At 56.3% G+C, this 115,343-nt stretch carries 105 protein-coding genes, 1 pseudogene and 1 riboswitch (1 of these 107 only partly in view); of the genes and pseudogenes, 71 read left to right on the top strand and 35 right to left on the bottom strand.

Annotated features, from left to right (window positions below):
• Nucleotides 1–1,795: pseudogene (gene bglF, locus D5067_RS07685) on the top strand (PTS beta-glucoside transporter subunit IIABC) (it extends 168 nt beyond the left edge of the window).
• 15 nt (nt 1,796–1,810) lie between these two features.
• Nucleotides 1,811–3,205, top strand: a complete 1,395-nt coding sequence (locus tag D5067_RS07690; RefSeq protein ID WP_119937005.1) for a glycoside hydrolase family 1 protein — start codon at nt 1,811–1,813, stop codon at nt 3,203–3,205.
• Nucleotides 3,206–3,242: 37 nt separating this feature from the next.
• On the opposite strand, the gene yohP is transcribed toward D5067_RS07690, so the two are convergent.
• A complete protein-coding gene (yohP, locus tag D5067_RS24200; protein ID WP_087855921.1) occupies nt 3,243–3,326 on the bottom strand; it encodes a small membrane protein YohP in 84 nt (27 codons plus the stop codon).
• A gap of 204 nt (nt 3,327–3,530) precedes the next feature.
• On the opposite strand from yohP, the gene mdtQ reads away from it, so the two are divergent.
• On the top strand, nt 3,531–4,949 hold the full coding sequence (gene mdtQ / locus D5067_RS07695) for a multidrug resistance outer membrane protein MdtQ (RefSeq protein ID WP_119937004.1): 1,419 nt from the start codon (nt 3,531–3,533) through the stop codon (nt 4,947–4,949).
• Nucleotides 4,950–4,999: 50 nt separating this feature from the next.
• Complete coding sequence (locus D5067_RS07700) at nt 5,000–5,764, top strand: SDR family oxidoreductase (RefSeq protein ID WP_119937003.1); 765 nt, start codon at nt 5,000–5,002, stop codon at nt 5,762–5,764.
• A gap of 59 nt (nt 5,765–5,823) precedes the next feature.
• Here the strand turns inward: D5067_RS07700 and D5067_RS07705 are convergent, their stop codons facing one another.
• Complete coding sequence (locus D5067_RS07705) at nt 5,824–6,396, bottom strand: DedA family protein (RefSeq protein ID WP_119937002.1); 573 nt, start codon at nt 6,394–6,396, stop codon at nt 5,824–5,826.
• Between the two features lie 157 nt (nt 6,397–6,553).
• On the opposite strand from D5067_RS07705, the gene D5067_RS07710 reads away from it, so the two are divergent.
• On the top strand, nt 6,554–7,141 hold the full coding sequence (locus tag D5067_RS07710) for a Yip1 family protein (protein WP_119937001.1): 588 nt from the start codon (nt 6,554–6,556) through the stop codon (nt 7,139–7,141).
• Between the two features lie 165 nt (nt 7,142–7,306).
• Entirely contained in the window at nt 7,307–8,230 is a 924-nt protein-coding gene (pbpG, locus tag D5067_RS07715) for a D-alanyl-D-alanine endopeptidase (RefSeq protein WP_119937000.1), read from the top strand.
• Between the two features lie 92 nt (nt 8,231–8,322).
• On the opposite strand, the gene D5067_RS07720 is transcribed toward pbpG, so the two are convergent.
• Both D5067_RS07720 and dld read right to left on the bottom strand, forming a co-directional pair.
• Nucleotides 8,323–8,877: a GNAT family N-acetyltransferase gene (locus tag D5067_RS07720; protein WP_119936999.1), complete on the bottom strand. Its 555-nt coding sequence runs from the start codon at nt 8,875–8,877 to the stop codon at nt 8,323–8,325.
• Nucleotides 8,878–8,989: 112 nt separating this feature from the next.
• Nucleotides 8,990–10,738: a D-lactate dehydrogenase gene (gene dld / locus D5067_RS07725; protein WP_119936998.1), complete on the bottom strand. Its 1,749-nt coding sequence runs from the start codon at nt 10,736–10,738 to the stop codon at nt 8,990–8,992.
• 189 nt (nt 10,739–10,927) lie between these two features.
• Between dld and bglX the strand changes: the two genes are divergently transcribed.
• The 5 genes from bglX (at nt 10,928) to D5067_RS07750 (ending at nt 17,123) form a co-directional block, all read left to right on the top strand.
• A complete protein-coding gene (gene bglX / locus D5067_RS07730) occupies nt 10,928–13,225 on the top strand; it encodes a beta-glucosidase BglX (RefSeq protein ID WP_119936997.1) in 2,298 nt (765 codons plus the stop codon).
• A 146-nt stretch (nt 13,226–13,371) separates the two neighbouring features.
• The gene (gene osmF, locus D5067_RS07735) at nt 13,372–14,289 is read left to right on the top strand and encodes a glycine betaine ABC transporter substrate-binding protein OsmF (RefSeq protein ID WP_119936996.1); all 918 of its coding nucleotides are present in this window, start codon (nt 13,372–13,374) and stop codon (nt 14,287–14,289) included.
• Nucleotides 14,290–14,301: 12 nt separating this feature from the next.
• Nucleotides 14,302–15,459 carry an ABC transporter permease gene (locus D5067_RS07740; RefSeq protein ID WP_119936995.1) on the top strand — a complete coding sequence of 386 codons (1,158 nt, stop codon included), beginning with the start codon at nt 14,302–14,304 and terminating at the stop codon, nt 15,457–15,459.
• Nucleotides 15,452–16,402 (top strand): ABC transporter ATP-binding protein, encoded by a 951-nt coding sequence (locus D5067_RS07745; protein WP_119936994.1) that lies wholly within the window; start codon nt 15,452–15,454, stop codon nt 16,400–16,402. Before D5067_RS07740 ends, D5067_RS07745 begins: the two co-directional genes overlap by 8 nt.
• Nucleotides 16,386–17,123: an ABC transporter permease gene (locus tag D5067_RS07750; RefSeq protein WP_119936993.1), complete on the top strand. Its 738-nt coding sequence runs from the start codon at nt 16,386–16,388 to the stop codon at nt 17,121–17,123. Before D5067_RS07745 ends, D5067_RS07750 begins: the two co-directional genes overlap by 17 nt.
• On the opposite strand, the gene D5067_RS07755 is transcribed toward D5067_RS07750, so the two are convergent.
• Together D5067_RS07755 and mlrA are read right to left on the bottom strand one after the other, a co-directional pair.
• Nucleotides 17,098–17,211 carry a protein YohO gene (locus D5067_RS07755; RefSeq protein ID WP_010433613.1) on the bottom strand — a complete coding sequence of 38 codons (114 nt, stop codon included), beginning with the start codon at nt 17,209–17,211 and terminating at the stop codon, nt 17,098–17,100. The two genes, D5067_RS07750 and D5067_RS07755, sit on opposite strands and share 26 nt — an antisense overlap.
• A gap of 69 nt (nt 17,212–17,280) precedes the next feature.
• Nucleotides 17,281–18,021 carry an HTH-type transcriptional regulator MlrA gene (gene mlrA / locus D5067_RS07760; protein WP_119936992.1) on the bottom strand — a complete coding sequence of 247 codons (741 nt, stop codon included), beginning with the start codon at nt 18,019–18,021 and terminating at the stop codon, nt 17,281–17,283.
• 218 nt (nt 18,022–18,239) lie between these two features.
• Between mlrA and D5067_RS07765 the strand changes: the two genes are divergently transcribed.
• From D5067_RS07765 to D5067_RS07775, 3 genes are read left to right on the top strand one after another with little or no spacing between them, the layout of a single operon-like run.
• Entirely contained in the window at nt 18,240–19,925 is a 1,686-nt protein-coding gene (locus D5067_RS07765; RefSeq protein ID WP_119936991.1) for a sensor histidine kinase, read from the top strand.
• Nucleotides 19,919–20,638 (top strand): two-component system response regulator BtsR, encoded by a 720-nt coding sequence (gene btsR / locus D5067_RS07770; protein ID WP_119936990.1) that lies wholly within the window; start codon nt 19,919–19,921, stop codon nt 20,636–20,638. The genes D5067_RS07765 and btsR overlap by 7 nt, the downstream gene beginning before the upstream one ends.
• Nucleotides 20,639–20,685: 47 nt before the next feature.
• Entirely contained in the window at nt 20,686–21,156 is a 471-nt protein-coding gene (locus tag D5067_RS07775; RefSeq protein ID WP_006176388.1) for a YehS family protein, read from the top strand.
• Nucleotides 21,157–21,262: 106 nt separating this feature from the next.
• Here D5067_RS07775 and metG read toward each other — a convergent pair whose 3' ends face one another.
• Nucleotides 21,263–23,296 carry a methionine--tRNA ligase gene (metG, locus tag D5067_RS07780; RefSeq protein ID WP_119936989.1) on the bottom strand — a complete coding sequence of 678 codons (2,034 nt, stop codon included), beginning with the start codon at nt 23,294–23,296 and terminating at the stop codon, nt 21,263–21,265.
• Between the two features lie 137 nt (nt 23,297–23,433).
• Here metG and apbC point away from each other — a divergent pair, with 137 nt between their 5' ends.
• Nucleotides 23,434–24,543: an iron-sulfur cluster carrier protein ApbC gene (gene apbC, locus D5067_RS07785; RefSeq protein ID WP_119936988.1), complete on the top strand. Its 1,110-nt coding sequence runs from the start codon at nt 23,434–23,436 to the stop codon at nt 24,541–24,543.
• 92 nt (nt 24,544–24,635) lie between these two features.
• Here the strand turns inward: apbC and D5067_RS07790 are convergent, their stop codons facing one another.
• Complete coding sequence (locus D5067_RS07790) at nt 24,636–25,115, bottom strand: GNAT family N-acetyltransferase (protein ID WP_119936987.1); 480 nt, start codon at nt 25,113–25,115, stop codon at nt 24,636–24,638.
• Nucleotides 25,066–25,398: an RcnB family protein gene (locus tag D5067_RS07795; protein WP_119936986.1), complete on the bottom strand. Its 333-nt coding sequence runs from the start codon at nt 25,396–25,398 to the stop codon at nt 25,066–25,068. Before D5067_RS07795 ends, D5067_RS07790 begins: the two co-directional genes overlap by 50 nt.
• 472 nt (nt 25,399–25,870) lie before the next feature.
• Here D5067_RS07795 and D5067_RS07800 point away from each other — a divergent pair, with 472 nt between their 5' ends.
• Genes D5067_RS07800 through D5067_RS07810 form a run of 3 tightly spaced genes read left to right on the top strand, consistent with a single transcriptional unit; the run spans nt 25,871 to nt 29,636 of the window.
• Nucleotides 25,871–27,010 carry a polysaccharide export protein gene (locus D5067_RS07800; RefSeq protein WP_119936985.1) on the top strand — a complete coding sequence of 380 codons (1,140 nt, stop codon included), beginning with the start codon at nt 25,871–25,873 and terminating at the stop codon, nt 27,008–27,010.
• Nucleotides 27,010–27,459 carry an arsenate reductase/protein-tyrosine-phosphatase family protein gene (locus D5067_RS07805; RefSeq protein WP_119936984.1) on the top strand — a complete coding sequence of 150 codons (450 nt, stop codon included), beginning with the start codon at nt 27,010–27,012 and terminating at the stop codon, nt 27,457–27,459. Before D5067_RS07800 ends, D5067_RS07805 begins: the two co-directional genes overlap by 1 nt.
• Entirely contained in the window at nt 27,459–29,636 is a 2,178-nt protein-coding gene (locus tag D5067_RS07810; protein ID WP_235843296.1) for a polysaccharide biosynthesis tyrosine autokinase, read from the top strand. The genes D5067_RS07805 and D5067_RS07810 overlap by 1 nt, the downstream gene beginning before the upstream one ends.
• Nucleotides 29,637–29,650: 14 nt before the next feature.
• Here D5067_RS07810 and D5067_RS07815 read toward each other — a convergent pair whose 3' ends face one another.
• The gene (locus tag D5067_RS07815) at nt 29,651–30,994 is read right to left on the bottom strand and encodes an NCS2 family permease (protein ID WP_119936982.1); all 1,344 of its coding nucleotides are present in this window, start codon (nt 30,992–30,994) and stop codon (nt 29,651–29,653) included.
• Between the two features lie 20 nt (nt 30,995–31,014).
• A complete protein-coding gene (locus D5067_RS07820) occupies nt 31,015–32,793 on the bottom strand; it encodes an adenine deaminase (protein ID WP_119936981.1) in 1,779 nt (592 codons plus the stop codon).
• 122 nt (nt 32,794–32,915) lie between these two features.
• On the opposite strand from D5067_RS07820, the gene D5067_RS07825 reads away from it, so the two are divergent.
• Nucleotides 32,916–33,836 carry a LysR family transcriptional regulator gene (locus D5067_RS07825; RefSeq protein WP_119936980.1) on the top strand — a complete coding sequence of 307 codons (921 nt, stop codon included), beginning with the start codon at nt 32,916–32,918 and terminating at the stop codon, nt 33,834–33,836.
• 51 nt (nt 33,837–33,887) lie between these two features.
• On the opposite strand, the gene D5067_RS07830 is transcribed toward D5067_RS07825, so the two are convergent.
• From D5067_RS07830 to D5067_RS07845, 4 genes are all read right to left on the bottom strand, one after another.
• Nucleotides 33,888–35,354, bottom strand: coding sequence for a pyridoxal phosphate-dependent decarboxylase family protein (locus D5067_RS07830; protein WP_119936979.1), 1,467 nt, complete (start codon nt 35,352–35,354; stop codon nt 33,888–33,890).
• 18 nt (nt 35,355–35,372) lie between these two features.
• A complete protein-coding gene (locus D5067_RS07835) occupies nt 35,373–36,749 on the bottom strand; it encodes a diaminobutyrate--2-oxoglutarate transaminase (RefSeq protein WP_024908137.1) in 1,377 nt (458 codons plus the stop codon).
• 313 nt (nt 36,750–37,062) lie between these two features.
• Complete coding sequence (locus tag D5067_RS07840; RefSeq protein WP_119936978.1) at nt 37,063–37,500, bottom strand: hypothetical protein; 438 nt, start codon at nt 37,498–37,500, stop codon at nt 37,063–37,065.
• Between the two features lie 9 nt (nt 37,501–37,509).
• The gene (locus D5067_RS07845) at nt 37,510–37,734 is read right to left on the bottom strand and encodes a hypothetical protein (RefSeq protein ID WP_119936977.1); all 225 of its coding nucleotides are present in this window, start codon (nt 37,732–37,734) and stop codon (nt 37,510–37,512) included.
• Nucleotides 37,735–38,316: 582 nt separating this feature from the next.
• Nucleotides 38,317–38,413: riboswitch (TPP riboswitch) on the top strand.
• Nucleotides 38,414–38,447: 34 nt separating this feature from the next.
• Here D5067_RS07845 and thiM point away from each other — a divergent pair.
• Genes thiM through D5067_RS07860 form a run of 3 tightly spaced genes read left to right on the top strand, consistent with a single transcriptional unit; the run spans nt 38,448 to nt 40,805 of the window.
• A complete protein-coding gene (gene thiM, locus D5067_RS07850) occupies nt 38,448–39,218 on the top strand; it encodes a hydroxyethylthiazole kinase (protein WP_119936976.1) in 771 nt (256 codons plus the stop codon).
• Complete coding sequence (gene thiD, locus D5067_RS07855; protein ID WP_119936975.1) at nt 39,215–40,015, top strand: bifunctional hydroxymethylpyrimidine kinase/phosphomethylpyrimidine kinase; 801 nt, start codon at nt 39,215–39,217, stop codon at nt 40,013–40,015. Before thiM ends, thiD begins: the two co-directional genes overlap by 4 nt.
• Before the next feature lie 43 nt (nt 40,016–40,058).
• Nucleotides 40,059–40,805 carry a GntR family transcriptional regulator gene (locus D5067_RS07860; RefSeq protein ID WP_119936974.1) on the top strand — a complete coding sequence of 249 codons (747 nt, stop codon included), beginning with the start codon at nt 40,059–40,061 and terminating at the stop codon, nt 40,803–40,805.
• On the opposite strand, the gene D5067_RS07865 is transcribed toward D5067_RS07860, so the two are convergent.
• Genes D5067_RS07865 through D5067_RS07875 form a run of 3 tightly spaced genes read right to left on the bottom strand, consistent with a single transcriptional unit; the run spans nt 40,779 to nt 44,007 of the window.
• Nucleotides 40,779–41,732 (bottom strand): PfkB family carbohydrate kinase, encoded by a 954-nt coding sequence (locus D5067_RS07865; protein ID WP_119936973.1) that lies wholly within the window; start codon nt 41,730–41,732, stop codon nt 40,779–40,781. The genes D5067_RS07860 and D5067_RS07865 overlap by 27 nt on opposite strands.
• The gene (locus D5067_RS07870; RefSeq protein WP_119936972.1) at nt 41,729–42,733 is read right to left on the bottom strand and encodes an ADP-ribosylglycohydrolase family protein; all 1,005 of its coding nucleotides are present in this window, start codon (nt 42,731–42,733) and stop codon (nt 41,729–41,731) included. The genes D5067_RS07865 and D5067_RS07870 overlap by 4 nt, the downstream gene beginning before the upstream one ends.
• The gene (locus D5067_RS07875) at nt 42,730–44,007 is read right to left on the bottom strand and encodes a nucleoside permease (RefSeq protein WP_119936971.1); all 1,278 of its coding nucleotides are present in this window, start codon (nt 44,005–44,007) and stop codon (nt 42,730–42,732) included. The genes D5067_RS07870 and D5067_RS07875 overlap by 4 nt, the downstream gene beginning before the upstream one ends.
• Before the next feature lie 251 nt (nt 44,008–44,258).
• Here D5067_RS07875 and fbaB point away from each other — a divergent pair, with 251 nt between their 5' ends.
• Complete coding sequence (fbaB, locus tag D5067_RS07880) at nt 44,259–45,311, top strand: class I fructose-bisphosphate aldolase (RefSeq protein WP_119936970.1); 1,053 nt, start codon at nt 44,259–44,261, stop codon at nt 45,309–45,311.
• Between the two features lie 54 nt (nt 45,312–45,365).
• On the opposite strand, the gene D5067_RS07885 is transcribed toward fbaB, so the two are convergent.
• The 3 genes from D5067_RS07885 to D5067_RS07895 form a co-directional block, all read right to left on the bottom strand.
• A complete protein-coding gene (locus D5067_RS07885) occupies nt 45,366–46,673 on the bottom strand; it encodes an RbtT/DalT/CsbX family MFS transporter (protein WP_243544823.1) in 1,308 nt (435 codons plus the stop codon).
• A gap of 96 nt (nt 46,674–46,769) precedes the next feature.
• Nucleotides 46,770–48,377 carry an FGGY family pentulose kinase gene (locus D5067_RS07890; protein WP_119938555.1) on the bottom strand — a complete coding sequence of 536 codons (1,608 nt, stop codon included), beginning with the start codon at nt 48,375–48,377 and terminating at the stop codon, nt 46,770–46,772.
• A gap of 11 nt (nt 48,378–48,388) precedes the next feature.
• A complete protein-coding gene (locus D5067_RS07895) occupies nt 48,389–49,138 on the bottom strand; it encodes an SDR family oxidoreductase (protein ID WP_162497953.1) in 750 nt (249 codons plus the stop codon).
• A gap of 162 nt (nt 49,139–49,300) precedes the next feature.
• Between D5067_RS07895 and D5067_RS07900 the strand changes: the two genes are divergently transcribed.
• The gene (locus D5067_RS07900; protein WP_119938553.1) at nt 49,301–50,332 is read left to right on the top strand and encodes a LacI family DNA-binding transcriptional regulator; all 1,032 of its coding nucleotides are present in this window, start codon (nt 49,301–49,303) and stop codon (nt 50,330–50,332) included.
• Here the strand turns inward: D5067_RS07900 and D5067_RS07905 are convergent.
• Nucleotides 50,329–51,276, bottom strand: coding sequence for a sugar-binding transcriptional regulator (locus D5067_RS07905; protein WP_119938552.1), 948 nt, complete (start codon nt 51,274–51,276; stop codon nt 50,329–50,331). The two genes, D5067_RS07900 and D5067_RS07905, sit on opposite strands and share 4 nt — an antisense overlap.
• A 211-nt stretch (nt 51,277–51,487) precedes the next feature.
• Between D5067_RS07905 and dalD the strand changes: the two genes are divergently transcribed.
• The 10 genes from dalD (at nt 51,488) to D5067_RS07955 (ending at nt 63,037) form a co-directional block, all read left to right on the top strand.
• On the top strand, nt 51,488–52,855 hold the full coding sequence (dalD, locus tag D5067_RS07910; protein ID WP_119938551.1) for a D-arabinitol 4-dehydrogenase: 1,368 nt from the start codon (nt 51,488–51,490) through the stop codon (nt 52,853–52,855).
• 9 nt (nt 52,856–52,864) lie between these two features.
• Nucleotides 52,865–54,328: a xylulokinase gene (gene xylB, locus D5067_RS07915; protein WP_119938550.1), complete on the top strand. Its 1,464-nt coding sequence runs from the start codon at nt 52,865–52,867 to the stop codon at nt 54,326–54,328.
• 68 nt (nt 54,329–54,396) lie between these two features.
• Nucleotides 54,397–55,674, top strand: coding sequence for an RbtT/DalT/CsbX family MFS transporter (locus D5067_RS07920; protein WP_243544824.1), 1,278 nt, complete (start codon nt 54,397–54,399; stop codon nt 55,672–55,674).
• A 44-nt stretch (nt 55,675–55,718) separates the two neighbouring features.
• On the top strand, nt 55,719–56,384 hold the full coding sequence (locus D5067_RS07925; RefSeq protein ID WP_119938319.1) for an HAD family hydrolase: 666 nt from the start codon (nt 55,719–55,721) through the stop codon (nt 56,382–56,384).
• A 297-nt stretch (nt 56,385–56,681) separates the two neighbouring features.
• The gene (locus D5067_RS07930; RefSeq protein ID WP_119938318.1) at nt 56,682–57,836 is read left to right on the top strand and encodes a mandelate racemase family protein; all 1,155 of its coding nucleotides are present in this window, start codon (nt 56,682–56,684) and stop codon (nt 57,834–57,836) included.
• A gap of 33 nt (nt 57,837–57,869) precedes the next feature.
• Nucleotides 57,870–59,486 (top strand): ABC transporter substrate-binding protein, encoded by a 1,617-nt coding sequence (locus tag D5067_RS07935; RefSeq protein ID WP_119938317.1) that lies wholly within the window; start codon nt 57,870–57,872, stop codon nt 59,484–59,486.
• Nucleotides 59,483–60,520 (top strand): ABC transporter permease, encoded by a 1,038-nt coding sequence (locus D5067_RS07940; RefSeq protein WP_119938316.1) that lies wholly within the window; start codon nt 59,483–59,485, stop codon nt 60,518–60,520. The genes D5067_RS07935 and D5067_RS07940 overlap by 4 nt, the downstream gene beginning before the upstream one ends.
• Complete coding sequence (locus D5067_RS07945) at nt 60,517–61,422, top strand: ABC transporter permease (RefSeq protein ID WP_119938315.1); 906 nt, start codon at nt 60,517–60,519, stop codon at nt 61,420–61,422. Before D5067_RS07940 ends, D5067_RS07945 begins: the two co-directional genes overlap by 4 nt.
• Nucleotides 61,394–62,254 (top strand): ABC transporter ATP-binding protein, encoded by an 861-nt coding sequence (locus D5067_RS07950; protein ID WP_119938326.1) that lies wholly within the window; start codon nt 61,394–61,396, stop codon nt 62,252–62,254. The genes D5067_RS07945 and D5067_RS07950 overlap by 29 nt, the downstream gene beginning before the upstream one ends.
• A gap of 9 nt (nt 62,255–62,263) precedes the next feature.
• Complete coding sequence (locus D5067_RS07955; protein WP_119938314.1) at nt 62,264–63,037, top strand: ABC transporter ATP-binding protein; 774 nt, start codon at nt 62,264–62,266, stop codon at nt 63,035–63,037.
• 80 nt (nt 63,038–63,117) lie between these two features.
• On the opposite strand, the gene yegS is transcribed toward D5067_RS07955, so the two are convergent.
• The 3 genes from yegS to D5067_RS07970 all read right to left on the bottom strand — a co-directional run bounded on the left by yegS (nt 63,118) and on the right by D5067_RS07970 (nt 65,657).
• Nucleotides 63,118–64,017: a lipid kinase YegS gene (gene yegS, locus D5067_RS07960; RefSeq protein ID WP_119938313.1), complete on the bottom strand. Its 900-nt coding sequence runs from the start codon at nt 64,015–64,017 to the stop codon at nt 63,118–63,120.
• Between the two features lie 184 nt (nt 64,018–64,201).
• A complete protein-coding gene (locus D5067_RS07965) occupies nt 64,202–65,215 on the bottom strand; it encodes a phage integrase (RefSeq protein ID WP_119938312.1) in 1,014 nt (337 codons plus the stop codon).
• Nucleotides 65,216–65,357: 142 nt separating this feature from the next.
• Nucleotides 65,358–65,657: a helix-turn-helix domain-containing protein gene (locus tag D5067_RS07970; RefSeq protein WP_119938311.1), complete on the bottom strand. Its 300-nt coding sequence runs from the start codon at nt 65,655–65,657 to the stop codon at nt 65,358–65,360.
• A gap of 120 nt (nt 65,658–65,777) precedes the next feature.
• Between D5067_RS07970 and D5067_RS07975 the strand changes: the two genes are divergently transcribed.
• The 6 genes from D5067_RS07975 to D5067_RS07995 all read left to right on the top strand — a co-directional run bounded on the left by D5067_RS07975 (nt 65,778) and on the right by D5067_RS07995 (nt 71,012).
• Complete coding sequence (locus tag D5067_RS07975; RefSeq protein WP_119938325.1) at nt 65,778–66,053, top strand: regulatory phage cox family protein; 276 nt, start codon at nt 65,778–65,780, stop codon at nt 66,051–66,053.
• Nucleotides 66,050–66,385 carry a hypothetical protein gene (locus D5067_RS07980; RefSeq protein ID WP_119938310.1) on the top strand — a complete coding sequence of 112 codons (336 nt, stop codon included), beginning with the start codon at nt 66,050–66,052 and terminating at the stop codon, nt 66,383–66,385. The genes D5067_RS07975 and D5067_RS07980 overlap by 4 nt, the downstream gene beginning before the upstream one ends.
• 9 nt (nt 66,386–66,394) lie before the next feature.
• Nucleotides 66,395–66,964, top strand: a complete 570-nt coding sequence (locus D5067_RS07985; protein ID WP_119938309.1) for a 3'-5' exonuclease — start codon at nt 66,395–66,397, stop codon at nt 66,962–66,964.
• A 2-nt stretch (nt 66,965–66,966) separates the two neighbouring features.
• Nucleotides 66,967–67,185 carry a ParE family toxin-like protein gene (locus D5067_RS24205; protein WP_074136321.1) on the top strand — a complete coding sequence of 73 codons (219 nt, stop codon included), beginning with the start codon at nt 66,967–66,969 and terminating at the stop codon, nt 67,183–67,185.
• A gap of 37 nt (nt 67,186–67,222) precedes the next feature.
• Nucleotides 67,223–69,877 (top strand): toprim domain-containing protein, encoded by a 2,655-nt coding sequence (locus tag D5067_RS07990; protein ID WP_119938308.1) that lies wholly within the window; start codon nt 67,223–67,225, stop codon nt 69,875–69,877.
• Between the two features lie 136 nt (nt 69,878–70,013).
• Entirely contained in the window at nt 70,014–71,012 is a 999-nt protein-coding gene (locus D5067_RS07995; protein ID WP_210433813.1) for a hypothetical protein, read from the top strand.
• A 36-nt stretch (nt 71,013–71,048) separates the two neighbouring features.
• Here D5067_RS07995 and D5067_RS08000 read toward each other — a convergent pair whose 3' ends face one another.
• Genes D5067_RS08000 through D5067_RS08010 form a run of 3 tightly spaced genes read right to left on the bottom strand, consistent with a single transcriptional unit; the run spans nt 71,049 to nt 74,172 of the window.
• Nucleotides 71,049–71,318 carry an Ogr/Delta-like zinc finger protein gene (locus D5067_RS08000; protein ID WP_192575748.1) on the bottom strand — a complete coding sequence of 90 codons (270 nt, stop codon included), beginning with the start codon at nt 71,316–71,318 and terminating at the stop codon, nt 71,049–71,051.
• A gap of 53 nt (nt 71,319–71,371) precedes the next feature.
• Entirely contained in the window at nt 71,372–72,391 is a 1,020-nt protein-coding gene (locus D5067_RS08005) for a phage portal protein (protein WP_119938306.1), read from the bottom strand.
• Nucleotides 72,388–74,172 carry a terminase large subunit domain-containing protein gene (locus D5067_RS08010; protein WP_119938305.1) on the bottom strand — a complete coding sequence of 595 codons (1,785 nt, stop codon included), beginning with the start codon at nt 74,170–74,172 and terminating at the stop codon, nt 72,388–72,390. Before D5067_RS08010 ends, D5067_RS08005 begins: the two co-directional genes overlap by 4 nt.
• A gap of 185 nt (nt 74,173–74,357) precedes the next feature.
• Between D5067_RS08010 and D5067_RS08015 the strand changes: the two genes are divergently transcribed.
• The 24 genes from D5067_RS08015 to D5067_RS08125 all read left to right on the top strand — a co-directional run bounded on the left by D5067_RS08015 (nt 74,358) and on the right by D5067_RS08125 (nt 94,283).
• A complete protein-coding gene (locus D5067_RS08015) occupies nt 74,358–75,176 on the top strand; it encodes a GPO family capsid scaffolding protein (RefSeq protein WP_119938304.1) in 819 nt (272 codons plus the stop codon).
• A gap of 34 nt (nt 75,177–75,210) precedes the next feature.
• On the top strand, nt 75,211–76,239 hold the full coding sequence (locus D5067_RS08020; RefSeq protein WP_119938303.1) for a phage major capsid protein, P2 family: 1,029 nt from the start codon (nt 75,211–75,213) through the stop codon (nt 76,237–76,239).
• 10 nt (nt 76,240–76,249) lie between these two features.
• On the top strand, nt 76,250–76,948 hold the full coding sequence (gpM, locus tag D5067_RS08025) for a phage terminase small subunit (protein ID WP_119938302.1): 699 nt from the start codon (nt 76,250–76,252) through the stop codon (nt 76,946–76,948).
• A gap of 96 nt (nt 76,949–77,044) precedes the next feature.
• Nucleotides 77,045–77,497: a head completion/stabilization protein gene (locus D5067_RS08030; protein ID WP_119938301.1), complete on the top strand. Its 453-nt coding sequence runs from the start codon at nt 77,045–77,047 to the stop codon at nt 77,495–77,497.
• Nucleotides 77,494–77,976 carry a phage tail protein gene (locus tag D5067_RS08035; RefSeq protein ID WP_119938300.1) on the top strand — a complete coding sequence of 161 codons (483 nt, stop codon included), beginning with the start codon at nt 77,494–77,496 and terminating at the stop codon, nt 77,974–77,976. Before D5067_RS08030 ends, D5067_RS08035 begins: the two co-directional genes overlap by 4 nt.
• Nucleotides 77,973–78,677 (top strand): hypothetical protein, encoded by a 705-nt coding sequence (locus tag D5067_RS08040; protein WP_119938299.1) that lies wholly within the window; start codon nt 77,973–77,975, stop codon nt 78,675–78,677. Before D5067_RS08035 ends, D5067_RS08040 begins: the two co-directional genes overlap by 4 nt.
• The gene (locus D5067_RS08045; RefSeq protein ID WP_119938298.1) at nt 78,674–79,801 is read left to right on the top strand and encodes a DUF2586 domain-containing protein; all 1,128 of its coding nucleotides are present in this window, start codon (nt 78,674–78,676) and stop codon (nt 79,799–79,801) included. The genes D5067_RS08040 and D5067_RS08045 overlap by 4 nt, the downstream gene beginning before the upstream one ends.
• Nucleotides 79,798–80,253, top strand: a complete 456-nt coding sequence (locus D5067_RS08050) for a phage protein (RefSeq protein WP_119938297.1) — start codon at nt 79,798–79,800, stop codon at nt 80,251–80,253. The genes D5067_RS08045 and D5067_RS08050 overlap by 4 nt, the downstream gene beginning before the upstream one ends.
• 9 nt (nt 80,254–80,262) lie before the next feature.
• Entirely contained in the window at nt 80,263–80,559 is a 297-nt protein-coding gene (locus tag D5067_RS08055; protein WP_119938296.1) for a phage holin family protein, read from the top strand.
• Nucleotides 80,556–80,897 (top strand): M15 family metallopeptidase, encoded by a 342-nt coding sequence (locus tag D5067_RS08060; RefSeq protein WP_119938295.1) that lies wholly within the window; start codon nt 80,556–80,558, stop codon nt 80,895–80,897. The genes D5067_RS08055 and D5067_RS08060 overlap by 4 nt, the downstream gene beginning before the upstream one ends.
• On the top strand, nt 80,897–81,226 hold the full coding sequence (locus D5067_RS08065) for a hypothetical protein (protein ID WP_119938294.1): 330 nt from the start codon (nt 80,897–80,899) through the stop codon (nt 81,224–81,226). The genes D5067_RS08060 and D5067_RS08065 overlap by 1 nt, the downstream gene beginning before the upstream one ends.
• Complete coding sequence (locus tag D5067_RS08070; protein ID WP_119938293.1) at nt 81,198–81,386, top strand: hypothetical protein; 189 nt, start codon at nt 81,198–81,200, stop codon at nt 81,384–81,386. The genes D5067_RS08065 and D5067_RS08070 overlap by 29 nt, the downstream gene beginning before the upstream one ends.
• Nucleotides 81,373–81,630 (top strand): putative phage tail assembly chaperone, encoded by a 258-nt coding sequence (locus D5067_RS08075; RefSeq protein WP_133302843.1) that lies wholly within the window; start codon nt 81,373–81,375, stop codon nt 81,628–81,630. The genes D5067_RS08070 and D5067_RS08075 overlap by 14 nt, the downstream gene beginning before the upstream one ends.
• Nucleotides 81,631–81,716: 86 nt before the next feature.
• Nucleotides 81,717–81,821, top strand: coding sequence for a DUF6890 family protein (locus D5067_RS24130; RefSeq protein ID WP_374208598.1), 105 nt, complete (start codon nt 81,717–81,719; stop codon nt 81,819–81,821).
• Nucleotides 81,818–83,842 (top strand): phage tail tape measure protein, encoded by a 2,025-nt coding sequence (locus tag D5067_RS08080; RefSeq protein WP_119938291.1) that lies wholly within the window; start codon nt 81,818–81,820, stop codon nt 83,840–83,842. The genes D5067_RS24130 and D5067_RS08080 overlap by 4 nt, the downstream gene beginning before the upstream one ends.
• Entirely contained in the window at nt 83,842–84,171 is a 330-nt protein-coding gene (locus D5067_RS08085; protein ID WP_119938290.1) for a DUF2590 family protein, read from the top strand. Before D5067_RS08080 ends, D5067_RS08085 begins: the two co-directional genes overlap by 1 nt.
• Nucleotides 84,168–85,352 (top strand): baseplate J/gp47 family protein, encoded by a 1,185-nt coding sequence (locus tag D5067_RS08090; RefSeq protein WP_119938289.1) that lies wholly within the window; start codon nt 84,168–84,170, stop codon nt 85,350–85,352. Before D5067_RS08085 ends, D5067_RS08090 begins: the two co-directional genes overlap by 4 nt.
• The gene (locus tag D5067_RS08095; RefSeq protein WP_119938288.1) at nt 85,345–85,941 is read left to right on the top strand and encodes a phage tail protein; all 597 of its coding nucleotides are present in this window, start codon (nt 85,345–85,347) and stop codon (nt 85,939–85,941) included. The genes D5067_RS08090 and D5067_RS08095 overlap by 8 nt, the downstream gene beginning before the upstream one ends.
• 5 nt (nt 85,942–85,946) lie before the next feature.
• Complete coding sequence (locus D5067_RS08100; RefSeq protein WP_119938287.1) at nt 85,947–88,277, top strand: phage tail-collar fiber domain-containing protein; 2,331 nt, start codon at nt 85,947–85,949, stop codon at nt 88,275–88,277.
• A 10-nt stretch (nt 88,278–88,287) separates the two neighbouring features.
• On the top strand, nt 88,288–88,806 hold the full coding sequence (locus D5067_RS08105; protein ID WP_235843333.1) for a tail fiber assembly protein: 519 nt from the start codon (nt 88,288–88,290) through the stop codon (nt 88,804–88,806).
• Nucleotides 88,806–89,531, top strand: coding sequence for a hypothetical protein (locus D5067_RS08110; RefSeq protein WP_119938286.1), 726 nt, complete (start codon nt 88,806–88,808; stop codon nt 89,529–89,531). Before D5067_RS08105 ends, D5067_RS08110 begins: the two co-directional genes overlap by 1 nt.
• Complete coding sequence (locus D5067_RS08115) at nt 89,503–90,042, top strand: baseplate complex protein (RefSeq protein WP_119938285.1); 540 nt, start codon at nt 89,503–89,505, stop codon at nt 90,040–90,042. Before D5067_RS08110 ends, D5067_RS08115 begins: the two co-directional genes overlap by 29 nt.
• Nucleotides 90,043–90,044: 2 nt before the next feature.
• A complete protein-coding gene (locus D5067_RS08120) occupies nt 90,045–91,724 on the top strand; it encodes a hypothetical protein (protein ID WP_119938284.1) in 1,680 nt (559 codons plus the stop codon).
• Nucleotides 91,725–92,930: 1,206 nt separating this feature from the next.
• Nucleotides 92,931–94,283, top strand: coding sequence for an SIR2 family protein (locus D5067_RS08125; protein WP_119938282.1), 1,353 nt, complete (start codon nt 92,931–92,933; stop codon nt 94,281–94,283).
• 351 nt (nt 94,284–94,634) lie between these two features.
• On the opposite strand, the gene trhP is transcribed toward D5067_RS08125, so the two are convergent.
• From trhP to D5067_RS08160, 7 genes are all read right to left on the bottom strand, one after another.
• On the bottom strand, nt 94,635–95,996 hold the full coding sequence (gene trhP, locus D5067_RS08130) for a prephenate-dependent tRNA uridine(34) hydroxylase TrhP (protein WP_119938281.1): 1,362 nt from the start codon (nt 95,994–95,996) through the stop codon (nt 94,635–94,637).
• A gap of 211 nt (nt 95,997–96,207) precedes the next feature.
• Nucleotides 96,208–96,930 (bottom strand): envelope stress response regulator BaeR, encoded by a 723-nt coding sequence (gene baeR, locus D5067_RS08135; RefSeq protein WP_119938280.1) that lies wholly within the window; start codon nt 96,928–96,930, stop codon nt 96,208–96,210.
• Nucleotides 96,927–98,330, bottom strand: coding sequence for an envelope stress sensor histidine kinase BaeS (gene baeS, locus D5067_RS08140; protein ID WP_119938279.1), 1,404 nt, complete (start codon nt 98,328–98,330; stop codon nt 96,927–96,929). Before baeS ends, baeR begins: the two co-directional genes overlap by 4 nt.
• The gene (locus tag D5067_RS08145; RefSeq protein WP_119938278.1) at nt 98,327–99,742 is read right to left on the bottom strand and encodes an MFS transporter; all 1,416 of its coding nucleotides are present in this window, start codon (nt 99,740–99,742) and stop codon (nt 98,327–98,329) included. The genes baeS and D5067_RS08145 overlap by 4 nt, the downstream gene beginning before the upstream one ends.
• Nucleotides 99,743–102,820 (bottom strand): multidrug efflux RND transporter permease subunit MdtC, encoded by a 3,078-nt coding sequence (gene mdtC, locus D5067_RS08150; protein WP_119938277.1) that lies wholly within the window; start codon nt 102,818–102,820, stop codon nt 99,743–99,745.
• Nucleotides 102,821–105,943: an MdtB/MuxB family multidrug efflux RND transporter permease subunit gene (locus tag D5067_RS08155; RefSeq protein ID WP_119938276.1), complete on the bottom strand. Its 3,123-nt coding sequence runs from the start codon at nt 105,941–105,943 to the stop codon at nt 102,821–102,823.
• The gene (locus D5067_RS08160; RefSeq protein WP_119938275.1) at nt 105,943–107,190 is read right to left on the bottom strand and encodes an MdtA/MuxA family multidrug efflux RND transporter periplasmic adaptor subunit; all 1,248 of its coding nucleotides are present in this window, start codon (nt 107,188–107,190) and stop codon (nt 105,943–105,945) included. The genes D5067_RS08155 and D5067_RS08160 overlap by 1 nt, the downstream gene beginning before the upstream one ends.
• Before the next feature lie 712 nt (nt 107,191–107,902).
• Between D5067_RS08160 and ecpA the strand changes: the two genes are divergently transcribed.
• From ecpA to D5067_RS08195, 7 genes are all read left to right on the top strand, one after another.
• Entirely contained in the window at nt 107,903–108,487 is a 585-nt protein-coding gene (gene ecpA / locus D5067_RS08165) for a common pilus major fimbrillin subunit EcpA (protein ID WP_119938274.1), read from the top strand.
• Between the two features lie 51 nt (nt 108,488–108,538).
• Nucleotides 108,539–109,213: an EcpB family pilus assembly chaperone gene (locus D5067_RS08170; RefSeq protein WP_119938273.1), complete on the top strand. Its 675-nt coding sequence runs from the start codon at nt 108,539–108,541 to the stop codon at nt 109,211–109,213.
• A gap of 56 nt (nt 109,214–109,269) precedes the next feature.
• On the top strand, nt 109,270–111,762 hold the full coding sequence (locus D5067_RS08175; RefSeq protein WP_119938272.1) for a TcfC E-set like domain-containing protein: 2,493 nt from the start codon (nt 109,270–109,272) through the stop codon (nt 111,760–111,762).
• Nucleotides 111,763–111,766: 4 nt separating this feature from the next.
• Complete coding sequence (locus tag D5067_RS08180) at nt 111,767–113,380, top strand: fimbrial adhesin EcpD family protein (RefSeq protein WP_162844798.1); 1,614 nt, start codon at nt 111,767–111,769, stop codon at nt 113,378–113,380.
• Nucleotides 113,377–114,057: a fimbrial biogenesis chaperone gene (locus D5067_RS08185; RefSeq protein WP_119938271.1), complete on the top strand. Its 681-nt coding sequence runs from the start codon at nt 113,377–113,379 to the stop codon at nt 114,055–114,057. Before D5067_RS08180 ends, D5067_RS08185 begins: the two co-directional genes overlap by 4 nt.
• A 151-nt stretch (nt 114,058–114,208) precedes the next feature.
• On the top strand, nt 114,209–114,889 hold the full coding sequence (locus D5067_RS08190; RefSeq protein WP_235843331.1) for a winged helix-turn-helix domain-containing protein: 681 nt from the start codon (nt 114,209–114,211) through the stop codon (nt 114,887–114,889).
• Nucleotides 114,864–115,337, top strand: a complete 474-nt coding sequence (locus D5067_RS08195) for a FidL-like protein (protein ID WP_119938269.1) — start codon at nt 114,864–114,866, stop codon at nt 115,335–115,337. Before D5067_RS08190 ends, D5067_RS08195 begins: the two co-directional genes overlap by 26 nt.
• Nucleotides 115,338–115,343 lie beyond the last annotated feature (6 nt).

Raw genomic sequence — 115,343 nt, forward strand, 5'->3', positions numbered from 1 at the left:
CATTGTTAGCCTCGTGCACTGCGCGACCCGGCTTCGCTTCAAACTGAAAGAGAACCAGAAAGCGGACGCCGAAGGGCTGAAGAAAAACCCGGGCGTGATTATGGTGGTCGAAAGCGGCGGCCAGTTCCAGGTGGTGATTGGTAACCACGTACACGACGTCTGGCAGGCGGTACGTAAAGAGGCCGGGCTCACCGACGACGCGCCGGTGGTGGAAGAGAAGGGCGAAAAGGGTAACCTGCTGGGCCGCCTGATCGACATCGTTTCAGGGATTTTCACTCCGTTTATCGGCATTCTGGCGGCCTCCGGGATCCTGAAAGGTCTGCTGGCGCTGGCGGTAGTCTGCGGCTGGCTCACTCCTGAAAGCGGCACCTATAAAATCTGGTTCGCCGCGAGCGACGCGCTGTTCTTCTTCTTCCCGCTGGTGCTGGGCTATACCGCCGGGAAAAAATTTGGCGGCAACCCGTTTATTACCATGGTGATCGGCGGGGCGCTCACCCACCCGATGATGATCGCCGCCTTTAACGCCAGCCAGCAGCCGGGGGCGGTTTCCGAGGCGTTTCTCGGCATACCGGTGACCTGGTTCAACTACAGCTCGTCGGTGATCCCGATCATTCTCGCCGCGTGGGTAAGCTGCTGGCTGGAAAAGCAGAGCACCAGGCTGCTGCCGTCCTCAATGAAAAACTTCTTCGCGCCGCTGATCTGCTTAGGATTAACCGTGCCGCTGACCTTCCTAGTGATTGGCCCGCTGGCGACCTGGCTCAGCCAGCTGCTGGCCAACGGCTACCAGTGGATTTACGTCCTGGCACCGTGGCTGGCGGGGGCGGCGATGGGCGCGCTGTGGCAGGTGTGCGTCATCTTCGGCCTGCACTGGGGGCTGGTGCCGCTGATGATTAACAACCTGGCGGTGCTGGGCCATGACTCGATGCTGCCGATGCTGCTGCCCGCGGTATTTGGCCAGGTCGGCGCGGCGCTGGGGATCTTCCTGCGCACCCGCGACGCGCGTCAGAAAATGCTGGCCGGCTCGTCCGTGACGGCGGGTATTTTCGGCATCACCGAACCGGCGGTGTACGGCGTTAACCTGCCGCTGCGCCGTCCGTTTATCTTTGGCTGCGTGGCGGGCGCCGTCGGCGGCGCGATTGTCGGCTTCAGCGATACCCACGTCTACTCTTTCGGCTTCGCCAATATCTTCACCATCGCCCAGATGATCCCGCCGGGCGGCGTAGACGCCACGCTGTGGGGCGGCATTATCGGCACCGTGGTGGCGCTGGTGCTGAGCTGCGGCCTGACGCTGGTGGCGGGGATGCCGGGGCCGACCGCGCCGGAGACGGCGATGGCCGTGGGCGAAAATGACGTGCTCTCCCCGATGACAGGCACGGTGCTGGCGCTTGACCAGGTGCCGGACACCACTTTCGCCAGCGGCCTGCTCGGCAGCGGTGCCGCCATCATTCCATCCGATAACAGGGTGATTGCGCCGTTTGCCGGTGAAGTCGCTTCTTTGTTCCAGACCAAGCACGCCATCGGCCTGCTCAGCGACAGCGGAATTGAAGTGTTAATTCACGTGGGCATCGACACCGTGAAGCTCGACGGCAGGCCGTTTACCGCCCATGTCAAAGTGGGCGACAAGGTGCAGCCGGGCGATCTGCTGCTGGAGTTTGACCGTCAGGCGATTATCGATGCCGGATACGACCTGGCGACCCCGATTATTATCAGTAACAGCGACGAGTATCGCGAGGTGGCGACCGTGGCGGCAACGTCCGTGACCGCCGGTGCACCGTTACTCAGCGTAAGCCATTAATAACAGGAGAACGTGATGAAAACTTTCCCGGATGATTTTTTATGGGGCGGCGCGGTTGCAGCGAACCAGGTAGAAGGCGCTTATCTGGAGGATGGCAAAGGGCTGTCCACGTCTGACGTCCAGCCGCAGGGGGTCTTCGGCCCGGTGGTGGAGCGCGTCCCGGGGGACAGCGGCATCAAGGATGTGGCCATCGATTTCTATCATCGCTACCCGGAAGACATCAGGCTCTTTGCCGAGATGGGCTTTAGCTGCCTGCGCGTCTCCATTGCCTGGACGCGTATCTTCCCGAACGGCGACGAGCAGGCGCCAAACGAGGCGGGCCTGGCGTTTTACGATAAGCTGTTTGACGAGCTGGCCGCGCACGACATCACGCCGCTCGTGACGCTTTCGCACTATGAGATGCCGTGGGGGCTGGTGAAGCAGTACGGCGGCTGGGGCAGTCGTCAGACTATCGGCTTCTTTGAGCGCTACGCCCGCACCGTCTTTACGCGCTACAGGGAGAAGGTGAAGCTGTGGCTGACCTTCAACGAAATCAACATGTCCCTGCACGCGCCGATGACCGGCGTGGGCCTGCCGGAAACCAGCAGCAAGGGCGAAGTTTATCAGGCTATCCACCACCAGCTGGTGGCCAGCGCGCTGGCGGTGAAAGCCTGCCATGAGATTATCCCCGATGCCAGAATCGGCAACATGCTGCTGGGCGGCCTGATGTACCCGCTCACCTGCAAGCCGGATGACGTGCTGGAAGCGCTGCAGGAGAACCGCGCCTGGCAGTTCTTCGGCGACGTGCAGTGCCGCGGCGCGTACCCGGGCTATATGCTGCGCTTCTTCCGCGACGGCGGGATTGAGATTGATATCACCGACGCCGACCGCGAGGCGCTAAAATCCACCGTCGATTTTATCTCGTTCAGCTACTACATGACCGGCTGCGTAACGACCGATGAAGAACTGAACCAGCAGGCGCGCGGCAACATCCTGAGCATGGTGCCCAACCCGCATCTGGCAAGCTCCGAGTGGGGATGGCAGATTGATCCTGTTGGCCTGCGTACCCTGCTGAACGTGCTCTGGGATCGCTATCAGAAGCCGCTGTTTATCGTCGAAAACGGCCTGGGCGCGAAGGACAAACCGGACGCGGACGGCGTGGTGCAGGATGATTACCGCATCAGCTACCTTAACGACCATCTGGTGCAGGTGCGTGAGGCGATTGACGACGGCGTTGAGGTGATGGGGTACACCAGCTGGGGGCCGATCGACCTTGTCAGCGCCTCTAAAGCGGAACTGTCCAAGCGCTACGGCTTTATTTATGTCGACCGTGACGACAGCGGAAAAGGCACGCTAGCCCGCAGCCGCAAGAAAAGTTTCCACTGGTATAAAGAGGTGATTGCCACGAAGGGGGCATCGCTGAAAGCCTGATAAGGGACGCTGCCCGGCGCAGAGCCGGGCAAATAAATCAGAAAATCATCTTGAACACGCCGGTCACCACCAACAGCCCTATCAAAAATATAATCAAAATGATCCACAGTAATATTTTCATTCCTTTCTCCTTCTCATGTATGTCCTGAATAAGTGTAGCAGCGGATTTATAATTGGTGTGAATGCATTGAATTCATTCATTATCATTGGGAATAATTTTCTGATTATAAAAATGTATGACAATTTGCGGATTGCCACGCGTTACTAAAAAATAGAACGGCATCAAGCGTAATTTGCGCCTTTATTTTTTTGAGTTTATGGCGTAATGAAACGTTCTTTTCTTTTATCTCTGAGTGCTCCCCTCGTCTTTATTCTGGCCGCCTGCGCGCCGGAACATTCCACTGTCACATCCATTAAAACCCAACCCACGGCGGCGTCGGTAAATACGCGGCTAAGCCGAACGGACTGGCCGAAAAACGAGTGGTGGAAAGACTACAGCGATCCCGAGCTTAATTCGCTGATAGCGAAAGCGTTGAGCGATGCGCCAGATATGCAAATTGCCCGGCAGCGCATTACGCTGGCCGAAGCGCAGGCAAAGGCCATCATGGCGGCTGACGGCCCGCAGATCGATTTTTCCGCCGATGCCGAGCGGCAGAAAATGTCGGCAGAGGGGCTGATGGGGCCCTTTGCGATTACCGATCCGGCAGCCGGCACCACCGGGCCGTGGTACACCAACGGCACCTTTGGCCTGACCGCGGGCTGGGATCTCGATCTTTGGGGCAAAAACCGGGCGCAGGTAGAAGCCCGTATTGGCAAGGTTAACGCGCAAAAAGCGGAGCTGGAGCAGACCCGCCAGCTGCTTGCCAGCAGCGTCGCGCGGCTTTACTGGGAGTGGCAGACCCAGGCCGCCGTGGGGGATATCCTCGTGGAGATTAAACGCGAGCAGGAGAATATTATCGGTGCCGACCGCGAGCTGTATCAGCACGGGATCACCTCCTCGGTTGAAGGCGTTGAAACTGACATCAATGCCAGCAAAACGGAAGAGCAGCTGGCTGAAGTGAAAGGCAAAATGAAAGCCGTCGAGGCGCGTCTGGAGGCCTTGACCAACAGCCCTTCAATGAAGCTTACGCGCCGCGCGTTACCGACAGTGGAAGCGGCATTGCCGTCCGCGCTGGGCTACGAACTGCTGGCTCGCCGCCCCGATCTGCAGGAAGCGCACTGGTATATTGAAGCCTCCATGAGCGAGGTGGATGCCGCTAAAGCCGCCTTCTACCCCGATGTGAACCTGATGGCGTTCCTCCAGCAGGATGCCCTGCACCTGAGCGACCTGTTTCGATCTTCCGCGCAGCAAATGGGCGTAACTGCCGGACTGACGCTGCCGATTTTCGACAGCGGCAGGCTAAACGCCAACCTGGATATTGCCCAGGCGCAGAGCAATCTTTCTGTGGCGAACTACAACAAAGCGGTGGTCGATGCCGTTAACCAGGTGGCGCGTGCGGCCAGTGAAGTGGAAACCCTGACGGCAAAAAGCCAGCAGCAGCAGAAGGTCGAAAAAGACGCAGCGCGCGTGGTGGCGCTGGCACAGGCACGCTTACGCGCCGGGATCATTGCAGGCTCCCGCGTCAGTGAAGCCAACATTCCGGCGCTTAAGGAGCGTATTGCCGGGGTGATGCTGCAGGGGCAGTACGTCGATGCCTCGCTGCAGCTGACGTCCGCGCTGGGTGGCGGCTATCATCACGGCTAAAAGCGGGCATTATCTATACTTACCTCTTTGCACATTTTCAGGAGGTGAGTATGGCTCGAGTGGCAATCGTAACTGCATCGGATTCCGGGATCGGCAAAACCACGGCGCTGATGCTGGCTGAACGCGGGTTTGATATCGGCGTAACCTGGCATTCTGATGAGAAAGGCGCGCTGGAAACCTGCCGCGAGGTTGAAGCACGGGGGCAGCGCGCAGAGGCTATCCAGCTTGATTTGAGCACCCTGCCGGACGGCGCCAACGCCATTGAAACGCTGGTTGCGCGGTTTGGTCGGCTGGACGTGCTGGTCAATAATGCGGGCGCGATGACCAAAGCGTCATTTCTCGATATGCCGTTTGACGAATGGCGAAGCATTTTTACCGTTGACGTTGACGGTGCCTTTCTCTGTTCACAAATTGCCGCCCGGCAGATGGTGAAGCAGGGGGAGGGGGGACGGATTATCAATATCACGTCGGTGCACGAGCATACGCCGCTGCCGGACGCCAGCGCCTACACTGCGGCGAAGCATGCGCTCGGAGGGTTGACCAAATCCATGGCGCTGGAGCTGGTTAAGCACAAGATTCTGGTGAACGCCGTTGCGCCTGGGGCCATCGCCACGCCGATGAACGATATGGATGACAGTGAAGTGAAAGAAGGCTCGATGCCGTCAATCCCGTTAGCAAGGCCGGGGCACACCAAAGAGATCGCCAGCCTGGTGGCCTGGCTGTGCGACAGCGATGCCAGCTATACGACCGGGCAGTCGTTTATCGTCGACGGAGGGTTTATGCTGGCGAATCCGCAGTTTAAGCCGGAGGGATAGGGAACTAAAAACCCCCTCTCCCTGTGGGAGAGGGCCGGGGTGAGGGCATCAGGCCGCACTCACTCCTCATCCCGTCTCTTCTCTCTGTGCCGCATCCACAGCCGCACCCCAATCACCGCCACGACCACCAGAATCAGCCACGCCCAGTGCTTGATATGCTGATCCAGATTATGCATCCACGGGCCAATCACCTCGCCGCCCACGTAGCCGAGGGTTGTAAAGATCAGCGCCCAGGCGATCGCGCCGATAATATTCAGCGGCAGGAAGATTTTGGGCGGCAGGCGGCTGGCGCCGATCAGAATCGGCCCGATAATGCGAAAGCCGTACATAAAGCGGGTGCCTATGACGAACAGATAGGGATGGCGCTGGATAAGCCGCTGAGCGCGATTGATTTTCTTCTGATGCTTAGCGAAACGCTTGAGCAGCGTTGGCCCAAAGCGTAGCCCGAGAAAGTAGAGCAGCTGATCGCCAATCATGCCGCCCAGCGCGACGGCGGCCACCACCAGGGGGAATTTCAGCAGTCCCTGATGCGCCGCGACGCCACCCAGCAGCGTGATCGTTTCGCCTTCTGCCACGCTGCCAATCACCAGCGCGGCGTATCCATATTGTTCAATAAGTCCGTTGATATCCATTACGTCTGCGTTGTCTCCCTCAGCGTGTCTCCTTTAATCATATACCCCATGAATCAATAACAGGACAATCAACGGAAATTTCCCACTGTACAGAAAATAATCTACAGCCTGCATTATACTTAGGGTATCGCTGACGGGCCGACAACAAGGGGGCGCTATGAACCATGTCTGGGGACTCTTCTCCCATCCCGATCGTGAAATGCACGTAATCAGAAGCGAGAACGAAACGGTCGCGCATCACTACACGCACCATGTGCTGCTGATGGCAGCGGTGCCGGTCATCTGCGCGTTTATCGGTACAACACAAATCGGCTGGAACTTTGGTGATGGCACCGTAATTCAGCTCTCCTGGTTTACGGGGCTATACCTTGCCATTCTGTTTTACGGCGTGATGCTCGCCGGGGTGGCGGTGATGGGGCGGGTTATCTACTGGATGGCGCGCAACTACCCGCAGCGCCCGTCGCTCGCCCACTGTATGATTTTTGCCGGATACGTCGCGACCCCGCTGTTTTTAAGCGGCATTGTCGCGCTTTATCCACTGGTCTGGCTGTGCGCGCTGATCGGTACCGTGGCGCTCTTTTACACCGGATATCTGCTGTATCTGGGCGTTCCCACCTTCCTGAATATCAATAAAGAAGAGGGCCTGAGCTTCTCCAGCTCGACGCTCGCCATTGGCGTGCTGGTCCTGGAGGCGCTACTGGCGCTGACGGTTATTCTTTGGGGTTATGGATACCGTCTTTTCTAAGCTCACTGCATTGCTGGCGCAAATGCCAGCAATGCAGCATCTGTTCACGATTCTCCGCTGGCGACAACGCACGGTGACCGCTATGATGCCGAAGCCAGCCTGCGTTTTCCGTCGACGCAGGCGGTGTACGTATAACGTGCGTGAATAATTATCAGAAGTCTCACCATGCTGAAATTCCGAGTTTCATTACTTAGCCTGGCGCTTATCCTGGGGGCATCCGCTGCCGCTCCAGCGTTCGCCAAAACGCCAGCCGTGACTACCGCCGCCGCGCAGCCGCAGATTGCGTCCGGCAGCGCGATGATTGTCGATCTGAACACCAACAAGGTGATCTACGCCAGCCACCCGGATCTGGTGCGCCCGATTGCCTCTATTACCAAATTAATGACCGCGATGGTGGTGCTTGATGCACGGCTGCCGCTGGATGAAAAGCTGAAGGTGGACATCAGCCATACGCCGGAGATGAAGGGGATATACTCTCGCGTGCGCCTGAACAGTGAAATCAGCCGTAAGGATATGCTGCTGCTGGCGCTGATGTCGTCAGAGAACCGCGCGGCGGCAAGCCTGGCGCACCATTACCCGGGCGGCTATGACGCCTTTATTCGCGCCATGAACGCCAAGGCCAAATCGCTGGGGATGACCAATACCCGCTACGTAGAGCCGACCGGGCTGTCGATTCATAACGTCTCAACGGCGCGCGACCTGACGAAGATGCTGATTGCCAGCAAGCAGTATCCGCTGCTCGGCCAGCTCAGCACCACGCGTGAGGACATGGCGACCTTCTCTAATCCTGCGTACACGCTGCCGTTCCGCAATACTAACCATCTGGTGTATCGCGAGAACTGGAATATCCAGTTAACCAAAACGGGCTTCACCAATGCGGCGGGCCACTGCCTGGTGATGCGCACCGTGTTTAACGGTAAGCCGGTGGCGCTGGTGGTGATGGATGCCTTCGGCAAATACACCCACTTCGCGGATGCCAGCCGCCTGCGCACCTGGATTGAGACGGGAAAAGTGCAGCCGGTTCCGGCCGCGGCGTTGACCTATAAAAAGCAGAAAGCGGAACAGATGGCGACGGCGCAGAACGACTGAGCCGTTAGCGCGCTGATGCCCTCACCCCGGCCCTCTCCCACAGGGAGAGGGAGTAAACACTAAAAACGGTAACCCAGGTTACCGTTTTGCTTCTATTCCGGCAGCGTCCAGTCACCGTCGTTGAGCGGGCGCTGCATTATCAACGTATCTCGCCAGTCACCTTTCTTGTAGCCCACGCTTCGTAGCTGACCCACGACTTCAAATCCGTGCTTTTTATGTAGCCGCAGCGAGCCTGCATTGTTATTGCCATCACCCACCACGGCAATGATCTGCCGCCATTGACCTTGCTCGCATCGCGCGATCAGGGCATCCATTAACGTGGAGCCAAATCCGCGCCCGGTGGTGCTGGCATCTACGTAAATTGACTCTTCAAGGGTGTAGCGATAGGCATGGCGTGGACGATAGGGCGTGGCGTAGCAGTACCCGACGACAATCCCCCGGTACAGCGCCACCAGCCACGGCAAGCCGTGCTCAGCAACGCTTTTCATCCGCTCACGCATTTCATCGACGGTTGGGGGAACTTCCTCGAACGAGGCACGTCCGTGAAGCACGTGCCAGGCATAAATAGCCGAGATGGCATGCGCATCGTCGGGAAGGGCATCGCGCACTTCCACTTCGGTTTCGGATAAAACATCAACAGCCGACATGATGTGCCTGCTCCTCGTCATGGAATGCCGAAGAAACGTTTCTCCGGCGACAGGCACCTAATCTAGTACGTTTGAGGCGTGCTTAACAATCTCTTAAATTTGGCTATAGGAATTAATCAGCAGCTTGCGTATTGTGCTGCTCCGATTCCTCGCTCTCTTTCCAGTATTTCTTCCGCGTTGTCTTACCAATGCCGGGATTCATACTGTTTGTAGGGTCATTCTCCCGATAAAACCGCTTAAGCGTTTCCGGTGCCTTATAGAGATGGCCCACGTTATGTTCCGCCGGGTATTGCGCACCGCGCTCGCTGAGCAGGGCCAGCATCTGCTCTTTCAGCGCGTGCGGGTCAACGCCTTTCTTGACGATGTAATCCTGGTGGAAGACGTAGCACATAAAGTGTCCGTAATAGAGCTTGTGCACCAGCTTGCTGTCAATCTCCGGCGGCAGGTGTTCAAACCATTCGGTATCGTTACGGCGCAGGGCAATGTCCAGCGCCAGAATGTCCTCCACCTCTTCAGAATGAACGGCCTGATAGCGAATGGCGGCACCGGCCGCGGCGAAGCGGTGCAGGAAGGCCTTGCTGCCCTCCTCAGGCGTACAGGCAAAGAAATCCCCGTCGGCGTTCTTGAAAAATTCGGTCAGCCAGCTTTGTGCTTCAGCAATCCCGTCTCCGGCCATCTTCAGCAGCAGGTGGTGTTCATACCTATCGCGCCAGGTTTTCATCCGCTCCGGTAAGTGCGCGGGAAAAACGTTGCCCAGCTTCTGCATAAAGCGGTCGGTAAAGTGCGGCTTAAACAGCGACACTTTGTCGAGCATTGCGTCGGTGCGGCCCTTCATGGTGAAGAAGAACGGCATTTTGTCGGTGCCGAGCTTGTCGATCATCAGGAAGGTGTCTTTGCCGTAGCGCTCGGCAATATCGTAAATGTCCCGATGCATATACTCGCCCGCCACCGGCAGATGGGTAAACTCGCCCAGAATATGGCGGCGGATCTCGGTCAGGACCTCGGGCTGATTGGTGCCGATGTAAAACACCTGCTGTTTTTTCTCTGCCGGGAAGGTATCCAGGCGCACCGCAAAGACCGCGAGTTTTCCCGCGCAGCCGGAAGATTCGAACAGGCGGTCCGGGTCAGCGTTATAGCGCGCCGGGGTGTCGGCGTCGATATCGCGCACGCGGGTGACGTAGTCGTGATCGTGCGCGTGGCGGCCGTCGTGCTGAACGTCCTCGTCCTTCACGCGGTCATCGTCAAGCTTGCTGAGGATCTGCTCTGGCGTCACGCCGAGATCGATGCCCAGATGGTTCACCAGCGTCAGCTTGCCGTTTTCATCGATCCGCGCAAACAGCGACATCTCGGTGTAGGCCGGGCCGCGCTGCACCAGCGAGCCGCCGGAGTTATTGCAGATCCCGCCGATCACCGAGGCGCCAATACAGGACGAGCCGATCACGGAATGCGGCTCGCGCCCCAGCGGCTTGAGCGCTTTCTCCAGCGTGTAGAGCGTGGTGCCCGGGAAGGCAAGCACCTGTTCACCTTTGTCCAGCAGGTGCAGCTTGTCGAGACGCAGGGTGCTGACGATGACGATGTCGCGATCGTAATCGTTGCCGTTCGGCGTGGAGCCCTCGGTCAGGCCGGTATTGGCAGCCTGCATCAGAATAATTTTGTCGGCGGCAACGCAGGCGCTCAGCACGCGCCACAGTTCCAGCAGCGTGCCGGGGAAGACCACCGCCAGCGCGTCGCCCTGGCCGGAACGGAAGCCTTTGCGGTAGCGCGCCGTTTTGGCCGGGTCGGTAAGCAGGTGAGAGTGACCAACCAGGCGCGACAGTTCGTTAATAAAAGTATTGTTATCGTCAGTTCGAACAGAAGACATCTTCCACTCCTTGTGGTGGGGCAAATTTCTCGCTGTAAAGCATAGCGCGATTAACTGTTAAGCGGTCTAGTATTCACGAGAAAAATCAGAGAATAACCCTGCACCGTTCGGAGGGTTTGTGGCACACTGCGCTTTTCGCACGGTATGGCCGAGATCGTCCGGCGGTTATTGATGAGAGAGTAAAACGACATGAAATGGCTATGTTCTGTAGGTGTCGCCGTCAGCCTGGCGCTGCAGCCTGCGCTGGCAGAGGATTTGTTTGGCAATCATCCGCTCACGCCTGAAGCCCGCGACGCGTTTGTCACGGAGTTGCTCAAGAAGATGACGGTCGATGAGAAGATCGGCCAGCTGCGTCTTATCAGCGTCGGCCCGGATAATCCGAAAGAGGCCATCCGTGAGATGATCAAAGAGAGCCAGGTGGGGGCGATTTTTAACACCGTCACCCGTCAGGATATCCGCAAAATGCAGGATCAGGCGATGGAGCTCAGCCGCCTGAAGATCCCTCTCTTCTTTGCCTATGACGTGCTGCACGGCCAGCGTACCGTCTTCCCGATTAGCCTCGGGCTAGCCTCCTCCTTTAACCTCGACGCGGTGAAGACCGTCGGGCGCGTGTCCGCCTATGAAGCGGCAGACGATGGCCTGAACATGACCTGGGCGCCTATGGTGGACGTCTCCCGCGATCCGCGCTGGGGCCGCGCGTCGGAAGGCTTTGGTGAAGATACGTATTTAACGGCCACAATGGGTAAAACCATGGTGGAAGCGATGCAGGGAAAAAGCCCGGCGGATCGCTACTCGGTGATGACCAGCGTCAAGCACTTCGCCGCATACGGCGCGGTTGAAGGCGGGAAAGAGTACAACACCGTGGACATGAGCCCGCAGCGCCTGTTCAACGACTACATGCCGCCTTACAAGGCAGGGCTCGATGCGGGCAGCGGCGCGGTGATGGTGGCGCTGAACTCCCTGAACGGCACGCCTGCGACCTCTGATTCCTGGCTGCTGAAAGACGTGCTGCGCGACCAGTGGGGCTTTAAGGGCATCACCGTTTCCGATCACGGCGCGATTAAAGAGCTGATCAAGCACGGCACGGCGTCTGACCCTGAAGACGCGGTGCGCGTGGCGCTCAAGTCCGGCATTAATATGAGCATGAGCGACGAGTACTACAGCAAATACCTGCCGGGGCTGGTGAAGAGCGGCAAGGTAACGATGGCGGAGCTGGACGATGCCGCGCGCCACGTGCTGAACGTGAAATATGACATGGGGCTGTTTAACGATCCGTACAGCCACCTCGGACCAAAAGATTCTGACCCGGCGGACACCAACGCTGAAAGCCGCCTGCACCGCAAAGACGCGCGTGAAGTCGCGCGCGAAAGCCTGGTGCTGCTGAAAAACCGCCTCGACACGCTGCCGCTGAAAAAATCCGGCAACATCGCCGTGGTGGGCCCGCTGGCCGACAGCAAGCGCGACGTGATGGGAAGCTGGTCTGCAGCTGGCGTGGCGGATCAGTCCGTCACCGTGCTGACCGGCATTAAAAATGCCGTCGGTGAAAACGCGAAGGTGGTGTACGCCAAGGGCGCGAACGTGACCGACGATAAAGACATCGTTACCTTCCTCAACCAGTACGAGGAAGCGGTGAAGGTGGATCCGCGCACGCCGAAAGAGATGATTGACGAAGCGGTGGATGCCGCCAAACGGTCTGACGTCGTTGTTGCGGTCGTGGGCGAAGCGCAGGGTATGGCGCACGAAGCCTCCAGCCGTACCGACATCACCATCCCGCAGAGCCAGCGCGACCTGATCGCCGCCCTGAAGGCGACGGGCAAGCCGCTGGTGCTGGTGCTGATGAACGGTCGTCCGCTGGCGCTGGTGAAAGAAGACCAGCAGGCGGATGCGATTCTGGAAACCTGGTTCGCCGGTACCGAAGGCGGTAACGCTATCGCCGACGTGCTGTTTGGCGATTACAACCCGTCGGGCAAGCTGCCGATGTCCTTCCCGCGCTCCGTGGGGCAAATTCCGGTTTACTACAGCCACCTGAATACCGGACGTCCTTACAACGCCGACAAGCCGAACAAATACACGTCACGCTACTTCGACGAAGCGAACGGCCCGCTGTATCCGTTCGGCTATGGCCTGAGCTACACCACCTTTAAGGTCTCTGACGTGAAAATGTCAGCGCCAACGATGAAGCGCGACGGCAAGGTCACCGCCAGCGTGGACGTGACCAATACCGGCAAGCGTGAAGGGGCCACGGTTATCCAGATGTACGTTCAGGACGTCACCGCATCCATGAGCCGTCCGGTGAAGCAGCTGCGCGGCTTTGAAAAGGTCAGCCTCAAGCCGGGTGAAACCCAAACCGTCAGCTTCCCGATTGACGTAGACGCGCTGAAATTCTGGAACCAGCAGATGAAATACGACGCGGAGCCGGGCAAGTTCAACGTCTTCATCGGCGTGGACTCTGCCCGCGTCAACCAAGGCGAGTTCGAGCTGCAGTAATCTTTCCCTCCTCAGCATCCCCCGCGAGGCGGGGGATGCGTCATACCTTATGCTAAAAAGTCATTTTGACGGGTAAACACGCCGTTTTAAGCTACGCTTTTCTCTCAAGCCTCTGAAAAAGGCGGCAAAATAATGAGGAATGCAGAATGACGATTACAAAGGGGATGATGGGCTCCGCGGTCCTGCTGGCAGCGCTGAGCCTGCCGCTTCAGGCAGCTGAGCCGGTGAAGGTTGGGTCCAAGATTGATACCGAAGGGGCGCTGCTCGGCAATATCATTTTGCAGGTGCTTGAGAGCCACGGGGTTAAAACGGTAAATAAAGTCCAGCTCGGGACCACTCCGGTGGTGCGCGGCGCTATTACCTCCGGCGAGCTGGATATCTACCCGGAATATACCGGCAACGGTGCCTTCTTCTTTAAAGAAGAAAACGATCCTGCGTGGAAAAACGCCAAAGCGGGCTATGAAAAAGTCAAAAAGCTGGACGCAGAGAAGAACAAGCTGGTCTGGCTCACGCCTGCGCCAGCCAACAATACCTGGACCATCGCGGTACGCAAAGATATTGCGGAGAAGGGGAAGTTGACCTCCCTTGAGGACCTCAGCCGCTATCTGAAAGAGAAGGGCGACTTCAAGCTTGCGGCGTCGGCTGAATTTATCGAACGCGCGGATGCCCTGCCTGCCTTCGAAAAAGCCTACGATTTCAAGCTCGACCAGGCGCAGCTGCTCTCTCTGGCCGGCGGTGATACGGCGGTGACCATCAAAGCGGCGGCGCAGCAAACCTCCGGCGTTAACGCGGCCATGGCCTACGGCACCGACGGACCGGTTGCGGCGCTGGGTCTGCAAACCCTGACCGACCCGAAAGGCGTTCAGCCAATTTATGCCCCAACCCCGGTGGTGCGCGAAGCGGTGCTGAAAGCCTACCCGGAGATTGGCGACTGGCTCAAGCCGGTGTTTGAGAAGCTGGATGAAAAAACGCTGCAGCAGCTGAACGCCAGCATTGCGGTTGAGGGACTGGATGCCAAAAAAGTGGCTGCCGATTTCCTGAAGCAACAAGGGCTTGTGAAGTAACGGGACAGGGCTGTGCCAATAAAATGCTATAACCGCGTGCTGCTGCTGTTGGCCTGCATGGCCATCGCGGCGGTCGCGTTACCCTTTATCAATGTCGCCCCTAACCGTCTGGTGTCGGGGGAGGCCCGCGCGCTCTGGCAGGTCTGGCCCTTTGCGCCAGCCCTGCTGGGGCTTACGCTCGCCGCCGTGATTGCATTATCGTTCTGGGGGAAGCGTACGGCCCATTGGCTAACGCTTTTTCTCTGCGAAGCCCTTTTTATTGTGCTTTTCTGGAGCGCGGGGCTGGCGGCGGCGCAGATGGTTTCTGTCGAAAGCCCCCTTGCGAGAACGTCAATTGGCAGCGGCTTATGGCTGTGGCTGGCCCTGTGCCTGCTGGCCTGTAGCGACGTCATTCGTCGCCTGACCGCAAGGCCAGTCTGGCGCTGGTTACTGAACGCACAGCTTTGGTGTATCCCGCTGTGGCTGCTCTTCAGCGGCGAGCTGAATAATCTTTCGCTGTTAAAAGAGTACGCTAACCGTCAGGAGGTGTTTGACGGTGCGCTGGTGCAGCATCTGACGATTCTGCTCGGCACGCTCTTCCCGGCCCTGCTGCTGGGCGTGCCGCTGGGGATATGGTGCTATCGCCATCCCGCCCGGCAGGGGAGCGTCTTCGCCGTTCTTAATGTTATCCAGACCATCCCTTCCGTGGCCTTGTTTGGCCTGCTCATTGCCCCGCTCGCGGGGTTAGTGAAGTCATTCCCCACGCTGTCCTCTTTCGGGATCGCCGGAACCGGGTTAACGCCCGCGCTGATTGCGCTGGTGCTGTATGCGCTGCTGCCGCTGGTGCGCGGCGTGGTGGCGGGATTAAGCCAGGTGCCGCAGGACGCGCTGGAAAGCGCCCATGCGATGGGGATGAGCGCGCGGCAGTGTTTCTGGAAAATCCAGCTTCCGCTGGCGCTGCCGCTGCTGGTCCGCAGCCTGCGGGTGGTGACGGTACAAACGGTGGGGATGGCGGTGATAGCCGCGTTGATTGGCGCGGGAGGCTTTGGCGCACTGGTGTTCCAGGGGCTGCTCAGCAGCGCGCTGGATTTGGTGCTTTTAGGTGTCGTTCCTACCATTGCGCTGGCGGTGGTGCTGGACGCGTTGTTTGCCCTGTGGCTCGCGCTGCTCGGGAGAAGAGCCAATGATTGAATTTCACGATGTGAGTAAAACCTTTGCAGGTCGCCCGGCGGCGAGCCACCTGAATCTGCATTTTGCACAGGGGGCGTTCTCGGTATTGATTGGCACCTCCGGGTCGGGAAAATCCACCACCCTGAAGATGATTAACCGGCTGGTGGAGCACGACAGCGGTCTGATTCGCTTCGACGGAGAGGAGATCCGCAGCCTGCCGGTTCTGGAGTTGCGCCGTCGAATGGGGTACGCCATTCAGTCCATCGGCCTGTTTCCTCACTGGACGGTGGCGCAGAATATCGCCACCGTGCTGCAGCTGGAGAAATGGTCGCGGGCAAAAATAGCGGAGCGGGTCGACGAGCTGATGGCGCTGCTCGGCCTGGAGCCGACGCTCCGCGAGCGCTATCCGCACCAGCTATCCGGCGGGCAGCAGCAGCGGGTGGGCGTGGCGCGCGCGCTGGCGGCGAATCCTCAGGTGCTGCTGATGGATGAGCCTTTCGGCGCGCTGGATCCCGTCACCCGAGGGGCGCTTCAGGCGGAAATGACCCGCATTCACCGCATTCTCGGGCGCACGATTATTCTCGTGACCCACGATATCGATGAGGCGCTGCGCCTGGCCGATCGTCTGGTGCTGATGGACCATGGGGAGGTGGTGCAGCAGGGGACGCCGCTTGAGCTGTTGACCCATCCGGCTAATGATTTTGTACGCGAGTTTTTTGGACGCAGCGAGCTGGGCGTCAGGCTGCTTTCCCTGCGAACCGTGGGCGACTACATGCGCCCGCAGGGAGCGCTGGTGAGCGGCGAACCGCTGCATGAACAGATGAACCTGCGCGATGCGCTCTCTGCGTTTGTCGCCCGACAGTGCGAGGTGCTGCCCGTTTCGGACGCTCAGGGCGCACCGTGCGGCACTCTTCATTTTCGCGATCTGCTGGCCGGGGAGGTGACGCGTGAGGTACATGCGTGATCCGCTACTTTGGCTGGTAGCGCTCTTTATTGCTTTACTCTTGCTGATGCCGCACAGCGGCGGGCTGTTTAACGCCCTGTTTCCTGGACTGCCGCGCCCGGTCTATCAGCAGGAGAGCTTTATTAATCTGACGCTGGCGCACTTCTGGCTGGTGGCGGTCTCAAGCGTAATAGCCATTGTCATCGGCGTGGGGGCAGGTATTGCGGTGACGCGGCCATGGGGCCGGGAGTTTCGCCCGCTGGTGGAGACCATCGCCGCAATCGGCCAGACGTTTCCCCCCGTCGCCGTGCTGGCCATCGCCGTGCCGGTGATTGGGTTTGGTCAGGAGCCAGCCATTATTGCGCTGATTTTATACGGCGTGTTGCCCATTCTTCAGGGAACGCTGGCGGGCATGGCGGCAGTACCCGCGTCCGTGACGAGCGTGGCTGAGGGGATGGGCATGAGCGCCGGGCAAAGGCTTCGCAAGGTCGAACTGCCGCTGGCAGCACCCGTTATCCTTGCGGGGATCCGAACGTCGGTGATTATCAATATCGGCACGGCAACTATCGCCTCGACGGTAGGTGCCAATACGCTGGGGACGCCGATTATTATCGGCTTAAGCGGTTTTAACACGGCCTACATTGTTCAGGGGGCACTACTGGTGGCGCTGGCGGCGATCGTCGTCGACCGGCTGTTCGAGCGCCTGGCGCTCTGGCTCAGCCGACACCGCCACGAACGATAAACGAGTAACCTGCCAGCATCACGCCGCCGATTCCGCTTACGGCCATCAGAACAAAAAGGGTAATTACGGCCAGTTTGGTTGCCTTCATCATGTGCTCCTGTTGTTAACGGAACAATTATACGGTGAAGCGCAGCTGTTAATGAACCATTAAATGTCGTTACGGCTCATTTGGACCAAGCGTGTAGACGGGATAACCATGTTCACGCCATTCCGTCAGCAGCTGCTGCTGCGAGGCGGATGGCACCTCCCCACACCAGACGAGGAGCGTCTGGCCGTCGAAGAACTCGGGCCGTAGCTGAGCCAGAGAGTGCGCCAGCACATCTACCCGCCAGCCCTGCTGCGTGGCTATCCAGGCTTCAAGCCACAGGCGGGTGGTATCGTGGACGTTCCAGCCCACCACCAGAGCATCCTTGCCGCTCTTGTTTCTCGCCGAGGCAAGACAAACCGAAATATAGTTAATCAGCACGCCGTCGAGCATGCTGAGCAGCGCCTGCAGGGTCGACTGCTGGCACTGAAGGCGCCGACGGAGCGGGATAAAAAGGTGGGCGATCAGCGTTTGTGCGGGGTAGTCTCGCCCCTGGTCTTTAATCCAGCCGCGTAAACGCTGCAAATTACCGGCCTGCAAAAGCCGCAGCAGGGTTTCCTGCTGCTCGCGCCAGGCTTGCTGGGTGTCCGGGTCCTCCTGGCTTAGCAACGATTTCACTTTTCCGACCTGAACGCCGTTGTCGATCCAGCTTTTGATCTCGCGGATCCTGTCGATGTCCGCATCGTTAAAAAGACGATGCCCACCGTCCGTTCTCTGCGGTTTAAGTAATTCGTATCTTCGCTGCCACGCCCGTAGGGTTACGGGATTGATATCACAAAGGAGTGCCACTTCACCTATCGTGTAAAGCGCCATATTCGCCCCCTGGCTTGCGCGTCCCCAGGTTAACTGTAGACCCAGTTTGTCGAACCAGGAAATTTTGATTGTTTTTTGAACAATAAATGCGAAGCATGCGTTGCGTTCGGCAAAAGGTGTGATGGCGGACACGATTTACAGCTTTTTTGGACGGCTTCAAAGAAAGTTAATCCCCATCAGTGTATGTTACGCGTTTTTAGAACGTGCGGTTTCTGAGTATGTACGAGTTTAATCTGGTGCTGCTGCTGCTTCAGCAGATGTGTGTGTTTCTTGTCATCGCCTGGTTGATGAGTAAAACGCGCCTGTTTATTCCGCTGATGCAGGTCACCGTACGCCTGCCGCACAAACTGCTCTGCTACGTAACTTTTTCGATTTTCTGCATTCTCGGCACCTACTTTGGACTTCATATTGAAGATTCCATTGCCAACACGCGCGCCATCGGTGCGGTGATGGGCGGGCTGCTGGGTGGCCCCGTCGTCGGCGGTCTTGTCGGGCTAACCGGCGGCCTGCACCGTTACTCGATGGGCGGGATGACCGCGCTCAGCTGCATGATTTCTACCATCGTCGAAGGGCTGCTCGGTGGCCTTGTCCACAGCTACATGGTCAAACGCGGCCGTCCGGATAAGGTCTTTAGCCCGCTGACCGCAGGCGCAATAACCTTTGTGGCGGAGATGGCGCAGATGGCGATAATCCTGCTGATTGCCCGCCCGTTCGACGACGCGCTGCACCTGGTGGGCAGTATTGCCGCCCCGATGATGGTCACCAACACCGTTGGCGCGGCGCTGTTTATGCGCATTCTGCTCGACAAACGCGCCATGTTTGAGAAGTACACCTCGGCCTTTTCCGCGACGGCGCTAAAGGTTGCCGCCTCGACAGAGGGGATCCTGCGCCAGGGCTTTAACGAAGAGAACAGCATGAAGGTGGCGCAGGTGCTCTACAAAGAGCTGGATATTGGTGCGGTCGCCATCACCGACCGTGAGCGGCTGCTGGCCTTTACCGGCACCGGTGATGACCACCATCTGCCGGGCAAACCAATCTCCTCTGCCTATACGCTGCGCGCCATTGAAACCGGCGAAGTGGTCTATGCGGACGGGAATGAAGTGCCTTACCGCTGCTCGCTGCACCCGCAGTGTAAGCTTGGCTCAACGCTGGTGATCCCCCTGCGCGGTGAAAACCAGCGGGTGATGGGCACCATCAAACTCTACGAAGCTAAAAATCGCCTGTTCAGCTCGATCAACCGCACGCTGGGGGAGGGGATTGCCCAGCTGCTCTCCGCTCAGATTCTGGCAGGGCAATACGAGCGCCAGAAAGCGCTGCTGACGCAGTCAGAGATCAAGCTTCTGCATGCCCAGGTCAATCCGCATTTCCTGTTTAACGCGCTCAACACGCTTAAAGCCGTCATCCGCCGCGACAGCGATCAGGCCGCGCAGCTGGTGCAGTTTCTGTCGACCTTTTTCCGCAAGAACCTCAAGCGACCGTCGGAAATTGTTACCCTGGCCGATGAGATTGAGCACGTTAACGCCTATCTGCAGATCGAGCAGGCCCGTTTTCAGTCGCGTTTACAGGTGTCGTTATCCGTTCCGGACGAGCTGGCGTATCAGCATCTTCCGGCCTTTACCCTGCAGCCTATTGTGGAAAACGCCATCAAACACGGGACTTCCCAGCTTCTGGGAACGGGGGAGATCACCATTTCCGCCAGCCAGTTTAACCATCATCTGGTGCTGGATATCGAAGACAACGCCGGGCTTTACGTCTCTTCCGCCTCGGGCGGGTTAGGGATGAGCCTGGTCGATAAACGCCTGCGCGCGCACTTTGGCGACAACTGTGGGATCACCGTCGCCTGTGAGCCAGACCGATTTACCCGAATTACCTTACGACTGCCGCTGGAGGAAAACGCATGCTGAGAGTGCTGATTGTGGATGATGAGCCGTTAGCACGGGAAAACCTGCGCGTGCTGCTGCAGGAGCATAGCGATATCGAAGTGGTGGGGGAGTGTGCAAATGCCATTGAGGCCATAGGTGCCGTTCACAAACTGCACCCGGACGTGCTGTTCCTCGATATCCAGATGCCGCGCATCAGCGGGCTGGAGATGGTCGGTATGCTTGACCCGGAGCATCGTCCCTATATCGTGTTTCTGACGGCGTTTGATGAATATGCCGTCAAGGCGTTTGAAGAACACGCCTTTGACTACCTGCTGAAGCCGATAGAAGAGAAGCGCCTTGATAAAACGCTCACCCGATTACGTCAGGAGCGTACCGTTCAGGACGTCACGCTGCTGACGGAGCATCAGCCGCCTTTAAAATTTATTCCCTGCACCGGGCACAGCCGGATCTACCTTTTACAGATGGATGACGTGGCGTTTGTCAGCAGCCGGCTCAGCGGGGTATACGTGACCAGCGCGGAAGGTAACGAAGGGTTTACCGAGCTGACCCTGCGCACGCTGGAGAGCCGCACGCCGCTGATCCGCTGCCATCGCCAGTATCTGGTGAACATGGCGCACCTGAAGGAGATCCGTCTGGAAGAGAACGGCCAGGCAGAGCTGGTGCTGCGCGCCGGACAAACGGTGCCGGTCAGCCGCCGCTATCTGAAGAGTTTGAAAGAGGCGATTGGCCTGTAAAACTGGTACACTGCGCGGCATTGCAACATCGACAGTTAAAGGCACTCATGATTAGTAATGACATTCTTCGTAGCCTGCGCTACACCCTGAAAGCAAACAATAACGACATGGTGCGCATTCTTGCGCTGTCCGATATGGAAGCCACGTCGGCAGGTTTCGATACCTGGATGACCAAAGAGGATGAAGAGGGGTTTGTGCGTTGCCCGGACATTATTCTTTCGGGCTTCCTGAATGGCCTTATCTACGATAAGCGCGGCAAAGATGAGTCTGCGCCGGAGCTGGCGCTTGAGCGTCGGGTAAACAACAATACCGTGCTGAAAAAACTGCGCATCGCGTTTTCGCTGAAAACGGACGATATCGTGGCGATCATGACCGAGCAAAAATACCGCGTATCGGTGCCGGAAGTGACCGCCATGATGCGCGCGCCGGACCATAAAAACTACCGCGAGTGCGGCGACCAGTTTTTGCGTAATTTCCTGCGCGGGCTGACCCACCGGGTGCACCACCCGAAGGCGTAAAGGCGGTAGGGTGCGGCCTGATGCTCTCACCCCGACCCTCTCCCACGGGGAGAGGGAGAAAACAAAATGCCATAAAAAAAGCCGGAGATAATCTCCGGCTTTTTTGTTATTTCACCTGCTGACCCGGCTTCGCGCCTTCGTCTGGGCTTAACAGGAAGATATCCTTCCCGCCTGGGCCTGCAGCCATCACCATCCCTTCCGAGATGCCGAAGCGCATTTTGCGCGGCGCCAGGTTTGCCACCATCACGGTCTGACGACCAATCAGCACCTGCGGGTCCGGATACGCGGAGCGGATGCCGGAGAAGACGTTACGCTTCTCGCCGCCCAGATCCAGCGTCAGGCGCAGCAGCTTGTCAGAGCCTTCTACAAATTCCGCGTTCTCGATCAGCGCCACGCGCAGGTCGACTTTCGCGAAATCATCAAAGGTGATGGTTTCCTGAATCGGATCGTCTGCCAGCGGGCCGGTGACCGGTGCCGCAGCCGCCTTCACTTCCTCTTTGGATGCTTCCACCAGGGCTTCAACCTGCTTCATCTCGATGCGGTTATACAGCGCCTTGAAGGTGTTCACCTTGTGGCCGAGCAGCGGCTGTTGGATCGCGTCCCAGGTCAGTTCAGTGTTCAGGAAGGCTTCAGCGCGCCCGGAAAGCTGTGGCAGAACCGGCTTCAGGTACGTCATCAGCACGCGGAACAGGTTGATGCCCATGGAGCAGATAGCCTGCAGGTCCGCATCGCGACCTTCCTGTTTAGCGACAACCCACGGTGCCTGCTCGTCTACGTAGCGGTTTGCCAGGTCAGCCAGCGCCATAATTTCACGCACCGCTTTACCGAACTCGCGCGCTTCCCACGCTTCGCCAATGGTGGCCGCCGCGTCGGTAAAGGTTTTGTACAGCGCAGGGTCAGCCAGTTCAGCCGCCATCACGCCGTCAAAACGCTTGGCGATAAAGCCTGCGTTACGGGACGCCAGGTTCACCACCTTGTTCACGATGTCTGCGTTCACGCGCTGCACGAAATCTTCCAGGTTCAGGTCGATATCGTCGATGCGGGAAGAGAGCTTCGCGGTGTAATAGTAGCGCAGGCTGTCGGCGTCAAAGTGGTTCAGCCAGGTGCTGGCTTTGATGAACGTCCCGCGGGACTTAGACATCTTCGCGCCGTTCACCGTCACGTAGCCGTGCACGAACAGGTTGGTTGGCTTGCGGAAGTTGCTGCCTTCCAGCATCGCCGGCCAGAACAGGCTGTGGAAGTAAACGATGTCTTTACCGATGAAGTGGTACAGCTCGGCGTCGGAATCTTTCTTCCAGTACTCGTCGAAGCTGGTGGTGTCGCCGCGCTTGTCGCACAGGTTCTTGAAGGAACCCATGTAGCCGATTGGCGCATCCAGCCAGACGTAAAAGTACTTACCCGGCGCGTTCGGGATTTCAAAGCCGAAGTACGGCGCATCGCGGGAGATATCCCACTGCTGCAGGCCGGATTCAAACCACTCCTGCATTTTGTTCGCCACCTGCTCCTGCAGCGCGCCGCTGCGGGTCCACGCCTGCAGCATTTCGCTAAACGACGGCAGGTCGAAGAAGAAGTGCTCGGAGTCACGCATGACGGGCGTTGCGCCGGAGACCACGGATTTCGGCTCGATAAGCTCGGTCGGGCTGTAGGTCGCGCCGCACACTTCGCAGTTATCGCCGTACTGATCCGGGGATTTACACTTCGGACAGGTGCCCTTGACGAAGCGGTCCGGCAGGAACATGCCTTTTTCCGGATCGTACAGCTGAGAGATGGTGCGGTTTTTAATGAAACCGTTCTCTTTCAGGCGGCCGTAGATCAGCTCCGACAGCTCGCGGTTTTCGTCGCTGTGCGTGGAGTGATAGTTGTCATAGCTGATGTCAAAGCCAGCAAAATCAGTCTGATGCTCCTGACTCATTTCGGCAATCATCTGCTCCGGGGAAATCCCCAGCTGCTGCGCTTTCAGCATGATCGGCGTGCCGTGGGCATCGTCCGCACAGATGAAGTTAACCTCGTGGCCGCGCATTCGCTGGTAACGGACCCAGACATCAGCCTGGATATGCTCCAGCATGTGGCCGAGGTGGATTGAGCCGTTGGCGTACGGCAGTGCGCACGTTACCAGAATTTTTTTCGCGACTTGAGTCATAGTAGGCATTACTTCTTTTAACTGTGAAAAGGGTTTTTGATATTACCAAAAGGGGCATTATTAAGTAAGCACAAACCACGGCCTTTCAGGTAAACTTGTTCACCTAAGGTCTTATTCACAAGAACAAAGGAGTCGGGATGAGTTCTCAATCCCAGGCCAAATCACCGGAAGCCTTACGAGCAATGGTCGCCGGGACGCTGGCTAATTTTCAGCATCCAACCCTGAAGCACAATCTCACGACGCTGAAAGCGCTTCACCACGTCGCATGGCTGGACGATACGCTGCATATTGAGCTGCAGATGCCGTTCGTCTGGACCAGCGCCTTTGACGCACTGAAAGAGCAGACCAGCTCTGAGCTGCTGCGCATTACCGGTGCGAAAGCGATCGACTGGAAGCTGAGCCACAGCATCGCGACGCTGAAACGCGTGAAAAACCAGGCGGGCGTTAACGGCGTGAAAAACATTATCGCCGTGAGTTCAGGTAAGGGCGGGGTGGGGAAATCGTCCACCGCGGTCAACCTGGCGCTGGCGCTGGCAGCCGAAGGGGCGAAAGTCGGTATCCTGGATGCCGATATCTACGGCCCGTCTATTCCAAACATGCTGGGCGCGGAAAACCAGCGCCCAACCTCGCCGGACGGTACCCACATGGCGCCGATCGTGGCGCACGGTCTGGCGACCAACTCGATTGGTTATCTGGTTACGGACGATAACGCGATGGTCTGGCGCGGCCCGATGGCCAGCAAAGCGCTGATGCAGATGCTACAGGAAACCATGTGGCCGGATCTGGATTATCTGGTGCTGGATATGCCGCCGGGCACCGGCGACATTCAGCTGACGCTGGCGCAGAACATTCCGGTAACGGGCGCGGTCGTCGTCACCACGCCGCAGGACATCGCGCTGATCGACGCCAAAAAGGGCATCGTTATGTTCGAGAAGGTGGAAGTGCCGGTGCTCGGTATTGTTGAAAATATGAGCATGCATATCTGCAGCAACTGTGGTCACCATGAGCCTATCTTCGGTACCGGCGGGGCAGAAAAACTGGCCGCGCAGTATCACACCCAGCTGCTGGGTCAGATGCCGCTGCACATCACGCTGCGTGAGGATCTGGACAGCGGGAAGCCAACGGTGGTGAGCCGTCCGGACAGCGAATTTGCGGATATGTATCGCCAGCTGGCGGGGCGCGTTGCGGCGCAGCTCTACTGGCAGGGTGAAGTCATTCCGAGCGAGATTGCGTTCCGCGCGGTGTAATGCCCCAGCGCGTTAGTGCCGGGTGGCGGCTTCGCCTTACCCGGCCAACGAAATACGGTTTGTAGGTCAGGTAAGCGAAGCGCCACCTGACTTTACCCAAGCCGATAATGCATCAGATAGTACTCTCCGTCCGGAGAATCTCCCGATGCTTCAATGTGCCAGCCGTGGCGCTGGTAAAACGCGACAGCCCGTTCATTCTTCACCAGACACTTCAGCGCCCCCGTGCTGGTAAACGTCTTCTGCACCTGCTCCAGTAACAACCGTCCCACGCCCAGACTCTGATAGCGCGGATCGACAAACAGATTGTGCAGAAAATTATCGTTCGTCCAGACTGAGGCGAATCCAAGCCGATGGCCGTTCTGAACCGCCACCCAAATCTGTTCGTCACGCGTTGCCGCGTCAAAATCCTCAAGCTGCCAGTCAGCGCCGTTCAGCCAGGGCCAGGCGTCGCGCCGGGCGTGCAGATAAAGCGTGCGCAGGAAAGGACGATCGCTCTCCTGCCACGGGCGGATCAGGATCGCATCAGCGGTGATAGAAGATATCTCCGTTGTAGGCTTTATGGATTTTGCCATCCGCATCGCCAATCAGAACGTAGTTCTCGCCCATATAGGTCCAGTGAGTGCCCGCGTCCGGAGCCGGAAGGTTACGCAGCTGGTACTGTTTGATGGTGTACTCAGGGGTTTGGTACTGCGCGGGAGCCGTGTCGCCAATCTTGAACTTCGTGAAGTCGGCAATGAACTCTTGCTCTTCATAGGCCTTGATGCCGGAAGGTGCTGACGCCGTTTGCGGAGCCGCAGAGGCCGCACCCGCCAGAGACATTACGACACCCAGAAGCAGCCATTTACGCTTAGCCATTTTTTCTCCAGTTATACCGTTACTGATACTCTCAGCCTGCTGTTTCGTTGACAGCGTGACGAAGAACCCATTTTAAGTGCCGTAGCAGAGTATGTTCGAAAAAAAATGTAACAAAAGTGAACGGTTTTGTGTAGTACGAAAGATGAAGACTATTTCTTACGTGAATGTGTTTGCCTAGGAATAATTCCTATGAACTATAGTTTTTCTTCACTAATTCTGAAAATACATTGTCGGTATAGTTTTAGACCCCTTTTTGCGTGCATTTTATGGAGCAAGGATTTAATATTTTCCGAAAGTGAATCTTTTTAATTCATCGTATGTCCTGGCTTCTGCAGTGAAGGATTAACTTCACCGTTGATTAACAATGTTCTGAATGCAATGAATTGAAAATAAAGTGGTTATAGGGACTGGTAAACGTGGGTTTTGAGCCCGGCAGGCGTTTGCCTCGAGCAGGGATAATAAATTTAGATAAATGAAAAGCACAACGGCATTTCCTGTAATATTCTTAGTAATAAGTCAGTTGACTGGGTGCGTTATTTCACCCGGGCAAACGTTAAGTACTGCCGGGAAAAAAATAATCGTCTCTGCGGATCAAAATACGCGCTTAGATAATCAAGTGGATATATATCCTTTAACCCCCTCGCTAATTGAAAAACTGCGTCCTCTCACAGCCAAATCTCAGTCAAATCCTAGTCTGGATGAGCAGGTCAAAAACTGGGAATACCGAATTGGTGCCGGCGACATTCTCACCGTTACCGTCTGGGATCACCCCGAGCTAACGACGCCCGCCGGGCAGTACCGTAGCGCAAGCGACACGGGCAACTGGGTCAATGCCGATGGCACGCTCTTCTATCCTTACGTGGGTAAGCTGCACGTGGCGGGAAAAACGGTATCCGAGGTGCGCGAGGAGATCACCGCGCGGCTGGATAGCGTTATTGAAAGCCCGCAGGTGGACGTCAGCATTGCCTCCTTCCGTTCGCAAAAAGCCTACGTGACCGGCGAGGTGGCGAAATCGGGCCAGCAGGCCATTACCAATATTCCCTTAACGGTCATGGATGCCGTCAATGCCGCCGGGGGGCTTTCTGCGGACGCTGACTGGCGTAATGTGGTGCTCACCCACAACGGTCAGGATACTCGAATTTCACTGTACGCCCTGATGCAGCATGGCGATCTGACGCAAAACAAGCTGCTACATCCTGGCGACATTCTTTTTGTTCCGCGCAACGATGCGCTGAAAGTGTTCGTGATGGGTGAAGTCATCAAGCAGAGCACGCTGAAGATGGATCGAAGCGGCATGACGCTGGCGGAAGCGCTGGGGAACGCGGGTGGAATGGATCAGAGCATGGCCGATGCAACCGGGATTTTTGTTATCCGTTCGGTCATTGGGAAAGGCAAGACGGATAAAATTGCCAATATTTATCAGCTCAATGCAAAAGATGCGTCAGCGATGGTGCTGGGCACGGAATTCCAGCTTCAGCCATACGATATTGTTTACGTCACTACGGCACCGGTGTCGCGCTGGAATCGCGTGATCTCGCAGCTGGTCCCTACCATCAGCGGCGTACACGACCTGACCGAAACGGTTCGTTATATCCGATCGTGGCCGCAATAATGTTCAATTCTATCCTGGTGGTATGCACCGGCAATATTTGTCGCTCCCCGATTGGAGAGCGGCTGCTGCGCCAGCATTTGCCCGACAGGCTGGTGACGTCGGCGGGTATTCATGGGCTGGAAGGAATGCCTGCCGACGGCGGGGCACGTGAAGTGGCCTTGCGTCATGGGGTTTCGCTCGAGGGGCATGTGGCGCGCAGGGTGACGCCCAGCCTGCTGCAGAGTTCCGATCTGATTCTGGTCATGGAACCCGAGCACCTTCATTTTATTGCCGCGATGGCCCCGGAAAACCGGGGAAAATCCCTGCTTTTTGGACAATGGCTGGAGACGAAAGACATTCCTGACCCCTACCGAAAAAGTCGTGAAGCTTTCGAGTTTGTTTTCCAGCAGTTGGGGAAAGCCAGTCATGAATGGGCTCGTCGTTTGGTTCAACAAGGGATAAAGCGGTAATGTCTTACAAATCAGACAACTATGTATCTGGTACGTCCCAAAACAGTGAAATTGATCTTCTTCATCTCTTCGCGACGATCATCGATCGTCGCGTGATGATACTGTGCGTGACGCTGCTGTTCACCCTGGTCGCGGGCATCTATGCGTTTTCTACCACACCGGTCTACCAGGCCGATGCGCTGGTGCAGATAGAGGGGAAACAGGATAACTCGCTACTTAAAAGCTTAGGTCCGCTGGGGCCCGATCTTTCGCCTGATGTGGCGCCAGAACTTTTGCTGCTGAAATCACGTATGATCCTGGGTGAAACCGTCGATCGGCTGGGCCTGACCTATCAGGTTAAGCGGCGCGTCTTCCCCGTTGTGGGGCGGCTGTGGGAGCGTCTGCACGGCAGTGAGCCTGGCAGCATTAAGGTTGAAGAACTCACTCTTCCCACCCGGGAAGGCAAAGCACAACCCTTAATACTGACCGTGCTGGAGCAGGGGCGGTATCGCATTGCCGGTGAGGCCTTCGAGACTGATGGCGTGGTTGGAAAAAGGCTGAAGAAAGGCGGGGTTTCTCTGCTGGTCGCCTCGCTTAGCGCCGCGCCCGGAACCCAATATACCCTGAACACTTTCACCAGGCTTGAGGCGATCAACGATCTGCAGAAAAGGTTATCTGTTGCGGAATCGGCGAAGCAGAGCGGCATTATTACGCTAACGCTGACGGGCAGCGATCCGGGCAAGATTGCGCGGGTGCTCGATACGATTACAGAAAATTATCTTCAGCAAAATATCGCGCGCCAGGAGGCGCAGGACTCCCGCAGCCTGGCATTTTTGCAGCATCAGTTGCCGAAAATCAGCAGCGAGCTTGATGAGGCCGAAGCGCGGTTAAACAGCTATCGCGAGCAGCGAGATTCCGTGGACTTATCCCTGGAGGCGAAGTCGGTTCTGGATCAGGTGGTCAACGTGGAGAATCAGCTTAATGAGCTGACGTTCCGTGAGGCGGAAATCTCCCAGCTTTTCAAAAAGGATCACCCAACCTACCGCGCGCTTCGGGAGAAACGGCAAACGCTCGAGAAGGAGCGCGAGCGTCTGAATAGTCGCGTCTCATCCATGCCCTCTACGCAGCAGGAAATATTGCGTTTGAGTCGGGACGTTGAATCCGGGCGGACCATTTATCTGCAGCTGTTGACGCGTCAGCAGGAGCTCAATATCTCTCGCTCCAGTGCGATTGGGAACGTACGGATCATTGACCCCGCGGTGACGCAACCTGAACCCATACGGCCGCGAAAAGCCATCATTATTGCGCTTGGTGTACTGCTCGGCGGGCTATTTTCCGTGGGCTGGGTGCTGGTTCGCTCCGCTTTTAAAAGAGGTATCACCTCATCGGAGCAAATGGAACTGCAGGGGATGCCGGTTCTGGCTACGCTGCCCCGCTCAGTTTGGCTATGGAAGCAAACGCACCTGCGCAAGATGAACCCGTTCACCTGTCACTGGAGACATAAAACGACGGATGTCCCTTTCCTGCCTAAAGAGAGGCCCGCGGATATGTTTGTCGAAGCGGTGCGCGGGCTGCGAACCAGCCTGCACTTCACCATGATGGAGGCGGCTAATCGGATTGTGATGCTGTCGGGTCCTACACAGGACTGCGGAAAAACGTTGGTCAGCATGACGCTGGCAGCCATTGCTGCGCAGGCCGGGCAGCGCGTGCTGTTTATAGATGCGGATATGCGAAAGGGATACGTTCATAACGTGCTGGGGCTTAACAACGCCTGCGGATTATCCAGCGTGCTTGACGGTCACGTGGAGTGGCCGGACGCTATTCAGCACAGTGAAAAAGCGGGCATTGACGTATTGACCTGTGGTCCGCAGCCCCAGCGCCCGTCGGAGCTGCTCATGAGCGAACGCTTCCAGACGGTAATGTCGTGGATAAACGAACAGTATGACATCGTGATTGTTGATACCCCGCCGGTTCTTGCCGTCACGGATGCCGCACTGGTCGCGCGAGTCGCGGCGACAACCCTGCTGGTTGCCCGATATGAGAAAACCAGCGTGAAAGAGCTTGAGAACTGTATTAAGCGTTTGCAGCAAATGGGCGTTCAGGTGAACGGCACCATTCTCAATGATATCGTGAAGTCCGCCGCGCTCTATTATGACTCGGGATACAGCCATTATGACTACGGCTATACCCGAGAATAAAAGGGACGTTAGCGTTAATGCTTTACCAGCGTGGCGAAGTAGTAAACCAGGGGAATGGCGAGGATCCAAAGTCCAGCCGGAATTTCGCGCCATTTCCCGGCAATCGCTTTAATGACGATGTAGAACAGCAGCCCGCCCGCGATACCTGTCCCAAAGCTGTTGGCAATCAGCGTAATCATGACCATCATCAGCACCGGCAGCCCGTCGGTGAAGTTTGCCAGGTCGACCTTACGCAAGCCGCTGAACATATTCAGCCCGATCAGGATAAGGGCAGGCGCAGTGGCTTCTTTTGGGATCATCAGTGCAACAGGCGTGAACAGCAGCATCAGCAGGAACATCACGGCGGCGGCCAGCGCCGTCATCCCCGTTTTACCGCCCGCTTCAGCGGCAGCGGATGACTCAATCAGCGCGGTAGCGGCCGGGATACCGACCCACGGGCCTATCGCCGCGGCAATGGAGTCCACCATAAACGGACGATTGATGTTCGGCATATTCCCTTCTTCATCCAGCAAACCCGCTTCGCCCCCAACGGCCAGCGTGGTGCCCATGGTGGAGAAAAATTCGGAAGCGAAGAAGACAAACAGGAACGGCAGGAAGGCAATATTGAGCGCGCCGAGCATATCGATATGGCCTAACACCGGCGTGAGCGAGTGGGGGACGTCGATAAAGCTGGAGGGCAGCTTTGTCACGCCCATCGGGATGCCGACGAGGGTGGCGAACAGAATCGCCCACAGAATGGCGCCCGGTATGCGGCGAGCCTGCAGGGCGATAGCCAGAAACAGCCCCGCTAACGCCACCAGCGCGCCGGGGGAAAGAAAATCGCCCAGCATCAGCGCATTGGTTTTGGCGTTTGCCAGCACCAGCCCGGCATTACGGAAGCCCAGTACGGCAACAAACAGCCCGATGGAGGCCGTGAGCCCCAGCTTGATGGACTGCGGAACCGAACGGGTTACCACCTCGCGCAGGCCAAATCGGGTCAGCAGGAAGAATAAAATCCCCGACCAGCAGGCAATGCCTAAACCAATTTGCCAGCCAATCCCCTCACTGCCTGCGAGCGTAACCCCCACCAGCACCGAGCCGCCGATGCCCGGCCCAACGATAAACGGCAGGTTTGCGTAAAAGGCCATCAGCAGCGTGCCGGCGACAAAAACCAGAATCGTGCCCGTGGTTGCAGCACCCTTATCCATGCCCCCGATGGCCAGCAGGCCAGGGATCACTACCAGCAAATAGGCGGCGGCGAGAAAGCCGGTAATACCCGCCAGGCATTCGGTGCGAACGGTGCTGCCGCGCGCGCGCAGCGCGAATCGGCGTTCGAGCCAGCTCCCTGGTGCTGGCGAATTTACGGTGTTGTCGGCCATTATCCGGCTCTCCTTTAGCTTTATTGTGTGTTGTCCGGGGTTTCCCGGTAAGAGATCAGCGGGTCGACAATCTGGCGGGTGCTGCCATCTGTCAGCCCAAGATCGGTCAAATGCGGCCCGGCGTTACAGGCAAGGCAGGTGCCTTCAATGGCCTTAAACACCCGATACGGCGGTTCCCAGTCGGCAATCAAACTGCTGCGATCGCGCAGCGATTTAAACTGGCGAGCGAGCTCGGCAGGCGGCAGGTCAGAGAGCATGCCCGCTATCGGCATGGCAACATGGGCGATAATCTCGCCGTTTTGCACCAGCGCCATGCCGCCGCCGCTCTGGATTAGCGCGTTAGCGGCCAGCGCCATGTCGTCTGGGTCGCGCCCCAGCACCACCAGATTATGTGAATCATGCGAATAGCTGGTGGCAATCGCTCCGCGGAGTTCTCCCCACCCTTCAAGCAGGGCGATCTGCGGCGTTGCCGCATGGCGCGCGTGACGGTGCTGAACCCAAATCAGGCTAAAGCCATCGGGGATCTCTACCGCGCCGTTACGCACCTGGACATCCGTTTCGCCCCAGCGGGTAAAACGCGCGCCGCTGATATGGCGCAGGCGCGCAATACCGTGGTTTGCACCGTCAATTTTCATGCTGAAATCTTTGGCGGTCAGCGCAGACAGGCGCACGGTACCGCGTGGGAGCGCGATGGGTTTATCAAAAATCGTCTCGAGCATCGCCCCGTCCTGGGCAATCAATTTTCCAGCCACAAATACACTTCGGGCCGTTAATTTTTCCAGGGAATCAAAGACCACCAGGTCTGCGCGACGCCCGGCGGCAATCAGCCCCAGGTCATTGCGCTGCAGGCGAATGGCCGCGTTAAGCGTGGCAAAACGCAGCGCGTCCGTAGCCGGCAGGCCGTGTTCAATCAGCAGGTTCAGCAGTGCGATAATTCCGCCTTTTTCCATCAGCATGTCCGGCGGTACGTCATCGGTACACACGGTGATTTGCGACGAAAGGTGGGGCAGGGTTTTCAGGGCACTCACAATATCAGGCAGCAGATAAGGATGCGAACCCCGTATCTCCAGGGTCAGCCCGGCGCGCAGCTTCTCCAGGGCGTCGTCGGCGGAGGTCAGCTCGTGATCTGAGGTGACGCCAGCGGCCAGATAGGCCTGCAAATCAGCGCCGCTGAGCCCGCGCGCGTGGCCTTCAATCAGCTTTCCGCTCTCCAGCCCGGCCTGCATAATTTCCAGCATCCGCGGGCTGCCGTTGAGCACGCCGTGCATATCCATTACTTCCGCTACGCCGCGTACTTCAGGCCAGCCGAGCAGGGTATTCATCTCTTTCCCTGCGAAGTCTGCGCCGGACATCTCCAGGCCAGGCGTTGACGGCACGCTCGACGGCGCGGCGACCATCACCTGCAGGGGCAGGCCGCGGCTGGCTTCAATGGCTAAACGCACGCCGTCGATGCCCAGGACGTTTGCGAGCTCGTGGGGATCCCAGAAAACCGCGGTGGTGCCCTGCGTGAGCACAATTTCCGCGTAGCGGGCGGGCAGCAGATGCGAGCTTTCGAGGTGCACATGCGTATCCATCAGCCCGGGAGAGAGATACTGGTTGTTGAGGTCGTGCGTCTCACGCGCGTCGCTACGGCTGCCGCGCGGGTGGACGCTGGCAATCAGATTGCCGACAATGCCGACATCCGCTTCGCGGATCTCTCCGGTCGCCATATCAACAATGCGGGTATGTGTGAGCAGCAGGTCAAAGGGGAGTTCACCCCGTGCGGCCTGCACGGCGCGGCGTCGGGTTTCGGCAGTCATGCAATAAACAGTTCCAGCATTAAAACAATGACGCTACTCTATGCATCCGGCAAACGTTTGCCCAGCTGATAAAATTTATCATCCAATAACCCCAGCTTATTCTGCGACGCGTGTAGACGAAAATGACGACGGAACCCTGGCAGCGCTTGCCCGCGCTTTCTCTGCGACAGCTACAGTATTTTGTTACCCTGGCGCAGCTGCGTCATTTTACCGACACTGCCAGCAGGCTGGCGATCAGCCAGCCTGCGCTCAGCAGCGCGCTGCGCCAGATCGAAACGGTACTCGGCGGTAAGCTGGTGAACCGCACCGCCTCTGCCGTAACGCTGACGGAGCTGGGCAATGCCATCCTGCCGCACGCGCAGCGCGTGCTCAGCGTGGCTCAGCGCGCGTTTGACGATATGCAGCAGATTGTGCAGGCGGGCGGCGACGGCACGGTCCGTATCGGCCTGGTGCCTTCCGTAAGTTCACTGCTGTTCCCGCTTCTGCCACAGACGCTGGCCCAGGCTTTTCCGCGCCTCAGGGTGGAATTTCACGATCAAACTAACGATGCGCTGGTGGCTCAGCTGCTGAAAGGGCAGATTGATTTTGGTATCGGCGCGCTGGACAGTTCGGTTCCGGAACGGCTGGACGTCTTCCCGCTGCAGGAGGATCCTTTCGTCGCGGTGATTCACTGCAACGACCCGCTGGCCGCGTCGGCGCATTTACCCTGGAAGCAGCTGGTGGGCCGCGATATCGCGGTGTTCTCAAAGGGCAACATTCAGCGTCTGGTGGGGGCATTAGCCGACAGCCATCGCCTGTCGCTGCAGGCGCGTTATCAGGTGGACTATATTGAAACGCTGTACGGCCTGGTGCGTTCAAAGCTCGCCGTGGCAATCTTGCCCCAGCTCTACACCACGCATCTGCAGGACTCGCAGCTCAGGGTCGTTCAGCTTCAGCAGCCGGCGCTCTACCGGACGGTTGCGCTTATGCGTGCGCCGCAGGCGCTGCCGCCGCTGATTGAATCTTGCTTTACGCTGATGGTTGAAACCTTGAGGACACGCTGAGGGGATAGGGCAGGGGAAAATACCCTCTCCCGAACGGGAGAGGGATAAGCATTACTTCGCCAGAACTTCCTGCGCGGTGCGCTCAACCAGGGACAGCAGGACTTTAACGTCTTCCAGCGTCACGGTTGGGTTCAGCAGCGTCAGCTTCAGGCAGGTGATACCGTTATGCTCGGTCACACCGACGTTGGCACGGCCGGATTCCAGCAGCGCATCGCCAATTTTCTGGTTCAGCAGGGCGATGCCCGCGTCATCCATCTGTACCTGTCCGCGGAAGCGGAACAGCACGCTTGCCAGCTGCGGCTGCATAACCAGCTCAAGCGCAGGCTGCTCTTTCACATAGCTTGCAACCTGCTGTGCCAGCGTCACGCCGCAATCGATGATCGCCGCGTACTGCTCCTGACCCAGCGCTTCCAGGCTCATCCACAGCTTCAGCGCGTCGAAGCGGCGGGTGGTCTGCAGAGATTTGGACACCAGGTTAGGCACGCCCGCCTCTTCGTCAAACTCAGAGTTCAGGTAGGCCGCCTGATAGCGCATCAGTTCATAGTGACGCGCTTCTTTCAGCAGGAACGCGCCGCAGCTGATGGTCTGGAAGAACTGCTTGTGGAAGTCCAGGGTAATGGAATCCACCAGTTCAATACCGTCCAGGTAGTGACGATACTGCTCGGACATCAGCAGCGCGCCGCCCCAGGCCGCGTCAACGTGTACCCAGATGTTCTGCTTCGCCGCCAGTTCTGCAATGGCACGCAGCGGGTCGATAGCACCGGCATCGGTGGTACCTGCCGTCGCAACGATGGCCAGGATCTGCTCGCCGTTCGCGTTGCACTGCTCAATTTTCGCCGCCAGATCGGTGAGATCCATACGGGAGAATTCGTCCGTTTTCACCTGCACCACGGACTGGTAGCCCAGGCCCATCAGCGCCATGTTTTTCTGCACGGAGAAGTGCGCATTTTCGGAGCACAGCACGCGAATTTTGCGCAGATCGCCGACCAGACCGTCCTGCTGAACGGAGTGGCCCAGACGCGCAAAGAACGCATCGCGCGCCAGCATCAGGCCCATCAGGTTGCTCTGGGTACCGCCGCTGGTGAAGACACCGGCGTCGCCGGCCTGATAACCCACGCGGGTACGCAGCCACTCGATCAGTTTGATCTCGATAATGGTTGCGGACGGGCTTTGATCCCAGGAGTCCATGCTCTGGTTAGTGGCGTTGATCAGCACTTCCGCCGCCTGGCTTACGACCAGGCTTGGGCAGTGCAGGTGCGCCACGCACTGCGGGTGATGAACGGACAGGCTGTCTTTCAGGAAGAACTCCACGGCGCGTTCAATCGCCGCTTCGTTGCCCAGCCCTTTCGGGTTGAAATCCAGCTTAATACGGTCGCGCAGTTCCGCGACCGTTTTGCCCTGATACATCTCAGGCTGTTTCAGCCACTGCATCACAGCCTGAGTGCTTTGTTCAATCGCCTGCTGGTAAGCTTCAATGCTCTGTGCAGAGGAGAACAAAATTGGGTTTGAATCAGACATCGTAATCAACAACTCCGGTTACGCCGGGCGAACGCCCGCAGCAAGCAGCGCCTGCTCAAATTTATCCAGGAAGATCTTCAGCTCTTCATCGCTGATAAGCAGAGACGGCAGCAGACGCAGAACGATACCGTTACGACCGCCGCGCTCCAGAATCAGACCGGCTTCGAAGCACTTCTTCTGAATCAGCGCAGACAGCTCGCCGTCGCCCGGGAAGCAGCCCATGTGGTCAGCGGCTTCGTTTGGCTTAACGATCTCAATACCGATCATCATGCCCAGACCGCGAACGTGACCAATCACCGGGTAGCGTTTCGCCATCTCTTTCAGCTGGCCTTTCAGCCATTCGCCTTGTGCAGCCACTTTGCCCGCGATGTTCTGGTCTTTCAGGATTTTCAGCGTCGTCAGACCGGTTGCCATCGCCAGCTGGTTGCCGCGGAAGGTGCCGGTGTGGTGGCCTGGGGCCCATGCATCGAACTGCTTTTTGATACCGAGCACGGCCAGCGGCAGACCGCCACCGACAGCTTTAGACATCACGATGATGTCTGGCTCGATGCCAGCGTGTTCGAAGGCGAAGAATTTACCGGTACGGGCAAAGCCCGCCTGGACTTCGTCGAGGATCAGCAGAATGCCGTGTTCCTGAGTCACTTTACGGATGCGCTGCAGCCACTCGGCCGGAGCCGGGTTCACGCCGCCTTCACCCTGAACCGCTTCCAGAATGACGGCTGCAGGTTTACGCACGCCGCTTTCAACGTCGTTGATCAGGTTATCGAAATAGTAGGTCAGCGCTTTCACGCCTGCTTCACCGCCGATACCCAGCGGGCAGCGGTACTCGTGAGGGTAAGGCATGAACTGGACTTCTGGCATCATACCGTCAACCGCTTCTTTCGGAGACAGGTTGCCGGTCACGGACAGCGCACCGTGGGTCATACCGTGGTAACCACCAGAGAAGCTGATGATACCGCTACGACCGGTCACTTTTTTCGCCAGCTTCAGCGCCGCTTCAACGGCGTCTGCACCGGAAGGACCGGTGAACTGCAGGCAGTACTCTTTGCCCTGACCAGGCAGCAGAGAGAGCAGGTATTCAGAAAACGCGTCTTTCAACGGCGTCGTCAGATCCAATGTATGTAACGGCAAGCCGCTGGTAATGACATTTTGGATGCTTTTCAGCACATCAGGATGATTGTGACCCAGCGCGAGGGTGCCAGCGCCGGCTAAACAGTCAAGGTATTCTTTATTATCTGCATCGGTGATCCACACGCCTTCTGCTTTAGTGATCGCTAAAGGCAGCTTGCGCGGATAACTCCTGACGTTAGATTCAAACTCGGCCTGACGGGCCAGATAGGTTTCGTTGCTTTTATGGGCATCTACGGTGTCAATACGGACTTTATCCGTCATCATATCACTCCTACAACCGCGGCTTCGTTATGCGCCACGATTGAATAAAAAGTTAAAAAACAGATGGGGGTGTCTAAAAAACGCCGCCAATATAGAGCCTTTTTCCGTGGGGCTCAATGGTTAATTTGTTTACTGTTTTGTTACACGCCACACGAGGGGGGCAATATCCCGTTTCCTGCGTCGTAAAAAGCATTTTTTCGGCAATGAATTCAGCGCGTTATGTACACCTAATCTGGACTGTAAAAGTGAGGGTTAGAGTGTTACAAATCGTGCCTTTTCCTTAAGAAAAAGGAGGCGGAATGCCTCCTGGCGATCGTTATTTCTGCGTTACCTGCAAAATGCCGTGTTCACGGCCTTTGGTTTTATTCCAGGAGGCATCCGTAATACCGTTTTCATCAAGGCTAATGGATATAACAAATCCGTTACCATGAATTTCATAAAAGTTAGCATTCAGGCGTTTCACCGTGGCTTTTTTGCCATTAACGGTGGCGCTAAAAAAGCCGTTTGAAATCGTGGCATTAAGCTCATCAGAAGTGAATGACGCTTCACGCATTGGGTCATGGACAGCTGCCGCCTGGTTATGACCCGCCGCGTTTTCAGCCTTGGTTTTCGTAATATCGCACGAGCCGTCGCCATCGCTAATCTGAGTACATCCGGAACGTTCCAGCTGCGCGCGATAGTGCGCGCTAATGGCATGCGCCGGAGCCGCTGCTACGGTGAACAGCAGGGCAACCAGGGCTAATTTCGTTTTCATCGCAAAACCTTAATTATGGTGATGGTGTTTATGGGAGGTATCTGTCGCTCGCGCGGCGTTAGCATATGCCGCAGACAGGGACGCGTTATTAACGCCCTGTTGTCTTTGCTGTTCTGAAAGGTAGCACGTATCGTAGCTCACCCCTTTTGCGGTGCAATTGGCGATTCGCTGCTCGGGAGAAACGCAGCCCGCGAGCAGCGCGGCGATAACCGCAATCATCATTAACTTCTTCATGTTATTGCCTTATAAAACACACAGATAATATGAAACGTACATTACGCCGATCCAAATCCCGATAGAGATAAGCATCAGATATAGGGCCGCTGAGATAAATATATATTTGGACATGCTTTTGGCTATCATCGTTATTAATTTAATCAGTTCTTGCGCTGGTTAATAAAAAGTCATGTTAATACAAACCATTCATGAAATAGCTACTGACAAAGGTAACTGCGGTAAACTATCCAGTAAGGTGACTTTTTAATCCTTGATCGCGATCACTTAAAACTTCTGTTTACAGAATGGTTAATCGATAAAAAATCAATGTAAACATTTACTTATGCCTTCCATCTGAAAGGCTGCTATAAAGAGGTGAATAAAATCAACCTTATAATGGCCCTTCATCAAGGCTCATTAATGTAAACATTGGTTGTTTGATTTCCCCTTATTTTCAGGAGTGAGTAGCCAGTATTTTAATTCACAGATCCTGACGAAATGCTCTCAAATTTGAACCTAAGATACCGCTTGCATCCGGGCTTCAGTCGCGGGTAGACTCGCTCTCTAAATGAAGTTATTTACAGTAAAGTGATTTCATTGTTATTTGACTCGGGGTGCCCTTCTACGTGAAGGCTGAGAAATACCCGTACCACCTGATCTGGATAATGCCAGCGTAGGGAAGTCAGATGCCTTCCCGGTCATCGCTTCTTCACGCAAGGCAGGAGCGAACCATGCAGCCTGACCTGCTCGATCTACACGTTTTACATCAGTTCCGAACCCGTTCCCCGCTTACCCACTGTATGACTAACAATGTCGTACAAACCTTTACCGCCAATGTCCTGCTCGCACTTGGCGCCTCGCCGGCGATGGTGATTGAAGCCGAAGAAGCCGAACAGTTTGCGACGCTTGCCGATGCGCTGCTGATCAACGTCGGTACGCTGACCGCACCGCGCGCCCAGTCGATGCGTCGGGCAATAGAAAGTGCGGTGGCGGCAGGCAAACCCTGGACGCTCGATCCGGTTGCCGTTGGCGCGCTCGCCTTTCGCACCCGCTTTTGTCATCAAATTCTCTCCCTTAAGCCTGCCGCAATTCGTGGTAACGCCTCGGAAATTCTCGCCCTTGCAGGGATGAGCGCGGGCGGTCGCGGCGTAGATACAACCGATACGGCGGCCAGCGCGCTGCCTGCCGCCCAGGCACTGGCGCGCCAGATCAACGCCATTGTGGTGGTAACCGGCGAGGTGGATTACATCACCGACGGGCAGAGAACCCGCACCGTATCGGGGGGCGATCCGATAATGACCCGCGTTGTCGGCACAGGCTGCGCGCTCTCCGCCGTCGTTGCGGCCTGCTGTTCGCTGCCCGGCGACCGGCTGGATAATATCGCCGCCGCCTGCGGATGGATAAAGCGTGCCGGTACGGTCGCCGTGGCGCACTCCCGCGGTCCCGGCAGCTTCGCCAGCGCGTTTCTGGACGCGCTTTATACGCTGGAGGAGCAGGCATGAAGCGGATTAACGCCCTCACTATAGCCGGTACGGACCCCAGCGGCGGCGCCGGTATCCAGGCCGATCTGAAAACCTTCTCCGCGCTTGGGGCCTATGGCTGCTCGGTGATTACCGCGCTGGTGGCGCAAAACACCCGCGGCGTGCAGTCGGTCTACCGCATTGAGCCGGATTTTGTCACCGCGCAGCTGGATTCTGTGTTCAGCGACGTGCGCATTGATAGCACCAAAATCGGCATGCTGGCGGAGGCGGATATCGTCGACGCGGTGGCCGAGCGTCTTAAACGCTATCAGGTGCAAAACGTGGTGCTCGATACCGTAATGCTGGCAAAAAGCGGCGACCCGCTGCTTTCCGCCTCTGCCGTTGAGACGCTGCGTAAAAAGCTGCTGCCGCAGGTGGCGATGATCACCCCAAACCTGCCTGAGGCCGCCGCGCTGCTGGACGCTCCTCATGCGCAAACCGAACGCGAAATGAAAGAGCAGGGGCGGGCGCTTCTGGCGATGGGTTGCGGCGCGGTGCTGATGAAGGGCGGTCATCTTGATGATGCGGAAAGCCCTGACTGGCTCTTCACCCGCGACGGTGAAGAGCGCTTTACCGCCCCGCGCGTGCAGACTAAAAACACCCACGGCACGGGCTGTACGCTCTCTGCCGCGCTGGCGGCGCTGCGCCCGCGACACAGCGGCTGGGGAGAGACGGTGCAGGAAGCCAAGATCTGGCTCTCGGCGGCGCTGGCAAAAGCCGATACTCTGGAGGTCGGTCACGGTATTGGACCGGTTCACCATTTTCATGCATGGTGGTAACTCAGTATAATGGCAGTAAACACCACGCCTGAGAAAAACAGAGATGGAACAAGCGCATACCCGGCTAATCGCTCAGCTGAATGAACGGATTTCGGCAGCAGATAACACCCCGCTGTACCTGAAGTTTGCCGAAACGGTAAAAAATGCGGTACGCAGCGGCATGCTGGAACACGGCAATATTCTGCCCGGCGAGCGCGATCTGAGCCAGCTAACCGGCGTGTCGCGCATTACCGTGCGCAAAGCGATGCAGGCGCTGGAAGAAGAGGGCGTGGTGACGCGCGCCCGGGGTTACGGAACGCAGATCAACAATATCTTCGAGTATTCGTTAAAAGAGGCGCGCGGGTTTTCTCAGCAGGTGGTGCTGCGGGGCCAGAAGCCCAACACCCTGTGGGTCAACAAGCGGGTGGTGAAATGCCCCGAAGAGGTGGCTAACCACCTGTCGATTGCGCCGGAGAGCGAGGTTTTTTTGCTCAAGCGCATTCGTTACGTTGATGATGACGCGGTCTCTATTGAAGAGTCCTGGGTGCCGACCGGGTTAATCCCCGACCCCGATGCGATTGGCGTCTCGCTGTACGACTACTTCCGCAGCCAGAACATTTTCCCGCAGCGCACACGCTCGCGCGTCAGTGCGCGCATGCCGGACAGCGAGTTCCAGGCGCACATTAAGATGGACGAAAAAATACCGGTGCTGGTGATCAAGCAGGTTGCGCTTGACCAACAGCACCGGCCGATTGAGTACAGCATCAGCTACTGCCGTAGCGACCTATACGTCTTTGTGTGCGAGGAGTAAGTCCTCCCGCTCGGGCGCACAGTCGCCGCCGCGGTGGCTGACCACCCAGGCGGCTACCGCATTCCCCAGAAGCACGGCATCTGCCAGCGACCATCCCGCCGCCAGCCCGGCAAGCGTACCGCCCGCATGGCTGTCGCCTGCGCCAATGGTATCCACAACCGTGGCGGGAAACGCCGGCACAACGCCCGAGGCATCGCCGTCGTACCAGGCGGCACCGTCTTTATCATGACGCACAATCAGCGCCGCGCCGAAACGCTGCTGCCACTTCGCGCCCAGGTTCTCAGCCTTTACACCCAGTTTTTCAGCCGCTATTTCCGCTTCCTGACGATTAAGCGACACGATGGGCCTGCAGGCCATAATCCGCGCCATCAGCGCGTCGGGAATGTCCGCGATGCGGGGGCCGAAATCGATAAAGGCCGTCACGTCCTGTAGTCCTTCCAGCCAGCCCGTCAGCAGCTCACCGGAGGGTGAGGCCAGCTGATAGCCGGACAAAGAGACCAGGCTGTTTCGCGGCACGTTAAGCCCGTCAAGCCAGCTCTGCTGCCACTGGTTCTCCACGCCGCTAAAGGACATAAAGGTTCGCTCGCCGTCAGGCTCCACCAGCGCCAGACACCAGCCGTTATCCCCGGCTTCGGCCTCCACGGCGCTGTGCAGATCCTGCTTCGCCATCGCGTTGCGGATAATATCCGCCCACACGCCGTGGCCGACGGGAAGCGCGTTTTGCGCCGAAATCCCCAGCCGTTTCAGGGCGATGGCGATATTCAGCGCGCAGCCGCCAATATTTACACCCTGCTGCTTGAGCTCGATATCGCACCCGCGCCATGGCAGGGCGTAGGCGTCGGCGATAACGTCAATTACCGCCGCGCCCAGCACCGTCACCGGGCGCGTGGCGTGCAGCGTTTCAAGGCGTTGGGCAAACGAACTCATACGCCCTCCCTTTGCTCCCGATAGTGCAGGAGCTTTTCGCAATAGTGGCCAAAGTCGAGCCGATTAACGGCGTCGAGCTCGGCTTTCAGGGCCGGATCAATCGACTGCACGCCGTGCAGCGCGCCGCAGATGGCCGTTGCCATCGCGCCAATGGTGTCGGTATCGCCGCCCAGGTTGGCGCATAAAATGGCGCAGCGGTTCGGGTCGGTTCCCGCCAGCTCGACCATCGCGATGGCAGCCGGTACGGACTCAATGGTGCTGGTGCCTGCGCCGATCAGCTGATACACCTGCTCGCTGGCGGATTCTGTCCCGTTGGCTTCTCGTACGGTTTTCAGTGCCAGCTCAATACGTGCCGCAAGCGATGCGCTGAAGGTGGTGGTTTTCGCTTCCTGCGCATAGCGGGCGATACCGGGCAGCGCATCGACGATGTTCTGCCAGCGTTCGCCGTCGATGGCGCGTGAAATTGCCCACGCGATAACAGCCGCACCGGCAATGGCGAGATCGGATTTATGCGTCGGGCTGGAGGCCAGCGCCACCTGCTCAACAAAATGCGCCAGACGGGTGGCTGGGAGCAGGCAGCCCAGCGGGGACGCGCGCATCGCCGCCCCGTTGGTGACGCCGTTGTTCTCCAGTTCACTCACCGGCTTGCCGTCGCGAATGGCGTTCAGGGCAATTTTCGAGGTTGGCCCAAGCACGTTCTTATTAAACGCGTCGAAATCCAGCGCCCAGCGAAGAATATGCTTGCCGATAACGTCCGCGTTAATCTGCCCGTCGCACTCGATAATCGCATCCGCCAGACAGAGCGCCATCGAGGTATCGTCGGTGAACTCGGCCTGGTTGAAATAGCATGCCGCGTTATTCTCCGCCGGGCCGGGTAAGAAACGGTCAATCCAGCCGAAGTGCGCCTTGACGCGCGTTCTCGGCCACAGTTCCGACGGCATGCCCATCGCATCCCCTAACGCCTGCCCGTAAAGAGCACCGAGAATACGTTCTTGTTTCATTTAACTTCCCCTTGTGTCAGCGCGGTATCGCCATCAACCACCTCAATTGCGGTGATCTCTTTATCCGATTCGCGGAAAAACAGCATAAACAGCACGGCAATCACCGCAATCATGATTGCACCAAACGTCCACATTCCGGCCCAGTTGAAGGTCAGCCCATTCACCGGCTCTTTGTATGCGAACATTTTCTCCATCATCACGCCGCCCAGGCGGTATCCCAGCAGGCTACCAAAGCCCTGACAGCACAGCGTAATCAAGCCCTGCGCCGCGGTACGCATGTGCGCCGGCGCCTTTTTGTCCACGTAGATGTACGCGGTCACGTAATAGAAGTCATAGCTCACGCCGTGCAGCAGAATGCCGAGGAACAGCAGGGCGTAGGTGAAGTACTGATCCGCGCCGCCGTAAACGAAGAAACCGTAGCGGATGGCGGCGGTGATAAGCCCCAGGAGTAAGACCTTCTTAATACCAAAGCGTTTGGTGAAGAACGGCAGCGCCAGCATAAAGAAGATTTCGGAGAACTGGCCGAGGGTCATCCAGCCGGTGGCGTTTTTCATCCCCACTTCGGTCAGGTAGCCGTTGGCGAAGATGTAGTAAAACGCCAGCGGCATCGCGAACAGGAACGAGCAGAAGAAGAATACCAGGAAGTTTTTGTCGCGCAGCAGGATCAGCGCGTCCAGCCCCAGCATTACCTTGACGTCCAGCTTGCCGGTGCTCTTTGGCGGAGTATTCGGCAGGAAAAGGGCGAACACGCTCAGCAGCGCGGAGCTGGCGGCGGTCATCAGCAGCGGGATGTTGGTGTCGGAGATATCGCTATAGCCCATCATCTGCGGCAGGAACCCGCACGCCAGGCCCGAGGCGATCCAGCCGATGGTCCCCATCACGCGGATGCGCGGGAAATCAGCCTCAACGTCGTCCACGTTGGCGAAGGCAATGCTGTTGGTCAGCGCGATGGTCGGCATATAGGTGAGCGAGTAGGCCAGCAGCAGCGGGAAGAAGGCGCTGAACTCGGTTTGCTGCGCGGCGAAATACATCAGAATGGCGCCGGCGAACATCAGCACCGCCAGCACTTTCTGCGCGGCGAAGAAGCGGTCGGTCAGCGAGCCGACAAGAATAGGTGAGAGGATCGCGGCAATCGCGGTACAGGCATAAGACCAGCCAATTTCCCCGGCGGTAAAGCCGCTTTTGCTCAGCCACAGCCACAGCGGCACGAACCACGCGCCCCAGATAAACCATTCAACAAACATCATGAATGACAGTTGGACTTTCGTTTTCATTGTTTAATCCTGCATGTCAGAGAGGGTACGCCTTTAACATACCATTTGATGATACCTTTTAAATACCTTTAAGGCGATTGTTTGATCAGTGTAACAAAATTGTTGTACATGAAACGAGCCAGCAGATTGTGCTTAAAAAAGTTGCAGACGGTGGAAAATCTGTTAAGTCGGTACCAGGCTTAGTCTGCCTGCAAAAATGTGGGTTTGGATTACACGCTCCGACTTCTCGTCGGACTTACGGGAGCATCACTATGACTGATATTGCGCAGCTGCTTGGCAAAGACGCCGACGGCCTTTTACAGCATCGTTGTATGACCATTCCAGCCGACCAGCTCTACCTGCCCGGCCACGACTACGTAGACCGCGTGATGATGGATAACAACCGTCCGCCTGCCGTGCTGCGAAACATGCAGACGCTCTACAATACCGGACGTCTGGCCGGCACCGGTTACCTCTCCATTCTGCCGGTTGACCAGGGCGTTGAGCACTCTGCTGGCGCATCCTTCGCGGCCAACCCGCTCTATTTCGATCCGAAGAACATTGTTGAGCTGGCGATTGAGGCGGGCTGTAACTGTGTGGCATCCACCTACGGCGTGCTGGCCTCCGTTTCCCGCCGCTATGCCCACCGCATACCGTTCCTCGTTAAGCTGAACCACAACGAAACCCTGAGCTACCCAACCGAATATGACCAGACCCTCTACGCCAGCGTCGAGCAGGCGTTTAACATGGGCGCGGTGGCGGTGGGGGCGACCATCTATTTCGGCTCCGAGCAGTCGCGTCGGCAGATTGAGGAGATCTCTGCGGCGTTCGAGCGCGCGCACGAGCTGGGGATGGTGACCGTACTGTGGGCCTATCTGCGAAACAACGCGTTCAAGAAAGACGGCGTGGATTACCACGTGTCAGCCGATCTGACCGGCCAGGCGAACCATCTGGCGGCGACCATTGGCGCGGATATCGTGAAGCAGAAAATGGCCGAAAACAACGGCGGCTACAAGGCGGTGAACTTTGGCTACACCGACGATCGCGTTTACAGCAAGCTGACCAGCGACAATCCTATCGATCTGGTGCGCTACCAGCTGGCGAACTGCTACATGGGGCGCGCGGGCCTGATCAACTCCGGCGGCGCGGCGGGCGGTGATACTGACCTGACGGACGCGGTGCGTACGGCGGTGATCAACAAACGCGCGGGCGGCATGGGGCTGATTCTGGGCCGTAAGGCGTTCAAGAAAACCATGGCTGACGGCGTGAAGCTGATCAATGCGGTTCAGGATGTGTATCTGGACAGTAAAGTGACGATTGCCTAATCGCACGCATCTTCCTGCCGGGATAAGCGTGACCCGGCAGGAAAATTCTTTGGCTTACTCCTTAAGCGTTTCAGGATGAGGAGTACTCAGCAGACCCGCGGTTCCTCTCCTGCTGCTCTTTGCTTCTTCTAATCCCGGCTGCGTGACGCTGATAAAGGCGCACAGAACAAATGCAAGCAGATACAGCACCGTGTAGGCGATGACCACGCCGAGCGTGCTGAACCAGGGCAGCAGCACCACGGCAATCGCCGGGGCAAGGAAGTTAGACAGACCGGCCGAAAGGTTATATACCGATATCGCCGCCCCCTTGTGCCGCGGCTCCAGCGCCGGGAACACCGCCGCCATCGGTACAAAGGCCGCCACGAAAATCCCCAGCGCGAAGGCCGGCACCAGCGCCATGGCAAAGTTATGTCCGAAGTGCTGCGGAATGTAGTAAAACGCCAGGCTGGAGAGCGCCATCCCGATGCAGCCAAACCAGCGCACCACCCGCATCCAGCCCATTTTTTCCGCCACCACGCCCCAGAACACGTTCGAGAAGATGGTGGTGAAGAAGAATACCGCCCAGATCTGCAGCCACTCGGAGGTGGTGAAGCCCAGCTCGTCAACAAACATCATCGGCATGATGACGGCAAACCCGAACAGGGAGAGGGTGTTGATGATACGCACCATGCTGGAGAGCAGAATGCTGCGGTTGGTGTAGAGCAGCGTCGCCGCACGGCCCAGCTCGGCGAATTTTTCCCGGGTCGAGAGATGATGCATGTGAGTTGGGGTTTTGACGTTGCGCAGGGATACCATGGCGATGATTCCCCCCGCCAGGCAAAACGCCAGCGCCAGCCACAGGGTACCCATCTCCCCGATGTGCGGAATGGTGAAGCTCGGAATATAGCTGCCCGCCACGCCAATACCCACGGAATAAACCGCCCAGTACCAGCCCAGCGCCGAGCTGGATTTATCGCTACGCACATTATGAATAATAACCACGATGAAGGCGTACAGAAATAACGGATAGGCCAGGCCGCGGATCCCGTAAAACAGCAGAATTAATCCGTAATTTGCCTGACCCAGACCAAAAACGAGAAACAGGACGTGGAAAACGCACCACAGGACGAAGCCAATCAGCATGGTTTTTTGCGGGGTGATGATTTCAGCGACCACGCCGGAGATCCAGGCGGAGAGCGCCGCCGCGAGACCGTAGAGCGTAAAGGCGAAAGAGGCCTCTGCAGGCGTAAAGCCCAGCGATTTAATATAGTGCGACAGGAATGCCAGCTCGAAACCGTCACCCGTCATAAAGACCGCGATTGCCAGATATCCCCATAGCAGGTTCAGCGGCAATCCCAGCCACTGTTTATTTATTTCGGACATATTGACCTCTTTTGTAGCGTACAGGTGAGCCCACACCGGAAATATTCCGGCGTGAGTTTTTTTATTGTCTTTTTATCTAAATATAATGAAGCGTATTTATTCTCTGATTATTGTCGCAGTCCGTTGTAGCTGCTTATAAGCCTCGTATCGACGCAGATGAAGGGAATGATAGTTCGCTTGCGGATAATAATATTTATCCACGTGGGTAAATTGCTTCATGGCATCGGTCACCGAAGGGGCAATATTTCCCGCCACAGCCCCGAGGATGGCCGAACCCAGTAATACCGGCTCGCTGCACCGGGTCGCTAACACCGGCAGCCCGCAGGTATCTGCCAGCAGCTGGCGGACGAAAGGGTGCTGGCCCGCGCCGCCGCTGATGACGATATTTTCGGTCCGTACGCCGCATTCACGCTGGGCGTCAATGATTTGCCGCAAGCCGTAACCGATACCGCACAGGCCGGCCACATATAGCGCCATCAGGTTATCGACGTCGTTCTCCATGCCCAGCCCGCAGATCGTAGCCCGCGCGTGGGGATCGGCAAAGGGCGCGCGGTTACCCAGAAATTCGGGCACCACGTGCAGTCCGGCTGCCAGGGTCACCGCCTCTGAGGCGGTGGCGAAGGTTTGTAAAAGCCTGTCTGCCAGGTACACCGGCAGCGGCAGGCCTGACTCCTGTGCCAGCTGGCGCGCTTCCAGCGCGGCAGGATGGAAACTTAACAACCGATCGATAGCGGCACCCGCGGCGCTTTGTCCGCCCTCAATCAGCCACAGTCCAGGTACCATGGCGCTAAAGTAAGGCCCCCAGACGCCGGGCACAAAAACGGCGCTCGCGGCGCTGGTCATGGTGCACGATGAAGTGCCAAAGACATACGCGAGGTTATTCAGCGCGCCGCCGCCAGCGCCCACGGTCCCTATACCGCCGGCATGGGCATCAATTAACCCTACCGCTACCGGCGTGCCTGGCAGCAAGCCCATCTCACGCGCGGCCTGCTCCGTTAAGCCCTCGCCGCAAGGGGTGCCGGGGGCGGCAATATGCTGGCCGATGCGGACAAAATCTTCTCCGGCCAGCTCGTCCAGGCCAACGGTGCGGAAATAGTCCGGGTCCCAGCGGTTCTCATGGGCCAGCCACGTCCATTTACAGGTCAGGGTACAGATGGAACGGGTGACATCGCCGGTCGCGCGCCAGGTCAGGAAATCGGCCAAATCGAAAAATTGCCAGGCGCGATCGTAGACCTCACGATGGTTTTCTTTCAGCCACAGCAGCTTCGGCGTCTCCATTTCGGGCGATATTTTCCCGCCAACGTAGTCCAGCACCGGATGATGGGTGGCGTTGATGCGCTCCGCCTGGTCTGTCGCACGATGATCCATCCAGACGATGATATTGTTTTCTGCTTCACCGTCGGGGCTGACCGCCAGCGGTTCGCCGTCTTCGTCCAACACCACCAGCGAGCAGGTGGCGTCAAACCCGATGCCGGCAACGCTCTGCGGGGCCGTTCCGGAGCGCGCCAGCGCCTCGCGGATGCAGTGGCAAACGGCCTGCCAGATCTCGGAGCTGGACTGCTCCACGCGGCTTCCGCTGCGGTGCACGGTGGCAATTTTCTGCGTCGCGTGGGACAGCAGCCTGCCGCTGAGATCGAAAATGCCTGCGCGAACGCTGCCGGAGCCGACGTCTACGCCGATAACGGTTTCTGGTGTACTCTTCATCCTCATTGTCCTTAAAGATCGACGCTGTTAGGCAGAATCACCAGGTCCCGGACGGTAACGTTCTTCGAACGGGTCACCATGAACAACACCGATTCTGCGACCTCAATCGGCTGCATCAGGCTACCGTTTGCCAGCGCTTCATCCATTTTGGCCTGCGGCCAGTCGTCGAGCAGAGCCGTCACTACCGGCCCAGGCAGGACGGCCCCCACGCGTACGCCATGTTCCGCGACCTGACGACGGGTGGTATGCACGAACGCCTGAACGGCAAATTTGGACGCGGTGTAGATCGGCTCCCAGATAACAGGCACCACGCCGGCAATGGAGCTGGTGAAGATAATATCGCCTGACTTCTGGGCAATCATATGCGGCAGTACGGCGCGAACGCAGCGGAAGGCCGCGTTGATATTCAGGTTCAGCACGCGATCCCAGACGTCCGGGTCGCCTTCAGCAACCGGCCCACCGATGTACGCGCCTGCGTTGGCGTGAAAAATATCGAGGCCGCCGGCGAGGCCGACAATGTCGCTCAGCATAGCGTCGACTTGCTCGGGCTTGAACAGATCGATTTGCAGGGCAAACGCGTTCTCGCCCAGCTCGGCGACAATGCGCTGAAGCTTCTCGCCTTCACGGTCGATTAACACCACCTTTGCGCCAGCGCCGAGCAGCGTTTTTGCACACTCCAGGCCAATGCCTGAGGCGGCGCCGGTGATAGCAGCGACTTTACCCTGTAGGGAAGTATTCATGGAGGGGACAGAGTGATTCATTTTATAATCCTTTAAGCAGAGATGATTTTTAGGGTGCGTCTGCTTTCGCGTGAAGAACGGGGGTTCTGACTGACGCGTGAAGCAAACTGCTCAATCGATGAAGCAGATCTAGCACTTGCTTATTTCTCCAGCAAGAGACATTCAAAATGAAGAGGCGATTTTGTGACGCGCGTTGAGAAAACGAAGAAAACGACCATCTACGATCTGGCGGAACTCACCGGCGTTTCCGCCAGCGCGGTGAGTGCTATTTTGAATGGCAACTGGAAGAAACGTCGCATCAGCGCCGGTCTGGCGGAAAAGGTGACCCGCATTGCGGAGGAGCAGGGCTACGCGATTAACCGTCAGGCAAGCCTGCTCCGCAGTAAGAGATCGAACGTTATCGGCATGATCGTGCCGAAATATGACAACCGCTATTTCGGCTCTATAGCGGAAAAATTTGAAGAGATGGCGCGTGCCAGAGGGCTGTTGCCGATTATTACCTGCACACGCCGTCAGCCGGAGCTTGAACTGGACGCCGCCCGTGCCATGCTCTCCTGGCAGGTTGACTGGGTCATTGCCACGGGGGCGACACACCCGGACAAAATTGCTGAACTCTGTCATCAGGCGGGCGTGCCTACGCTAAATCTTGATCTGCCGGGTACCCTGGCGCCCTCCATCATTTCGGATAACTACGGCGGCGCAAAGATGCTGACAGAGCGGATCCTCGCCAGCAGCTTTAAACGCTTTGGTTCGCTGGCACCGCTGACCTTCGTGGGCGGACGCCGGAGTGATAACAACACCGCCGAGCGCCTGCGCGGGTTCCTCGATGCCCATCGGGCCCACGGGCTGACCGTTCCGGAACCGCAGCTGCTGGTCACCGGGTACTCGTCATCACGCGTGGAGGAGCAGCTCAGAGCTACTTTCCCGTCGCCATCGACGACGCTAAAAGGGCTGTTTGTCAATTCGACTATTTCGCTGGAGGGGGTGGTACGTTGGCTGGCCCAAAACGGGCAGACTGGCCTAAACCAGCCACCGATGGGCTGTTTTGACTGGGACCCGTTTGTCTCTCTGCTGGGACATGACATCGACATGGTGCGACAGGACGTCTCAGCGATGCTGGAAAAGGTATTTGAAATTCTCGATTCCGGTGATGCCTCGGTCAGGCGAATTGAGATCCCACCGGAGCTGATTGGCAGCCAGAGCGTCACGGGCTAGCCCTGACGCGTCAGCAGCCAGCGCGCGGTCTGCTCATCCGTCACCAGCCCGTTTACCCAGCCGCCTTTGAGGGCGGCAAGGATCGCCGGGCGTTTATCTTCGCCGCAGGCGGCCGCAATGCGTGGGCACTGGCCCTGACGAATATCGTAGCTGGTAATCAAGCGATTAATCTGGCTGTCGATGACGTTGCCGTCGGCATCGATAAAGCGTCCGAGTATTTCGCCTACGCCACCGCGCAGGGTCAACTCTTCCAGCTGTGCCTCATCGATAAAACCGTCTTTGAAGATAGGGCTCTGCCTGCCCAGCGCCCCGATGCCGACAAAAATCACATCTGCCGCATCCGCAACGGCGCCGACGTTACGGAACAGGCGGTTTGAGCACCACATTTCATGTTCCTCGCTGGACTGAGCATAGCGCGGCGCCGGCCACTGGTAATATTTGCCCTGAATTTTACGCGCCAGCAGCAAAGGCACATCATCGTAATAGTTACATTGCCCGTGCTCGTTCATGGCGCTGATCAGGGCGACACAGCGGGTGTTGTGGCTGTCAAAATCGATACGCTTGATGGTTTTTTTTAGCGTCAGTCCGGAGCCAATTCCGACCACCGTGGGTTTATCACCCTGCAGGTAGCGGGCCATCAGCTGATAACAGCCAAACGTCACGCTATCCAGCGCGCTTTCATTGCGGTAGACGGGCACAATGTTGCAGTGGGTAAGTTGATACTTTTCCGCGAGAAGCTGCGCATAATCAAGGCAGTTAGCGACAGGGTGATGAAGCCCAATCGAGACAATGCCTTCCTCTTTCGCGGCGGCAATCAGCCGCTGCACCACCGGTCTTGAGGTGCCGAGCTCGCTGGCAATTTCGCTTTGATTAAGCCCGGCGATGTAATACATCCATGCCGCCCGCACCTTTTGATCGAGCCTGATGTCATCTTCTTTGCTCACGTTTCCCTGCCTCAAGAGTGGGGTTGAGGGCGGTCAACGCCCACAACAATTGTCTGTCATTCTGGCGGGAGCTACGAGTTGAGGCAAGCGGTTTGCTCCTTTCTGGTCATTTGTAATTTCATTGGTCATTTGCTCTTTTGTGATCTACGGCTCTTATTTTAAACAAATGATCCTCTACAGTTCAGCTATAACCTCACTGGAGAACAGAACAATGACCGAGAAATACACATGGCTACATATTGGGCTTGGGTCTTTTCATCGTGCGCATCAGGCGTGGTATCTGCACCGCCTGATTGCCGGCGGCGATACGCGCTGGCACATCGCTGCCGGCAATATACGCAACGATGCCGAACATGTAGTGCAGGCGCTGGCCGCGCAGAAGGGGCGATATGTACTGGAGACCGTCAGCCCAGAAGGTGAGAGAGACTATGAAGAGATCGCCTCGATTCAGACGCTGATCCCGTGGCAGGCGGATTTGCAGCCGCTGATTGCCGAAGGGGCGAACCCGCAGACTCGGGTCATTGCGTTTACCGTGACGGAGGGGGGCTACTATCTGGACACCAGCCACAGGCTGGACGTGGCCAATGCCGATCTGACGAGCGATATACAGGGCGGCTGTAAAACCATCTACGGGACAATTGCCCGGATGCTCGAAGCGCGTATGGCGAACGGAGCGGGTCCGGTAACCCTGCTTAACTGTGACAACGTGCGGCATAACGGCGAGCGCTTCCACGACGGGCTGGTTGAATTCTTAACCCTCAGCGGCAAACAGAGCGTCATCGACTGGCTGAGCGCTAACGCGACCTGTCCGAATACCATGGTGGATCGCATCACACCGCGTCCGGCAGCCGACCTCCCGGCGCGCATTAAGGCCCGGACGGGCATAGACGATAACGCCCCGGTTATGGGTGAACGCTTTATTCAGTGGGTGGTTGAAGACAATTTCCGCGACGTTCGTCCGGCGCTGGAAACGGTGGGCGTAGAACTGGTGGGATCCGTCATCCCCTATGAAGAGGCGAAGATCCGCATCCTCAATGCCTCCCATAGCTGTATCGCCTGGGCGGGGACTCTGGTGGGGCAGCAGTATATCCACGAAAGCACGCTGACAGAATTTATCTACAAGATTGCCGACCGCTACGTAACGGAAGATGTCATTCCCTGCCTGGGGGATAATGGCATCGATCTGCCAGCCTACCGCGACGTGGTGCTTAAGCGTTTTACCAACCCCTGGATTCAGGACACCAACCAGCGCGTGGCGGCCGACGGGTTCTCGAAGATCCCGGCCATGATCGCCCCAACGCTGCGTGAATGTTACCAGCGCGGCGCACGGCCTGAGGCTACCGCAATGTTGCCTGCGCTGTTCTACGTCTATATGGAGCAGTGGCATCACGGCAAGCTGCCGTACGAATATCAGGACGGTATCCTCAACGCCTCTGCGGTACATGCGATGTTCGAATCGGACGATCCGATAGCCCGGTATGCCAGCGATACCGCCCTGTTTGGCGATCTGGCCGGCCGCGAGGACTTTGCCGCGCTTCTGCGTGAAAAAATCGCTGACGTTTACGCGCTGATTAACTGAGAGGTGGGTATGTATCTGGGCATCGATCTTGGCACATCAGAAGTAAAGGCGCTGGTCATTGACGAAAATAACGGCGTTGTCGCCACCCATAGTGCGCCGCTGACGATACAGCGTCCGAAGCCGCACTGGTCTGAACAATCGCCGGAAGCCTGGTGGGAGGCAACCGAATACCTGATTGCAACCCTCCGGGAGAAGTGCGGCCACCGCTGGCAGGCGATAAAAGCTATTGGCCTTTCCGGGCAGATGCACGGTGCGGTACTGCTTGATGCCGCGGGTGAACCCCTGCGTCCGGCCATCCTGTGGAATGACACCCGCTGCGCGCAGGAGTGCGCAGAGCTGGAAGAGATGGCGCCCGAGCTGCACCAGGTGGCGGGGAACCTGGCAATGCCGGGGTTTACGGCGCCCAAGCTGCTCTGGGTGCGCCGGCATGAGCCGCAGAACTTCAGCCGTCTCGCCACCGTGCTGCTGCCGAAGGATTATCTGCGCTTCAAAATGACCGGTAAAAAGATCTCTGATATGTCGGACTCGGCCGGGACGCTGTGGCTGGATGTGGGAAAACGGGACTGGTCTGATGCGCTGCTGGGAAAATGCGGTCTGTCGCGTGCTGCCATGCCTGCGCTGGTCGAAGGGTGTGAGGTCTCGGCGGTACTCGAACCTGCGGTGGCGCGGCGGTGGGGTCTGAACCCCTCGGTTATCGTTGCCGGCGGCGGGGGAGATAACGCCGTTAGCGCGATAGGGGTAGGGGCCGTTTCACCGGGCGATGCGTTTATTTCGCTCGGCACCTCCGGCGTGCTGTTTGTTGTCACGGATGCCTATCGTCCGGCGCCGCAGTCCGCCGTGCACGCGTTCTGTCAGGTGCTGCCAAACCTGTGGCACCAGATGAGCGTGATGTTAAGCGCCGCCAGCTGTCTTCAGTGGTTTTGCCGTCTGGTGGGCGTCACGGAGCTGGAGCTGCTTGAGGAGATCGCCCAGCTAAGCGATGCGGAGAAAGCGAGCGCGCCGATGTTCCTGCCGTACCTGTCCGGGGAACGTACGCCGCATAACGATCCCAATGCCCGGGGCATGTTCTGGGGGCTAACGCACTCCAGCCAGCGTGCGCTGATGGGGTATGCGGTGCTGGAAGGCGTTAGCTTCGGGATTGCCGATGGCCTTCGCGTGTTGCAGGAGAGCGGCACGCAGATTGAACAGTGTTCTCTCGTCGGCGGCGGGGCGCGTAGCCCTTTCTGGGCCCAGCTGCTGGCCGATATCCTGGCGATGCCGGTGGTGACGCATAAGGGCGGTGAAACCGGCGGCGCGCTGGGGGCTGCACGGCTGGCCTGCCTCGCCGCCGGTAAGCCGCTGGCTTCCGTGTGCGAAAAACCTGAAGTCTATAAAACCTGGCGCAGCGATCCGGCGCGCCACCGTGCGCTGATGACGCGTTACCGGCAGTTTAACTCGCTTTACCAAAACGACCTGAACTACCGAAACCCATAATTTCTGTGGCAAAGACCCTCCGGCGATGCTGCCGGAGCGGTTCCCTGTACCCTAAAAACGAGGTCAATATGTCGTTAAATAATAAACAATGGCTGGGATTACCCCTGAGTCTGGTCTGGGGGTATATCGCTATCGCGGTCTTTATGACGGGCGACGGTTTCGAGCTGGCATTTCTGTCGCACTACATTAAGGCGCTGGGCTTCACGCCTGCAGAGGCCTCTTTCGCCTTTACGCTCTACGGTCTCGCGGCGGCGCTCTCCGCCTGGATCTCCGGCGTGGTCGCTGAAATCATCACCCCGCAAAAAACCATGCTGATTGGCTTCGTCCTGTGGTGCGTTTTCCACGTCCTGTTTCTCGTTTTTGGTCTGGGTCAGGCAAATTATGGATTAATTCTGCTGTTTTACGGGATCCGCGGCCTGGCCTATCCGCTGTTCCTCTATGCCTTTATCGTCGCGATTGTGCATAACGTTCGCAGCGACAGTACCAGCGCGGCGCTGGGCTGGTTTTGGGCGGTCTACTCTATCGGCATCGGCGTGTTCGGCAGCTATATCCCGAGCTTCACCATTCCGCACATCGGGGAGATGGGCACCCTCTGGCTGGCGCTGGCATTCTGCGTAACCGGCGGGATCATTGCGCTGGTCTCTCTGCGTAAGGTGGAAACGCCACGTCATATGCAGACCCTTTCCACCCGGGAAAAATTCGCCGAGCTGGGCCGTGCGGCGACGCTGCTCTACACCAACCGCAGCATTCTGCTCTCCAGCATGGTGCGTATCATCAACACCCTCTCCCTGTTCGGGTTTGCCGTCATCATGCCGATGATGTTTGTTGACGAGCTGGGCTTCACCACCTCCGAGTGGCTGCAGGTCTGGGCGGTATTCTTCTTCACCACCATCTTCTCGAACGTGTTCTGGGGCGTGGTGGCGGAAAAAATGGGCTGGATGCGGGTGGTGCGCTGGTTTGGCTGCATCGGGATGGCACTCTCGAGCCTGGCGTTTTACTACATTCCGCAGCACTTCGGACATAACTTTGCCATGGCGCTGGTGCCGGCCATCGCGCTGGGGATTTTCGTGGCGGCCTTTGTACCGATGGCGGCGGTGTTCCCGGCGCTGGAGCCGCGGCACAAAGGGGCGGCGATTTCGGTATATAACCTTTCGGCCGGTCTGTCTAACTTCCTTGCCCCGGCGATTGCCGTGGTGCTGCTGCCCTGGTTCAGCACGCTCGGCGTGGTCATCGCCTATACGGTGCTGTATGTCGTGGCCTTCATCCTGTGTCCGTTTATTCGGGTTGAACAGCCTGGGTTTGTTCGTCAGGAAGCCTGTAAGGGTGAAACGGTCGGAATTTCGTAATTTATTCAGGCCTGACGGCAGCGTCAGGCCATTCACGGAGGCGTATGATGGGTGCTAAGGCGGTAATTTTTGACATGGATGGCGTCATCATTGACTCCGAAGGGCTGTGGCGCCAGGCGCAAAAAGAAGCCCTGGCAGGCTGGCGTGCTGAGGTCAGCGACGAAGAGTGTGAGTTACTGACAAAAGGCAAGCGGCTGGATGAGATTGCCCGGACCTGGTGCGAACACTGTAGGCTTGAGGCCGATCCTGCACTGATTGAAGCGGCCATCCGTCTGCGCATCATCGAACTGATTGGCCGGGAAGGCAAAGCGATAGAGGGCATCTACGACGTGATGACATACTTCCGTGAGGCAGGCTACCGGATTGCACTTGCCACCTCTTCGTCGTATGAAATCGTGCATGCTGTGCTAGAGAAACTCAGTATCGGCCACTATTTTGAGGTCATTTGCAGCGCCGACGATGAACGCTACGGTAAACCGCATCCTGCGGTCTATCTCTCTGCGCTGCGAAAATTAGGCCTGGCGGCCTCACAGTGCATAGTGGTTGAGGACAGCCTGAGCGGCTACCGTGCTGCCCTGAGCGCGGGGCTAAAAACCCTCGTCGTTTCGCCAGCGTGTCATCACGCCAGCTTTAAAGATGCCATTGGCCGGTATGCGTGTATGCATGCGCTGCTCGAAACGCTTGCCGTTCCAGCCCCGGAAGCGGGTTAACTGACTGATTCGTAAGCGCAGAAGTTCCTGCGGGTTGTTGCCGGTCAGCACATTCCTGCTTCTGCGCTTACCTTCAGAAAACCTTTCCCGATCCACCTCACATTTCCCCGCGCTTTTGTGAAAATTGTCACGTCCGACCGTGCAGATGCCCAAAAAATAGCCTCTCCTTAACGCGTTTTGTCCGAGGACGTGCTGATTTTTTATGCTTAAATTAGATATTGAAACGCATTTTTAAAATCATAAAACCCCTTTGCCATTTTCTGCTTCTGGGCTTTTCGCCGAACTTAAGGACCGATAATGAAAATTGAATCTGTAAACGTCACCGTTTTCCAGTACCCGACGCGTCGGGTTTCTGACGCCGCCGGGCACTCGCACCCTGGGCCGGAAAGCATGGCCAAAATGGCGATGCTGACCATCACGGCAGAGGATGGCACCCGCGGATATTCCTTCGCGCCGCCGGAAGTGGTGCGCCCCTTTGTGGTCAACACCTTCTTTCGCAAAGTGCTGGTCGGCCAGGACGCGTTCAACCGCGAGCGCATCTGGCAGGATCTGGCGCACTGGCAGCGGGGAAGCGCGCATCAGCTGACCGAGCGCGCGCTGGGCTTCGCCGAGCAGGCGCTATGGGATCTGATTGGCCGCAAGCTCAATATGCCGGTCTGGAAGCTGCTGGGCGGCTATCGCGACAAGGTCCCGGCCTACGGCAGCACCATGTGCGGTGACGACCTGCCGGGCGGATTATCCACGCCGGAGGAGTATGCCAGCTTTGCCGAGACGCTGGTGGCGCGCGGGTACAAGGCCATCAAGCTGCACACCTGGATGCCGCCGGTCTCCTTTGCGCCCAACCCTAAGATGGACGTCAAAGCCTGCGCCGCCGTGCGTGAAGCGGTGGGGCCGGATATCGATCTCATGATCGACGGCTACCACTGGTACAGCCGCACCGAGGCGCTGTACATCGGTAAAGAGCTTGAGAAACTCAACTTCGCCTGGTTCGAAGAACCGATGGAAGAAGAGAGCATGGCCTCCTACGCCTGGCTGGCGGAAAATCTGTCGATCCCGATTATCGGGCCGGAAAGCCTGGGCGGAAAGCACCACAGCCGCGCAGACTGGATCAAAGCCGGAGCGTGCGACATCCTGCGCGCGGGGTCAAACGGCGTGGGCGGCATCTCTCCGACGCTGAAGGTGGCGAACCTTGCGGAAGCCTTCGGGATGGACTGCGAAGTTCACGGCAACGGCGCGGCGAGCCTGGCGGTGATTGGCGCCATCAAAAACTGCCGCTGGTACGAGCGCGGCCTGCTGCACCCGTTCCTCGACTACGACGAACCGGCGGCGTACCTCAACAGCCTGGTCGATCCGATGGACGAGGACGGCATGGTCAGCCTGCCGACCCGCCCGGGGCTGGGCGAAGACATTAATTTTGCATATATCGAAGCCAATACCGTCAGCCACGACTGACAGATAAAAACGTACCCTACAGGCGATATATACATGAAACGATCTCCCTTAGCCGGGGCGTGCCTGCTCGCGCTCTCGCTGATGATGGGGAGCGGTGCGGCATATGCAAAAACGCCGCCCGACCAGCTCATCATCGGCATGAATATGAACAACCTCCTGACACTCGACCCGGCGGCGATGACCGGTAACGAAGTGGTCGGCATAGTGGTCAATCTCTACGATTCGCTGGTGGAGCTGGACCCGAACGCGCTCACCAACGTCCGGCCCGCGCTGGCGACGTCCTGGGATATTGCCCCGGACGGCAAAACGCTGACCTTTCACCTGCGCGACGACGTAACGTTCCACTCCGGTAATCCGCTGACGGCGGAGGACGTGGTCTGGTCAATGCGCCGCCTGCTGCACCTCAACCTGGCCCAGGCTTCGGTGTGGAAATCCTACGGATTTTCTAAAAAGAACATTGATAACCAAATCAGCGCCCCGGATGCATACACCGTGCAGATTGTCCTGCCAAAAGCCAACGACCCGCAGCTGGTGATTTACTCCCTCGGCGCGCTCGGCAACCTCGGCGTGCTCGACAGCAAAACGGTGCAGCAGCACGCGGTCAACAACGACTGGGGCAACCGCTGGCTGACCACTAACGAAGCCGGTTCCGGCCCGTTTATGCTGGAAACCTGGCAGGCGAAGGACGTGCTGCGCATGCAGCGTAATCCGCATTACTGGCGTGAAGCATCGAAGATGAGCCGCGTGGTGCTGCGCCATTTCCAGGAGTCGCAAACTCTGCGCCTGATGATTGAAAAAGGCGACCTCGACGTTGCCAACAACATGGCGGTGGCGGACATCAACGCCCTGCGAAAGGACCCGCAGCTTACCGTCGAAGCCGTGCAAAAGGGCACGGTCTACTACGTGGCGATGAGCATGAAAGAGCCGCATTTCGCTAACCCGAAGGTGCGCGAAGCGGTGCGCTATCTGATTGACTATCAGGGCATCAACAGCGCGCTGATGCCGGGCTACGGCGTGCTGCACCAGCGCCCCATCAAGGCCGGAATGCCGTCCACGCTGCCGGACCCGGGCTATAGGCTCGATATCCCGCGCGCCAAAAAGCTGCTGGCGGAGGCGGGCTACCCGGACGGGTTTGACACCACCCTGCGTGTGCTGGCGGATCAGCCGTTCCTCAATATCGCCATCGCCGTGCAGTCAACGCTGATGCAGGCGGGCATTAACGCCAAAATCATCACCGGCACCGGGAACCAGATCTACGGCGCAATGCGCGAGCGCAGGTTCGATATGCTGGTCGGGCGAGGCGGCAGCGGTGTCGAGCCGCACCCGCACTCCAGCCTGCGCGCGCTGGTCTACAACCCGGACAACAGCGACGAAGCGCGTCTAACCAACTTTCAGGGCTGGCGCACCAGCTTTTACGATAAGCCGCTTAACGAAATGATCGACAAGGCCCTGCTGGAGCGCGATCCGAAAAAACAGATTGCCGACTACCAGCAGATCCAGGTGCGTTACGACGAACTGATCCCGGCGATGGTTCCGCTGTCGCAGATGGTCGATTCGGTAGTGGTGCGTAATGAGGTGAAGAACTTCCAGTCGCACCCGTCGGCCACCACTTTCCTGCGTGACGTCTACAAAACCGGAGGTGATAAATGAGCGTGGCGATCCTCTCTCCCGGCTCCCGGACCCGGCGCTTCTCAAAGCGGCTCACGCAGGTGCTGGTGACGCTGTTCGGCCTGCTGCTGCTGACCTTTTTCATCGGCCGCGTGATGCCCGTCGACCCGGTGCTGGCGATCGTTGGTCCGGATGCTGACCACAGCACCTACCAGCAGGTCTATCACCAGCTGGGGTTCGATAAATCTCTGCTGACGCAGTTCGGCATTTACCTCAGCAACCTTCTGCACGGCGATCTGGGCAACGCGCTGCTGACGGGCAAACCGGTGACCGCCGATATCCTGCGCGTCTTCCCGGCGACGCTGGAGCTGGCGACGATGGCGATTATCGTCGGCGCGGGCCTGGGCATTCCGCTGGGGGTACTGGCGGCGGCGCGGCGTAACAGCGTTTCCGACTACGTGGTGCGCATTATCAGCCTGGCGGGCTACTCGACGCCTATTTTCTGGGTCGGGATGATGGGGCTGCTGCTGTTCTACGCCTGGCTTGGCTGGGTGGGAGGCGCAGGGCGTCTGGATCTTGGGCTGGAGGGATTAGTCCCGCGCCGCACCGGGCTCATGACGGTGGATGCGCTGCTGGCCGGAAACGGTGCGGTATTCTGGAACGCCATTAATCACCTGGTACTGCCCGCTTCCCTGCTCGGCTTCCACTCGCTGGCCTACATCAGCCGCATGACCCGCAGCTTTATGCTGGCGCAGCTGTCGCAGGAGTTCATCATCACCGCGCGGGTGAAAGGCCTGACCGAACGTCAGGTGATCTGGAACCACGCGTTTCGCAACATCCTCGTTCAGCTGCTGACGGTGGTGGCGCTGGCCTACGGCTCGCTGCTGGAAGGGGCTGTGCTGATTGAGACCGTCTTCTCCTGGCCTGGCTTCGGTTCGTATCTCACCGGCAGCCTGCTGCTCGGGGATATGAACGCGGTCATGGGCTGCGTGCTGCTGGTGGGGGTTATCTTCGTGATGCTCAACCTGCTCTCCGACATGCTGTATCAACTCTTTGACCCGAGGACGAAATCATGACCGTTTCTCTGGATACGCCGCTGGGGGCAGGGCCGTCCGAAAGCCGCCAGCGTTTCAGGCGCACGCTGGGCCGCGCCGCCGGTTTTGTCGGCAAGATGGCGCGCAACCCGCTCACCGCGATTGGCGGCGGGATTATCCTGCTGCTGCTGATCGTGGCGGCCTTTGCGCCGCTGATTGCCCCGTACAATCCGCTGGTTCAGGACCTTAATAACGCGCTCGCCGCCCCGAACGCGCAGAACTGGTTCGGCACCGACGAGTTTGGCCGCGACATCTTCAGCCGCCTGGTGTACGGCTCGCGCATTACGCTCTATATCGTGCTGCTGGTCTCCGTGACCGTCGGCCCCCTGGGGCTGCTGCTGGGCGTCACCGCAGGCTATTTTGGCGGCAGGGTGGACGCGGTGCTGATGCGCGTCACCGATATCTTTATCTCCTTCCCGAGCCTGGTGCTGGCGCTGGCGTTTGTGGCGGCGCTCGGTCCCGGGCTGGAGCACGTAGTTATCGCGATTACGCTTACCGCCTGGCCGCCGATTGCCCGTCTGGCGCGCGCCGAAACGCTCTCTCTGCGTCAGGCCGATTTTATCTCCGCCGTGCGTCTGCAGGGCGCGTCATCGGCCCGCGTGCTGTGGCGCCACATCGTGCCGCTGTGCCTGCCGTCGGTGATTATCCGCATCACCATGAACATGGCGGGGATTATTTTGACCGCCGCCGGGCTGGGCTTTCTCGGCCTCGGCGCCCAGCCGCCGGAGCCGGAGTGGGGCGCGATGATCTCAAGCGGTCGCACCTACATGATGGAGTGCTGGTGGGTGGTAACTATTCCGGGGCTGGCGATCCTGATCAACAGCCTGGCGTTCAACTTCTTAGGAGATGGCCTACGTGACATCCTCGATCCTCGCAGCGAATAACCCTTTGCTCGACGTGCGCGATCTCCACGTCGACTTCATCAACGGCGGCGCGGTCACCCACGCGGTGCGCGGCGTCTCTTTCCAGCTCGGACGTGAAAAGCTGGCGATTGTCGGCGAGTCCGGCTCCGGCAAATCTACCGTCGGGCGGGCGCTGCTGCGCCTGCATCCGGCCAAAGCGCAAATCAGCGCCGCGCGAATGCAGTTTGGCGACGTCGATTTACAGGCCGTCAGCGAGGCGCAGATGCGCGGCATTCGCGGCAAGCGTATCTCGATGATCATGCAGGACCCGAAATACTCGCTGAACCCGGTGGTCTGCGTGGGCGATCAGATTGCTGAAGCCTGGCTGACCCATCACCCGGGGCGCAGGGCCGAAGCCAAAGCCAAAGTGCTGGAGATGCTGGACGTCGTGCGCATTCGCCAGCCCGAGCGGGTGTATCGCCTCTATCCGCACGAGATTTCCGGCGGGCAGGGGCAGCGCATCATGATTGCGATGATGCTGATCGCCGACCCGGAGCTGGTGATTGCCGACGAACCGACCTCGGCGCTGGACGTGTCGGTGCGTTTACAGGTGCTCGGCCTGCTCGACGACCTCGTGCAGTCCCGCGGGCTCGGGCTGATCTTTATCAGCCACGACATCAACCTGGTGCGCAGCTTCTGCGACCGGGTGCTGGTGATGTACGCCGGGCGCGTGGTGGAGTCCATTGCCGCGAAAGACCTGCACAACGCGAAGCATCCCTACACGCAGGGGTTAATCAGCGCGCTGCCGGAAATCAACCATCGCCGCCCGACGCTGCCGGTATTACAGCGTCAGGCCAGCTGGCTCACCGACTAAGGAGCAGAGATGATCGAGATTACACACCTCAACCTGGCGTTCGGCGAGGGCGAGAAGCGCAACCAGGTGCTGGATGACGTAAACATCAGCGTGAAGGAGGGCGAGATTTATGGCCTGGTAGGGGAGTCCGGTTCGGGAAAAACCACGGTGCTCAAATGCCTGGCCGGGCTGTTTACCCACTGGGACGGCGAGCTGGCGATTGACGGCAGGCCGCTGGAAAAGCGCATTAGCCGGGAACGGTGCCGTCGGGTGCAGATGGTGTTTCAGGACCCGTACGGCTCGCTGCATCCGCGCCACACTATCGGCGATATTCTGGAAGAGCCGCTGCAGATCCACGGCATCAGCGATCGGGAGCGGCGCATTTATACCTTGCTGGACAAGGTGGGGCTGAACCGGGCGTTTCGCGACCGCTATCCGCACCAGCTTTCCGGCGGCCAGCGCCAGCGCGTGGCGATTGCCAGAGCGTTAATTCTGGAGCCGCAGGTGCTGCTGCTGGATGAGCCAACGTCGGCGCTGGACGTCTCGGTACAGGCGGAAATCCTCAACCTGCTGGCGGAGCTTCAGCGCGAATCAAATCTGACCTACCTGATGGTGACGCACGATCTGGGCGTGATTGCCCACCTGTGCCAGAAGGTGGCGGTGATGCAGTACGGCAAAATTCTTGAAAGCCTGACCGTGGACGAGCTGGTCGCCGGGCAGGCCAAAACCGACTATACGCGGATGCTGGTCAATGCCAGCCAGCAGTATTCCCGCGAGATGGCGCGAGAGGTGGCGGTGTATTAGGTGTGTGCGGTTTGGTGCCCTCACCCCGGCCCTCTCCCACAGGGAGAGGGAGAAAAACGTAGCCACCACCCGACAAAACCTCAGCGCAAGAGCTGACAGTCCGGCGGCAGCCTGCACTGCAGCGCGCCGGGAACAACTTCGATGCGGAATTTCTCTCCGCTCAGCGGTTCGCCATCAAGGTTAAACGTCATGCCGTGCGGGGCGATCACCTCAAACCACGCGGATTTCCCGGCAATAATATTTGGGCTTTCCTCGGGCTGCGTCAGCGTCGTGAACAGCGCGGGCAGCAGGCCATCACCGGTAAAAATACGCAGCTGCAGTTGACCGTCGTTGATTAACGCCTCAGGGCAAAGCTGCTGACCACCGCCCGCCTGACGCCCGTTGCCGATACCAATCACCAGCGCGTCGCCCTGCCAGTGAAAGTTTTCGCCGTTGATTTCGCAGCGGTCGGGCTTAAGGGTGTCCATGCGCATCAGGCCATGGATCAGATACGAGACGCCGCCCAGCGCCGCCTTCAGCTTTTCCGGCGTTTCGCTGGTGATGCGCGTACCGAAGCCGCCCGTCGCCATGTTGATAAAGCAGGTTTGGTCATTCACCTGAGCGATATCAACCGCAGTGGCCTTACCCAGGATTGCCAGCTGCAGGGCTTTGTTCAAATCTTCAGGAATGCCGGCGCTGGTGGCGAAATCATTCGCCGTACCGAGCGGTAAAATGCCCATTACCGGACGAGCGGCTGGCTGCAGATCGATAAGCGCGCCCGCGATTTCGTTGATGGTTCCGTCGCCGCCGCCGGAAATAATGGTCCCGACGCCCAGGCGTATACCTTCATCGATATACCGCGCCGCGTCGCCTTTCTCAAACGTTACTCGCACGTGAATGCGCGCACCGTCTTCCCGTAAATCGGTAATGGCCTGGCGCAGGATATCGTTGCCCGCGCTTTTGCCGTTGAGGATCAATAAACTGTCTGGATAGGTTGCCATCCGCGCTGCTCCCTTTTTTAGGTATAACAAGAGTGTATCTCAGGGAGGAAAAAAGCGGGTAAGAACAGGATGAAAGGCAAAAAATAAGCCCGCGTAAGGGCGTTTATGCACCCTTACAGTAGAGGCTTTCAACGGTGCAATGCGGGTTTGCGCGGCACACAAGACCATTGAAAGCCATGTTCAGTTACCCGTCTGTGGACACTGTGTGGACACTCTGAACCTCAATTCCACCACGTAGCGGATTGAGGGCGATCGCGTCCTGCAAATATTCTGGGGCAAAATGTGCGTACACCATTGTTTGCTCGATTCTTGAATGGCCGAGGATACGTTGCAGCGTGATGATGCTCCCCCCGTTAATCATAAAATGCGTGGCGAAACTGTGGCGTAATGCATGTGTTGCCTGTCCAGGTGGCAAATCCGGTTTCAGTTCCTTCATTAACCGTCTGAATGCTGGATAATTTGCATCCGGGAAAAGAAACCCTCTCTTATTGCTGGCGATAATGATGGCCACCTCATCAGAAATTGGAACAGTGCGCGGTTTGTTCGTCTTAGTTTTTACGAACGTACAGCGGTTATGGATGACGTTCTCCGCTTTCAGCCTAGCGGCTTCACCCCACCTTGCGCCGGTACTGAGACAGAGAATCGCAATCTTCTTATTGTCCCCGTCAAGCTGCGAAAGCAACACGGCGATTTCATCCTGAGTCAGGTAGCCGGTTTCGGGCTTTTGCTCTTTCAGCCTTTTCGTACCCCGGATCGGATGCTCACCAAAGAACAATTCAGCCTCAATTAAGGCAGTGAACATGCCACTAATGCAGGTCAAATCGCGGTTGATGCTTGATGGCTTGATCCCCTGGCTTCTGCGTGCCGCACTGTACTGGCTAATTAGTGCTTTCGTAATCTGGAACGCGCAAGGGTCGTCGGTTATCCGGGTAAATATCTCAATTTTCCCAAGATTAGATTTACCATGTTCCTCATGCTTTCCTTTCAAATCCCACCATATCGCCGTTAGTTCTGACAGACGCCGCTTGTCTGTCGGCTTTGAAAGCCATTCCTTGTTATGGTGGTTGTACTGAGTGTGTTTTTCAAAAGCTACAGCCTCGCTTTTCTTGTCGAACTTCCTACGGATGCGCTTTCCGTTGCGCCCCGTTGGTCTGATGTCCACTTCATATCGACCATCATCGAGTTTCTTGATACTCATGAAACCCTCCGAATGGTGGTTTTGGCTTTTACTGAATTGCCTGAATGCTTCCGGCTTTTCCGTTTAACTTCCTGATAAGAAGGGAAGTTATATTTCCTTACAAGTAAACAACTTTTGTAATAAATAAACTCACGGTGAATTGTTAACCAGTCTTTTGGTCGGAGTGCTGCGAGGTTGTTACAGCTTGCCCAAAGTGTGCGAGGGCCGGTGCTATCTGACCGGCTTCAGGTGCAATCTGCTCCGTCATAAACCATAACGTGTATTTCATAAATTGGGGGTGCTGAAGGATTTTCATAATTGATTCCACGCCTGGGCTTTTTACTCCAGATTCGTAGCCTCCCAATGTGCTGTAGGCAATGCCTGTCAACTCACTGAATTGCCTCTTGTTTAGTCTCTCTGACTCGCGAATGAGCTTTATCTTTTCAAATATCGGGGTTGACATAGTTACTCCCATCTAAGAACATTATCCGTATGGGGTTGAATTGACTCCCATGCGGTTATCCACTAAGAGCAATTAAGGCCCATTAAGAGCAATTAATTGCACGATAGGAGAATGTATCAGATGAGTAGACAGCTTGTAAGCGCAACTGACGCCGTTCCTTACCAGGAGTTCGCTAAACTCATCGGTAAGACACCGGCAGCAGTTAAAGGAATGATTGAAAAAGGGAAGTTACCTGTCGTTGAAATGACCGATCCTCAATCAACATCAGGACGTGCAGGCGAATATTGGATTTACCTACCAGCCTGGAACAAAGGTATGCAACTGGCGTACGAGAGCCGACCAAAAGAAATCCGTGATGGATGGCTGATGTGGTTAGGTTTGGGAGAACCTCGATGAAAACAAAATACGCCACTCTCATTCGTAGCCTGTTGCAAAATTATCATGCACAGGCAAAAGCAATTGATAAAGAAACATTCTCTGTCCACAGCGACGGATTACAGCAAATGGAATTGAATATTCAGCTGGCGAAATGTCTTGAGGGAATAACCTCGACTGCTCGTTTTAATAATGATAGTGATGATTTTGAAGAGCTTCACAAAATCACGCTTATGGTCTTTGGTGGAAATATACCAACTGAAAATAATATTTCTTGCCTTATGTCACTGGCGACTTCCGCATTGAAAAGTAATAACTCGCATCTTAAATCTGTTGCAGCCTCACAACGTTAAGGAACCGACATGAAACATTTAATGATTGACCTTGAAACTATGGATATCAAACCAACTGCGGCGATTACTTCTATCGGTGCTGTTTTTTTTAATCCGGAAACTGGAGAAATGGGCGAGCAGTTTTATCAGCGTGTAAGTCTGGACAGCTGCGTAGAGCATGGCCTGACCATGGGGGCAAGTACCGTGCGTTGGTGGATGCGTCAGGACGCGGCGGCGCGCAGCGAAATTCTAAATGAAGATTGCATGGATTTATCATTGTCATTGGCGAATCTCGAAGCTTTTGTAACGGAGCACTCCGACCCGTCTAAAGTGCAGGTGTGGGGCAACGGTGCAGCGTTCGACAACGTTATCCTCCGCAATGCGGCGGAAAAATGCGGGTTTAGTGAACCATTATGGTTCTTCTGGAATGACAGGGATGTCAGAACAATTGTGGAGTTGTCTAAAAATCTTGGGCTGAACGTCCATAACATTATTCAGTTTGAGGGTGTTAAACACCACGCCTTATATGATGCCATTCATCAGGCGAAAATTGTTTCTTACGTCTGGATGTATCTCGTTAAAATAGCCAGTGTGAAATAACTATGATCACAGTGACCTCTCATGCAAGTGAAAGTGTCATTAACAAGGCATTTTCAGTGCTGTCAGAATACTACAGTGGCAAAAAGGTATATCAGGTAATAAAACCGCATCATTATTTTTCTGTGCATGTCTCTTATCGGTGGCGATTACTGAGCAAAGATAAGGGGCGGCACTGGGAGTTAATGACGCATGAACGATATAACAAACAATACCGAATATAGTTTTTGCCTTTAACACCTTTTTAAATCTGGATTAATTATGAATGCCACAATACAGCAGGACGTTGTGCGCCGGCTCGTTCAGGATTTTGAATTCAAGGAACGGGATAAATATTTGCAGCAGGGCGTATGTCCCAAATGCCATAAACGCGAATTATTCACCAGCATAGAAAAGCCCTGGATCCTGAAGTGTGGCCGCGAAAACAACTGCGGCCATCAGGTCGTTGTTAAAGAGCAGTATCCAGAAATCTTTGAAGACTGGTCAAAGCGCTATCAGGCCACGCCTGAAACCCCTCACGCCGCAGCTGAGGCGTATTTGCGTGAGGCGCGGGGACTGGATACTGAACCGCTTAAGGGTTGCTTTACCCAGGGGGCATTCGCCAAAGACAACATGGGGTCGGCAACGGTCACATTTAAGCTGGCGTGTGGTGCGACGTGGGAGCGCATCATTGACCAGCCTCAGCGCTTCGGTAAGCAGAAAGCGAACATCAGAGGAAGCTATGTTGGCCACTGGTGGGTGCCGCCGTCTGTGAACCTGCTGGAAGTGAACGAAATCTGGATCACAGAGGGTATCTTCAACGCGCTGAGTCTGTGCCAGGCGGGTTTACCCGCCGTGGCCACGCTGAGCAGTAACAACTACCCGCTGGCGGCGCTGGATACTCTCGCTAAAGAGCTGGGCGAGAAACCCCGCCCACGCCTGATATGGGCGTTTGATGGCGACAAAGCCGGCACTAAACACACGCTGGCCTTTGCTGCCCGTAGCGAGGAAGCCGGCTGGAAGGTTCGCGCAGCGCAGCCGGTGAAATCATCCTCCAGTCTGGACTGGAATGACCTGCTGTTACGTGGCCGGTTCAGCAAATCGGACATCAAAAATTATCGCTACTATGGCGATATCCTGCTGGCGAAAAACCCGACAGAGAAAGCGCTGCTCATGCATCAGCATAACGAGTGGCACTCTTTCTACTTTGAGCATAACTCCCGTATGTACTGGTTTGAGCTGGATCTGGACAGGTACATGCGAGCCTATGAGCGTATCACCAACACCGGTACCGAAGTGGTGATGGAGTGGGAGGCCAAAGAACGGGCGGTTAAAGAGTCAGGCGGCGTGACCGAAATCGCCAACTGCTGGCTGACACCGCTTTACTTCCAGCGTTCTGAACCTACGGACGAGTCCTGGTATTACGTGAAGGTCAATATGCCGAACCGGCCAGCCGTGAAAGACACCTTCACGGCTAACCAGCTCACCAGCTCCGCCGAGTTCAAAAAGCGTCTGCTGCACATCGCCAAAGGGGCAGTATACACCGGCAGTACCAAACAGCTGGATAAGTTCATCCAGATGCGTCTGCCTGAAATCAAAGAAGTTAAGACGCAGAATTTCATCGGTTATAACAAAGATTATGCCGCCTGGTTGTTTAACCGCGTGGCCGTTTGCGATGGTCGGCTGTATGAGATGAACGACGAGGATTATTTCGAAATTAACAGCGCCAGCGTTAAAAGCCTGAGCATCACGCCGGCGCTGGATCTGAATCCGAAACTGAACGAATTCACCACGGGCTGGGTTGACGATATCTGGACGGCGTTTGGTGAAAAAGGGTATGTGGCGCTGGCGTTCTGGCTGGGGTCGCTGTTCGCTGAGCAAATCCGTGAGCGTGACAAGTCTTTCCCGTTCCTTGAAATCGTGGGCGAACCCGGCACAGGTAAATCCACGCTGATTGAATTCCTGTGGAAACTTGCCGGCCGTGAAGAGTATGAAGGGTTTGACCCGTCCAAATCGACCGCTGCCGCGCGCGGCCGTAACTTCGCTCAGGTCGGCAATTTGCCGGTCGTACTGATTGAGGGCGACCGCACCACAGATAACGCCAAACAACGCGCTTTTGACTGGGACGAGCTGAAATCACTGTACAACGGTCGTGCTTCCCGCGCCGTGGGTATCAAATCGAACAATAACGAGACCTACGAGCCACCATTCAGAGGCAGCATAGTGATAGCGCAGAACGCCGACACAGACGGCAGCAAGGCGTTCCTGGAGCGTATCATCCACATTTATACCGACAAGCGCGGCCAGTCCATTCAGACCCGCTATGCCGCCGAACGCCTCGAGCAAATACCTGTTGGCCACGTATCTGGTTTTACGCTGCTGGCCACCATGCGCGAAAGAGAAATTATGAAAGTGTATGGCCAGGGCTACGAACGCGCCCGTAGTGAACTGGAGTCCAACACCAATATTCGCCATATCCGTATTGCCAAGAACCACGCTCAGCTGGTCGGTTTGCTGGAGGCGCTGGCGCTGGTTGTGCCGGTACCGCTGGAACGCATTGAGAAGACACGCGAGGCCATCACGGCACTGGCCGTGGAACGCTGTCAGGCACTTAAAAAGGATCACCCTCTGGTACAGGGGTTCTGGGAGCTGTTTGATTACCTCGACGAGCTGGCACCGCACGGCATTAACCATTCATCAGATGAAGGGGAGATTGCCGTCAACTTCAACCATCTGGAAGAAGTCGCTGCCGCTCACCGTCAGCGCATTCCGTTCACGTTAACTGAGATCAAAAAGCTGCTTAAAAACGGCAATGAGCGCCGTTTTATCGACACCAAAACCACGCGTAGCGCGTTGAGTGAACGCCACAACCGTGGCAAAGGTGAAATGCAACGAATGCCGGAAACCTTCCGGTGCTGGATTTTTAAACGAAACTAACTGCGTTGTGTCTTTTACTTGCATTTAAAAACTGTGACATAATGATGGAAGATGTTATGTCACAGCTTTCGAACTGTATGATATTATCCGCTTATCAATAACTCTGCTTATATAAATAATGGTTGGTAAACATAAAATGAGTGAAACCATAGATAAAGTTTTGGATGCGGCAAAAGCAGTTACAACAGAACCAGTAATGAAGGTTATAAATCAGAGGTTGTCAAATCCTTTTTTTCTGTGTTTTATATCATCCTGGATAATATGTAATTGGGATCGCGTACTACTACTCTGTTTCTCGTTTAGCTTGGGCATGGAACAACGTATTGAGAAAGTAAAAGCATTGCCGTCAAATAGCGTTTTTTGGGGAGTTAGTCTTCCTCATGCTCATACGTTTTGGTATCCATTTATTATCACTGTTATATTTGTGGTTGGCACTCCGTTTCTTTCATATATTGTCGATATCATTCAAAATGAAGTGCTCACGAAAAAAAACACGAATGACAGTCAAAGAAAAAAGGACGTTCTGGATTTAAAGATAAATGAGATCAATAAAAATGTTGAGTATGAGTATGCTGACGCAAAAGCACGATTGAATGCTGAGAATGCGAATAAGACTATTGAATATAGCACGACAGCTCTCGAGGAAAAATATAACGATATGAGTGTAAGGGTTAGGGATTTAAATATTTCCATAAAAGAAAAGGAACAACAAATTAAAGCTCAAAATGTTTCTTATACCCAGGCATCTGACTCTTTGTTAATGATAAGGGGAGAGCTGGACTTAAAAGGGAAGGAGTTGGTTGAACTAAATTCAAAAATTATCTCCAATCAAAAGAAACTTGATGGTATAAAAAACGAGATATCAAAGAACACTCTACCTTTTACAACTTTAGGTAATATCGCTAACTTAGTTGATGGGAATGGTATAAGTAGTTTAAGTGGTTTAGGCTTAAGTGGTTTGGATTCTCTGAAGCTTAATAATGCAAATGGCCTAAGTAATGATGCTGTTAAACTTTCTTTAGCTGCTAAAGCTTTGAATGCCACAGATTTGAAACCAGCCCACACTAAAGCCGAGCCTAACAAACAAGCTAAATTAGCTGCTAAAAATCCCGGCAAGAATGACAAGAATAATTAATTATTTATAGAGAAGGCACCAGGATGGTGCCTTTTTCTATGCGGCCAGACCGGCCTTCAATAAATCCAGCGTCATTTGCTTCTGTTCTGGCGAGAAAGAATTAAGGATCGTCTGCACCATCAAGTCCCCGGTTTTGGCACTGGGGCTTAACGTGTGCGAGAACGTCAGGTTAAGCACGAAGGTATGGCCGCATTCCACATCTGAACACGCGCAGTAGATATCTGAGATATGGGGGTGCTTGGGATTCGTCTTTTTGATGATCGCCTTTGCCCCGCACTCCGGACATTTTACTTTTAGTACCCGCATATTCTGCGCTCCATGACCCTGAAAACGCCTATATTTTAGCCTTTTTGGGCGCATTAATCACCTTCCAGCTCGCTGTCCTTCAGGAAATTCAGGTACAAATGCTGTGGAATTTCTGGCTGATTAGCGACAGCCGCCGCAAACATGCGCTGAATGGGTAAAATTTCAGCCTTACGGTAGGTTTTAGCCGCTTTCTCAATATCTCCCATTACTGCACCGTTCGTCGGGATAATCCCCGCCAGCCCGGCCGGGAAGCGGTGCGCGGTGAGAACATCCTGGGCGCTGATGCTCTTGATATTCTGAAACTCATCTTTGGCACTGATATCGCCAATCGGGATAAATTTGATGCCATCCGGATCCCCTTTGGGGATATTCACGAACATGGTGCTGAAGTTCCCGATCCCCTTCGACTGTTCCAGCTTGCTGATAATTTCTTCTTCCACCTCGTCGGTCATGTTCGGGTCGTTACAATAAATCATACCGCCCGTATGGCCACCGTTGTGGTAATAGCGGCGGCGGAAGATTGTTGCCTCACCGTTCAGCAGGGCGGAGTGAATCCCGCTGATGTAGTCCGGCAGGCCATAGATTGCCTGCTGCGGATCGTACTGTTTCAGGAAAATAATATCCTCCTCCGGGTAAATCATCGGTTCAGCCTGTTGCAGTACGACGAATTCGCCTGTTTTACGCTGGCGGGTATACAGCGCCGGCAGCGGATACAGCGCCACCACATCCCCCCATCCGTTACGCACTTTCAGAATAGCCACATCACCGAACGTGAGCCAGTCGAATACGGCAGCGCCGAGCTGCTCATGCGTCAGCCCGCCATTCTCATAGTTAGCCGTCACCATGTTACGGCGGGCATACAGTACACCGCCGTGCTGTGCATTCAGGTTAACCAGCTGCGCCAGCGCCAGCCGGTCAATCGGCAGCGTCCAGTGTTCTGCCTCGTTGTCGTACCAGACATCGGTATAGTTTGTGCCGGTGGTCAAAATGGGTTCTGGTTTACCCAGGCTGATAAGGCTCATATGACGAGGTTTTGGGGCGCTGCGGCGCTCCCGGAATTTGCGTTTCTTCATGCTGCTTTCCCTAAGTTTCCCCAGCGGGATTTGCGCTGGTTTCCGTAATTAAGTGGTTCATTGTCGATAGCGTGGGCGATAGCCCAGAAACTGTCTGCGTGGCCAGTCTCTGCTGTGCGATCAGCAACGAACGTCATAGCGTTGCCGCTGGCCGTGGACGTGCGGCGAATGGTCATAAAGCTGGCGGCGATTTCCGTCTGCTCCTTGTCCCATTCCACGCGTCCATCTTCGATAACGTCGATCATCTTCATCACCAGGCGGTTTTTGGTTTCGACACCGTAACGGATAGCGACAGTCTGACGCATGGCAAAGTGCTGAACGTCTTCAAAGACACCGCTACCCAGCCCGGTGATATCAATGCCGATATAGGTCATGTTGTACTGGCCAAACAGCTTCTTAATCTGCGCCGCCTGCCACTTCCAGTTCATTCCCTGCCAGTGAAAGACCCGAAGTACGCGGAAGTTTTCGACGGCCAGTACGGGAGGCGCGACAATCACAAAGGTGGACGTGTCGCCGCTGCGTGCCGGGTCGTAGCCCGCCCACACCTCGCGGTTGCCGAACGGCCGGGGCAGGTTTTCGTCATGGTCTTCCCAGGTGGCAGGATCCACACAGCAGCGCTCAACGTGGGAAAACGAAAATACGCTGTCCTTACTGTCCACAAACACGCACATGTAAAGCATGTTGAACGTATCGCGGTTGTAGCGATTGCGTAGTTTCTCGATGCTGGCCAGGTGAAAACCGCCTGCGATCGCGTCTTCCATCGTGATGATATAGCGCCACTGGCCGTCAGGGCAGAGTCGCCCGCCGTCACGCAGCTGCTTCTCTGTCGGAAATTCGACCCGGGCGCGTTTTTTGTCGCCGCGCTTCCATTCTTCCCCCGTCCAGAACGGGTACGCCTGGTGGGTTTTGCTACTGGGCGTGGAAAAGTAGGTGGTGCGCCATTTGTCGTGTGTGGCCATCGCACTGGCCACTTCGTTAAGTTTGGCGAAGTTCGGCACCCAGAAATATTCATCACAGTACAGGTGGCCGCTGTAGGACTGGGCGGTATTCTTGTTGGTGGAAAGAAAACGCAGCTCCGCGCCGTTGGACAGGCGGATGGGGTTGCCGCTGAGTTCCACACCAAAATACTTCTCTGCGATGTTCACGATGTAGCTGCGGAAGACTTCCGCCTGGGCTTTGGATGCCGAGAGAAAGATTTGCGGATCGCCCGTCATCACCGCATTTTCGAACGCTTCTATTGCAAAATACCAGGTCGCGCCAATCTGACGGCTCTTGAGGATGTTCCTGATTTGCTGATGAAGATTGGCACGCAGGTGCTTCTGGTACCCAAAAAGGGTCTCCTGCGCGAACCGGTCAAAGTCCTCCTGGGTGAGCTTGCTGATATCGTTCTTTTTGTATTTTCCGCGCTTACGCGATTTGTCCCCGTCACCAGACTGGCGCGATGCAGCTGCGTCACCTTCGCTGTGCTTAATTTCGGCCAGCTTTTCCTGATGCTTATTATGCTGCGCACGGAGTTTCACCAGATGCGCCACAAGACTGTCCAGCTCGCGCAGCTCCAGCTCCGATTTACCCTCACGCAGCGTCAGCGACTGCACGCGGCGATTGAGCGCGTCTTCCGTAGACTCATGACTGAGCAGCTCCGCCCAGGCATATTTCTCCGCCCAGTAATAAACGATTCGCCGGTTTGGTAAATTAAGTTCGCTGGCTATTTCCTGCGGGGTATAGCGTTTCAGATATAGCGCCCTTGCCACTCCTTTTAGTTCTTCGCTGTATTTCGCCATCGGCTTCCTTGCCTTTATTTTTGCCTTAGTTAATAAGCGAATTATTCAGCAATTCAGCCGCAAATTTCGAAAATTAATTCTTCTTAATTCGGTTAACAGGCATATCCGAATTTCTCCGAAATAACTGGAGTGCGTGAACGTCTTTTATTGGTGATACTGAAACTCGCAGCATGAACGGAGGCAATATGTCAGGTTCACAACTGGCAACAAACTGGATTTGTATCGCCACTGCGGGTGAAACGGTTGATAAGCGAGCCATTGAAGAACAGTGGTTACTTGATGCAGCTGAATTATATGACCCCAATGTATATACCGCGCTGTTATGGCCGGAACATACCCGAAACTTCGGAAATATGGGTGAAGTGCTGGAAGTAAAAACCGAGCGGGATGATGAAGGTATTCTTCGTTTATATGCCCGTCTCTGTCCGGCAATTGCATTGCTTCAGGCAAATGCGAAAGGTCAGCTTTTATTTTTATCACCGGAGTTTACACCGGACGGCAATTTCAGAAGTACAGGGAAAACCTATCTGGAAGGGCTGGCTGTTACTGACAGTCCGGCCGGGGTAAACACCACACGGCTACGTTTCAGCCGCACAAAAGGAAAACGCGTGGGGCCATATAAGCCGCTGGCGTTTGATGAAGTCAGGGAATTTAAAAAGGAAAAGGGAATGTCAAAAACAGCGAAAAAAGGCTGGCGTCATTTTTTCAGTATCGAAGAACCGGAACAGACGCCTGACCCGGATCCGGCACCGTCCGATGTCTTGCAGGCGCTGGCGGATGCGCTGGCCGCACTGGAAGACCGCGTAAGCGCGATTGAATCCGCTATGACCGATGTGCAGGACGATGTGGATACCGTGAAAGAGGTGGTGGATACCGAAGATTTCGCTCGTCTGGTCGGCAACCTGCCGGAGCTGGTGAAGGGCTTCAGCAAGCTGAATGAGAAGGTCACTCAGTTGCCTAACAAAAAGTTCAGCAAGGACAAAAAAGGCTTCAAGTTCCTGTAAGGGATGATGCTGGTTTTCTTTAAGGAAAAAGAATATGCAATTGAATGCAAAAGCCCGTCAGTTTCTGCGTCAGTACCACACCGGGCTGCGTGAATCCTACGGCGCTAATGAAGATGACCGCTGGTTTGCGCTGACCGACCCGAAAGAGACCCAGCTGCGCAATGCGCTGATGGAACAGTCTGACTTTCTGAATCTGATCACCGTTGCAGATGTTGACCAGTTACAGGGGCAGGTTGTGCCGGTTGGTAGTTCTGGCCTGTATACCGGTCGCGTGCAGGATGGGCGTTTTCGCAAAAAAGTGGGCGTGAGCGGTAACGACTACAAGCTGGTCGAAACCGATTCATGTGCGGCGCTGACCTGGCAACTGCTGTCTGTCTGGGCGAATGCCGGCGATGAAGGTGAGTTCTTCCAGCGCGTCCAGGAATTTACCAATCTGTCCTTTGCGCTGGATATGTTGCGTATTGGCTTTAACGGTAAAACCATTGCCGAAACCACAGACGCCGAGAAGAACCCGAACGGCGAAGATGTGAACAAGGGCTGGCACCAAATCGTTAAAGAGTGGAAGGATGGCCAGCAGATTATCACCGATGCGGTTGTGCTCGATGGCGACGGTAAAGGCGATTATGTCTCGCTCGATGCAATGGCATCCGACCTTATCAACGCCAAAATCCCGGCACAGTACCGTAATGACCCGCGTCTGGTGGTGCTGGTTGGCGCTGACCTGGTGGCGGCTGAATCTTTCCGCCTGTACCAGAAAGCGGATAAACCGACCGAGAAGATCGCCGCGCAGCTGCTGTCTGACAGTATCGCCGGTCGCACGGCTTACGTCCCGCCGTTTATGCCGGGTAAACGTATGATCGTCACCACACTGCCTAACCTGCATATCTACACCCAGCGCGGCACGCGCCAGCGTAACGCTGAGTTTGTAGAAGACCGTAAACAGTACGAAAACAAATACCTGCGTAATGAAGGTTATGCGGTTGAGTATCCGGAACTGTACGCCGCGTTTGATGAAAGTGCGGTAACTATCGGGGCACCGGTCGTGCCACCGGCAGGGGAATAAGGGGATCTGAATGCAACTGTCACCAGCACAGCGCCACAGCGCACGAATTGAAGCAGAGCGGTTACTTCGACGGCAGCAGGCGCTGGACACGGAAACCAGCCTGCATGTTCAGCTCGTGGCGCTCGAAAAAGATGTTGCCGCAGCCGCGTCCATCGAGAGCCGCGCCGAACGTATGGCGTTCAAGCGGGATGTACTGCTGCCGCGCTGGATGCCAACGGCGCAGGAGTGGCTTGACGGTGACGGTGCGAATCAGAATCCCGTTTTTGCCTGGTGTGTCGTCTGGCTGTTTGATACCGGCCAGTTTGACCAGGCGCTGGACTGGGCGGACGTGGCCGTAGCACTGGGGCAGGAAACCCCTGCCGCGTTCGGCAGTACGTTCCCGGTGTTTGTGGCGGATACGGTGTTGTCCTGGGCGGAAGCGGAAGCCGTTGAGGGACATGATGTAGAACCGTATTTCGGCCGCACGCTGGAGAACGTGATGCAGCACTGGAATGTGTATGAGGTCATCAAGGCCAAATACCTGAAGTTTGCCGGTCTGCACCTGCTGCGCGATGAAAACGGAGAGCCACGCGCAGCGGCAACGGAAGACAGGGACGTATTGCTCAGGGCGAAGGAACTGCTGGAGCAGGCGAAGGGATTCGACCCTAAATGTGGTGTTGGCACGATGTTGCAGCGTATCGCTGCACGTCTGCGGGTACTTGATAAGTAAAAGGCTACCGACCCGAAAGCGGGCGCGGTGGAGGGGATCGCATAAGCGTATCGCCCGTGGAAACCGGTCTGCCCGCTTTTTATCCGGAGAAACAGGATGTTCAGCGGAACCTCGATTGATTTTGATGATGCCATTTTGACGAATGATGGCTTCTGGCCAGACCTGAGCGTGAAGGATTTCCAGTCCCAGCGCACCATTCCGGCCGATATCGACGCGGCCACCATTCGCCAGGCGCTGCTGACCGCAGCCGGCGAAATCAATGACGATCTCGTTAAGGTCGCCGCTAAATATCAGGGTGATGGCCATACCCGCGCAGAGGCCGTGCCGGGAGTGGAGATCGACGGCGAAAATCTGCTGTGCGCCCGCTACCGCAAAGCGGTATATGCCCGCGCCAAAGCTGACCTTATGGGGGAGTTTGCATCCATTGGACGGCGTGAGAGCCATCCAGGGCAGGAGAGCGACGAAACGCGTTCAAGCCTGATTGCCGAATCCACGCTGACGGTACGGCGTATCAAGGGGCTGAAACGTATTACGGTGGCCATGGTATGAGCCAGCTTAAGCAACTGACTGACTTTCTCATTGCGAACATGCCAAAGCGGGCAATGCAGGGATTTGACAGCCAGATGGACGAAATCATGTTCATTCCGGCGCAGCGGGATAACGGGCTGGGGCAGTATCGCCTTGCCATTATCCGCTATAACGCCGTCCTGACGTGGGAGCGTTATCCTTACCGTGAGTACGATCCCAAAATCCTGATGGCGCTGTTTATGTCCTGGCTGACGCAGGATGAGCGGGGGCTGCTGGAGGAAACCGGCATTGACAGCGAGCTGCCGGAATTCGATATCGAAACCATCGACCAGGAGACGGCCATCATGGTGGTGACGCTCCCTATGGCGGAAGAACTCAACATGGTTCCCGATCCCAAAGGTGAGATCCCCTTCGATGGCCAGCGCTGGCGGCTTGATGAGCCAGAGGTCTGGACGGCGGAGGAAATGACCATTATCCCGCTTACTGAGGGGCAAAAATGATTCAGGGAGAGCTGAATCAGGAGCAGTTCCGGCAGCTTCAGGCGGCGCTGGCCAGCCTGGAGTTACCGCCACCGAAGCGCCGCCGCCTGCTGTGGCGTATGGCCAAATACGGCGTGGAGGCAGCGGCTAAGCGAAATGTGCGTAATCAGCAGTCTCCGGAAGGGGATAAGTGGGCGGCAAGGCAGACGCGGCGCAAAGGCAAGATGCTGAGCAACATGCCAAAACTTATCCGCATCCGGGAGATGCCGGAAACCGAGTCCGTCAGGCTCTATCTTGCCGGCGGTCATTACCGCAACGCTAAGGGGAAACTCTCTGCCGGCGTCGTGGGGTATATCCAGCAAAACGGGATGAGCGTCACCGTCAACCGTAAGCAGGTGGCAGGCCGTGAGCAGGGGGATAAGCCTGCCTCACTGCGACAGGCGAAGCGCCTGCGCAAAGCCGGGTACAAAGTCAGGCGCGGTAAGCGCTGGCGTAAACCCGGTTATAAGGAAATACAGGAAAAAATGACCGCTCGTCAGGCTGGTCTGCTTATCCGGAAACTGGAGGATAAGCCGGTCAAAACCTCCTGGCAGATTGATTTACCTGCCAGGGCGTTTCTGGGGATTGGTCAGGAAGATTTTAACAAAGCGCTGGCGCGACAGCTTCAGGCTGTCGGGTTCGGTCTGGATGTTAACGCGCAGGATATCAGGGGGAGAACATGACCTGGCCAATTGTAACCGTGAATCAGGTAAACCAGCTGTTGGGCGAAACCAATGAGGTGGAGCGCACGCTGCTGTTTATCGGTAACGGTTCAACAAATGTAGGGAAGACGCTGACCGTCAACGCGCAGAGCGATTTTGACACGCTGCTGGGTGACGGAGACAGCCCGTTAAAGAACGATGTGCTGGCCGCACTGGCTAACGCCGGCCAGAACTGGTGGGGATTTGTCCATGTGCTGGCAGAAGACAGCGAGCCGGATGCGTGGGTGGCAGCGGTTAAAGCCGCGCAGGTGTCCTGTTCGGTTGAAGGTGTGGTGCTGTCGGATGATGTTACCGCAAAAGCGACCATTAACCAGGCGGCAACGCTGCGATCGGAACTGACGGCGAAATATGGCCGCTGGGTCTGGTTCATTCTGGCGGTGCAGGGGATGCAGGATGAGGAGGCGCAGGCCGATTATCTGACCCGCCTGTCCACGCTTCAGGATGGCATTGCCGAGAAAGCTGTACAGCTGGTTCCCCGCCTCTGGGGTAACGAGCCGGGCGTGCTTGCCGGCCGACTGTGCAATCGTGCTGTCACCATTGCCGACAGCCCCGCGCGGGTGAAGACCGGGGCGCTGCTGAGCATGGGGAGCGATGAGCTGCCGAAAGACGGTACCGGTGCGGTGCTGGAGCTGGCCACGCTTCAGGCACTGGAGGCACAGCGCTACAGCGTGCCGATGTGGTATCCGGACTATGACGGTTATTACTGGTCTGACGGTCGCACGCTGGACGTCGAGGGCGGCGATTATCAGTCCATTGAAACGCTGCGTATTGTGGATAAAGCCGCGCGTCGCGTGCGTTTGCTGGCTATTGGCAAAATTGCCGACCGTGCGCTTAACAGCACGCCGGGCAGTATTGCCGCACACCAGACGCTGTTTGCCCGTCCGCTGCGCGAAATGTCCACGGCCGCAAACATTAACGGCGTGTCCTTCCCCGGCGAAGTGAAGCCGCCGCAGGATGGCGATATCACGATCGTCTGGAAGAACAAAAAGGCCGTCGATATTTACATTGTGGTGCGGACGTATGAGGTACCGCTGCAAATCACGATCAGCCTGTTGCTGGATGCCAGCCTGGAGACAAACTCATGACCAGACGTATTTCGGGCATGTCCTTCGACTTCTATATGGATGGCGAGCTGGTACATGCGGAGAAAATCTCTCTCGATATCACCGACAACACGGCAGCAGCGCAGACGCGCGGCGTGCCGGATGGCTGGGTGGATGGTGACGTGTCCGCCGAAGGTGAGCTGGAGCTGGCTACAAAGGCACTGATCGCCATCAAAGCCCGCGCGCAGTCTGCCGGGTCGTGGCGCGGCATTCCTGAGCTGGATTTTCTTTTCTATGCCAAAGCCGGCAACGAAGAAACCAAGGTGGAGGCGTTCGGCTGCAAGCTGCTGCTGAACAATCTTCTGGATCTCGACCCCAAAGGCGGGGCGCTTTCCACGCGAAAAATTAAGTTTCTCGTGACAAGCCCTAAATTTATCAACATTGACGGCATTCCGTATCTGGAAGCGGAAGCCACGGAAAACCTGATTGGATAAGAGGCAGGGATGCAGGATTACGAAAAGGGATTTATTGCGCTGGCCATCATGGGCGCCATGATTGCGCTGGGAAAAATGCTGAACAGCGGTGAGCCTATCACCGTCCGTTTACTGGCCGGTCGCCTGATTGTTGGCAGTGCGCTGTCACTGCTGGCCGGCGTGGCGCTGTATGTGGTACCGGATATTCATCCGCTGGCGCTGGTCGGCATTGGTTCGGGGCTGGGGATTCTGGGTCTGAACGGTGTGGAAGCCTGGCTGCGTAAAAAAGGGATCGGCGGTTTTTTGAATGAAGGGGCAGGGAAATGACTCTGAGCGAAAAACAGCAGCTTTTCACCGTAATGGTGGCAAATCTGATCCAGTGGGCGGAAGAACACGGCTATCGCCTGACGTTCGGTGAAGCGTACCGCACGCCTGAGCAGGCCGCACTGAATGCGAAAAAAGGCAGCGGTATCACCAACAGCCTGCATACCCAGCGTCTGGCCGTGGACTTCAATCTGTTCATTAACGGCCAGTACCAGACCGACAGCGCGGCGTACCTGCCGCTGGGCGAGTACTGGGAGACGCTTGGCGGTACGTGGGGCGGGCGCTTTAAATCCCGTCCGGACGGCAATCACTTCAGCCTGGAACACAACGGGGTTCGTTGATGGAACATCCTGTGGTGAGAATTCTTCTGGTTGTCCTGACGTTCTGTAGCGGCTGGACGGTGGCAGGGTGGCAGCGGGACAGTATTGACCTTGCGATAAGCCAGGCGGCCACCGCTACCGGTAAGCAGCTGGCAGACGCGGCCAGCGCGTCGGGGCGAAAACTGGAGGAGCAGCTGGAGGCTTTAAAAAATGCACAACCGCGCGAAATTCGTACCGAAGTGGTTAAGCCGGTCTTTACCAATCGCTGCCTGTCTGATGATTTTGTCAGCATGTACAACGAAGCCGCAGCCGGTACCGAACGTGCGCTTTCAGGAAAACCTGAAAACTAAATGTACCGCGCAGCTGCCGCGTCTGGCCGGAACGACGGGGCGTGATGCAGCTGAGTTATTAACCCTTTATCTGGACTTATACGGGCAGTGTGCTGCCCGACATAACCAGCTTGTTGATGAAATTAATTTAAGAGAGAGTGTTATTTATGGAAAAGATTAATCTTACTGTTTGTGGTCAGGATATTACCTTTGAACCTAACCAGACGGCTTATAACAAATTCATTAATGAAATGGCGATGGATAATAAAGTCGTGCCGGCGCACAGTTATCTGACGCGTATTGTGGCTGCGGAAAGCAAAGAAGCACTGGCCGATATTTTAAAACGTCCCGGAGCTGCGCTTCAGCTCGCGGGCAAGGTTAACGAGATTTATGCGCCAGAACTGGAAATTGAAGTAAAAAACTAACCAGACGAGTCCAGACTATTGAAGAAAATGGACTCGAACAATACCTGATATTGCGCCGTTATTATCTCCCGCACGGGGAAGATACCGTGGATGATATTTCCGCTGCCATATGGCTGGATAATCGCCACTGGGAGAATATGCGCGTTGCGGTGGCTAACGGAATTAGCACGGCATTTAAAGGCACGGAATGAAACAATTAGATTTTACATTAAGCCTGATTGATAAACTGACCCGCCCGTTAAAACAGGCGCAGGCCAGCGTATCCGGCTTTGCGGAAAAATCAAAAAATGCCTTTAAGCAGGTTGGTGCCGGTTCGCTGGCCATGTGGGGCGTTGCTCAGGCCATTCAGGGGGCATTGTCGCCGGCGATTGAGATGTATGACGCGCTGAACGATGCCGCCGCAAAAGGGATTGATGATACTTCGCTGAAAACCGTGCAGCGTGATGCGCTGCGCTTCAGCATGACCTACGGTGCCAGTGCGGTGGAGTTCGTGAAGTCAACGGAAGACATTAACGCCTCCATCGCCGGCCTGAGCACTACCGAGCTGCCGAAGGTGACGAAAGTCGCCAATACCCTGGCGTTTGCCATGAAATCCACCGCTGCCGAAACCACGGAATTCATGGGACAGATGTTCGGCAACTTTTCCGCTGAGGCGGCGAGGCTGGGTAAAGTCCCGTTTGCCGAACAGCTGGCGGGCAAGATGGTGTACATGCGCAAAACCTTCGGTACCGAGATGGGAACCATCAAAGACCTGATGGAAGGTGCGCGCGGCGTCGGGACGAACTACGGCGTCGGGATGGATGAACAGCTGGCGGTGCTGGGACAACTGCAACGCACACTCGGAACGGAGGCCAGCAGCGCGTACGAGGGCTTTATGACGGGTGCCATTGATGGTGCCAAAAAGCTCGGGCTGTCGTTTACCGATGTGAACGGCAAAATGCTGTCCATGCCTGACATGCTGGCGAAGCTACAGAACAAGTACGGTAAAAGCCTGGATGGCAACCTGAAAGCGCAGGCGGAGCTGGATGCGGCCTTTGGTGACAGTTCAGCAGTAGTGAAACAGCTGTATGGCAATGTTGCGTTACTTCAACGCAATATCACCGAGCTGGGCGGGGCTGACGGACTGAAGCGCACGCAGGAAATGGCGCAAAAGATGGTCAAGCCGTGGGATCGCTTTGTGCAAATCCTGAAATCTATTCAGACGGTGATTGGCCTGACGTTGATCCCCGTGCTGTATCCGGTACTGAACCGCCTGGCCGATATGGGGCAGACCTTTGCCCGCTGGATGCAGATGTTCCCCAACATCGCGCGCGTAATCGGGTATGCCACGCTGGCATTACTGGGTTTTGCTGCCGTGGGGGCGAGCGCCAATATTGTGATGGGAGTCTCTAAATTCATCATCATGGGGCTGACCGGTGTATGGCGTCTGCTGGTTGCGGTCGTGAAGTCGTACACCGTGGTTGTCTGGCTGGCGCAGAAAGCAGTTTTAGCCTGGAATATTGTGCTGAAAACCCTGCGCGGCGTGCTGCTGGCGGTGCGTATGGCTGCGATGCTGGCGGGAATCAGTTTCAATCTGATGAGCTGGCCGGTGCTTCTGGTCATCGCAGCGATTGCGGCGCTGGTCGTGGGCTGTTATCTGCTGGTTAAGCACTGGGATACCATTAAAGCCGCCGTCATGGACAGCGCCGCCTTTAAGGCTGCGGCTGATGTAGTGAAGTGGCTGGCGGGTGTGTTCGGCTCCGCATGGGATTCGATCGTCGCCGGCTGGAACAGCTTCATTGCGCTGCTCACCGGCTTTTCTCCGTCAAAGGCGTTAAGCGGCATCGTGTCGCTGTTTGACAATATCTGGCAGACCATCAAAGGCGGGTTCCTGAAGTCCTGGAACTGGATTGTCGGCAAACTGAACAAAATCCCCGGCGTGGATATTAAGCTGTCTCCTGTTGTTAATCCCGTAAGTCCTGAAGTTGCGGGCGGAGTGATGCCGCCCGTTATGCAGAATAATTACGCCGGCAATATTCAGCAGTCGCTGACAGCCAATACGCTCTCAACCGGGGGGCAACTAAAAGGCGTCGACCGGGGCGGAATCAGCAGCACTATCAGTAAAAATTCAAAAGCCGTAACGGACAACAGCAAGACGATTGGTGAAGTGCATTTCCATACAAAAGAAGCGCTTTCACCCGCTCAGCTAATGGAATGGCAGGAGCTTAATTAATGAGTGATGTGCTTTATATCGACCTGCTTATTGAGGGGCGAAACTTTGTACTTAATACCGGCAGTGAGCCGGAACTGTGCAATAACCGCAAAAGTATCGGGCAGGATGTTGTGCACTCGATTATCGAAAGCGGGCTGGCCACGCAGTTAATTGCCGAGCGCAGCCCGACATTACGCGCAGATATTTTTACTCAGCTGGAACTGCTGGTTGAAAGTGACGATCGCATTGTGCCGGGTACGGTGGAAATCCGCGATGAGAGCGCGAAGCGGCTGTGGGTGACTGCCGGTACCTATGATTTTGGCAGCATTACTTATCAGGTGAACCTATGACGGAAAAGCCACAGGTCGATTTTGAAGAGGTGGTGAAAGCCAGCGGGATGCCGACCACGGAAGATGAGGTACGTACCCGTTTCGATGCCGTTGTGGCCGATGAAGGGCTGATTACCAACACGTCACGTATGTCGCCATTCTGGCGGCTTATTACGGCGATTGTTACCGCGCCGGTGATGTGGCTGAAAGACGCGCTGGTAGCGGTGGTCATGCCCGGTATGTTTGTGGCCACTGCCACCGGTCAGATGCTGCGCCTGCTTGCCTGGGCGGTGAACGTCACGCCAAAACCGGCCAGCGCGGCCGAGGGTGTGATCCGCTTTTTCAAGGATGATGTAAAACAGGCGGTGACGGTCAAAGCCGGCACGGTGATACAGACCGAGCGTATCAATGGAAAGGTGTATGCCGTATCCACCGTCGCTGATGTCACGATCCCCTCCGGTACGGCCAGCGCACTGCTGGCGGTAAAAGCGACGGGAACAGGCGGAGCGTACAACCTTGCGCCGGGCTATTTCCGCATTCTGCCGGTGGCCGTGGATGGTATAAGCCACGTCGCCAGTGAAGAAAACTGGCTGACGGTACCGGGGGCGGACGAGGAGAGCGACGACGAGCTGCGCGAACGCTGCCGTAATCAGTTTAATCTGGTCGGGAATTACCATACCGACGCGGTATATCGTTCGATGATTGCCGGCGTTGCGGGTCTGAGTATTGACCGGATCTTCTTTGAGCATGATGCGCCACGCGGACCCGGTACCGCCAATGCCTATCTGTTGCTGGACAGCGGTGTGGCGTCAGACCCGTTTATAGAGGCCGTCAACGACTATATCAACACGCAGGGGCATCATGGCCACGGCGATGATATGCAGTGTTTTGCCATGCCGGAAACCCGTCACGATCTGGTTGCCACGGTCTGGGTTAAAAACCTGAGCAACCTGGAGCAGGAGCAGCAGAACAACCTCAAAAAAGGGGTTGAAAACCTTATCCGCTGCGCCTTTCGGGAGAATACCGACTATGACGTGAAGAAGACGTGGCCATACTCGCGTTTTTCCTTCTCGCAGCTGGGGCGGGAGATCCACAAGACGTTCCCGGATACGGATTCGCTGGAATTTTCGCTGAAAGATATTACCAGTGAACTCAGCGTGCCGCGCCTGAACTCTCTAAGGGTGGATTTACAGAATGAATGATTTTCTTAAAAAGCTGGCCAGCATGGTTCTGCCGTCATGGATGAACCAGGGGGAGCCGCAAAAGCTCCTTAAAGCGGCGCAGACCTTTTGGGCGGAGGTATACAGCTGGATAACGTGGCCGCTGCGTCAGTTTGACCCGCTGACCTGCAACGAAACGATACTGGGTCTCATTGCATGGGACAGGGATATCAGCCGTTTTAACGGCGAACCGCTGAACCTCTTTCGCCGGCGCGTCGCTTACGCCTTTGTGAATGCGGCAGATGCCGGTTCCGTTGCCGGCTTTATTAAAATCTTTGACCGGCTGGGAATTGGCTATGTGGAGCTGCTGGAGCGTCAGCCGGATATTGACTGGGACGTGATACTGGTTCGCGTCACTGACAGCCAGATATCCGCCAACACGCAGCTGATGATTCAGATTATTCGCCAGTACGGCCGCACGTGCCGGCGCTACCAGTTTGAGGTGATTACCTCTGAAACCTTATCCATCCGGGCAGGGTGGGATCAGGGTGAATATGTTGTTTATCCGGCGAGGATTGCCGGCACGGAAACCAGCAGCGCGACATTCAGCGCACGCTTACAGGGAGAGTAGTTTTTATGTCACAGACCGCTATCACGCTGGTGTTTGAGCAGTGGAAAGCGCAGCAGGCTGCGACGGGCGAGCCTGTCCTGCTGGATGAGTTCGTTTTTGCGATGGTTCCGGGGCTAGACCCGGCCTTGCCCGTCGATCGCAGTGAAGCGTTGCCACCGGCCGCGCAGATTGTTTACCGCGCACCCGTCGCCCGTAAGGGGGTCGTGAATGAAAATTCGGTGGTGCATTCGGCGGTTCTGGGCGCTGATGTGGGGGACTTCTCCTTTAACTGGATCGGGCTGATGAACAAGGCCAGCGGCACGCTGGCGATGATTGTCCATGCACCTGAGCAGCAGAAGCTGAAAACGAAGGATGGCCAGCAGGGCAACGTCCTGACCCGTTCTTTCCTGATGGAGTTCACCGGCGCACAGACCGAAACGGCCATTAACACGCCGGCAGAGACCTGGCAGATTGATTTCACTGCCCGTATGGCGGGGATGGATGAACGTCAGCGTCTGGAAAATATTGATATTTATGGTACGGCGGCGTTTTTTGGTGACGGCTGGCTGGTCGGTAAATCGGGCAATCAATATTTTGTGTCCAAAGGTGCGGGCTACGTGGCTGGCCTGCGTGCCGGACTGGCTGCGAATCAAAATATCACCGTCACCACAAAGCCAGTTAAAGTCTGGCTGGACGTGTGCTGGACAGGGGCGTTAACCAGCGTCTGGGCGGTGCAGAGCAAGGTTACGGTTGCCGCTAATCTTGCGGATTATGTACAGAATGGCGTACAGCATTACGTGTTTGCGCTGGCGAGCATTGACGCGAACGGGAATATTACCGACCTGCGCCCGAAAGGTTCGCTTAATGACCAGGCTGCGAGCGATGCGCTGAAAGCGCACGAAAAATCACGTAATCATCCGGATGCAACGACCGGCGAAAAAGGGTTTGTGCAACTCAGTAGCGCGACGAACAGCGACAGTGAAACGCTGGCGGCAACGCCGAAAGCGGTTAAGGCTGCTAACGATAACGCGAATAATCGTTTGATCGTTGCAAACAATAACCTCAGCGTGGATTTGAATACGCTGGGTAAAGCGACAGATGCAGGCATTTATCCGCAACAGCAAAATGCGTCAGCCACAACGGCTAACCATTATCCCGTTAATGCAGCGGGTACGCTTTTTGTTACACCGTCTGCGTACGGCTGCCAGCAAATGTATGTTTCTTACAGCAGCCGTATTTTTGTCCGGGCTTTGACCGGTGTTTTTAATGGCAATGGTCCCTGGACTGACTGGCTTGAGTTCTTCAGTACTAACGGCGGTACGTTGTCTGGTTCACTGGCGATTGCCATGAATGCGCCCAATATTGCGCTGAGGAGTACAGGGGACGATACGCGCCAGTACATCATGTCGTATAAAAAAGATGGTTCTAACTCATGGTATGTAGGGAAAGCTAACGCTAACAGCGAATCCCTGATGCTGTGGAACTATCAGTCAAATAGCGGCATTGAAATTGATGTAAATGGCCGTATCAGTTTAAGGGCAAACGGGAAAACGGTTATTTTCAACCCGGACGGTACCTTCGACGGTGAAATCATTGGTAAAACCGCTAATAACTTCCGCATTGCATACGGCAGCTATGGTTCTTTCTGGCGCAATGATGGCAACAATCTGTATCTGATGCTGACAGATAGCGGCGCACCTCTTGGGAGCTATAACAGCTTGCGTCCTCTACAGGTGAACCTGAGCACAGGAAATGTAGTTTTCGGGGAGGGGGTCAACGCCACAAAAGGCATTTCAGCGGGATATGTCGGGGCGTATGCATGGGATCAGCAGTACAACACTACAGCCGCTTACTATCAGGATTTTAGCTCTGCTGGAACCAGCGAATATCACCCACTTATTAAGCAACGCGCACGACTGAGTAGTAATGCATGGGTGTTTTCAATGGGTGCCCTGATTAGTGGAACAGTATTGAGCTGGCATTTACATATCCGGGGCAGCGCCGGGCAGGAATATAACCACAAGTGGGACACCAGCGGCAATTACGCCTGCCCGGGGCAAGTCACTCCTGCTAACTACGCAAACTTTGATGCACGTTATTACACCAAAACGCTTTCCGATTCGCGCTATTACACCAAAGCTCAGTCCGACGCGGGCTATCAGGCAAAGGGGAATTATGTTACCGGCGTTCGTTTTGGGGCGTCGGCAGAATACCAGGAGCGCGGAAATAGTGAGCGTATGACTGGCGGTGTGATGACGTCATTTGCTGACCGGGGAAGTTCAAATTACTGGATCCGTCTTCGTCCGCTCCAGTATCAGATTAACGGCGGCTCCTGGGTTACTGCGGCCTATTCATAAGGAAATGATTATGATGCTAATGAAAAATTTTAGCGCAACGACAAAACAGCTTGATGACATTTCAATCATGGTGTTTACCGATGAGGACGGCAACGACTGGTATGAATCGCAGGGTAAATTTTCGGCTACCAGTCTGAAATTCATGTTTGATGAAAAAGGCAATATCGTTGCCGCATCATGGGATGTATCCATGCTGGCGCCAGAAAATTTGTCGGTTTCGGAAGTCCGAAAGGCCAGCGTGCCGGCTGATTTTTTCGAACCGGGTAAGCGCTGGGTATTTGATGGCAAAAAAATCATCCCGTTTGCTTATTCACAGGAAGAACTACAGCAGCAGGCCAAAGACCAGCGCGATCGCTTACTGAGTGAGGCAAGGGAAAAGATTGTTGTTCCTCAGACCAAATTGATGGCGGGGAGAACGCTGACCGAAGCACAGCTCAATGAGTTAAACGCCTGGCTTGATTATATGGACGCTCTGGAAGCCGTTGATATTTCCGTAATGCCCGTCAGTTTTCCGGAGGCACCAGAATAATGTGGCGTGAAGCAAAGATCGCATTTTCTGATGCCATCGCGTCGGTGAGCTGTTCCGTTATTCCCGCGCACCCCTGGGTTTATGGTCTGGGACAGCAGACAGAGAACGGGGCGTATCTCAGCCCCGTTAATGCGATTTCATACCTGGCTGAGAAGCTGGCCGGGACAGGCGGTAATGCGGAAGTGGTGATTATGATGGTCGCTGGCCAGACGCATGACAGCTTTATGAACAGTCTCAACCAGCTGGTAGACGTTTTTCCGTCGCCGGCTTTCACGCAGGTAAAGCGTCTGGCGCAATCCACCGCAGAGCTGGCCTTAGAAAGAATGCAAATCCCAGCGAAGTATACCGCTGGCGTTGCTGATGTTATTCCGCTGTCAATTCCGACCAGCAGGGCAGCACTGGCAGCAGCGGCAGTAAAAAAAGCGCAGGAAGAAGCTGCCGCAGCGGTGGATATTGGCGCGCTGAAGCAGCAGCTGGACGACTTTAGCCGGCTGCGCGATAACCTGCTGGGCGACATCTCCGGCAGTCTGGAGGAATTGCAGGGTAAAAGCGCCAGAGCATGGGTATTTACTGGTAGTGGTGATTTGGCTACCACGTTGCTGGAGCTGGTCAAGGGCATCCCGCTGCAATCGGCGGTTTACTCTGCGGCGATGATGCTGACCGGCGATAATCTCGACGGCATAAAAGGAATGATACATGACCTCGAACCCGACGCTGGCGCTTAACGGAGAAGCGATCCAGCTGAAAAACATGCGTGTAACCATAACGCAGCAGTTTCAGGATAAAGACCAGTCCGGCCAGACCAGCGCTACGACCAAATCCGAACAGGGGGCGAAGGGAAAGGAGCTGCGCGTATCCGGTGAAGTTCCCTTTAAAAATAAGGCTATTTTGCGCCGCATCTTTGAGCTGGCCAGCGCCACCGATGCCAGCGGAAAGCGGCAGAAATACCGCGTGGCGCATGAGCAGGCGCGGGCTGTTAATTTTCGTGAAGCCACCTTTACCGGCACGCTGGATGCCCCGCAGCAGGACGGGAAAATGTCCTGGCTGGTGACATTTACGCTGACCGAGCATATCAGCGTCCAGGAGAAGAAAGAGGCAAGGGCGAGCAGTAAAACGACGGCGAAAAAGCAGGGAGGCGCGGCGGGAAGCGCAGGCCAGTCTGCTGACGAAGATGATGAGAAAATGACGTGGTTTGAGCGAAAAGTCCTGAAGCCCGTCAACGATGCGCTGGGGTAAGGATGAAACCGATAAAACGTCTGTACCTGTCAACCGATGAGGTACATCTCGCTGATGCCAGTCTGGTGCTGGAGCTGAACAGCTGCGGCCGGGGATTTATCACGGCCGAAACTGACCAGGATTATACCGGCAAGCTGGTGCGTCTTAATGTGGGCTATACAGACCTGCTTTTGCGGTGGTTTACCGGGTATGTTGAACGATCGCAGCCGGCTGATAACGGTTTTCAGCGGCTTTTTGTTCGTGAGCTGGTCGGCGTGTTTGAACGCCTGTGGCCATGCTCACTTCAGCACCCCACGCTGCGCAGTATTGCGGGCTGGCTGGAAGAGAACAGCGGCATTACGGTGATGGTTCCTGATGCTGACTACACCGATAAACCGATCCCCCACTTTACCCACAGCGGCAGCGGGTATCAGTTGTTGAATAATCTGGGTAAAGCCTTTGGCATAACGGATTACATCTGGTACCAGCTACCGGATGGCGGGCTGTATGTGGGAGGCGCGGAAAAGTCACTCTTTGCCGGTAAGCCGGTGGATATCCCGGCCGGGTTCAGCCAGGGGGCTGCTGGCGGTAACACCATGACGTTACCCGTTGTTCAGAGCCTGCGGCCGGGGGTTGAAATGAACGGCGAGCGCGTCACAAAGGTACATCTGACTAACGATACGATGGCCGTTACCTGGACACCGCGTAACCGCGCCACCGGCAAGCCATTGCAAAAATCACCGGTACAGCGGCAGATTGAAAGCCATTTCCCTGAGCTGGCGTCCGGGCTACACCTGCCGAAGTTCGCCAGGGTCATCGCGCCGACAGAAGCAGTTAAGAGCGGCAATTTTTCGGATCCGTTCCGTCCGCGCTACGCCGTGGACGTGCAGCTGCTTGACGCAGACGGAAAACCCGACGCGCAAACGCCCGTTTATTCTGCTGTTCCACTCCCGGTACCGATGGCCGGTAATGATTCCGGCATGTACCAGTTCCCGCCTGAAGGTACGCTGGTAGAAGTTGCCTTTACTGACGGCCGGCCGGATAAACCATTTATCCGCCAGACTGTGCCGGATGGTACCAGCCTGCCGGATATCAAACCCGGCGAGCAGCTCCAGCAGCAGCGGGCGGAAGTCTCCCAGCGCGTGACGCAGGCCGGAGACTGGGTACGGCAGACTGACCAGACAATCAGCGAAACATCGATGGCCAGAACGGTTAAGGCAGATACGGAAAGTCGGGAGCTGGTGAGCCGGGAAACGACCATTAAAGCCACGGATAAGACCAGCGTTATCGGTACGTCCACGTTGATGGCCGGAGCCATTCAGCAGGTCAGCACCGGTAAATTTAGCCAGGCGATTCAGGGTAGCCGGCTGGCCACGGTCGGCGGAAATGATGAACTGGCCGTAGCCGAAAACGCCACCGTTACGATCGGCATGAACCTGACGGAGCAGATTGGCCAGATCCGGAAAAGCGTTGCGGCCGTACAGCAGCAGATTATCGCGCCAGTGGTATGGATCGGTTCCGGCAGCATTAACGTGGCGCAGCTGATGCTGGATACGCTTGATGTGGTCAGGCAGCTGGCAGAACTGACGGCCAGCCACACGCACAGCAATACCGGCACGCCGACGAACGCCGGCGATATCCGCAGCACCGGCGCAAAGGCTGACACCTTGAACGGTAAATACTCCCCCGTAATCGGCAAGTAATCCGCGTCCCACCCGCTCACCGTAGCGGGTTTTTTGTACCCCCCTCAAACGGCACAGAACGCCCACAGCGCAGCGCACCCTTACATACAGACAAAGACACTCCTTTATTCAGCGCAGCGGCGCACGCCTGCGCCAGCGAATCCTGAGCGCGACGAAATAACGACGGAAGTAACGAAAACGGCGCTACACCGCACCCGCCTGCGGTTTTCGTGTTGAAAAAGATTTCAGTTTTTCCGGGGGGACAAAACAACCAGCCAGACTGCGCCAGCGCTGGGGCTTTAGAGTCCGATCTCCAACTGAAATGTGTGAAACAGATTTCAAAGATTTCAGTTTTAGGACAATGGCCAGCAGGTCGGTGCAGAAGGGAAAGGCTTGCACCATGCGGTGTCAGGTGTGATTACGTAACTTTTTACGTAAGGAGCGGAGCGAAATCTTCTAACTGCCAAAAGACAGAAAGCCACAGCTGGCGCGGGTTTGCGGGGAATGGTGCGAACTGGCGCAACTGAAATAATTTGCACAGATCCGTCCGCGCCCATCCCAGCGCACACATGCCGCTATCAGTGACCAAATCAGTAACAGAGAGAGATACAAACTCACCATCAAATCAGGGTGATTTCTGACCAATCTGGATATTTCCAAAAATTGAAGGGGGGCATCGGAAAAACGTCACAAACGTCACAAGATTAAAATTTATCCTCTATCTATATGAAATTTAATAATAAATAGACATTACTGTACCATCACAAAAACATCACAAGAGCATCACAGTGTGATGGTCTTAAAACATCACAACTCTGTTTTATATGTCACTGAATTTATTGAGTGTGACGGTTTGTGTTACGTTTTGTGATGGTTTGAGTGTCACAATATTTATCGAGATAAATCAATAGGATAATAGGTTTTTTCAAGTGTGTGATGGTTGTGACGGTTTTCCGATGCCCCACTTAGAAATTAAGTGAGTAAGACGAGACTTTTTGAAAATTCGGATGGCACTAAATAGAGTGCTACCATGTGTCGCTAGAATTTTCGTAAATGTACTGAATTCAATGATATCCTATGGAGATAGGATCCCACGAAAAGGGTGTAGTTGTTAGGCGGAGAACCTAACCCGCTTGGCAAGGACAACATAACGCTTCTCAAAAGCATGTACTGAGCAAGCACATTTATGGGCAATTTTAATCTGCTTATAGAGGTTGAGATATCATTATGGAATTCAACGAATATCAAGCTGAAGTAATTAAAGATATAAAATCTTGTCTGGAAGGTCTTCAGGTTCAACCCATTTTATTTATGGGGGCAGGTATTTCTCAACGTTATATGAACTCTCCTTGTTGGGAGGAGTTACTAAAGTATCTGGCAGATTTATGCCCGCTGATAACACGCCCTTACGGATATTATAACCAGATGCATAATGGCAATAAGCCAATGATTGCTAGTGATTTCTCTGAATTATATGCTGAATGGGCATGGGATGCAGGAAAAGATAATTTCCCTGAAAAATATTTTACGGAAAATAATTCAAAAGATATCTATATCAAGCATGTGATATCAAACCACTTAAATTCTTTATCGGCTGGGGTAGATTTTGACACCCATGAGCATAGAGAAGAAATACAAAAACTCATAAAGATACGACCGCATGCAGTCATAACAACAAATTATGATGATGTTCTGGAAAGGATTTTTGAAAACTATCAACCAATAGTTGGTCATGATGTAGTTACGGTTAATTATACTTCCTACGGCGAAATCATGAAAATACACGGGAGTAGTACGGAACCTGAGAGTTTGATAATAACGAATGATGACTACATCCATTTTTATAATAGACGGAAATATATTAGTGCGAAATTGTTAACTTATTTCGCTGAGCATCCACTGTTCTTCTTTGGGTATAGTGTAAATGACGAAAATATAAAATCTATACTATCTGATATAGATGAGATTATTTCCCCAAACAATGCTCTAATACCTAATATTTACTTGGTATCCTTTGATAAGGATTGTGAAAAAACTGGTTCACATCAAAAAGAAATACTTATAGGTGTTGGGGAGAATAAATCAATAAGAATAAAAGTAATCTACGCTAATGATTTTAGTTGGGTATATGACGCACTTTCATCGAACTCTCCAGAGATTAGTGTTAACCCTAAACTAATCAGAGCTCTCTTAGCTAGGACATACACTTTTGCATCCCAATCATTAGTTAAACAAGAATTAGCGTATGATTTCGAAATGCTTAGACAAATTGCTGAAGAAGATAGTACTCTGCCTAAGCTGTATGGAATCGCTGAGCTTAATAATGGGCAGGCATTGAATGCAAACTACCCTTATACAATGTCTGAAGTAGCAAAACTATTAGGTCGGCAGTCATGGCATGCAGTGCAAAATATAATTGATAAAATTGAAGAAGAAAAACATTTTGATATAAAATCGAGTGATAATAATTACCACATAACAATAATGACAGGGAAAACAGGCTTTCATAAATATTCTCCATTGGCCCTTGAATTAATGAAAAAGGTCATAAACGGAGATGATTACGAACTGAATTTGTAAGAATCGTTATTGCTTAGTTGCGAAATCGAGACACGCTAACGCAGTTCATCGTCAGGACGCCTCAATGGCAAAGATGCTTCAACACAGATCAAACCCCGCTGATGCGGGGTTTTTTATTAACGATGTGGTCACTATGTGGACGTAGTTTGAAATAAATCCTTTTATTTCATTGTGTTAAATGAAAAAAATAAGCCCGCGTAAGGGAGATTACGCAGGCTAAGGAGGTGGTTCCTGGTACAGCTAGCATTTATGGGTTATGTTTTTCAGCGTGGGATAATACCCATATTGAACGAAGCGGTATGTGATCCGATTCTAAGAATTATCCCGCCACGAAAAAATACCCGTGATTAACTACTTTGCGTGCGGATTACGGGTGTTTTCGCCTTCAAAATTGCGCATCAGCAGCGCAAACTCCAGCTCGACTTCTTCCGGAACCGGCAGCCAGACCACGTGGCCGTCGCCCGGCGCGACGTCAATCGCCTCACCCTTTTTGTTTTCCAGGTGCTCCAGACGGAAGTTCATGTTGCCCTGCGGGGTCATCAGCTCCAGGCTGTCACCTTTGGTGAACTTGTTTTTTACCGCCACGGCGGCCAGCGGGCCTTTGCGCTCGCCGGTGAAATCGCCGACAAACTGCTGGCGTTCAGAAATCGAGTAGCCGTGCTCGTAGTTCTGGTAGTCGTCATGCGTGTGGCGGCGCAGGAAGCCTTCGGTATAGCCGCGATGCGCCAGGCCTTCGAGGGTTTCCAGCAGGGTGGTATCGAACGGTTTACCGGCGGCGGCATCGTCGATGGCCTTGCGGTACACCTGCGCGGTACGGGCGCAGTAGTAGTAAGACTTGGTGCGGCCTTCGATTTTCAGGGAGTGCACGCCCATTTGCGTCAGACGCTCGACGTGCGCGATGGCGCGCAGGTCTTTCGAGTTCATGATGTAGGTGCCGTGCTCGTCTTCAAAGGCGGTCATGTACTCGCCCGGACGTTTGGCTTCTTCAATCATAAACACGCTGTCGGTTGGCGCGCCCACGCCCAGCGTAGGCTCGACGTTGGTGACCGGGATCGGCTCGTGCTTGTGCACGATGTTGCCAATGTCGTCCTCTTTGCCTTCCTGGACGTTATATTCCCAGCGGCAGGCGTTGGTGCAGGTGCCCTGGTTCGGGTCGCGTTTGTTGATGTAGCCGGAGAGCAGGCAGCGGCCGGAGTAGGCCATGCACAGCGCGCCGTGAACGAAGATCTCGATTTCCATCTCCGGCACCTGGGTGCGGATCTCTTCGATCTCTTCCAGAGACAGTTCGCGAGAGAGAATCACGCGGGTCAGCCCCATCTGCTTCCAGAACTTCACCGTTGCCCAGTTGACGGCGTTGGCCTGCACGGAGAGGTGAATGTCCATCTCCGGGAAGTTCTCCCGAACCAGCATGATTAAACCCGGGTCCGACATGATCAGCGCGTCCGGCCCCATATCCACGACGGGCTTCAGGTCACGGATGAACGTTTTCAGCTTGGCGTTGTGCGGCGCGATGTTCACCACCACGTAGAATTTTTTGCCCAGGGCATGCGCTTCGTTGATGCCGAGCTGCAGGTTCTCGTGATTGAATTCGTTGTTGCGCACGCGCAGCGAGTAGCGCGGCTGGCCCGCGTACACCGCATCGGCACCATAGGCGAAAGCGTAACGCATATTTTGCAGCGTTCCCGCCGGGGAAAGGAGTTCCGGTTTAAACATGATTGTTCTCGTTCTGATGACAGGTCAGATCCGCGTGCACCTGGTGCAGCGGTAAGGGGAGATCCCCCACTTTAAGGGCGGGCATTGTAGCGCTGCGGGGCGGGGAGGTAAAGCGTCCTTACCCCTCACCCTGCCCTCTCCCCAAAGGGGAGAGGGTGTTTTAGTCCCCTCACCCCTTTGGGGAGAGGGTTAGGGTGAGGGGAGAATTTTGTCAGGCAATCCTGCACGCATCCGCTTCCCAGCGATACCCCACGCCGTACACCGCGCGAATAAACGACTGGTCGGTGTCGAGCGCCTCCAGCTTGCGGCGCAGGTTTTTGATATGGCTGTCGATGGTGCGGTCGGTCACCACGCGGTAATCGTCGTACAGGTGGTTCAGCAGCTGTTCGCGGGAGAACACTTTTCCCGGCTCGTGGGAGAGCGTTTTAAGCAGGCGGAACTCGGCGGGAGTGAGGTCCAGAAGCTTGCTGCGCCAGCTCGCCTGGAAGCGGCTTTCGTCGACAATCAGCGGGCTTTCCGCGTCCAGCACCTGCAGTTCGCGCTGCGGCCTGCAGCGGCGCAGAATGGTCTTCACGCGCGCAACCACTTCGCGCGGGCTGTACGGCTTGCAGATGTAGTCGTCTGCGCCAATTTCGAGGCCCAGCAGGCGGTCGATCTCTTCGATTTTGGCGGTCACCATCACGATGGGGACGTCCGAGAAGCGTCGGATCTCGCGGCACAGGGTCAGGCCGTCGGTGCCCGGCAGCATCAAATCCAGCAGGATCAGATCCGGCGGCGTCTGGCGCACGTACGCTAATACCTGATCGCCATGGCTGATAAGCGACGGGGCATAGCTGGCCGCGCGTAAATAGTCGATCAGCAGCTGCCCAAGCTTAGGCTCGTCTTCCACAATCAAAATGCGCGGTGTGTTTTCGTCAATCGGTAACTCGGTCATACTTCTCTCGATAAATCCCGTTCCAGAGGTAACTCTACTGTAATGCTAACCCCGCCAAAAGGCGAATGGGCGGCGCGAAGGGTGCCGTTGTGGGCTTCGACGATGTTAAAGCAGATCGCCAGCCCAAGCCCGGAGCCGCCGCTGGCGCGATTGCGTGACCCTTCGGTGCGGTAGAAACGCTCAAACAGTCTCTCCAGCTGCGCGTCCTGCACGCCGGGGGCGGAGTCCGCAAAGGTGAGGGCGAAGCGCCCGTTTTCCTGCCTGCCCGAAATATGCAGCCCGCCGCCGCTGTCGGTGTAGCGCAGGCTGTTCTCCAGCAGGTTGTTGAACAGCTGCATCAGCCTGTCTTTATCGCCAAACACCACGGCGCTGTCCGGCAGGGAGAGCTCAATTTTCAGGTTGCGGCTGGCGAAGCGCTCGCGGAAGGCGCCGCTGATCACTTCCAGAATGTTGATGACGTCTACCGGCGCTTTCTGGTAGGCGAGCGCCCCTTCGTCGGACATGGAGAGCTGATGCAGGTCGTCCACCAGCTTGGTGAGCGTGCCCACTTCAGCCTGCAGCGAGGCCACGGACTCGGGGGTGAACTGGCGCACGCCGTCCTGGATGGCTTCCAGCTCGCCGCGAAGCACCGCCAGCGGGGTACGCAGCTCGTGGGAAATATCGGCCATAAAGTCGCGGCGCATCTGCTGGTTTTTCTCCAGCGTGCTGGCGAGCTGGTTGAAGTCCTGCGCCAGCTTGCCCAGCTCGTCCTGGCTGCGGGTGTCGACGCGGGTGGTGAAGTCCCCGGCGGCCAGCCTGTGCGTGCCTTCCACTAAGCGCTTAACCGGTGCCAGCAGGCCGCGCGCCAGCGGGAAGGTGGCGAGCGCGGCGAGCAGGGTGGAGAGGGCGACAATCAGCCAGCTGGTCTGGCGCTGCTGGCGGTCAAAGTTGATATCGGTGTTGCGCGTCAGCCGCTCGACCGGCGAGGCGATCACCCAGCCCACCGTCGCGCCGTTGGAGGTGATGGCGCGCTTCGTGCCGTCCGGCGGCACCGGCGCGCGTGGGCCAACCAGTACGCGCATATCCTGATCGATCACCCAGAACTGGGTGCGCCAGCCGTGCGGTGGCATACCCGGGCCCGGACGATCGTCGTCGTTGTCGTGCTCCAGCGAGCGCAGAATTTGAAAGACGAAGCGATCGTTATTGCGCAAAAACCGCCAGTTGCCGTGCAGCCCGTACTGTTCGCCAAGCGCATCGCTCAGGCCCTGCAGCCGCTGCTCGTTGCCGTGCTTGATGTAGTCAATAAACCCGCGCTCAAAGCTGACCCGCACCGCCCAGTGCATGGTGATCAGCAGGACGATACAGGTGGCAAAAATCGCCACGAAGAGTTTTCCGGTGATGCCCGGACGCCAGAATTTCATGGTGCACTCCTTTTGCCGCGCCGGATGACGACGTTCTTACTGGTATCATCCGGCACTCTGGCGAAGATGAAAGCGGGCAGGGCGATAATCACCGCCATGCTGAGATAGGTATATAAAAAGACCTGGTGCGCAACGGGCGTGTCCACGCTGAGGTGATGCTGGCCGTACATGCCGAGCAGCAGGCCGGCGACCGTGACGCCGACGCTCATGGAGAGCTGCATGATCATCGACAGCAGGCTGTTGCCGCTGCTCGCGAGCTCGTCCGGGAGGTCTTTCAGCGTCAGGGTGTTCATCGACGAGAAGCGCATGGAGTTGATGATGCCCTGGCAGAACAGCACCAGCGGCAGGACGTAGTACCAGCCCATCAGCGCCACGGCCATAAACAGCAGGCTTATTACCGCGAGACCCAGCGTGGCGGCGACCAGCACGTGACGGTAGCCAAAGCGGTTCACCACCTGCACCACAATGCGCTTCATTCCCATGCTGCCGAGGACCATCGGGATCATCATCAACCCCGCGTGGAACGGCGAGAAGCCCATGCCGATCTGTAAAAATACGGGGGTCATAAAGGGCAGCATGCCGCTGCCGATGCGCCCGGCAAAGCTGCCGAACAGGCCAAGGCGATAGGTGGAATTTTTAAACAGATTCAGGCTAAACAGCGCTTTCTCATTTCCTCTCGCATGCCACAGGTACCAGAGAAGCGCAGTAACACCGAGGGCAACCAGAATGCCCAGCGTCAGAGGGGAAATCCCCAGCCCCTTTTGCCCGTCTAGCGCCAGCGTAAGCGTCGCCATACCGGCCGCCAGCAGGATAAAACCGAAGAAATCAAAGCGCCGCGTCTGCATTTTGTAGTTCGGCATTAGCGTCAGGGTGGCGATGGCGCCGATGATGCCGACGGGCAGGTTGATGAGGAAAATCCAGTGCCAGGAGGCGTACTCCACCAGAACCCCGCCCAGCGCGGGGCCGAGCAGCGGGCCAACCTGCCCGGGCAGCGTCACGAAGGTCATCGCCGCCATATACTGCTCGCGCGGCACAATCTTCATCACCGTTAGCCGCCCGACGGGCACCATCATCGCGCCGCCGATGCCCTGCAGCACCCGCGCCATCACCAGCTGGTCGAGCGTGTTGGCCTGGGCGCAGAACAGCGACCCCGTGGTAAACAGCACGATGGCGGTGAAGAAGATATTCCGCACGCCCACTTTGTCCGCCAGCCAGCCGCTGGCGGGCAGCATCACCGCCACCGTCAGCACGTAGGAGACGATTACCATATGCATGTGCAGCGGGCTTTCCCCCAGGCTTTTCGCCATGGAGGGGAGGGCGGTGTTGACGATAGTCGTATCCAGCGACTGCATAAAGAAGCCGAAGGCGACTATCCACAGCTGCCAGCGAACGTTAGCGGGTAGGTCGGTCATTTACTCGGTCACCGTGGTTCTGTTTTTACGGGAAAAACGCAGCCTCAGGCGGTCAAAGAACAGATAGACCACCGGCGTGGTGTACAGCGTCAGCAGCTGGCTCATTACCAGCCCGCCGACGATGGTGATCCCCAGCGGCTGGCGCAGCTCAGAGCCGTCTCCACCCGAGATCACCAGCGGCAGCGCGCCAAACAGCGCCGCCAGCGTGGTCATCATAATCGGGCGGAAGCGCAGCAGGCAGGCCTGAAATATCGCCTCTTCCGGCGTCAGGCTGCCGTTGCGCTGGGCGTCCAGGGCGAAGTCCACCATCATGATCGCGTTTTTCTTCACAATACCTATCAACAGCATGATCCCGATGAGCGCGATGAGGCTGAACGGGGCGCCGAACAGCTCCAGCGCCAGCAGCGCGCCTACGCCCGCCGACGGCAGGGTAGAGAGGATCGTCAGCGGGTGAACGTAGCTTTCATACAGCACGCCGAGCACGATGTAGACCGTCGCGATCGCCGCCAGAATCAAAATGATCTGCGAGTTCATCGTGTCCTGGAAGACCTGCGCCGTGCCGGCAAAGCTGCCGCGCACGGTGGACGGCACGCCCAGCTGGGTCATGGCGCGGTTGATCGCATCGCTGGCTTCAGAAAGGGACGAGCCGGTCGGCAGGTTAAAGGAGACGGTGGAGGCCGCGGAAAGCCCCTGATGGTTCACCGACAGCGGCGCGTTCGACGGCTGCCAGCTGGCGAAGTACGACAGCGGGATTGCCTTGCCGTCGCTGTTAATCACAAACATCTTGTCCAGCGCGCTGATGTCCTGGGTGTAGCGCGGGTCGACCTCCATCACCACCTTGTACTGGTTCATCGGCTGGTAGATGGTGGAAATTTCGCGCTGGCCGAAGGCGTTGTTTAGCAGGCTGTTGGCCGCTGCTACGTCAATGCCCAGCCGCGACATGGTTTCACGATCGTAGGTCAACGCCATCTCCGCGCCGTTGTCCTGCTGATCGGAGTTGACGTCCGCCAGCTCTGGCAGGGCCGCCAGCGCTTTGCGGATCTTCGGCTCCCACTCGCGCAGGGCGGCCAGGTCGTCAGAGAGCAGGGTGTACTGGTAGCTGGCGTTGGACTGGCGTCCGCCGACGCGGATATCCTGAACGGCCATCAGGAACAGGTTTGCCCCCGGCTCTTTTGCGAGCTTCACGCGCAGGCGATCGATCACCTGCTGCGCGGTTTCTTCACGCTCGCCGCGCGATTTGAGGGTGATAAACATCATCCCGCTGTTAACGCGCGAGCCGCCGGTAAAGCCGGTCACGTTATCCACCGCAGGGTCTTCACGAATGATCTTCATAAAGTCCTGCAGCTTGCCGCGCATCGCCTGGAACGAAATGCTCTGATCCGCCTGAATGCCGCCCATCAGCACGCCAGTGTCCTGCTCCGGGAAGAAGGTTTTCGGGATGGTGATGTACATCCAGACGTTGAGCACGATGGTGCCAATCAGCACCAGACCAACGATACGCGTGTGGTTCAGCACCCACTTCAGCGATTTGCCGTAGCCTTCCTGCATCGCCATCAGGAAGCGACCGAAGCCTTTACGCCGCGGCTGCGAATGGGGCTTGCTGCGCTTGAGCATCCAGCCGCACATCATCGGCGTGAGCGTGAGCGAGATAACCAGCGAGATGCCTATCGCCACGGAGAGCGTGACGGCAAACTCGCGCAGCAATCTGCCCGGCAGCCCGCCCATCAGCAGCAGCGGCAGGAACACTGCCACCAGCGACAGGCTCATGGAGAGCACGGTAAAACCGACCTCGCGCGTCCCCTGCAGCGCCGCCTGCAGCGGCTTCATGCCCGCTTCCAGGTGGCGGGAGATGTTCTCCAGCACCACGATGGCATCGTCCACCACAAAGCCGGTGGCGATGGTTAACGCCATCAGCGACAGGTTGTTCAGGCTAAAGCCGCACAGGTACATGGCGGCAAAGGTGCCGATCAGCGACACCGGCACGGCAACGGCAGGGATCAGCGTCGCGCGGCCGGAGCGCAGGAACAGGAACACCACCAGGATCACCAGCGCCACGGAGATAATCAGCGTTTGCTCGACCTCCTCAAGCGAGGCGCGAATGGTCGGGGAGCGGTCCTGCGCAATTTGCAGGTCTATTGCCGCGGGAATAGTCTCCTGCAGCTCCGGCAAACGCTCGCGGATGCTGTTTACCGTCTGAATGATGTTGGCTTCCGGCAGCTTGCGGATCATCAGCAGGATGGCCGGCTTAGCGTTGGTCATCCCGGCGTTACGCACGTCCTGCACCGAGTCGGTGACGCTGGCCACGTCGCTCAGGCGCACCGCCGCGCCGTTATTGTAGTGAATAATCAGCGGCTGGTATTCGGCGGCGGTTTTGAGCTCGTCGTTGGCCTGGATCTGCCAGCGATGGCTGCCGTCCTCAATGGCCCCCTGCGGCCTGCGCACGTTGGCGTTACTGATGGCGGTGCGCACGTCGTCCAGCGACACGCCCTGGTTAAAGAGCGCCTGCGGGTTCAGGCCCACGCGCACGGCGGGCAGGGAGCTGCCGCCAACGCTCACGTCGCCCACGCCGTCGATCTGGGCTATGGTCTGCGCCAGCTGCGTGGAGGCGAAGTCGTACAGTTGACCCTGCGAGTAGGTGTCCGAGGTGAGCGTCAGGATCATGACGGGCGCATCGGACGGGTTGGCCTTGCGGTAGGTTGGACGGCTCGGCATTCCGCTCGGCAGCAGGCTTTGCGCGGCGTTGATCGCCGCCTGAACGTCACGCGCCGCGCCGTTGATGTCCCGGTCGAAGTTGAATTCCAGAATGATGCGCGTGCTGCCCAGCGAGCTGCTGGAGGTCATTTCGTTGACGCCAGCAATCCGCCCGAGCGAGCGCTCCAGCGGGGTAGCAACCGACGAGGCCATGGTTTCCGGCGACGCGCCCGGGAGCGAGGCGCTGATCATGATCACCGGGAAATCCACCTGCGGCAGCGGCGCCACCGGCAGCAGCCGGAAGCCCAGCACGCCGCACAGGGTGATGGCGACGGAGAGGAGGATCGTCGCCACCGGGCGATAAATGAAGAGGGCGAAAAACTTCACTTACGCCTCCTCTTCACGTTTCGGGAAGCGGCTTTTCGTCCACAGGGCCAGACGGTCAAACAGCAGGTAGATAACCGGCGTGGTAAAGAGCGTCAGCACCTGGCTGACCAGCAGGCCGCCGACCATGCCAATCCCCAGCGGGCGGCGCAGCTCCGCGCCGACGCCGGTGCTCAGCATCAGCGGCAGCGCGCCCAACAGCGCCGCCAGCGTGGTCATCAGGATCGGACGAAAACGCAGCAGGCAGGCCTGGAAGATGGCATCGCGCGGCGACATGCCCTGCTCGCGCTCGGCGGCAAGGGCGAAGTCGATCATCATGATGGCGTTTTTCTTCACGATGCCGATAAGCAGGATGATGCCGATGATCGCGATGACGTCCAGCTCGCTGCCTGCCAGCATCAGCGCCAGCAGCGCTCCCACACCCGCCGTTGGCAGGGTAGAAAGGATGGTGATCGGGTGGATAAAGCTTTCATACAGCACGCCGAGCACGATATACATCGCCACCACCGCGGCCACAATCAGCCAGACGGTGTTGCCCAGCGCGGCCTGGAACGCCAGCGTGCTCCCCTGGAACTGGGTCTGAATATCGGACGGGAAGCTCAGCTCTTTTTCCGCTGTCAGAATGGCCTCAACCGCTTCGCCCAGCGAATAGCCGTCCGGCACGTTGAACGAAATCGTGGTGGACGGGAACTGATCCAGATGGTTGATGGAGAGCGGGGTATAGCGCTCTTCCACGTTGGCGATGGCGCTTAACGGCACAATTCCGCCGTCCTTGCTGGTCAGGCGCACCGAATCCAGCGCGGCAAGCCCCGGGGTGTTTTCAGTATCGTGCTCCAGCACCACGCGATACTGGTTCGCCTGGGTGTAAATGGTGGAGATCAGGCGCTGACCAAAGGCGTTGTACAGCGCGTTGTCCACGTCGGACATGGTAATGCCCAGGCGGCTGGCGGTGTCGCGGTTGACGTTCACGTAGGCCGCCAGCCCCTTGTCCTGCCAGTCGCTGCTGACGTCGGAAAGCTGCGGCAGGGCTTTCAGCTTATCCACCAGCTGCGGTACCCAGGTGCTCAGCGCTTCAAGCGTGGTGGCCTGAAGCGTGAACTGATACTGCGTGCGGCTCACCTGGGTATCAATGGTCAAATCCTGTATCGGCTGCAGGTACAGCTCAATGCCCGGCACGCGCGCGACGGCGCTCTGCAGACGCTCGATGACGGTGTTAACGCGGTCGTCGCGGTCATCCAGCGGCTTGAGGTTGATCTGCAGGCGCGCGCTGTTTAGCGACGGGTTGGTGCCGTCCACGCCGACGTAGGAGGTCAGGCTCTCCACCGCCGGGTCTTTCATAATAATTTCAGAGACCTGCTGCTGGCGCTGCGCCATGTTCGCGAAGGAAACCGACTGCGGCGCCTGAAGCGTGCCCTGAATAATGCCGTTGTCCTGGATCGGGAAGAAGCCTTTCGGAATGAAAATCCACAGCATCACGCTCAGGGCCAGCGTCCCCAGCGCCACGCCGAGGGTGGCCCACGGATGGTTCAGCACTTTCGCCAGCAGGTGGCCATACCCGGCGATGATGCGTTCGAACATCCGCTCTGAGGCGCGGGAGAAGCGGTTTTGCTTGCGCAGGGACTCAACGCTCAGCATGCGGGCGCACATCATCGGCGTCAGCGTCAGCGAGACCACGGCGGAGATTAAAATAGCGACTGCCAGCGTGACGGCGAACTCGCGGAACAGCCGCCCGACGATATCGCCCATAAACAACAGCGGGATCAGTACCGCAATCAGCGAGAAGGTCAGGGAGATGATGGTAAAGCCGATCTCGCCCGCACCCTTGAGCGCGGCGGCTAAGGGTTTTTCACCTTTCTCGATATAGCGCGAGATGTTCTCGATAACGACGATGGCGTCATCCACCACGAAACCGGTGGCGATGGTCAGCGCCATCAGCGTGAGGTTATTGATCGAGAAATCGAGGAACACCATTACCGCAAAGGTGCCGACCAGCGAGAGCGGCACGGCGACGGCGGGGATAATGGTCGCCGGAACGTTGCGCAGGAACAGGTAGATGATCATCACCACCAGCGCAATCGCCAGCATCAGCTCGAACTGGGTGTCGGTCACCGAGGCGCGGATGTTGGTGGTGCGGTCAGAAAGCACTTTGACGTTCACCGACTTCGGCAGGCTCTCAATCAGCTGCGGCAGCATGGAGCGGATGCTGTCGGCGGTGTCGATGATGTTTGCGCCCGGCTGGCGCTGAACGTTCATCACGATCGCCTGCTGCCTGTTGGCCCAGGCGCCCAGCCAGCTGTTTTCAGCCCCCTGTTCGACGGTTGCCACGTCGCCGAGTCGTATTGGCGCACCGTTCTGGTAGGCCACAATCAGCTGGCGGTATTCGTCGGCAGACTGCATCTGATCGTTCGCGGAGAGCGTGACCGCGCGGGTGGGGCCGTCCAGAGAGCCTTTCGCCGAGTTGACGTTAGCGCTGCTGATGGCGGTGCGGATGGTTTCGCTGGTCAGGCCCAGTGCGGCAATCGCCTGCGCGTTCAGCTTCACGCGCACGGCCGGGCGCTGGCCGCCTGCCAGGGTAACGAGGCCCACGCCGGAGACCTGTGAAATTTTCTGCGCCACGCGGGTTTCGACCATATCCTCAACCTGCGTCATCGGCAGGGCGGAGGAGGTGACGGCGAGGGTCATGATCGGCGGATCCGCCGGGTTCACCTTGCTGTAAACCGGCGGGTTAGGCAGGTCGGACGGCAGCAGGTTGGTGGCGGCGTTAATCGCGGCCTGCACCTCCTGCTCGGCGACGTCCAGCGACAGCGTGAGCTGGAACTGCAGCGTGACCACCGATGCCCCGCCGGAACTCTGGGAGGACATCTGTTTTAGTCCCGACATCTGGCCAAACTGGCGCTCCAGCGGCGCGGTGATGGCGGACGTCACCACGTCCGGGCTGGCGCCGGGATAGAGGGTGACAACCTGAATGGTTGGGTAGTCCACTTCCGGCAGCGCCGAGACGGGCAGGAAGCGGTAGCCGATGATCCCGGCCAGCAGGATCGCCACCATCAACAGCGTGGTGGCAACGGGGCGCAGGATAAACAGGCGTGACGGCCCCCCCGTGGAGCCCGGCGGCATGACCTGCATCAGGCTTTCGCTCCCTGTTTCGCATGCTCACGTTTTGCGGGGGCTTCATTGCTCGCCGTGCCGTCGTGGGCTTCAACCACTTCGACCTTCGCGCCTTCGGTCAGGCGATCGATGCCGTCCGTGACCACGCGGTCGCCCGCGGAAAGCCCTGCGCTGATGGCTACCGTCTGGCTGTCCTGAATGCCGGTTTTCACCAGATGCTTGCTGACTTTATTGTCGCTGTTCAGCACCCAGACGAAATTACCTTCGTTACCCATCTGCAGCGCGGCCGTTGGGATCACCACCGCGTTCTCTTCGGTAGAAACTAACATTCGCGCATTCACAAACTGGTTCGGGAACAGGGCGTCGTCCTGGTTGTTAAAGCGCGCCTTCAGCTTGATGGTGCCGGTGGTGGTGTCAATCTGGTTATCCAGGCTCAGCAGCGAGCCCTGGCTGAGCTTTTGTTTGTTGGTCCTGTCCCAGGCTTCAACTACCAGCCCGTTTCCGGCTTTCTGCGCCTGCACGACGGTCGCGATATCGCTCTCCGGCAGGGTAAAGACTAAGTCGATAGGGTGAGTCTGGGTGATGACCACAATGCCCGTGGTATCGCCGCTTGAGATCTGGTTGCCAATATCCACCTGCTTCAGCCCGACTCGCCCGTCAATCGGTGCCGTAATGCGGCTCCAGTCCAACTGCAGCTGCGCGCTGGCGACGGCGGCTTCGTCGGCTTTAATTGTGCCCAGTGATTCGCTGACCAGCGACTGCTGGGTATCCAGCTCCTGGCGCGAAACGAGGTTAGTTTTCACCAGCTGCTGATAGCGGGCTAAATCGCGCTGGGCGTTGGCGAGCGTGGCTTTATCTTTGGCAAGCTGACCCTGCGCCTGCGCAAGTGCCACTTTAAACTGGCTTGGGTCAATTTCTGCCAGTAAATCCCCGGCCTTGACCTGCTGGCCTTCCTGGAAGTGAATGGCCAGTAATTGGCCGTCCACGCGGCTGCGTACCGTCGCAGTGTTGGCGGCGGTAATGGTCCCGAGGCCGGTCAGATAGCGAGGAACGGCCTTGTTCACCGCCGTTGCCGCCTGAACCGGTGCCAGCGCACCGCCGCGCATACCGCGACGGCCTCCGGCGGCCTGGCCCTGCGACGCGCTCCTGGCACCGTCGGGTGCCGGGGCGTTAGCGGATTGGCTGTGCCAGTACCACGCGGCGGCAAGGGCCACCACAATGATGCCAGCGGCGATGGCCCAGCGGGATTTGTTACTGCCTTTCATCGTTATACGTTCTCATCCTGAAATTCTTCGGGGAATGATACTAGTTTAGTCAGGCAACGCGGCAGAAAAATGGAGGAAATATGGAAGACTGTCAGGAATGGTCCGAATGGTGCCGGCGCGGCTTCGTTGCGTGGCGCTTCGCGGATTCTGTTTAATCCAGGAATATTTCTTTAATCGTGGAATATTCCGAAGTCACTCCGCTTCGATAAATCATATAACCCGCTGCTCGGTGTTTATTATTAATTAACAGTTTAAGAATATTCCTGTCATTATTAATATTGTCTAGGATTTTTCCACTTCTTACTAAATTGATGCATATTTTTAGCAAAAATTTAACAAACATTTTTATTTTACATCGAGTTCAATAGTTAATTGATTCATAATGTTTTTTAGCTTTTTCGCATTCTTTTTCTATTTTGATTTGTATCAAAAATTCACAATAGATTTAAAATCCTTAATTTGCGTTTAACGTGGCATTAAAAGCTATTAATTAATTGTTTGTCAGAGTTTAATGTTGCCGTTGGGTGTTGATAACCTATTATTGATAAGAAAATTCTTATAAATGTTAAGTTTTTTCTTATTTTATGCTGTTGTGAGGAAGGTTATTTCGAATAATAATTTTTTGGCGCGGCAAATCTCGCTCGCAATTAAATGGAGCATCCTGGTTCTTATAAAGAGTGCCTGGTTGCGCGTTTGTTCTCAGGAGAAAAAAATGAAAAAATTATTACTGGTGGCCTCTCTGGTTTCTGTGTTCGCAGCAGCAAATGCAATGGCTGATGTAACTGCATCTGCTACAGCGTCATGGGATGCAACGGCTACAAAAGATACAACCAGCATGCTGGTTGTTACTCCGCTGAACTCTCTGACTTTCCAGTATGCGGAAGGCCTGAAAGGGTTTAACACTCAGGACGGCGCTTTTGACGTAACCATTCAGGGACAAGAAAGTGCGACAGATTTCGAGCTGACTGCCCAGGTCATCAGCAATACTCTGACCAACGCAAGCGGCGATGCGTCTACGCTGGACGTGGGTGTGGCATGGAACGGCAACGCGCTTTCCAGCGCGTCTGAAACCGTACTGGTTAACGCCTCTTCAACCTCTGGCCTCGAGAGCCTGATGGCGGATGGTGCTTATAACGGTGCTGAGCGCGTAAGCGATCAGTCCAGCTTCAAGTTCTCCATTTCCTCTGCTACCTCTGACGGTACGACTCCGGTAACAGATTACTCAGCGCTGCCTGACGGCTACTGGACTGGCGATGTGAAAGTACAGTTCAACGCGACCTGGACCACGCCAGCGTAATGAATAAAATTCGGGAGAGTCACTCTCCCGAATTTTCTCAGGAAATAAGTAATGACGAAATATGTGCCAATAGCCATGTTGGTAGGGATTGCTACATCCTTTTCCAGCTGGGCAATTAATGTGGGTGATATTACATCGATAATGACGTCCGAAGAGAGTTCATTATCGAAAGAAATAATCAACACGACGGATTCTGCGCGCTACGTGAGTGTGACGGTAAAACAACTCTCCTCTCCGCTGCCCGGCGGCGTCGAGCTGAACGTTAATCCCGGTGAATTATTATCGACACCCGCCAGTCTTATTCTTCCTGGCGAAGCGAAAGATGTGTTCCGTTTTTTCTATAAAGGTCCGCAGGATGACAAAGAGCGCTATTACCGCCTGCAGTGGATAGACGAGCCTGTCAGTGAAAGCGCAACAACCAAAGCCGGTAAGGCCGCGACGGCCACGGCCTCGGCGGAGATTGGCACCATTCTGGTGGTTGCCCCGCGCAGGGAGCGCTTCGACTACAGCCGTCAGGGCGACCTGATTACCAATACCGGCAACGTCTCATTTCGCGTGATCGCCTACGGCGCCTGCAAGGACAAGGCGCAGGATCAGGGCAGGGGCTGCCGCGAGCGTTACTACGTCATGCCGGGCACAAAAATAAGGCTGCAAAAAAGCGATGTGTCGAATAGCCGTACGCGTATTGGCATCTGGCACGGCAAGCAATTTATTACAGTGAAGTAAAAGCATAACGCCATTACCGGTATCAAAAATTAAAATGCCGATGTGTAAGGATGCGTATGTCATTTAAATATCTCGTTGGGGGAAGTGTATTTCTTTCGCTAGCGTTAACACCGGGCTTTGCCCATTCTGCGCCCGTGAAAATCGGGAAATACGTAATTCCTGGCGCGTTTGCCCGTTCGCTGGAGCAGGGAATGACGGTTCCGGTATTTATCCGCTATCAGGAAACGGACGAAAAGAGTCAGCAGAAAATTGCGGATGCGGTGATCTCTCTGGTCGACGGAAATATTACCGTGAAGTCGATTAGGGTTTCCGACCTGCCAAATAACGCCGTGCTGTCGGATAAAACCCGCGCCATGGTAGAAAAAATCGCTGACGCTAAGTTTGTCGATAACACCGCGATTGCCCTGTCGCCGGAAGCCCGCCTGCAGCTGAACGTTTCGTCGTTTCACCTGGAGATGATCGTCAGCCGGGACGCGCTAACCGAGGCGGTCGTGGCGCGCAGCACCCTATTAGGCCCGTCCAGCGTGGACAGGCTCTCTAACGTGCTTAATTACAATTTCGGCACCTATTACAACGACTATCAGAATGGCAGCAGCTCGCGCAGCTATTTAACGCTGGATAACACCCTGTCGCTTCGGGAGCATCACTTCAATATTAACGGTTCGGTATACGGTATTGGCGAGAGCAACGGTTCGAGCAAGGTGTATCGGGCGATGTACGAGCGCGACTACGAGGGCTATCGCCTGGCGCTGGGGATGCTGGATACGTGGAACGTGCAGTCCATTGCTAGCCTGAACGCGCTGAACGGCGGAAAAATCTACGGCGCCAGCTACGGCAATAAAGGCAGCACAGTGGTGGAAAATACCGCGCTGTCGCTGACCCCCATTACGGTCTTTCTTCCTGCCGCCGGGGAAGTCCACGTCTTCCGCGACGGGCGCTTGCTGAGCGTGCAGAACTTCAGCATGGGCAGCTACGAGATAGACACCAGCCGTTTTCCCTACGGGGTTTACGACGTGACGGTGGATATCGTGGTGAATGGTCGCACGGTGAACACCCGCGTCAGCCGCGTGAATAAAATCTTCGCGCGCCAGCAGGCCGCCGGGCTGGACCAGCTCTCATGGCAGGTGTTCGGGGGATCGCTGGATTACGATCGCGTAAGCTACAAGCGCAATCACTACCACAATGCCGGCAGCGAGCAGACCTGGATTGCCGGCGGTGCGGCCTCTCTGACGCTGGCGATCCTCTCCGGCCTGAACGTGAAGTCTACGCTGTACGGCTTTGATTCCAACGCCGTGAACGAAACCGACCTGACCTTAAACGTCAATGAATACGTGAGTGTGGCCACCCAAACGCTGGTGGCAAACGACGGCACCTGGCGCAACGTCAGCAGCGTGAGCCTCAACGCTTCCGGCGGGTTTGGCTCGGTGTGGGCGTCACGCGAGGACAGCAAAATTGGCGACCGTTTGCCGGTGCAGGAGCGCGATAACTACTCCATTGGCGGCACGATTAACCTCGGACGCTTTATTCCGCACGGGGGATCGCTGACGGTGAGCCAGACGGAAAACCGCTACTCGGGCAACAAATATCGCAACCTGGATTACAGCACCACGCTGTACGCCGGGCGTTACGCCACCGTCGGCCTGCGCGCCGGGGTGCAGCGCTATTACTACAACAACCGGAATGACGACGGTCGTCAGGAGCGTTACGTCAGCCTCGACTTCTCGCTGCCGCTGGCCTCCTGGCTGAGCGTCGGGGCATCGCGGGATCGTTACGGTGCAACGCAGGGCAACATCAGCGCCCGCAAGCAGTTTGAAGACGGGCCAATTACCTCGGCGGGGATCGCGGCCTCCACCCGCCTGAGCGGCGAGCAGAACTACGGCAACGATTATTCCGTGAACGGCAACATGAGTTACGCCACCAAATACAACGCCGGGACGGTCTCCGTTACCCGATCGGCGGATAACGCCACCAACCTGAACTTCTCATCCCAGGGGTCGGTTGCCTGGGCGGGGGGCGATTTCGGCCTCAGTAAAGAGCGCCAGCGTTCCGGCATCATCGTGAAAACCGGGCTGGCAGGTGACGGCAAGCTGGCGGCAAAAATCAATAACCGCCACTACGTCCTGAGCGGCAAATCGAGCTTTATCGCGCTGCCGCCGTATGCCCAGTACAAGCTGGAGATCATGAACGACCGCAACTCCGAGGACAGCTTCGATATCGTCTCCGGGCGTAAGCAGTCGCTGAACCTCTACCCGGGCAACGTTGGTGTGGTGGCGCCGGAAGTGAAAAGCATGGTGACCGTCTTCGGGCGCGTGCGCTATCCGAACGGACAGCTCGCGGCCAATACCGATATTCATAACCACATCGGTAAAACGCGCACCGATGCGAAAGGTGAGTTCGCTATTGATATCGATAAGACATTCCCCGTCATTACCCTTGTTTCGGCGAATGGCAACATCTGCGAAGCCGATTTAGATCTGGAAAAAGCCCGCGGCGCAGCGTGGGTCGGGGACGTGCAATGCGCACTGCAATCGACTATGGCGCAGAGATAATGCTATGAAAAATATTAACCTTATTCTTCCGTTACTCGTTGCGGGCGCATTAACGCCGCCGGCAGCGAAAGCGTTGACCGCGTCCTCGTCCGGCTCGGTCAGCAATAACTTTCTGTTTATTGAAAACGCCGTGGACGGTGAGTATTTCATTACTCCCTCCGCGCTCGATCCTCGCTTTAGCGGATCCAACACGTGGGTGAAATACGGCACCTCGCAGGTGAGCCTCGGCTATCTCGGCTACGTGGGCTGGACGGCTCCGGCGAATAACTATCAGGATATGTGGATCGATAATTCGCCGATTGACGGGCCGTTTAGCGGCATCCGCTGTTATAGTGGCACGCAATGCCCAACGTCCGGCTATATCTCGGGCCAGGGCCGGGACAGCAACGGTTTCTACCACGCTCAGGTCGGCTCGGTCGCGGGCGTGGTGGGCGGGGCGTACGGCTTCGCGTCGCTGAGTGATTCGGCCTACGAATATTTCCGCGCGATGCCGACCGGCAGCAGCGAAACGTATGTCTTTAACCGCTGCTATACCTCGGTTAACTATGATTACGCGGGGGGCGAACGCTGTAAGGATCAAAGCACCGGGCGCTGGAACTACGTGAACTACACCTTAACCAAGCGCGGCCATCTGGCGCTGGAATCTACCAGCGCTTTCCAGGAGCTGTGGATCGCCAGCGACGGGACGCCAAGCATTACCAATGACTCCGGCGCCTGCGAGTTGGGGGTTGTCGGAAACGTAAGCGGCGTGATCTGCAAAATGGTCAGCTACAGCCTTCAGCAGACCGCGAACCTGACCGCCTCGCTCACCTTCAGGGCCTATATCGATTCCACCGCGCTGGGCTTTACCCCGGCGGCGTCAACGGTGCGTTATTCCGGCAACGGCTCGAACTGGTATAACTTCAGCGCGACGACGGCCTATTACAATGTCTTCTCAACGGACGGCCACTACGTTTATCTCTTTTTGTCGAAGACGTTTCTTAAAAACCTTGTCGACTCGGGCTACAGCATTACCAACAGCCAGCCTTTTACCTTTGCCTTCCGCAATAGCTTAACGCCGGAGTCGGGGCATTACGAGTTCACGCCATCGTTGCAGCTGAACATTATTCCGAAGGAGTATGGAATCAGCATTGTCTCGTCGAATAACACCACGTCGGCAAGCGGCAGCGGCACCATCGGCGATGATACCCCGATTGGCATGGACTATGTCGTCACCGTTTCCGGCCCGCGTCAGGCGGACAGTATTACCGCCCAGGTCACGGGGGACACCACGACCATTAACAATACGCCGTACTGCCTGTTTACCTCCGCGCAGGGCGGGATCAGCGTGCCTATCCCGGCGTATCTGCAGTACAGCAACCAGTCGGGCAGCATGACGCAGGTGCGCAACAGCTGCGGCGACGCGCCCATCAGCCTCAACGATGCGCTGTGGCAGCAAACGCCGTGGGATGCGAATAACACCGACGACGGAAGCTACTTTAGCACCGGCTTATCGCTGCTGTTCCCGATGAATGACTCCCGCTCGGCGCTGACGGTTGCCGGCTCCGACTGGGAAGGCGTGGTTAGCGCCAGCGGCGAAATCAAAGTCACCGCGAACTGGCTGGGTGTCACCAAATGAAGCGCTGGTATGCGGCAATCATCAGTGCGGCGCTTCTGAGCTTTTCGGCGCACGCCCTGTATCTCGACTCAACGATTTACGAGATGCCTGCGGACAAGTCATTCATCAGCAAACGCATTTTTAACGACAGCAAAAAGCAGAATGTGTATCGCATTTCTGCGGTGAAAATTGATAAGCCCGGGCCGGGCGGGGAGAAGCGCCAGGATATAGAAGAAGGGGAGCTGATTTTTGCGCCGCTGACGTTCTCGCTGGCGCCGGATACCGGGGAGTTTTTTAAGATTTTCTACCGCGGCCCGCAGGATGATAAGGAGCGCTATTACCGGGTGCAGTTCACGGAGCTGCCCGTCACGATGTTTCCGGAGCGCAACGGCGGGAAAAGTAGCGAAGCGATACCGGCTATCGCCCTGGATACGATACTGGTGGTGCGCCCGAGAAAAATCGACCTGCGCTATACCCTGGATGAGCAGGCCGGGGTGCTTAAAAATACCGGGAACACCTTTTTTAAAATCATTGTGCAGCTGGGGTGCAATTCAACGGATGATGAGGCCACTATCCGTTACGTTCTCCCCGGAGAAACGTATCGAAGCAGCGGGTTAAAAAAACAAAATAAAAAATTCATTGTCGCTTTACACAAGTATATCCCTATTGGCAACGCGTGTTTTAAACCCGACTCATAAAATCTAAATAAAAATATTCATATATTGCTAACCTGTATAAGGTAAATATACTCTGTATAGCTTGCTTGTACAATGAAAGAAAATTTAAGAGTTTGTCTGGATGAGAAAGATAATTAATGGTCGGGTTTTGTACGACTCTGAGAAACGAGAATTGAACGTAAAAGATCAACAACTTGTTCTTTCCGCTTCGGTGGCGAGGTTACTGGATTTTTTTATTACAAACAATGCTCGCCAATTAAGTCGCGAACTGATCATTGAAGAAGTCTGGGCTAAGTATGGCATGAATCCCTCCGGACATAGTCTTAATAAAAGCATTAGTTTGTTACGCAAGGGGTTTTCTGCGCTGGGGATTGAAGGTGTTATCATTACCATTCCGCGAGAAGGCTTTATTTTTCAGGCGCAGATCGACGATAACCGCGAAGATATATTGGATGCTACTGAGGAAGACGTAACGAATGTTAATCATGCAGTGACGTTTCCCTGGAACAAAACATTTTTTGTCTGGTTTGTTTTTTTCCTGGTTTTAGTGGGCGGTGTGGGTATTTTTCTCACCGTAATGTTTCGCAGCAACGACGGCGTGGTGCATGTTTCAAATACCGGAGTCTGCGAAGTATATACGATGGATGATAATTCGTCGGAGAAAATTTTTAAGTTTCTGCATTCGAATAGATGGAAAGATTTTAATGCCATTTGTAATGGCACGAAGAAAGCCATTATATTTTATGACGATAACAGCCTGTCTAAGGGAAATAAACTGAAAGAACATTTTTTCAGTGTTTGTATGATGGGTGAAAAAAGGGTGGCGTATGAGTGCCAAAATTATTTTTATTAGCATCATGGCCGCGCTGGTCGCGCTGTTCTTCATTATACTTCACCGCGGGGCAATCCCAGCGGCGCTGGTCTGTACCTCTAAATATCATCTCGATCTGAACACGCAAAAAAACGGAATAAAAATAAAGGGAGAGGTGCTCCAGGTATTCAGGATCTCTTCGGAAAAAGACGGGATGCTGTCACAGGTGGGCGTACTGGACGTAAATGATAAACAGTACACCGTGAATCGCACAACGTCGCTGCGTTTTTTAGAAAAGGATAGCGACGGATATCTGCGTACAGAGCGCCTGGCAATAGTCAAGAACGATAATGACGATCTGCCCGACGCGATAACGGATCTGCTGATGTCAAAGCAGAAGATGTTTTATTACAAGGTTATCCATATCGACGATAATGTGTATGGTATCAGGGACTTGCGCCGCACGCTGATGGTCTGCCGTGCGAAGTGATTCTCT

The sequence above is a fragment of the Enterobacter huaxiensis genome, assembly GCF_003594935.2.
GTDB lineage: Bacteria > Pseudomonadota > Gammaproteobacteria > Enterobacterales > Enterobacteriaceae > Enterobacter > Enterobacter huaxiensis.

Bases quoted from the DNA above. Each gene is read 5' to 3' on its own strand.
- D5067_RS07690 (WP_119937005.1), top strand. From the start codon at position 1,811: ATGAAAACTTTCCCGGATGATTTTTTATGGGGCGGCGCGGTTGCAGCG.
- yohP (WP_087855921.1), bottom strand. From the start codon at position 3,326: ATGAAAATATTACTGTGGATCATTTTGATTATATTTTTGATAGGGCTG.
- mdtQ (WP_119937004.1), top strand. From the start codon at position 3,531: ATGAAACGTTCTTTTCTTTTATCTCTGAGTGCTCCCCTCGTCTTTATT.
- D5067_RS07700 (WP_119937003.1), top strand. From the start codon at position 5,000: ATGGCTCGAGTGGCAATCGTAACTGCATCGGATTCCGGGATCGGCAAA.
- D5067_RS07705 (WP_119937002.1), bottom strand. From the start codon at position 6,396: ATGGATATCAACGGACTTATTGAACAATATGGATACGCCGCGCTGGTG.
- D5067_RS07710 (WP_119937001.1), top strand. From the start codon at position 6,554: ATGAACCATGTCTGGGGACTCTTCTCCCATCCCGATCGTGAAATGCAC.
- pbpG (WP_119937000.1), top strand. From the start codon at position 7,307: ATGCTGAAATTCCGAGTTTCATTACTTAGCCTGGCGCTTATCCTGGGG.
- D5067_RS07720 (WP_119936999.1), bottom strand. From the start codon at position 8,877: ATGTCGGCTGTTGATGTTTTATCCGAAACCGAAGTGGAAGTGCGCGAT.
- dld (WP_119936998.1), bottom strand. From the start codon at position 10,738: ATGTCTTCTGTTCGAACTGACGATAACAATACTTTTATTAACGAACTG.
- bglX (WP_119936997.1), top strand. From the start codon at position 10,928: ATGAAATGGCTATGTTCTGTAGGTGTCGCCGTCAGCCTGGCGCTGCAG.
- osmF (WP_119936996.1), top strand. From the start codon at position 13,372: ATGACGATTACAAAGGGGATGATGGGCTCCGCGGTCCTGCTGGCAGCG.
- D5067_RS07745 (WP_119936994.1), top strand. From the start codon at position 15,452: ATGATTGAATTTCACGATGTGAGTAAAACCTTTGCAGGTCGCCCGGCG.
- D5067_RS07755 (WP_010433613.1), bottom strand. From the start codon at position 17,211: ATGAAGGCAACCAAACTGGCCGTAATTACCCTTTTTGTTCTGATGGCC.
- mlrA (WP_119936992.1), bottom strand. From the start codon at position 18,021: ATGGCGCTTTACACGATAGGTGAAGTGGCACTCCTTTGTGATATCAAT.
- D5067_RS07765 (WP_119936991.1), top strand. From the start codon at position 18,240: ATGTACGAGTTTAATCTGGTGCTGCTGCTGCTTCAGCAGATGTGTGTG.
- btsR (WP_119936990.1), top strand. From the start codon at position 19,919: ATGCTGAGAGTGCTGATTGTGGATGATGAGCCGTTAGCACGGGAAAAC.
- D5067_RS07775 (WP_006176388.1), top strand. From the start codon at position 20,686: ATGATTAGTAATGACATTCTTCGTAGCCTGCGCTACACCCTGAAAGCA.
- metG (WP_119936989.1), bottom strand. From the start codon at position 23,296: ATGACTCAAGTCGCGAAAAAAATTCTGGTAACGTGCGCACTGCCGTAC.
- apbC (WP_119936988.1), top strand. From the start codon at position 23,434: ATGAGTTCTCAATCCCAGGCCAAATCACCGGAAGCCTTACGAGCAATG.
- D5067_RS07790 (WP_119936987.1), bottom strand. From the start codon at position 25,115: ATGGCAAAATCCATAAAGCCTACAACGGAGATATCTTCTATCACCGCT.
- D5067_RS07795 (WP_119936986.1), bottom strand. From the start codon at position 25,398: ATGGCTAAGCGTAAATGGCTGCTTCTGGGTGTCGTAATGTCTCTGGCG.
- D5067_RS07800 (WP_119936985.1), top strand. From the start codon at position 25,871: ATGAAAAGCACAACGGCATTTCCTGTAATATTCTTAGTAATAAGTCAG.
- D5067_RS07805 (WP_119936984.1), top strand. From the start codon at position 27,010: ATGTTCAATTCTATCCTGGTGGTATGCACCGGCAATATTTGTCGCTCC.
- D5067_RS07810 (WP_235843296.1), top strand. From the start codon at position 27,459: ATGTCTTACAAATCAGACAACTATGTATCTGGTACGTCCCAAAACAGT.
- D5067_RS07815 (WP_119936982.1), bottom strand. From the start codon at position 30,994: ATGGCCGACAACACCGTAAATTCGCCAGCACCAGGGAGCTGGCTCGAA.
- D5067_RS07820 (WP_119936981.1), bottom strand. From the start codon at position 32,793: ATGACTGCCGAAACCCGACGCCGCGCCGTGCAGGCCGCACGGGGTGAA.
- D5067_RS07825 (WP_119936980.1), top strand. From the start codon at position 32,916: ATGACGACGGAACCCTGGCAGCGCTTGCCCGCGCTTTCTCTGCGACAG.
- D5067_RS07830 (WP_119936979.1), bottom strand. From the start codon at position 35,354: ATGTCTGATTCAAACCCAATTTTGTTCTCCTCTGCACAGAGCATTGAA.
- D5067_RS07835 (WP_024908137.1), bottom strand. From the start codon at position 36,749: ATGATGACGGATAAAGTCCGTATTGACACCGTAGATGCCCATAAAAGC.
- D5067_RS07840 (WP_119936978.1), bottom strand. From the start codon at position 37,500: ATGAAAACGAAATTAGCCCTGGTTGCCCTGCTGTTCACCGTAGCAGCG.
- D5067_RS07845 (WP_119936977.1), bottom strand. From the start codon at position 37,734: ATGAAGAAGTTAATGATGATTGCGGTTATCGCCGCGCTGCTCGCGGGC.
- thiM (WP_119936976.1), top strand. From the start codon at position 38,448: ATGCAGCCTGACCTGCTCGATCTACACGTTTTACATCAGTTCCGAACC.
- thiD (WP_119936975.1), top strand. From the start codon at position 39,215: ATGAAGCGGATTAACGCCCTCACTATAGCCGGTACGGACCCCAGCGGC.
- D5067_RS07860 (WP_119936974.1), top strand. From the start codon at position 40,059: ATGGAACAAGCGCATACCCGGCTAATCGCTCAGCTGAATGAACGGATT.
- D5067_RS07865 (WP_119936973.1), bottom strand. From the start codon at position 41,732: ATGAGTTCGTTTGCCCAACGCCTTGAAACGCTGCACGCCACGCGCCCG.
- D5067_RS07870 (WP_119936972.1), bottom strand. From the start codon at position 42,733: ATGAAACAAGAACGTATTCTCGGTGCTCTTTACGGGCAGGCGTTAGGG.
- D5067_RS07875 (WP_119936971.1), bottom strand. From the start codon at position 44,007: ATGAAAACGAAAGTCCAACTGTCATTCATGATGTTTGTTGAATGGTTT.
- fbaB (WP_119936970.1), top strand. From the start codon at position 44,259: ATGACTGATATTGCGCAGCTGCTTGGCAAAGACGCCGACGGCCTTTTA.
- D5067_RS07885 (WP_243544823.1), bottom strand. From the start codon at position 46,673: ATGTCCGAAATAAATAAACAGTGGCTGGGATTGCCGCTGAACCTGCTA.
- D5067_RS07890 (WP_119938555.1), bottom strand. From the start codon at position 48,377: ATGAAGAGTACACCAGAAACCGTTATCGGCGTAGACGTCGGCTCCGGC.
- D5067_RS07895 (WP_162497953.1), bottom strand. From the start codon at position 49,138: ATGAATCACTCTGTCCCCTCCATGAATACTTCCCTACAGGGTAAAGTC.
- dalD (WP_119938551.1), top strand. From the start codon at position 51,488: ATGACCGAGAAATACACATGGCTACATATTGGGCTTGGGTCTTTTCAT.
- xylB (WP_119938550.1), top strand. From the start codon at position 52,865: ATGTATCTGGGCATCGATCTTGGCACATCAGAAGTAAAGGCGCTGGTC.
- D5067_RS07920 (WP_243544824.1), top strand. From the start codon at position 54,397: ATGTCGTTAAATAATAAACAATGGCTGGGATTACCCCTGAGTCTGGTC.
- D5067_RS07925 (WP_119938319.1), top strand. From the start codon at position 55,719: ATGATGGGTGCTAAGGCGGTAATTTTTGACATGGATGGCGTCATCATT.
- D5067_RS07930 (WP_119938318.1), top strand. From the start codon at position 56,682: ATGAAAATTGAATCTGTAAACGTCACCGTTTTCCAGTACCCGACGCGT.
- D5067_RS07935 (WP_119938317.1), top strand. From the start codon at position 57,870: ATGAAACGATCTCCCTTAGCCGGGGCGTGCCTGCTCGCGCTCTCGCTG.
- D5067_RS07940 (WP_119938316.1), top strand. From the start codon at position 59,483: ATGAGCGTGGCGATCCTCTCTCCCGGCTCCCGGACCCGGCGCTTCTCA.
- D5067_RS07945 (WP_119938315.1), top strand. From the start codon at position 60,517: ATGACCGTTTCTCTGGATACGCCGCTGGGGGCAGGGCCGTCCGAAAGC.
- D5067_RS07955 (WP_119938314.1), top strand. From the start codon at position 62,264: ATGATCGAGATTACACACCTCAACCTGGCGTTCGGCGAGGGCGAGAAG.
- yegS (WP_119938313.1), bottom strand. From the start codon at position 64,017: ATGGCAACCTATCCAGACAGTTTATTGATCCTCAACGGCAAAAGCGCG.
- D5067_RS07965 (WP_119938312.1), bottom strand. From the start codon at position 65,215: ATGAGTATCAAGAAACTCGATGATGGTCGATATGAAGTGGACATCAGA.
- D5067_RS07970 (WP_119938311.1), bottom strand. From the start codon at position 65,657: ATGTCAACCCCGATATTTGAAAAGATAAAGCTCATTCGCGAGTCAGAG.
- D5067_RS07975 (WP_119938325.1), top strand. From the start codon at position 65,778: ATGAGTAGACAGCTTGTAAGCGCAACTGACGCCGTTCCTTACCAGGAG.
- D5067_RS07980 (WP_119938310.1), top strand. From the start codon at position 66,050: ATGAAAACAAAATACGCCACTCTCATTCGTAGCCTGTTGCAAAATTAT.
- D5067_RS07985 (WP_119938309.1), top strand. From the start codon at position 66,395: ATGAAACATTTAATGATTGACCTTGAAACTATGGATATCAAACCAACT.
- D5067_RS24205 (WP_074136321.1), top strand. From the start codon at position 66,967: ATGATCACAGTGACCTCTCATGCAAGTGAAAGTGTCATTAACAAGGCA.
- D5067_RS07990 (WP_119938308.1), top strand. From the start codon at position 67,223: ATGAATGCCACAATACAGCAGGACGTTGTGCGCCGGCTCGTTCAGGAT.
- D5067_RS07995 (WP_210433813.1), top strand. From the start codon at position 70,014: ATGAGTGAAACCATAGATAAAGTTTTGGATGCGGCAAAAGCAGTTACA.
- D5067_RS08000 (WP_192575748.1), bottom strand. From the start codon at position 71,318: ATGCGGGTACTAAAAGTAAAATGTCCGGAGTGCGGGGCAAAGGCGATC.
- D5067_RS08005 (WP_119938306.1), bottom strand. From the start codon at position 72,391: ATGAAGAAACGCAAATTCCGGGAGCGCCGCAGCGCCCCAAAACCTCGT.
- D5067_RS08010 (WP_119938305.1), bottom strand. From the start codon at position 74,172: ATGGCGAAATACAGCGAAGAACTAAAAGGAGTGGCAAGGGCGCTATAT.
- D5067_RS08015 (WP_119938304.1), top strand. From the start codon at position 74,358: ATGTCAGGTTCACAACTGGCAACAAACTGGATTTGTATCGCCACTGCG.
- D5067_RS08020 (WP_119938303.1), top strand. From the start codon at position 75,211: ATGCAATTGAATGCAAAAGCCCGTCAGTTTCTGCGTCAGTACCACACC.
- gpM (WP_119938302.1), top strand. From the start codon at position 76,250: ATGCAACTGTCACCAGCACAGCGCCACAGCGCACGAATTGAAGCAGAG.
- D5067_RS08030 (WP_119938301.1), top strand. From the start codon at position 77,045: ATGTTCAGCGGAACCTCGATTGATTTTGATGATGCCATTTTGACGAAT.
- D5067_RS08035 (WP_119938300.1), top strand. From the start codon at position 77,494: ATGAGCCAGCTTAAGCAACTGACTGACTTTCTCATTGCGAACATGCCA.
- D5067_RS08040 (WP_119938299.1), top strand. From the start codon at position 77,973: ATGATTCAGGGAGAGCTGAATCAGGAGCAGTTCCGGCAGCTTCAGGCG.
- D5067_RS08045 (WP_119938298.1), top strand. From the start codon at position 78,674: ATGACCTGGCCAATTGTAACCGTGAATCAGGTAAACCAGCTGTTGGGC.
- D5067_RS08050 (WP_119938297.1), top strand. From the start codon at position 79,798: ATGACCAGACGTATTTCGGGCATGTCCTTCGACTTCTATATGGATGGC.
- D5067_RS08055 (WP_119938296.1), top strand. From the start codon at position 80,263: ATGCAGGATTACGAAAAGGGATTTATTGCGCTGGCCATCATGGGCGCC.
- D5067_RS08060 (WP_119938295.1), top strand. From the start codon at position 80,556: ATGACTCTGAGCGAAAAACAGCAGCTTTTCACCGTAATGGTGGCAAAT.
- D5067_RS08065 (WP_119938294.1), top strand. From the start codon at position 80,897: ATGGAACATCCTGTGGTGAGAATTCTTCTGGTTGTCCTGACGTTCTGT.
- D5067_RS08075 (WP_133302843.1), top strand. From the start codon at position 81,373: ATGGAAAAGATTAATCTTACTGTTTGTGGTCAGGATATTACCTTTGAA.
- D5067_RS08080 (WP_119938291.1), top strand. From the start codon at position 81,818: ATGAAACAATTAGATTTTACATTAAGCCTGATTGATAAACTGACCCGC.
- D5067_RS08085 (WP_119938290.1), top strand. From the start codon at position 83,842: ATGAGTGATGTGCTTTATATCGACCTGCTTATTGAGGGGCGAAACTTT.
- D5067_RS08090 (WP_119938289.1), top strand. From the start codon at position 84,168: ATGACGGAAAAGCCACAGGTCGATTTTGAAGAGGTGGTGAAAGCCAGC.
- D5067_RS08095 (WP_119938288.1), top strand. From the start codon at position 85,345: ATGAATGATTTTCTTAAAAAGCTGGCCAGCATGGTTCTGCCGTCATGG.
- D5067_RS08100 (WP_119938287.1), top strand. From the start codon at position 85,947: ATGTCACAGACCGCTATCACGCTGGTGTTTGAGCAGTGGAAAGCGCAG.
- D5067_RS08105 (WP_235843333.1), top strand. From the start codon at position 88,288: ATGATGCTAATGAAAAATTTTAGCGCAACGACAAAACAGCTTGATGAC.
- D5067_RS08110 (WP_119938286.1), top strand. From the start codon at position 88,806: ATGTGGCGTGAAGCAAAGATCGCATTTTCTGATGCCATCGCGTCGGTG.
- D5067_RS08115 (WP_119938285.1), top strand. From the start codon at position 89,503: ATGACCTCGAACCCGACGCTGGCGCTTAACGGAGAAGCGATCCAGCTG.
- D5067_RS08120 (WP_119938284.1), top strand. From the start codon at position 90,045: ATGAAACCGATAAAACGTCTGTACCTGTCAACCGATGAGGTACATCTC.
- D5067_RS08125 (WP_119938282.1), top strand. From the start codon at position 92,931: ATGGAATTCAACGAATATCAAGCTGAAGTAATTAAAGATATAAAATCT.
- trhP (WP_119938281.1), bottom strand. From the start codon at position 95,996: ATGTTTAAACCGGAACTCCTTTCCCCGGCGGGAACGCTGCAAAATATG.
- baeR (WP_119938280.1), bottom strand. From the start codon at position 96,930: ATGACCGAGTTACCGATTGACGAAAACACACCGCGCATTTTGATTGTG.
- baeS (WP_119938279.1), bottom strand. From the start codon at position 98,330: ATGAAATTCTGGCGTCCGGGCATCACCGGAAAACTCTTCGTGGCGATT.
- D5067_RS08145 (WP_119938278.1), bottom strand. From the start codon at position 99,742: ATGACCGACCTACCCGCTAACGTTCGCTGGCAGCTGTGGATAGTCGCC.
- D5067_RS08155 (WP_119938276.1), bottom strand. From the start codon at position 105,943: ATGCAGGTCATGCCGCCGGGCTCCACGGGGGGGCCGTCACGCCTGTTT.
- D5067_RS08160 (WP_119938275.1), bottom strand. From the start codon at position 107,190: ATGAAAGGCAGTAACAAATCCCGCTGGGCCATCGCCGCTGGCATCATT.
- ecpA (WP_119938274.1), top strand. From the start codon at position 107,903: ATGAAAAAATTATTACTGGTGGCCTCTCTGGTTTCTGTGTTCGCAGCA.
- D5067_RS08170 (WP_119938273.1), top strand. From the start codon at position 108,539: ATGACGAAATATGTGCCAATAGCCATGTTGGTAGGGATTGCTACATCC.
- D5067_RS08175 (WP_119938272.1), top strand. From the start codon at position 109,270: ATGTCATTTAAATATCTCGTTGGGGGAAGTGTATTTCTTTCGCTAGCG.
- D5067_RS08180 (WP_162844798.1), top strand. From the start codon at position 111,767: ATGAAAAATATTAACCTTATTCTTCCGTTACTCGTTGCGGGCGCATTA.
- D5067_RS08185 (WP_119938271.1), top strand. From the start codon at position 113,377: ATGAAGCGCTGGTATGCGGCAATCATCAGTGCGGCGCTTCTGAGCTTT.
- D5067_RS08195 (WP_119938269.1), top strand. From the start codon at position 114,864: ATGAGTGCCAAAATTATTTTTATTAGCATCATGGCCGCGCTGGTCGCG.